At 58.0% G+C, this 115,343-nt stretch carries 95 protein-coding genes and 4 pseudogenes (2 of these 99 cut by a window edge); 40 read left to right on the forward strand and 59 right to left on the reverse strand.

Translation table 11 applies throughout. The features are described 5' to 3' along the window. The 3 genes from NK667_RS30955 to NK667_RS30965 form a co-directional block, all read left to right on the forward strand. Positions 1–138, forward strand: the 3' end of a protein-coding gene (locus NK667_RS30955; RefSeq protein WP_054616797.1) for a GlxA family transcriptional regulator. Its footprint begins 843 nt before the window's first position; 138 of the gene's 981 nt are visible here — the last part of the coding sequence; its start codon lies off the left edge, out of view; its stop codon occupies positions 136–138. 302 nt (positions 139–440) lie between these two features. Continuing rightward, positions 441–1,550 (forward strand): DUF3182 family protein, encoded by a 1,110-nt coding sequence (locus NK667_RS30960; protein ID WP_054616796.1) that lies wholly within the window; start codon positions 441–443, stop codon positions 1,548–1,550. Further along, positions 1,540–2,298, forward strand: coding sequence for an alpha/beta hydrolase family protein (locus NK667_RS30965; RefSeq protein ID WP_054616795.1), 759 nt, complete (start codon positions 1,540–1,542; stop codon positions 2,296–2,298). Before NK667_RS30960 ends, NK667_RS30965 begins: the two co-directional genes overlap by 11 nt. Before the next feature lie 111 nt (positions 2,299–2,409). Here NK667_RS30965 and NK667_RS30970 read toward each other — a convergent pair whose 3' ends face one another. The 5 genes from NK667_RS30970 to NK667_RS30990 all read right to left on the reverse strand — a co-directional run bounded on the left by NK667_RS30970 (position 2,410) and on the right by NK667_RS30990 (position 7,813). Continuing rightward, positions 2,410–3,405 carry a lysylphosphatidylglycerol synthase domain-containing protein gene (locus tag NK667_RS30970; protein WP_054052281.1) on the reverse strand — a complete coding sequence of 332 codons (996 nt, stop codon included), beginning with the start codon at positions 3,403–3,405 and terminating at the stop codon, positions 2,410–2,412. Beyond that, on the reverse strand, positions 3,392–4,684 hold the full coding sequence (clsB, locus tag NK667_RS30975; protein WP_054052283.1) for a cardiolipin synthase ClsB: 1,293 nt from the start codon (positions 4,682–4,684) through the stop codon (positions 3,392–3,394). The genes NK667_RS30970 and clsB overlap by 14 nt, the downstream gene beginning before the upstream one ends. After that, complete coding sequence (locus NK667_RS30980; protein WP_054052285.1) at positions 4,681–5,478, reverse strand: endonuclease/exonuclease/phosphatase family protein; 798 nt, start codon at positions 5,476–5,478, stop codon at positions 4,681–4,683. Before NK667_RS30980 ends, clsB begins: the two co-directional genes overlap by 4 nt. After that, positions 5,475–6,401 carry a DUF72 domain-containing protein gene (locus NK667_RS30985; protein WP_054616794.1) on the reverse strand — a complete coding sequence of 309 codons (927 nt, stop codon included), beginning with the start codon at positions 6,399–6,401 and terminating at the stop codon, positions 5,475–5,477. Before NK667_RS30985 ends, NK667_RS30980 begins: the two co-directional genes overlap by 4 nt. 209 nt (positions 6,402–6,610) lie before the next feature. Further along, a complete protein-coding gene (locus NK667_RS30990) occupies positions 6,611–7,813 on the reverse strand; it encodes an MFS transporter (RefSeq protein WP_054616793.1) in 1,203 nt (400 codons plus the stop codon). A gap of 210 nt (positions 7,814–8,023) precedes the next feature. Between NK667_RS30990 and NK667_RS30995 the strand changes: the two genes are divergently transcribed. The 3 genes from NK667_RS30995 (at position 8,024) to NK667_RS31005 (ending at position 11,495) form a co-directional block, all read left to right on the forward strand. Continuing rightward, positions 8,024–8,326, forward strand: a complete 303-nt coding sequence (locus NK667_RS30995) for a transposase (RefSeq protein WP_054055342.1) — start codon at positions 8,024–8,026, stop codon at positions 8,324–8,326. A gap of 8 nt (positions 8,327–8,334) precedes the next feature. After that, complete coding sequence (locus tag NK667_RS31000; protein WP_236708629.1) at positions 8,335–9,159, forward strand: IS3 family transposase; 825 nt, start codon at positions 8,335–8,337, stop codon at positions 9,157–9,159. Positions 9,160–9,374: 215 nt separating this feature from the next. Further along, complete coding sequence (locus NK667_RS31005) at positions 9,375–11,495, forward strand: mechanosensitive ion channel family protein (protein WP_054616792.1); 2,121 nt, start codon at positions 9,375–9,377, stop codon at positions 11,493–11,495. A gap of 106 nt (positions 11,496–11,601) precedes the next feature. Here NK667_RS31005 and NK667_RS31010 read toward each other — a convergent pair whose 3' ends face one another. Further along, on the reverse strand, positions 11,602–15,918 hold the full coding sequence (locus NK667_RS31010) for a DEAD/DEAH box helicase (protein ID WP_054616791.1): 4,317 nt from the start codon (positions 15,916–15,918) through the stop codon (positions 11,602–11,604). A gap of 345 nt (positions 15,919–16,263) precedes the next feature. Between NK667_RS31010 and NK667_RS31015 the strand changes: the two genes are divergently transcribed. Both NK667_RS31015 and NK667_RS31020 read left to right on the forward strand, forming a co-directional pair. Continuing rightward, positions 16,264–17,148 carry a sugar nucleotide-binding protein gene (locus tag NK667_RS31015; RefSeq protein WP_054052295.1) on the forward strand — a complete coding sequence of 295 codons (885 nt, stop codon included), beginning with the start codon at positions 16,264–16,266 and terminating at the stop codon, positions 17,146–17,148. Then, positions 17,141–18,070, forward strand: a complete 930-nt coding sequence (locus tag NK667_RS31020) for an NAD-dependent epimerase/dehydratase family protein (RefSeq protein WP_054052297.1) — start codon at positions 17,141–17,143, stop codon at positions 18,068–18,070. Before NK667_RS31015 ends, NK667_RS31020 begins: the two co-directional genes overlap by 8 nt. A gap of 219 nt (positions 18,071–18,289) precedes the next feature. Here the strand turns inward: NK667_RS31020 and NK667_RS31025 are convergent, their stop codons facing one another. The 12 genes from NK667_RS31025 to NK667_RS31080 all read right to left on the reverse strand — a co-directional run bounded on the left by NK667_RS31025 (position 18,290) and on the right by NK667_RS31080 (position 31,309). Further along, positions 18,290–18,988 carry an OmpW/AlkL family protein gene (locus NK667_RS31025; protein WP_054616790.1) on the reverse strand — a complete coding sequence of 233 codons (699 nt, stop codon included), beginning with the start codon at positions 18,986–18,988 and terminating at the stop codon, positions 18,290–18,292. A gap of 222 nt (positions 18,989–19,210) precedes the next feature. Continuing rightward, positions 19,211–19,723, reverse strand: coding sequence for a DUF3299 domain-containing protein (locus NK667_RS31030; protein WP_054052301.1), 513 nt, complete (start codon positions 19,721–19,723; stop codon positions 19,211–19,213). 11 nt (positions 19,724–19,734) lie between these two features. Continuing rightward, the gene (locus NK667_RS31035; protein ID WP_054616789.1) at positions 19,735–21,000 is read right to left on the reverse strand and encodes an ABC transporter permease; all 1,266 of its coding nucleotides are present in this window, start codon (positions 20,998–21,000) and stop codon (positions 19,735–19,737) included. Position 21,001: 1 nt separating this feature from the next. Beyond that, positions 21,002–21,712: an ABC transporter ATP-binding protein gene (locus tag NK667_RS31040; protein ID WP_054616788.1), complete on the reverse strand. Its 711-nt coding sequence runs from the start codon at positions 21,710–21,712 to the stop codon at positions 21,002–21,004. Between the two features lie 140 nt (positions 21,713–21,852). Next, complete coding sequence (locus NK667_RS31045; RefSeq protein WP_054052307.1) at positions 21,853–22,425, reverse strand: DUF2796 domain-containing protein; 573 nt, start codon at positions 22,423–22,425, stop codon at positions 21,853–21,855. 329 nt (positions 22,426–22,754) lie between these two features. After that, positions 22,755–23,141: a GtrA family protein gene (locus NK667_RS31050; RefSeq protein ID WP_177331478.1), complete on the reverse strand. Its 387-nt coding sequence runs from the start codon at positions 23,139–23,141 to the stop codon at positions 22,755–22,757. An 11-nt stretch (positions 23,142–23,152) separates the two neighbouring features. Next, positions 23,153–24,439, reverse strand: coding sequence for an NAD(P)/FAD-dependent oxidoreductase (locus NK667_RS31055; RefSeq protein WP_054616787.1), 1,287 nt, complete (start codon positions 24,437–24,439; stop codon positions 23,153–23,155). A gap of 2 nt (positions 24,440–24,441) precedes the next feature. Then, positions 24,442–25,380, reverse strand: coding sequence for an NAD-dependent epimerase/dehydratase family protein (locus NK667_RS31060; RefSeq protein ID WP_054616786.1), 939 nt, complete (start codon positions 25,378–25,380; stop codon positions 24,442–24,444). After that, positions 25,367–27,754 (reverse strand): hypothetical protein, encoded by a 2,388-nt coding sequence (locus NK667_RS31065; protein WP_054616785.1) that lies wholly within the window; start codon positions 27,752–27,754, stop codon positions 25,367–25,369. The genes NK667_RS31060 and NK667_RS31065 overlap by 14 nt, the downstream gene beginning before the upstream one ends. A 38-nt stretch (positions 27,755–27,792) precedes the next feature. Next, positions 27,793–28,533, reverse strand: a complete 741-nt coding sequence (locus NK667_RS31070; RefSeq protein WP_054616784.1) for an SDR family oxidoreductase — start codon at positions 28,531–28,533, stop codon at positions 27,793–27,795. Then, positions 28,530–29,843, reverse strand: a complete 1,314-nt coding sequence (locus tag NK667_RS31075; protein WP_054052322.1) for an FAD-binding oxidoreductase — start codon at positions 29,841–29,843, stop codon at positions 28,530–28,532. The genes NK667_RS31070 and NK667_RS31075 overlap by 4 nt, the downstream gene beginning before the upstream one ends. Continuing rightward, positions 29,840–31,309 carry a UbiA family prenyltransferase gene (locus tag NK667_RS31080; protein ID WP_413786164.1) on the reverse strand — a complete coding sequence of 490 codons (1,470 nt, stop codon included), beginning with the start codon at positions 31,307–31,309 and terminating at the stop codon, positions 29,840–29,842. Before NK667_RS31080 ends, NK667_RS31075 begins: the two co-directional genes overlap by 4 nt. Positions 31,310–31,640: 331 nt before the next feature. Here NK667_RS31080 and NK667_RS31085 point away from each other — a divergent pair, with 331 nt between their 5' ends. After that, positions 31,641–32,000 (forward strand): hypothetical protein, encoded by a 360-nt coding sequence (locus tag NK667_RS31085; protein ID WP_054052328.1) that lies wholly within the window; start codon positions 31,641–31,643, stop codon positions 31,998–32,000. A gap of 4 nt (positions 32,001–32,004) precedes the next feature. On the opposite strand, the gene trxA is transcribed toward NK667_RS31085, so the two are convergent. The 3 genes from trxA to NK667_RS31100 all read right to left on the reverse strand — a co-directional run bounded on the left by trxA (position 32,005) and on the right by NK667_RS31100 (position 34,236). Beyond that, positions 32,005–32,877, reverse strand: a complete 873-nt coding sequence (trxA, locus tag NK667_RS31090) for a thioredoxin (protein ID WP_054052330.1) — start codon at positions 32,875–32,877, stop codon at positions 32,005–32,007. Between the two features lie 241 nt (positions 32,878–33,118). Continuing rightward, the gene (locus tag NK667_RS31095; RefSeq protein ID WP_054616782.1) at positions 33,119–33,775 is read right to left on the reverse strand and encodes a class I SAM-dependent methyltransferase; all 657 of its coding nucleotides are present in this window, start codon (positions 33,773–33,775) and stop codon (positions 33,119–33,121) included. After that, positions 33,772–34,236 carry a hypothetical protein gene (locus tag NK667_RS31100; RefSeq protein ID WP_054052335.1) on the reverse strand — a complete coding sequence of 155 codons (465 nt, stop codon included), beginning with the start codon at positions 34,234–34,236 and terminating at the stop codon, positions 33,772–33,774. The genes NK667_RS31095 and NK667_RS31100 overlap by 4 nt, the downstream gene beginning before the upstream one ends. Positions 34,237–34,363: 127 nt before the next feature. Between NK667_RS31100 and nrdR the strand changes: the two genes are divergently transcribed. From nrdR to NK667_RS31160, 12 genes are all read left to right on the forward strand, one after another. Further along, positions 34,364–34,828 carry a transcriptional regulator NrdR gene (gene nrdR, locus NK667_RS31105; protein WP_003228656.1) on the forward strand — a complete coding sequence of 155 codons (465 nt, stop codon included), beginning with the start codon at positions 34,364–34,366 and terminating at the stop codon, positions 34,826–34,828. Continuing rightward, positions 34,825–35,958 (forward strand): bifunctional diaminohydroxyphosphoribosylaminopyrimidine deaminase/5-amino-6-(5-phosphoribosylamino)uracil reductase RibD, encoded by a 1,134-nt coding sequence (ribD, locus tag NK667_RS31110; protein ID WP_054052338.1) that lies wholly within the window; start codon positions 34,825–34,827, stop codon positions 35,956–35,958. The genes nrdR and ribD overlap by 4 nt, the downstream gene beginning before the upstream one ends. Positions 35,959–36,004: 46 nt before the next feature. Beyond that, the gene (locus NK667_RS31115) at positions 36,005–36,667 is read left to right on the forward strand and encodes a riboflavin synthase (RefSeq protein WP_054616781.1); all 663 of its coding nucleotides are present in this window, start codon (positions 36,005–36,007) and stop codon (positions 36,665–36,667) included. Positions 36,668–36,683: 16 nt separating this feature from the next. Then, positions 36,684–37,775 (forward strand): bifunctional 3,4-dihydroxy-2-butanone-4-phosphate synthase/GTP cyclohydrolase II, encoded by a 1,092-nt coding sequence (gene ribBA, locus NK667_RS31120; RefSeq protein WP_054052341.1) that lies wholly within the window; start codon positions 36,684–36,686, stop codon positions 37,773–37,775. A gap of 248 nt (positions 37,776–38,023) precedes the next feature. Next, positions 38,024–38,500 (forward strand): 6,7-dimethyl-8-ribityllumazine synthase, encoded by a 477-nt coding sequence (ribH, locus tag NK667_RS31125; RefSeq protein ID WP_003185938.1) that lies wholly within the window; start codon positions 38,024–38,026, stop codon positions 38,498–38,500. Next, positions 38,497–38,997, forward strand: a complete 501-nt coding sequence (nusB, locus tag NK667_RS31130; protein ID WP_054052342.1) for a transcription antitermination factor NusB — start codon at positions 38,497–38,499, stop codon at positions 38,995–38,997. The genes ribH and nusB overlap by 4 nt, the downstream gene beginning before the upstream one ends. Before the next feature lie 18 nt (positions 38,998–39,015). Then, positions 39,016–39,981, forward strand: a complete 966-nt coding sequence (gene thiL, locus NK667_RS31135; protein WP_054616780.1) for a thiamine-phosphate kinase — start codon at positions 39,016–39,018, stop codon at positions 39,979–39,981. Further along, positions 39,978–40,481 (forward strand): phosphatidylglycerophosphatase A family protein, encoded by a 504-nt coding sequence (locus NK667_RS31140; RefSeq protein WP_054052346.1) that lies wholly within the window; start codon positions 39,978–39,980, stop codon positions 40,479–40,481. Before thiL ends, NK667_RS31140 begins: the two co-directional genes overlap by 4 nt. A 22-nt stretch (positions 40,482–40,503) precedes the next feature. Continuing rightward, positions 40,504–41,235 (forward strand): substrate-binding periplasmic protein, encoded by a 732-nt coding sequence (locus NK667_RS31145; protein ID WP_054616779.1) that lies wholly within the window; start codon positions 40,504–40,506, stop codon positions 41,233–41,235. A gap of 253 nt (positions 41,236–41,488) precedes the next feature. Further along, on the forward strand, positions 41,489–42,106 hold the full coding sequence (gene ribA, locus NK667_RS31150) for a GTP cyclohydrolase II (protein WP_054052350.1): 618 nt from the start codon (positions 41,489–41,491) through the stop codon (positions 42,104–42,106). After that, positions 42,103–42,522 (forward strand): hypothetical protein, encoded by a 420-nt coding sequence (locus NK667_RS31155; RefSeq protein WP_054616778.1) that lies wholly within the window; start codon positions 42,103–42,105, stop codon positions 42,520–42,522. The genes ribA and NK667_RS31155 overlap by 4 nt, the downstream gene beginning before the upstream one ends. Next, entirely contained in the window at positions 42,522–43,322 is an 801-nt protein-coding gene (locus NK667_RS31160; protein ID WP_054616777.1) for a cobalamin-binding protein, read from the forward strand. Before NK667_RS31155 ends, NK667_RS31160 begins: the two co-directional genes overlap by 1 nt. A gap of 122 nt (positions 43,323–43,444) precedes the next feature. On the opposite strand, the gene NK667_RS31165 is transcribed toward NK667_RS31160, so the two are convergent. The 4 genes from NK667_RS31165 to NK667_RS31180 all read right to left on the reverse strand — a co-directional run bounded on the left by NK667_RS31165 (position 43,445) and on the right by NK667_RS31180 (position 48,590). Beyond that, positions 43,445–45,328 (reverse strand): TonB-dependent receptor domain-containing protein, encoded by a 1,884-nt coding sequence (locus NK667_RS31165; RefSeq protein WP_054616776.1) that lies wholly within the window; start codon positions 45,326–45,328, stop codon positions 43,445–43,447. Positions 45,329–45,473: 145 nt separating this feature from the next. Further along, positions 45,474–47,372, reverse strand: a complete 1,899-nt coding sequence (gene dxs / locus NK667_RS31170) for a 1-deoxy-D-xylulose-5-phosphate synthase (RefSeq protein ID WP_054052358.1) — start codon at positions 47,370–47,372, stop codon at positions 45,474–45,476. A 91-nt stretch (positions 47,373–47,463) separates the two neighbouring features. Next, positions 47,464–48,351 (reverse strand): (2E,6E)-farnesyl diphosphate synthase, encoded by an 888-nt coding sequence (gene ispA / locus NK667_RS31175; RefSeq protein ID WP_054052361.1) that lies wholly within the window; start codon positions 48,349–48,351, stop codon positions 47,464–47,466. After that, a complete protein-coding gene (locus NK667_RS31180) occupies positions 48,348–48,590 on the reverse strand; it encodes an exodeoxyribonuclease VII small subunit (RefSeq protein ID WP_007894317.1) in 243 nt (80 codons plus the stop codon). The genes ispA and NK667_RS31180 overlap by 4 nt, the downstream gene beginning before the upstream one ends. Before the next feature lie 519 nt (positions 48,591–49,109). Between NK667_RS31180 and NK667_RS31185 the strand changes: the two genes are divergently transcribed. The 7 genes from NK667_RS31185 (at position 49,110) to NK667_RS31215 (ending at position 60,591) form a co-directional block, all read left to right on the forward strand. Then, positions 49,110–49,901: a YfaP family protein gene (locus NK667_RS31185; protein ID WP_054616775.1), complete on the forward strand. Its 792-nt coding sequence runs from the start codon at positions 49,110–49,112 to the stop codon at positions 49,899–49,901. A 51-nt stretch (positions 49,902–49,952) separates the two neighbouring features. After that, on the forward strand, positions 49,953–51,677 hold the full coding sequence (locus tag NK667_RS31190) for a DUF2138 domain-containing protein (RefSeq protein WP_054616774.1): 1,725 nt from the start codon (positions 49,953–49,955) through the stop codon (positions 51,675–51,677). After that, positions 51,647–52,312, forward strand: coding sequence for a DUF1175 domain-containing protein (locus NK667_RS31195; RefSeq protein ID WP_054616773.1), 666 nt, complete (start codon positions 51,647–51,649; stop codon positions 52,310–52,312). Before NK667_RS31190 ends, NK667_RS31195 begins: the two co-directional genes overlap by 31 nt. Continuing rightward, the gene (locus tag NK667_RS31200; protein WP_083471396.1) at positions 52,309–56,874 is read left to right on the forward strand and encodes an alpha-2-macroglobulin family protein; all 4,566 of its coding nucleotides are present in this window, start codon (positions 52,309–52,311) and stop codon (positions 56,872–56,874) included. The genes NK667_RS31195 and NK667_RS31200 overlap by 4 nt, the downstream gene beginning before the upstream one ends. A gap of 1 nt (position 56,875) precedes the next feature. Further along, entirely contained in the window at positions 56,876–58,495 is a 1,620-nt protein-coding gene (locus NK667_RS31205; protein ID WP_054616772.1) for a DUF2300 domain-containing protein, read from the forward strand. Positions 58,496–58,498: 3 nt separating this feature from the next. Next, positions 58,499–59,308, forward strand: a complete 810-nt coding sequence (locus NK667_RS31210; protein WP_054616771.1) for a YfaP family protein — start codon at positions 58,499–58,501, stop codon at positions 59,306–59,308. A gap of 170 nt (positions 59,309–59,478) precedes the next feature. Then, a complete protein-coding gene (locus tag NK667_RS31215) occupies positions 59,479–60,591 on the forward strand; it encodes a PDDEXK family nuclease (protein WP_054616770.1) in 1,113 nt (370 codons plus the stop codon). An 81-nt stretch (positions 60,592–60,672) separates the two neighbouring features. Here the strand turns inward: NK667_RS31215 and NK667_RS31220 are convergent, their stop codons facing one another. The 5 genes from NK667_RS31220 to NK667_RS31240 form a co-directional block, all read right to left on the reverse strand. Further along, a complete protein-coding gene (locus tag NK667_RS31220; RefSeq protein WP_054616769.1) occupies positions 60,673–60,975 on the reverse strand; it encodes a type II toxin-antitoxin system RelE family toxin in 303 nt (100 codons plus the stop codon). Beyond that, positions 60,965–61,204, reverse strand: a complete 240-nt coding sequence (locus tag NK667_RS31225; protein ID WP_054616768.1) for a type II toxin-antitoxin system RelB/DinJ family antitoxin — start codon at positions 61,202–61,204, stop codon at positions 60,965–60,967. The genes NK667_RS31220 and NK667_RS31225 overlap by 11 nt, the downstream gene beginning before the upstream one ends. 262 nt (positions 61,205–61,466) lie before the next feature. Continuing rightward, positions 61,467–62,105: a retron Ec78 anti-phage system effector HNH endonuclease PtuB gene (gene ptuB, locus NK667_RS31230; protein ID WP_054616767.1), complete on the reverse strand. Its 639-nt coding sequence runs from the start codon at positions 62,103–62,105 to the stop codon at positions 61,467–61,469. Between the two features lies 1 nt (position 62,106). Further along, positions 62,107–63,564 carry an AAA family ATPase gene (locus NK667_RS31235; protein ID WP_054616766.1) on the reverse strand — a complete coding sequence of 486 codons (1,458 nt, stop codon included), beginning with the start codon at positions 63,562–63,564 and terminating at the stop codon, positions 62,107–62,109. Positions 63,565–64,074: 510 nt separating this feature from the next. Then, the gene (locus tag NK667_RS31240) at positions 64,075–64,926 is read right to left on the reverse strand and encodes a hypothetical protein (protein WP_054616765.1); all 852 of its coding nucleotides are present in this window, start codon (positions 64,924–64,926) and stop codon (positions 64,075–64,077) included. A gap of 321 nt (positions 64,927–65,247) precedes the next feature. Between NK667_RS31240 and NK667_RS31245 the strand changes: the two genes are divergently transcribed. Next, a complete protein-coding gene (locus NK667_RS31245) occupies positions 65,248–65,448 on the forward strand; it encodes a helix-turn-helix transcriptional regulator (RefSeq protein ID WP_054616764.1) in 201 nt (66 codons plus the stop codon). A gap of 358 nt (positions 65,449–65,806) precedes the next feature. Then, complete coding sequence (locus tag NK667_RS31250) at positions 65,807–66,463, forward strand: YagK/YfjJ domain-containing protein (RefSeq protein WP_054616763.1); 657 nt, start codon at positions 65,807–65,809, stop codon at positions 66,461–66,463. Between the two features lie 97 nt (positions 66,464–66,560). On the opposite strand, the gene radC is transcribed toward NK667_RS31250, so the two are convergent. From radC to NK667_RS31290, 8 genes and pseudogenes are all read right to left on the reverse strand, one after another. Beyond that, positions 66,561–67,058 carry a RadC family protein gene (radC, locus tag NK667_RS31255; RefSeq protein ID WP_054616762.1) on the reverse strand — a complete coding sequence of 166 codons (498 nt, stop codon included), beginning with the start codon at positions 67,056–67,058 and terminating at the stop codon, positions 66,561–66,563. 46 nt (positions 67,059–67,104) lie between these two features. Continuing rightward, a pseudogene (locus NK667_RS31260) lies at positions 67,105–68,027 on the reverse strand (recombination directionality factor). A 106-nt stretch (positions 68,028–68,133) separates the two neighbouring features. After that, on the reverse strand, positions 68,134–69,138 hold the full coding sequence (locus NK667_RS31265; RefSeq protein WP_054616761.1) for a YqaJ viral recombinase family nuclease: 1,005 nt from the start codon (positions 69,136–69,138) through the stop codon (positions 68,134–68,136). 111 nt (positions 69,139–69,249) lie between these two features. After that, positions 69,250–70,218, reverse strand: coding sequence for a DUF932 domain-containing protein (locus NK667_RS31270; protein WP_047335639.1), 969 nt, complete (start codon positions 70,216–70,218; stop codon positions 69,250–69,252). A gap of 65 nt (positions 70,219–70,283) precedes the next feature. Next, a pseudogene (locus NK667_RS31275) lies at positions 70,284–70,612 on the reverse strand (hypothetical protein). Positions 70,613–71,607: 995 nt separating this feature from the next. Further along, positions 71,608–72,969, reverse strand: a complete 1,362-nt coding sequence (locus NK667_RS31280; protein ID WP_054616759.1) for an outer membrane beta-barrel protein — start codon at positions 72,967–72,969, stop codon at positions 71,608–71,610. Between the two features lie 57 nt (positions 72,970–73,026). After that, positions 73,027–74,361: an MFS transporter gene (locus tag NK667_RS31285; protein ID WP_054616758.1), complete on the reverse strand. Its 1,335-nt coding sequence runs from the start codon at positions 74,359–74,361 to the stop codon at positions 73,027–73,029. 107 nt (positions 74,362–74,468) lie between these two features. Beyond that, positions 74,469–75,044 carry a nuclear transport factor 2 family protein gene (locus NK667_RS31290; RefSeq protein WP_054616757.1) on the reverse strand — a complete coding sequence of 192 codons (576 nt, stop codon included), beginning with the start codon at positions 75,042–75,044 and terminating at the stop codon, positions 74,469–74,471. 112 nt (positions 75,045–75,156) lie between these two features. Between NK667_RS31290 and NK667_RS31295 the strand changes: the two genes are divergently transcribed. Next, entirely contained in the window at positions 75,157–76,056 is a 900-nt protein-coding gene (locus NK667_RS31295; protein WP_054616756.1) for a LysR substrate-binding domain-containing protein, read from the forward strand. Positions 76,057–76,060: 4 nt separating this feature from the next. Here NK667_RS31295 and NK667_RS31300 read toward each other — a convergent pair whose 3' ends face one another. The 7 genes and pseudogenes from NK667_RS31300 to NK667_RS31330 all read right to left on the reverse strand — a co-directional run bounded on the left by NK667_RS31300 (position 76,061) and on the right by NK667_RS31330 (position 85,030). Further along, on the reverse strand, positions 76,061–76,834 hold the full coding sequence (locus NK667_RS31300; protein WP_054616755.1) for an ABC transporter ATP-binding protein: 774 nt from the start codon (positions 76,832–76,834) through the stop codon (positions 76,061–76,063). Between the two features lie 39 nt (positions 76,835–76,873). After that, positions 76,874–78,499 carry a methyl-accepting chemotaxis protein gene (locus tag NK667_RS31305; protein WP_236708649.1) on the reverse strand — a complete coding sequence of 542 codons (1,626 nt, stop codon included), beginning with the start codon at positions 78,497–78,499 and terminating at the stop codon, positions 76,874–76,876. A 202-nt stretch (positions 78,500–78,701) separates the two neighbouring features. Beyond that, entirely contained in the window at positions 78,702–79,958 is a 1,257-nt protein-coding gene (locus NK667_RS31310; RefSeq protein WP_054616754.1) for an MFS transporter, read from the reverse strand. Positions 79,959–80,018: 60 nt separating this feature from the next. After that, positions 80,019–81,388, reverse strand: a pseudogene (locus NK667_RS31315) (outer membrane beta-barrel protein). A gap of 72 nt (positions 81,389–81,460) precedes the next feature. Next, entirely contained in the window at positions 81,461–83,080 is a 1,620-nt protein-coding gene (gene mhpA, locus NK667_RS31320; RefSeq protein ID WP_054616752.1) for a bifunctional 3-(3-hydroxy-phenyl)propionate/3-hydroxycinnamic acid hydroxylase MhpA, read from the reverse strand. A 114-nt stretch (positions 83,081–83,194) separates the two neighbouring features. Beyond that, the gene (locus NK667_RS31325; RefSeq protein WP_054616751.1) at positions 83,195–84,115 is read right to left on the reverse strand and encodes a VOC family protein; all 921 of its coding nucleotides are present in this window, start codon (positions 84,113–84,115) and stop codon (positions 83,195–83,197) included. An 81-nt stretch (positions 84,116–84,196) separates the two neighbouring features. Further along, complete coding sequence (locus tag NK667_RS31330; protein WP_054616750.1) at positions 84,197–85,030, reverse strand: fumarylacetoacetate hydrolase family protein; 834 nt, start codon at positions 85,028–85,030, stop codon at positions 84,197–84,199. A gap of 173 nt (positions 85,031–85,203) precedes the next feature. Between NK667_RS31330 and NK667_RS31335 the strand changes: the two genes are divergently transcribed. Further along, positions 85,204–85,911 (forward strand): GntR family transcriptional regulator, encoded by a 708-nt coding sequence (locus NK667_RS31335; RefSeq protein WP_054616749.1) that lies wholly within the window; start codon positions 85,204–85,206, stop codon positions 85,909–85,911. Here NK667_RS31335 and NK667_RS31340 read toward each other — a convergent pair. Next, on the reverse strand, positions 85,860–86,525 hold the full coding sequence (locus NK667_RS31340; RefSeq protein ID WP_054616748.1) for a TetR family transcriptional regulator: 666 nt from the start codon (positions 86,523–86,525) through the stop codon (positions 85,860–85,862). The two genes, NK667_RS31335 and NK667_RS31340, sit on opposite strands and share 52 nt — an antisense overlap. A 12-nt stretch (positions 86,526–86,537) precedes the next feature. Beyond that, on the reverse strand, positions 86,538–87,314 hold the full coding sequence (locus tag NK667_RS31345) for an IclR family transcriptional regulator (protein ID WP_054616747.1): 777 nt from the start codon (positions 87,312–87,314) through the stop codon (positions 86,538–86,540). A 243-nt stretch (positions 87,315–87,557) separates the two neighbouring features. On the opposite strand from NK667_RS31345, the gene NK667_RS31350 reads away from it, so the two are divergent. The 4 genes and pseudogenes from NK667_RS31350 to NK667_RS31365 all read left to right on the forward strand — a co-directional run. Further along, positions 87,558–88,688 (forward strand): efflux RND transporter periplasmic adaptor subunit, encoded by a 1,131-nt coding sequence (locus tag NK667_RS31350; protein WP_054616746.1) that lies wholly within the window; start codon positions 87,558–87,560, stop codon positions 88,686–88,688. A gap of 32 nt (positions 88,689–88,720) precedes the next feature. After that, the gene (locus NK667_RS31355; RefSeq protein ID WP_054616745.1) at positions 88,721–91,861 is read left to right on the forward strand and encodes an efflux RND transporter permease subunit; all 3,141 of its coding nucleotides are present in this window, start codon (positions 88,721–88,723) and stop codon (positions 91,859–91,861) included. Then, positions 91,858–93,273: an efflux transporter outer membrane subunit gene (locus NK667_RS31360; RefSeq protein WP_054616744.1), complete on the forward strand. Its 1,416-nt coding sequence runs from the start codon at positions 91,858–91,860 to the stop codon at positions 93,271–93,273. The genes NK667_RS31355 and NK667_RS31360 overlap by 4 nt, the downstream gene beginning before the upstream one ends. 427 nt (positions 93,274–93,700) lie before the next feature. Continuing rightward, positions 93,701–93,826: pseudogene (locus tag NK667_RS31365) on the forward strand (IS5/IS1182 family transposase); the annotation flags it as partial. Between the two features lie 491 nt (positions 93,827–94,317). Here NK667_RS31365 and NK667_RS31375 read toward each other — a convergent pair. Further along, positions 94,318–96,099, reverse strand: coding sequence for an ATP-dependent helicase (locus tag NK667_RS31375; protein WP_054616743.1), 1,782 nt, complete (start codon positions 96,097–96,099; stop codon positions 94,318–94,320). Beyond that, positions 96,092–97,870 (reverse strand): ATP-dependent nuclease, encoded by a 1,779-nt coding sequence (locus NK667_RS31380; RefSeq protein ID WP_054617220.1) that lies wholly within the window; start codon positions 97,868–97,870, stop codon positions 96,092–96,094. The genes NK667_RS31375 and NK667_RS31380 overlap by 8 nt, the downstream gene beginning before the upstream one ends. Positions 97,871–98,449: 579 nt before the next feature. On the opposite strand from NK667_RS31380, the gene NK667_RS31385 reads away from it, so the two are divergent. Beyond that, complete coding sequence (locus tag NK667_RS31385; protein ID WP_054616741.1) at positions 98,450–99,679, forward strand: ImmA/IrrE family metallo-endopeptidase; 1,230 nt, start codon at positions 98,450–98,452, stop codon at positions 99,677–99,679. Continuing rightward, complete coding sequence (locus NK667_RS31390) at positions 99,676–100,824, forward strand: beta family protein (protein ID WP_054616740.1); 1,149 nt, start codon at positions 99,676–99,678, stop codon at positions 100,822–100,824. Before NK667_RS31385 ends, NK667_RS31390 begins: the two co-directional genes overlap by 4 nt. A gap of 526 nt (positions 100,825–101,350) precedes the next feature. Here the strand turns inward: NK667_RS31390 and NK667_RS31395 are convergent. From NK667_RS31395 to exaC, 10 genes are all read right to left on the reverse strand, one after another. Further along, positions 101,351–102,556 carry a tyrosine-type recombinase/integrase gene (locus NK667_RS31395; protein WP_054616739.1) on the reverse strand — a complete coding sequence of 402 codons (1,206 nt, stop codon included), beginning with the start codon at positions 102,554–102,556 and terminating at the stop codon, positions 101,351–101,353. A 529-nt stretch (positions 102,557–103,085) separates the two neighbouring features. Then, positions 103,086–103,823, reverse strand: coding sequence for a S24 family peptidase (locus NK667_RS31400; RefSeq protein WP_054616738.1), 738 nt, complete (start codon positions 103,821–103,823; stop codon positions 103,086–103,088). A gap of 228 nt (positions 103,824–104,051) precedes the next feature. Further along, entirely contained in the window at positions 104,052–104,579 is a 528-nt protein-coding gene (ppa, locus tag NK667_RS31405) for an inorganic diphosphatase (protein WP_054052377.1), read from the reverse strand. A gap of 113 nt (positions 104,580–104,692) precedes the next feature. Beyond that, positions 104,693–105,505, reverse strand: a complete 813-nt coding sequence (locus tag NK667_RS31410; RefSeq protein WP_054616737.1) for a M90 family metallopeptidase — start codon at positions 105,503–105,505, stop codon at positions 104,693–104,695. A 6-nt stretch (positions 105,506–105,511) separates the two neighbouring features. Next, positions 105,512–106,168: a DedA family protein gene (locus NK667_RS31415; protein WP_054616736.1), complete on the reverse strand. Its 657-nt coding sequence runs from the start codon at positions 106,166–106,168 to the stop codon at positions 105,512–105,514. A gap of 373 nt (positions 106,169–106,541) precedes the next feature. After that, positions 106,542–107,003 (reverse strand): GNAT family N-acetyltransferase, encoded by a 462-nt coding sequence (locus NK667_RS31420; protein WP_034148104.1) that lies wholly within the window; start codon positions 107,001–107,003, stop codon positions 106,542–106,544. Between the two features lie 113 nt (positions 107,004–107,116). Further along, entirely contained in the window at positions 107,117–107,941 is an 825-nt protein-coding gene (eutC, locus tag NK667_RS31425; protein WP_054616735.1) for an ethanolamine ammonia-lyase subunit EutC, read from the reverse strand. Between the two features lie 8 nt (positions 107,942–107,949). Next, positions 107,950–109,344, reverse strand: coding sequence for an ethanolamine ammonia-lyase subunit EutB (locus NK667_RS31430; RefSeq protein WP_054616734.1), 1,395 nt, complete (start codon positions 109,342–109,344; stop codon positions 107,950–107,952). A gap of 203 nt (positions 109,345–109,547) precedes the next feature. Beyond that, a complete protein-coding gene (eat, locus tag NK667_RS31435) occupies positions 109,548–110,918 on the reverse strand; it encodes an ethanolamine permease (protein ID WP_054616733.1) in 1,371 nt (456 codons plus the stop codon). A gap of 209 nt (positions 110,919–111,127) precedes the next feature. Beyond that, positions 111,128–112,648 carry an acetaldehyde dehydrogenase ExaC gene (gene exaC, locus NK667_RS31440; protein ID WP_054052388.1) on the reverse strand — a complete coding sequence of 507 codons (1,521 nt, stop codon included), beginning with the start codon at positions 112,646–112,648 and terminating at the stop codon, positions 111,128–111,130. 449 nt (positions 112,649–113,097) lie between these two features. Here exaC and NK667_RS31445 point away from each other — a divergent pair, with 449 nt between their 5' ends. Together NK667_RS31445 and mpl are read left to right on the forward strand one after the other, a co-directional pair. Continuing rightward, the gene (locus tag NK667_RS31445; protein ID WP_054616732.1) at positions 113,098–115,017 is read left to right on the forward strand and encodes a sigma-54-dependent Fis family transcriptional regulator; all 1,920 of its coding nucleotides are present in this window, start codon (positions 113,098–113,100) and stop codon (positions 115,015–115,017) included. A gap of 165 nt (positions 115,018–115,182) precedes the next feature. Further along, a protein-coding gene (gene mpl / locus NK667_RS31450; protein ID WP_054616731.1) for a UDP-N-acetylmuramate:L-alanyl-gamma-D-glutamyl-meso-diaminopimelate ligase crosses the window boundary here: on the forward strand, positions 115,183–115,343 show its beginning. 1,189 nt of this gene lie beyond the right edge of the window; only the first 161 of its 1,350 coding nucleotides appear in the window; the start codon lies at positions 115,183–115,185; the stop codon falls past the right edge of the window.

Genomic DNA, 115,343 nt, shown 5'->3' on the forward strand with positions numbered 1-115,343 from the left:
TTCACCAACGGCACCATCGACCACATCGCCTGGACCGTGGGCTATCAAGACCCGAGCGCGTTTCGCGCCACGTTCAAGAAAATCACCGGGCTGGCGCCGAGTGATTATCGGGCGCGGTTTGGGGCGGTTACCCGATAGCGACTACACCGCCAATTAAACTGTGGGAGCGGGCTTGCTCGCGAAGGCGCAGTGTCAGTCATCATCAATGTGTCTGATACACCGCTTTCGCGAGCAAGCCCGCTCCCACAGGGAAACGGTGCAAGTCTTCGGACCGTGCAAAATGCTCTAGTCTTGAAGTAAGTCGTGCAGAATCAAACAGGCCTAACGCCATCACTGCTTGAGCAAACATCTGATCTGAAAGCCATTTCTTTTCAGACACCGTTGGCTTGATCCCTGCACCCCTCAAGCCACATCCATCAGCGCAGATTGAAGGGGGACGCATGACCCCAACAAATCGCAAAAAACTGGTCGTCGCCCATTCCGTGCGGCCTGAAGCCCCGCTGCACGAAGTCGAAACCAATCGGGCGCTGGCCAAGTGGTTGGCGCAGATACTCGGGCTCAAATACGGCGGCAGCTACGACCCCGAACAGCACAGCGGCCGCGACCTGTATCTCTTGCCGACCCAGACCCTGGTGGGCGTCGCGAACGCTCGGCAACTGGGGGTTAGGGGCCCGGAGGATTTGTGGGGTGGTTACGTCGATCACGATTTCATCTGCACCAAAGCCATCAGCCACGGTTTGCTCAATCGTGATGCCCATGCACCGGAAGGCTGGTCACCGTTGTTTTCCGAGCGAGTGCGTAACGTCGTGCTCGATGGCCTCAGCGTATTTTCCCTGGAGGACGCGCGCCCGGCGGCGGAGCACTTGCTCAACAGCGGCCCGATCCGGCTCAAACCGATTCATGCGTGCGCCGGACGCGGTCAGGAAGTGATCAAAAGCTTGAACGAGTTCGACGCCATCCTCGCCCGGCCCGATGCCGAGCAGCTGTTCACCGAGGGCGTCGTGCTGGAGCAGGACCTCGACCAGGTGATTACCCACAGCGTCGGCCAGACCTTTATCGGCGACAAAGTGCTGAGTTACTGCGGTGATCAATACTTGACCGAAGACGGTCGAGGCGAGCAGGTTTACGGGGGTTCCAACCTGCTGGTGGTGCAGGGTTACTACGAGGATTTGCTGGAACTGGAGCTGCCGGACGATGTGCGCTTGGCAATCCAGCAAGCCCAGGTATTCGACAACGCGGCGGACGAGGCTTACCCCGGTTTCTACGCCTCGCGGCGCAATTACGACATCGCTCAGGGCCTGGACAGCAACGGCAAACAACGCAGCGGCGTACTCGAACAATCCTGGCGCATGGGCGGGGCCAGCAGCGCCGAAGTCGCTGCATTGCAGAGCTTCATTAACGATCCGGGGATGAGCGCGATTCGCGTGTCGTCGGTGGAAACCTACATCGATCAACCGCTGCCGGCGGATGCCATCGAGGTGTATCGCGGCCCGGCGGAAAACAGCGACTTTCTTCTCAAGTACGTAACGGTCAAATCCTATGACGGCTAGAAGCGAAACGATTGAAATCGATATAGACGGCGAACAGATGACCGGGCATTTCCTCAGCCCCAAATCGAAAGTCCCGGGCGTGTTGTTTGTACACGGCTGGGGCGGTAGTCAGGAACGAGATCTGGAACGCGCCAAAGGCATCGCCGGTTTAGGCTGTGTCTGTCTGACCTTCGACCTGCGCGGCCACACGGGCGGCACCGGCATTGCCTTGTCCCAAGTGACCCGTGAAGACAACCTGCGAGATTTGCTGGCCGCTTACGACCGCTTGCTCGCCCACCCAGCCCTCGACACCTCGGCGATTGCGGTGGTCGGCACCAGTTATGGCGGTTATCTGGCGGCGATCCTCACGTCATTGCGCCCGGTGCGCTGGCTGGCGCTGAGGGTGCCGGCGCTGTATCGCGACGAGCAATGGCATACGCCCAAGCGGGATCTGGATAAGGTGGATCTGCTGGATTACCGCAGCACCTTGGTGCATTCCGAGAACAATCGGGCGCTGCATGCCTGCGCGGCGTTTACCGGGGATGTGCTGTTGGTGGAGTCGGAGACTGACGATCACATTCCCCACGCGACGATCATGAGTTATCGCGCCGCGTGCCAGCAGACGCACTCCCTCACCCACCGCATCATTGATGGCGCCGACCACACCCTGAGCGACCCCGTTTCACAACAGGCCTACACCTCGATCCTCGTGGACTGGATCACGGAAATGGTGGTGGGTGAGCGGTTGAGCATTATTCAGTCCAGTTGAATCGGTGGTGCCCTTTCGATCATTCGCGAGCAAGCCCGCTCCCACAGGGAAACGCATTCCAATGTGGGAGCGGGCTTGCTCGCGAAAGCGGCAGCCGCTTCACCACAAGTTTCAAGATGGTTTCTTCGCAATCCGCAACGACTTGGCCTTGGCTTCCACCACCAAATACATCACCAGCGTAATCAACAACGGCAATATGAAATAAATCGCCCGATACGCCAGCAACCCCGCCACCAGGCTGCCCCGCGACGCTTCGTGTTGCAGCAGCGCCACGAACACCGCCTCCAGCACCCCAAGCCCCGCCGGAATGTGCGTAATGACCCCGGCAATCGCGCTGATCAGCAACACCCCCAGCACCAACGGATAATCCAGCTTGCTTGGCAACAGGGTGAAAATCACCGCCGCCATCAGCGACCAATTCAACGCTCCGAGCGCCAGTTGCAGCACCGCCATGCGCAGCGACGGCAGGTTGATTTCCACCCCGCGTATCGCCCATTCCCGACGCTTGGAGAACTGGCATGCCGCCAGATACCCCGCGCTGATCACCAGCAACAGCACCCCGACGCCTTGCAAAGCATCGCTGCTCAGTTTCCAGCCCGGCGGCATTCTGACCAGACCGCTACTGAAGATCGCGCCGGCAATCACCATGTAACCAAACCAGTTGGTCGCCAGGCTCAGCCCGAGGATTTTCGCGATGTTGCTTTTGCTCACACCCAACCGTGAATACAACCGATAGCGCATGGCTATGCCGCCGACCCAGGCGCTCAGGTTGAGGTTGAAGGCGTAGCTGATGATGCCCACCGGCAGGATCTGTTTCCAGGTCAGGTCCTGGCGGATGTAGGTGCGGCCGATCAGGTCGAAGCAGGCGTAGACCAGGAAACTCACCAACGTCAGCCCGGAAGCGATGATCAGCGTGCGCACCTTGAAATCGGCCAGGGTGTCGAACACCTCGTTCCATTCAATGCGCTGGGCGAGCATCGTGAACAACACGATCAGTGCCAGGAAAAACAGCATCGTCAGCGGTTTTTTCCAACGGCTCCAGCGGGACTTTTTTGCAGGCGCAGCGCTGTCGGCGTGGGTCGCCGGTGGTGCATCAGAGTGGCTCATGATGATCGCTCCCGGCCGTGTGGATGAAGGGTTTCAGGCGCGGCTTGTGCGCCGGCAGCCAACCGGCCCATGCCGGAAAATGGCGCAGGAAGTGGAACACCAGGAAGCCGACGGTCATGTGCCAGACCCTCCCGCGTGGGGCCTTGTCCGGCGACATGGCTTTGCAATGGTTGTTGCTCAGGTCTTCAAGGCGCTCAAACAATTGGCGGTTGAATGTTCGGTCGCGGATCAACACATTGGCTTCCAGGTTCATCGACAGGCTCAACGGGTCGAGGTTGCTCGAACCGACGGTGCTCCAGTCTTCATCCACCAGGGCGACTTTGCCGTGCAGCGGTCGCTCGCAATATTCATGAATCTGTACGCCGGACTTGAGCAGGTAGTCGTAGGTCATGCGTGCGGCAAGCTTGGCCACCAGCATGTCCGGCTGACCTTGCAGAATCAGCCGCACCTCGACGCCACGCCGGGCCGCGTTGCGGATCTCTCGCAGCAGGCGATAACCAGGAAAGAAGTAAGCGTTGGCGATGACAACGCGGCGCTGGGCGCTGCGCAGGACTTGCCGGTAAACCTCTTCGATGTCGGTGCGGTGGTCGCCGTTGTCGCGGTACACCAGCCGGACCTGACCGTCATGGTCGTTGAAGGCCAATTCCGAACGTCGTTGGCGGCGGCGTTGCCACCAATATTTGGCGCGAGCCGGGCGACCGCTTTGCAGCAGGGCGAAGTGATGAATGTCCGCCACCGCCGGGCCTTGCACTTCCACGGAATAATCCTGCTTGGCCTCGGGGCCGAAGTCGGCCAGGTGGTCGGCGGAAAAGTTGATCCCGCCGATAAACGCAATCGTGCCATCGACCACCACAATCTTGCGGTGCAGGCGGCGGAACCAGTTGGTGCGGAACCCCAGATGCTTGGGCGCCGGGTCGAAGATCTGGATGTGCACGCCAGCCTCGCTCAGAGCCGCGAGATAGGCGGTGGTCAGCTCGCCACAGCCGAAACCGTCGAGGCTGGCGGTAACGCGCACGCCCCTTTGCGCGGCTTCGATCAGCACTTGCTGCAGCTCATTGCCGACCTTGTCTTCGAAAACAATGAAGGTTTCCAGGAGGATTTCCGTCTTGGCCGCGCGCATGGCCTCGAACACCCGTGGAAAATACGCTTCACCGTTTTCCAGTAGCTCGACAAGGTTGTTGCCCTGCCAGGCATATTCGACATCAACCGCCGCCGGCTCGACCATCGGTGGCGCGGGAATTTGTTGCACGCTGGCTTTCTCCATCGGGGGATTGCTCATAGCTCGATCTCCACCGAAAGCGGTGCGTGGTCAGAGAGGTGGGACCAAGGCCGCGCGGCCAATACTTGCGGACGACTGGCCTTGAGGTTGCGCACATAGATGCGGTCCAGGCGCAGCGCCGGCCAGCGCGCCGGAAAGGTACGGGCCGGTTTGCCGTGGTGCTCGGCGAAGACTTCGCGCAGGCCCGCAGGTTTAAGCAGTGCATCGGCGCGCTGGCGCCAATCGTTGAAGTCACCGGCGACGATCACTCGCGCATCATCTGGCAGCTCTGCGAGGCGCCGGGTCAGCAGGTTCAGTTGTTCGGTGCGATGCGCTTCATGCAGCCCGAGGTGGACGCAAATCGCGTGCACTTCCAGAGCATCGCCGGGCAAGCGCAGCACGCAATGCAGGATGCCGCGGTTCTCGTGGCCGCTGATGGACACGTCGAGGTTGTCGTGGCGCACGATCTGGAATTTCGACAGCAAGGCATTGCCGTGATCTCCCGCCGGGTACACCGCGTTGCGGCCGTAAGCAAACTGCGGCCACAGGGTGTCGGCGAGGAATTCGTATTGCGGCATTGTCGGCCAGTTGCTGTAGCGCTGGGGATGCTGCTCGTGGGTGCCGTGGACTTCCTGCAAAAACACCACGTCGGCAGACACGCTACGCACCGCTTCGCGCAACTCGGGCAGGATGAAGCGCCGGTTGAGTGCGGTGAATCCCTTATGAGTATTGACCGTCAGCACGGTAAATCGGCGCACCGCTGTGATGATGGTTTCATGCTCGTCGGTGCTGCCGACCGGTTCGGAAATACTCATGGCAGCACTCCTGCGGCGGCGGGCTCACCGGGGCGGGTGGCGAGGTCATCGCCGAGGTGAAAGCGCTCCAGCAGGCTGCGTGCGTCGAAGGGCGCGCGAACCTTGATGTCGTTATCGAAATAGCAGAAGACTTCCCGGGATTTGCGCACCTTGGGTTTTTGCCGCGGCGCGATCAAATGCGGGTCCGCCGGTTGTTGGCCGTGATTCCAGGCATCGATCCGCTCGCCCCAATGTTCCAGCGCTTGGGGCGTGTAGCCGCTGGCGTAGAGCTCTTCGGCACCGTGCAGGCGCAGGTACACGAAATCGCTGGTGATGTCTTCGCGGTACGGCCACTTGCCGGCAGTGTCGGCGATCACCAAGGCGGTGTTGTAGCGCCGCAGCAGACGGGTGAAGGCCGGGTCTAAAAAGCTGTCGTGGCGAATTTCCACCGCGTGGCGCAGCGGTTTTTTGCCGTGGGCCTTCATGCTCGCGTGGCCATTCACATGCGCATCGTGCTGGCGGGCGAGGGCGGCGGCCTGTTCGGTGTTGTGCGGCAGTTGTTCGAGGAAATGTTCAAACAGCTCCGCGTCGAATTTGAAGCTGGGCGGGAATTGCCAGAGGATCGGGCCGAGTTTTTCCTTGAGTTCCAACACTCCTGACGCGAAGAAATTCGCGAGGGGTTTGTGAACGTCCCGCAGGCGCTTGATGTGGGTGATGAAACGCGGGGCTTTGACGCTGAAGACGAAGCCTTGCGGGGTTTCGTCGTACCACTGCAGATAGCGTTCAGGCCGTTGCAGGGCGTAGAACGATCCATTGATTTCGATGCTGTTGACCGCTCGCGAGGCGAATTGCAATTCGCGCTTCTGGGTCAACCCCTTCGGGTAAAACCCCCCGCGCCACGGTATGTAGCGCCAGCCTGAAATACCAATATGAATCGCCGCCATGTGTCCTCCCCGTCGAATACCCTCCGTCTTTTGATGACTGTCGGGCAAACGAGAAAGTTTCCACGGGGCTACGGACGGTAAATTTTCTCAAAGACACCACAAAACAACTGTGGGAGCGGGCTTTCTCGCGAAAGCGGTCTTTCATTCAACATTAATGCTGACTGATCCACCGCCTTCGCGAGCAAGCCCGCTCCCACAAGGGATGTGTATCAGTGACCGGCGACGACGCGGGTGGAGCTCTCGGCATACACCGGCCCAAGCCGGTCAAGCCGCCCACTCCACGCCGTCAGCGCCAGGGCGACCAACACCACCAGGCCACCAATCCACGCGGTATGGATCAACCCCATATTCGCCACGATCAAGCCACCGCCCCACGCACCCCCGGCAATCCCGAGGTTGAACGCCGCGATGTTCAGGCCCGACGCCACGTCCACTGCATTCGGGGTGTGATGTTCGGCCTGACGCACGACATACACCTGCAGACCCGGCACGTTGCCGAACGCCACCGCACCCCAGACCAGCACGGTGGCGAGGGCCAGCCATGGATTGCTGGCGGTAAAGGTCAACACGAACAGCACGGCAGCGAGCAGGGCAAAGATGATTTTCAGCGCGCTGATCGGGCCACGTTTGTCCGCCAGTTTGCCGCCCCAGATATTACCAATCGCTACCGAGATGCCGTACACCAGCAGGACCAGGCTGACCGTGCTGGCGCTGAAACCCGAGATGTCTTGAAGGATCGGTGCCAGGAAAGTGAAGGCGATAAACGAGCCGCCGTAACCGACTGCCGTCATCGCGTACACCAGCAACAGGCGCGGTTGTTTCAGCACTTGCAGTTGTTCGAGCAACGAGGCGGGTTTGCTGTGGGTAATGTTTTTCGGCACATACAACAGGCTGCCGATAAACGCGATCACACCCAGCGCCGATACGGCGAGGAAGGTTTCACGCCAGCCGAAATGCTGACCGATAAAGGTCCCCAACGGCACGCCGGTGACCAGCGCCACGGTCAGGCCGGTGAACATGATCGCAATCGCGCTGGCGGCTTTTTCCTCCGGCACCAGGCTGGTGGCGATGGTCGAGCCAATCGAGAAAAACACCCCGTGGGCCAGGCCGGTAACGATCCGCGCGATGATCAGCGATTCGTAACTCGGCGCTTTCCAGGCCAGCAGGTTGCCGAGGGTGAACAGCACCATCAGCGACAACAGCAGCAATTTGCGCGGGACTTTGCCGGTGAGGGCGGTCAACACCGGCGCGCCAATGGCCACGCCCAGGGCGTAGAGGCTGACCAGCAGGCCGGCGGACGGCAGACTGACCCCGAGGTCGGCGCCGATGGTGGGTAACAGGCCAACGATGACGAACTCGGTCGTTCCGATGGCAAAGGCGCTGAGCGTCAGCGCGAGCAAGGCAATGGGCATGACTGCAACTCCGGTGGGTTATTTGATGGAGCGCAGTGTCGGGGTTTGGGTTGTGCGGAAAAATAGGGGGATTGGCATTTGATATTTGCGTTCAGGTCAAATATCGAAAAAGCACCGCAAGTCCCCTGTGGGAGCGGGCTTGATCAGGCCTAATGATTTTGGACACTTCAATCGGGCGTTATGATGGCGCCCAAATCTGAGGTGTTTGGTATGCGTACTTCTTATTCAACTGAATTCAAACTCAAGGCTGTCGGCATGGTGCTGGACGAGGGGATATCGGTTCCCGAGGTCTGTGCCAGTTTAGATATTGGCCCTACGGCCTTGCGTCGCTGGGTCGACCAGGTGCGTAAAGAACGCCAGGGTTCGACGCCGGTGGGAGCCAAAGCGATCACCGCTGACCAGCGAGAAATCCAGGAACTCAAAGCCTTGCTCAGGCAAAAAGACCGGGATATCGAAATCCTAAAAAAGGCCAGTGCTCTCCTGCTGTTGGACGCCAAAGATCATTCTCACTGATCAATGAGCTGGGCGAGCGATACGGCGTTAACGACTGCTGCCGGGTGTTTGAAGTCAGCCGCAGCAGTTTTTATGCCTGGCGTCAGCGCCAAGGCAAGGTGAACCCTGAGCGGGAGAAACTCAAAGCCATGCTGGTCGAGCATCACAAGGAATCCAGAGCGTCCGCGGGGGCGCGCACCCTCTCCAGGGAGCTGAAAGCCAAGGGGCATCGCGTCGGGCGGCACTTGGCTCGCAGCTTGATGCGAGAAGCCGGCGTGGTCAGTCGTCAGCGCCGGCGTCACAAATACAAGTCATCGGGTGTTGAAGCCTTGGTGGCGCCGCACGTGCTCAAGCGCGAGTTTGATGTCACGGCGATCAACCAAGTGTGGTGCGCGGACGTGACGTATATCAAGGTCGGCACGCGGTGGATGTATTTTGCAGCGGTTCTGGACCTGTTCGCCCGCCGGCTCGTGGGCTGGGCGTTTTCGATGATCTCGGATGCGGAGCTGACCTGCGAGGCCCTACGGATGGCGGTTGAGCTGCGAGGAAAACCCAAAGACGTGCTGTTTCACTCCGATCAAGGCTGCCAGTACACCAGCCATAAGTTCAGGAATGAGTTGCTGGCGAATGGGCTGCGGCAAAGCATGAGTCGTAAAGGCGAATGCTGGGATAACGCCCCGATGGAGCGTTTCTTTGGCAGTCTGAAATCAGAGTGGGTGCCTGAAGCCGGTTACCGCTCGGAGTATGAAGCCCGAGCTGATTTGCAGCGCTACGTGATGCGCTACAACAACGTCAGGCTTCATAGCTACAACGATTACCGGTCACCGGTCGCCATGGAGAAAATGGCGGCGTGAAAAACCGTAACGGGTGTCCAGAATTACTTGACCAGTTCAGCTTGCTCGCGAAAGCGGTGTGTCATTCAACCTATATATCAACTGACCCACCGCATTCGCGAGCAAGCTCGCTCCCACATGGGGACTTGCGGTGTTGGTTAAATCAGGCCAAAACCGAACTTGCCCGGCATTTGCCGATCAGTTCCTTACAGACCCTTCGCAAGGAGCTTCGCGTTTTGTTCAAGTTCAAGACCGCGATACTACTGGGGGCGTTGCTGATTCTGGGCAGCGGCGAGCTCGAAGCCGCCGCGCTGCCGGGCGTTCCCGCCACCGCCGAAGCGCCGGCCGCGCCCGAACCACTGGTCCAGGGCGGCCTGCTCGGCGCCATTAGTTCCAGCATCGACGACGTACAGGACAAACTCGACCTCAACGACAACCTGGTGGATGCCTGGCGCGTGCGCGCGGATCGGGCGGCGGACGAAGTCGACAAACTGGTCAACCAGCCATCCGCGCGTTCCGGCTGGAGCGTGACCGGGGATTTCCTGATGCTGTCCGGCGTCTGGCTCGGCACTTTTGCCTTGCTCACGGTGCTCGGCGGTCTGGCGGCCAAACGCCTGATCCAGGGCCGTTGGCTAAGCACCCGCCAACGCAGTCAGGACCTGCTCGGCTACCTGCTGCCCTACACGCTGCCGGCGATCGCCAGCCTGCCGCTGACCCTTTACGTCAGCCATTTCCTGCAAGCCTCGGCGGGGCGAGCGTTGGCGCTGTGTTTTGCTTACGCCACCAGCAGCGGCATTTTCTCGACCTCGATGCTGCTGTGCGTGGTCGTCATGTTCAACACCGGCCACAAGCGCCCGGCGGTGCAGATCATCCGCGACTTCTGCCCCAAACCGCTGTTCCTGATCGGCTTCCTTGCGGCGCTCAGCGATGCGTTGACCAGCCCACAGATTGCCCGGCAACTGGGCGGTAATATCACCAGCAGCGTGGCGGTATTTACCGGGCTGTTTGCCTCGATCATCTTCGGTTATCTGGTTATCCGCCTGCGACGCCCGGTGGCGCATCTGATCCGCAACCGCCCGTTGGCCCAACGCCTGAAACAACCGTCGCTACAAGAATCCCTGCGGATCTTTTCCGGGCTCTGGTACTGGCCGATTTTGCTGATGGTGATGGTCTCGGCGATCAACCTGATCGGCGTCGGTGAGGACAATCAAAAAGCCCTACGTTGCGCGTTATTCACCACGATCCTGCTGATCGCCACGGTGTTCCTGAGCACGATTTTCCAGCACCTGTTCAAATCCCGGAAAGCCGAAAGAATCCAGCGCAGCAGCGCCTACAAGGATCGCTTTCTCAGCCTGCTGCACGCGTTGCTGCGGATCGTCATGGCCGTGGCATTCATTGAAATCCTTGGGCGCATCTGGGGCATTTCGCTGTTCGAATTCGCCGAGCAAAACACCGTGGGCCGGGCCATTGGTAATGCGCTGAGCAGCATCGGTCTGATCTTCCTGGTGACGTGGTTGCTGTGGGTGGTGCTCGACACCGCGATTCAGGAGGCGCTGAAGCCACCGCTCAGCAAACGCTCGACGCGGCAACCGAGCACGCGGGTCAAAACCATCCTGCCGCTGCTGCGCAACGCGATCAAAATCATCCTGGTGGTGATCTGTGCGATCACCACCATGGCCAATCTGGGGATCAACGTTGCACCGCTGCTGGCGGGTGCCGGGGTGGTCGGTCTGGCCATCGGTTTCGGTTCCCAGCAACTGGTGCAGGACGTGATCACCGGGCTGTTCATCATCATCGAAGACACGCTGTCGATTGGCGACTGGGTGGTGCTCGACTCCGGCCACGCCGGTACCGTCGAAGGCCTGACCATCCGCACCTTGCGCCTGCGCGACGGCAAGGGCTTTGTGCATTCGGTGCCGTTCGGGCAGATCAAGGCTGTGACCAACCAATCGCGGCAATTCGCCTATGCGTTTTTCTCGGTGCAGTTCACCTACGACACCGATGTGGACAAGGCGATTGAACTGATCCGCGAGGCAGGGGATTCGATCCGCGACGACGCGTTCCTCAAGTACAACCTGCAAGGCCCGCTGGATGTGTTCGGCGTCGACAAGATGGACCTCAACGGCGTGGTGCTGACGGCGCAGTTCCGCACAGTGTCGGGCGGGCAATATGCAGTGAGCCGGGCGTTTAACCAGCGCTTGAAAAAACTTGTGGATAACAGCCCATGGGTGCACTTCGCGCAAACTTATCCACAGCAGGTGTTGATGCCGCATCGGGCGGTGGATGGAGTCGAAGAGGAAGGGCCGGCACCGGAGAACTCGCCGGTGTTGCTGCCGGATCAACCGCGAACTCAATGATCGGTGTTGTGGCTGATGGCCCATTCGCGAGCAAGCCCGCTCCCACAGGGGAACGCATTCCAATGTGGGAGCGGGCTTGCTCGCGGAGAGGCCGGCCCAACCAACCTCAATGCCGGATCAGTTTGCTGTGTAGTTCAGCACTCTCGGACTGATCCAGCTCCACCCAAAAAACCTGCTTCCCTGCAATCTCTGCGGCAGCCGGCAAGCCATCCCGATACACCAACCGATTACTCGCCAACGCCGGCACTTTCACCCCCGGCAATAACGTCCCGGCCAGGTTCAGCGGATCGACTCCGCACACCGCCACCAGACTCCCGTCATGCGGTCGGCGCCGCACTTCTCGCAGCAACGGAATCGCCTCCGGTAACGCAAACTGTTCACCGGCCAAGCCACTGACAAACCGCCCACCGCGAATCTCGCCCCGTGCCTCCAACCGATGAAACGTGCGCAGCAATTCACGCCAACTCGGCAACCAATCCGCCTCGCGTTCCAGCAAGCGCCAGAACACCACGCCGTAGCGGCGCAGCAAGGTCATGGCGATATGTTCCAGGGTGTCGCTCGGCGTCGGTGCCGGTCGTTTGTTATCCACAACCGGTGCTGGCGGTCCGCGTCGTAACAGAGCCCAGCGCCCGGCATCGTCCATGCCGCCGACAAACGCCCCACGCCCACGCCGACTGCTGCGCTGTTGGCGTTTGCTCGCCGGGGTGATCAGTGCGCGCAACCCGGCGAAGCTGTCGGCGTTCACCAACCCGGCGCCTACCAGTTCCTGCAAGGCGATTTCGAGTTCCGCGCGCAGCAGGTGCGCTTCGTGGATCAGCTCATCGAAAAACAACGCGCCGTGTTGGCTCAGTGCCTCGAAAACTTTTTGCGTCTTGGGTGAGAGTTCACTCACCGTCGTCTGCTCGGTCAAGCAGCTCCACAACCCGACCTGACTGCGTGGCAGCAGCAGAATCGGCGTGCTGCGCAGCGCCGTGCCCGTGCTTTTATTGCGCGCGGTCAGGCGCGTCCACACCAGTTTGCCGCTGCGGCACAGGTCATCCAGCCAGCTCGGCGAATAGTCCTTGAGCCGCGCCGGCAGGAGGTCGCTGTCCCACGCCGATGCAGCGGCGGGGTAGCCTTCGAACTGACTGACAATCGCCGGTAACACCGCACTGCCCTGGCCTTGGGTGGCGGGGGACAAATGCTGCCAGTCGAACAGAAATCGCATGAAATCCTGCAACGCCACCGGCTCGATTTCCCGGCGCAGGCGCTTGACCGTGTAGCGATGAATCCGCGCCAGCAAATGCCGTTCGCACCATTCGTCTTCACCAGTGCCCGGCGTGAATTGCCCGCGCAACACATAACCTTCGCGCTCCAGTTGCGCCAGGGCTTGAGTGACTTGAGTCGGCGGTAATCCGAGCGGTTCGGCGATCGCTTTCAGCGGTAAGGGACCAAACCCGCTAAGCCGCGCACGAACCACTTCCAGCACCGCTTCATCAATGTCCCAGGCTTCATCGAAACCGGGCAACGCTTGCAGTGGCGGCGTTAAAACCGCTTGTGGATAAATCGCTCGCAGGCAGGTCAAGCGCTCCAGCGCCAACCATAACGATTGCCCGTGATCGAGCTGCAAACGGCTGGCGCGCCCCGACTCAGCCAGGGTGTTCAACCAGTCGAGCCAATGCGGGTTGGCTTGAGCTTCGGCATCGGAAATGCACGTCAGGCTCATCAGCGCTTCGTGCATTTCATCGACGCCAGTGGGCGCAGGCCAGGCTTCATCGCGCACTGCCTGAATCGCCTCGGCATCCAGTGCGCCGAGGTCGTCGGTGGATTGCGGATCGCTCCAGCGTCGATTGATTACCGCTTGGGTGCGGCGTTCTTCCAGCGGTGCATCGTCTAGAAAAGTGTAGGGCCGGGCGCTAAGGATTTCTGCGGCCAGCGGCGAGGGCGCCGGCAGGTCGCGGCTGATCAGGCGCACGTCGCCGCTTTCCATGCGCCGCAACAGCGCGAGCCAGCCTTCGGTGTCCATGGCTTCGTGCAGGCAATCGTCGAGGGTTTGTTCCACCAGTGGATGCTCGGGCACTTCCCGTTCGCCGGCGAGGTTTTCCACGCAGGCAATCTGGTCGGGGAAGACGCTGGCGATCAGGTCTTCGCTTTTCATCCGCTGGATCTGCGGCGCAACCTTGCGCCCGCCGGTGTAACGCGGCAGCGCCAGGGCGACCCCGGCATTCCAGCGCCAGCGCACGCCAAACAGCGGCGCCTCAAGCACGGCTTGAATCAGGATGTGCTCGGCGCTGTTGCTGTGCAGGTAGCGCCAGACGTCATCGAGTTCAAAGCTGTGGCTGGTGGAGAGCGACAGCACAATCGCATCTTCGCTGGCGGCGGCCTGCAATTCGAAGTTGAAGGTGCGGCAGAAGCGCTTGCGCAGGGCCAAGCCCCAGGCACGGTTGATGCGGCTGCCGAACGGTGTGTGGATGATCAGTTGGGTGCCGCCGGACTCGTCGAAAAACCGCTCCATCAGCAACGTGTCCTGGGACGGCAGGGCGCCCAAAGTCAGGCGTGCGCGGGCGAGGTAATCCACCAGTTGATCAGCGCTGGCGAGGTTGAGGCCGAGGGTCCCGGTCAGCCAATCCATGGCGGGCTGCAAGTTGCCGGGCGTAGCGCCGAGCAGATCATCGAGTTGCGCTTGCAGGCGCGCCACGGCGAACGATAGTTCCGCGCTGCGCCCCGGCGCTTCGCCGAGCCAGAACGGAATGGTCGGCGGCTGGCCTTGGGCGTCTTCGACCCGAACCTTGCCGGTGTCGACCCGCAGGATGCGGTACGACGTGTTGCCGAGTTGGAAGATATCCCCGGCGATGCTCTCCACGGCGAAGTCTTCGTTGACGCTGCCGATGTTCAGACCTTGGGGTTCCAGCAACACGCTGTAGTCGGCGTTGTCCGGGATGGTGCCGCCGCTGGTCACCGCCGTCAGCTTGGCGCCACGACGCCCGCGCAAGGTGCGGCTCACGGCGTCGCGATGCAGGAAAGCACTGCGGATGCCCTGACGCCCGTTGTAGCCCTCGGCGAGCATTTGCAGCAGCGCCTTATAGTGTTTTTCGTCGAGACTGGCGTAGGGCGAGGCCTGGCGGAACAGGGCCAGCAGCGCGTCTTCGTGCCATTCCTGGCAACTGACCTCGGCGATGATTTGCTGGGCCAGTACGTCCAGCGGCGCGACCGGGATCAACAAGGTGTCGAGTTCGCCCCGGCGCACGCAGTCGAGCAGCGCGGCGCATTCGATCAGATCGTCGCGGGTGGTGGCGAATAACCGGCCTTTTGGCGTGCCGCCGACCTGGTGCCCGGAACGGCCAACCCGTTGCAGAAATCCGGCAATCGAGCGTGGCGACGCGATCTGGCAGACCAGATCGACATCGCCGATATCGATGCCCAATTCCAGCGACGCGGTGGCGATCAGCACTTGCAGGTCGCCGCGCTTGAGCCGTTGCTCGGCGTCGAGGCGAAATTCCTTGGCCAGGCTGCCGTGGTGCGCGGCCACCGCTTCTTTACCGAGGCGCTCGCTCAGGTGCCGGCTCAGGCGTTCGGCGAGACGCCGGGTGTTGACGAAAATCAGCGTGGTGCGGTGTTCGCGGGCGAGGGCGGCGAGGCGGTCGTAGACCAATTCCCAGACGTCATTGGCCATCACTGCGGAGAGCGGCACCGGCGGCACTTCGATGCCCAGATCCCGGGGGCGGGCGTGGCCGATGTCGATGATTTCGCACTCACGATCACGCCCAACCAGGAAACGCGAAACGGCTTCGATAGGTTTCTGCGTGGCGGACAGGCCGATGCGCATCAGCGGGTGCGGGCACAGCGCCTGCAAACGCTCCAGGCTCAGCGCCAAGTGGCTGCCGCGTTTGCTGGCGGCGATGGCGTGGATTTCATCGACAATTACCGTGCGCGTGGTGCCGAGCATTTTTCGCCCAGAGTCGGAGCCGAGCAGCACGTAAAGGGATTCCGGGGTGGTCACCAGAATGTGCGGCGCGGTCCTGCGCATCGCCGAGCGGTCTTTTTGCGGGGTGTCGCCGGTGCGCACGGCGGTGTTGATCTGCAATTCGGGCAAGCCCATCAGGCGCAATTGCTCGGTGATCCCGGCCAGCGGGTTTTGCAGGTTGATCTGGATGTCGTTGGACAGCGCTTTGAGCGGCGAGACGTAGACCACCAAGGTTTCGTCGGGCAACACGCCGTTGTTTTCCAGGCCCTGATGCACCAGCGCGTCGAGCACGGCGAGGAAAGCCGTCAGGGTTTTGCCGGAGCCGGTGGGCGCGGCGATCAGCGTCGAGCGATGCTGACGAATCAACGGCCACGCCCGGGCCTGGGCGGCGGTGACCGTCGGGAAGGTCTTGCTGAACCAGGCGCTGACGGCGGGATGGAAGCCGGCCAGGGCACTGTCTGCGGGGATGGGCAGATTCATGGGTTAATTTATGCGGGCGGGGTGGGGAAGATGCAAGTACCGCTTGGGTTATCACCCCCCTGTGGCGAGGGAGCTTGCTCCCGTTCGGCTGCGAAGCAGTCGTATATTCAGGCGATGCGGTGTGTCAGGAGAAACAGGGAGTCAGGTTTTGGGGCTGCTGCGCAGCCCAACGGGGGCAAGCCCCCTCGCCACAGAGGCACTGCGAAAATCGGGGATCTACACTTTACGGATGACGGTTGCGCACTAAACCCGCAAAATGCAACGATTCCGGCATCTATCGACGACATTGCCTGCGGGCAGTGTCGATAAAACCATTGTTCCAATCAGACTGGGCCTGCTGACTCTATGCGAATGCGCCTTATGTTACTGGGCGGCGGAAATGCCCTTGGGCAGGCGCTGATTCGCCTCGGTGCGGAGGAAGACATCGGTTTCCTCGCCCCCCGCCCACCACAAGACGGCTGGGACGCCGCGAGCTTGACGCAACTGCTCGACGACACCCGTCCGGACGCGCTGATCAACCTCGCCTACTACTTTGACTGGTTCCAGGCGGAGGCGGTCAGCGAACAGCGTCTGGCCGGGCAGGAACGCGCGGTCGAGCGCCTGGCCGAACTGTGCCAGCACCACAACATCGTTTTGCTGCAACCGTCGAGCTATCGCGTCTTCGACGGCTCCCGGGCCACGGCCTACAGCGAAAAAGACGAGCCGGTGCCCCTGGGCCTGCGCGGTCAGGCCTTGTGGCGGATCGAACAAAGCGTGCGCGCTACCTGCCCGCAACACGTATTGCTGCGTTTCGGCTGGCTGCTCGACGACAGCCCTGACGGCACCCTCGGGCGCTTCCTCGCGCGGGCTGAAACACCGGAAGAACTGCTGATGGCCGACGACCGCCGGGGTAATCCGACGCCGGTCGACGATGCGGCCCGGGTGATCATCTCGGTGCTCAAGCAACTCGATTGTGCGGCGCCGCTGTGGGGCACCTATCATTACGCCGGACATGAGGCGACCACGCCGCTGGCATTGGGGCAGGCGATCATCACCGAAGCACGCAACCTGCATGAACTGGCCATCGACGCGCCGACCGCCCAGGCTCACGCCGCCCGGCCCGACGCTGCCGAAGAGCCGCAACACGCGGTGCTGGCCTGCAAGAAAATTCTGCACACCTTCGGGATCAAGCCCCGCGCCTGGCGCGCGGCGCTCCCGGGCTTACTGGATAGGTTCTATCGCCATGGCTGACGGCCCAGTTTTCATCACCGGCGGCGCCGGTTTCATCGGTTCGCACCTCACGGATGCCTTGCTCGCCAAGGGCCATTCGGTTCGGATTCTCGATGACCTGTCCACCGGCAAACGCAGCAACCTGCCGCTGGACAACCCCAAGGTCGAGCTGATCGTCGGCGACGTCGCCGATGCGGCACTGGTCGCCCGTTCCATGCTCGGTTGCAGCGCTGTGGCGCACCTGGCGGCGGTGGCCTCGGTGCAAGCGTCGGTGGACGATCCGGTGAAAACTCACCAGAGCAACTTCATCGGCACCCTGAATGTCTGCGAGGCGATGCGCCAGGCCGGCGTAAAACGTGTGCTGTTCGCCTCCAGTGCGGCGGTGTATGGCAACAACGGCGAAGGCGAGTCGATTGACGAAGAAACCGCCAAGGCGCCACTGACGCCATACGCTTCGGACAAACTGGCCGGCGAGTACTACTTCGATTTCTACCGCCGCCAGCATGGCCTGGAACCAGTGGTGTTCCGTTTCTTCAACATCTTCGGCCCGCGCCAGGATCCGTCCTCGCCGTACTCCGGGGTGATCAGCATCTTCAGCGAACGCGCGCAGAAAGGCCTGCCAATCACCGTGTTTGGTGATGGCGAGCAGACCCGGGATTTTGTCTACGTTGAGGATCTGGTGGATTTGCTGGTGCAGGCCATCGAGAAGCCGCAGATCGAAGTCGGCGCGGTGAATGTCGGCTGGAACCAGGCGACCACGCTCAAGCAAATGCTCGAAGCGTTGCAGCAAGTGGTCGGTGAGTTACCGCCAGTGAGCTACGGCCCGGCGCGTTCCGGTGACATCCGTCACTCGCGGGCGAACAATCGTCGGTTGCTGGAGCGGTTTACTTACCCTGAGCAGACGCCGATGCGTGTTGGGCTGGCGCGGTTGCTCGGCCGCTGATCAAAAAAAGGCGCCTGTTGAGGCGCCTTTTTTATGGCCGGCATTTTAGCTATGGCTAGCCCGTCTCCTGTGGCGAGGGAGCTTGCTCCCGCTCGACTGCGTAGCAGTCGCAACCCAGTCGATGCGGTGTGCCAAATAAAGCTCAGTGGCCGGATTTGGGTCTGCTTCGCAGCCCAGCGGGAGCAAGCTCCCTCGCCACAACAGCCAGTCATGTTTCTCTTAGAACTTGTAACCAAGCCCGACCATGTAGATGAATGGATCAACATCCACATTGACCTTGGCCCGAGTGCCCGGCGCCACGGCGTCGTTTTCCACGGTCGCGCGGGTGTCGATGTCGATGTAGCGCATCTGGGCGTTGAGCATGATGTTGTCGGTGATCATGTAGTCAGCACCAACCTGGAACGCCATGCCCCAGGAGTTTTTCGCCTTGAAGTTGCTGAAGCCGTTGGCCTGGGCTTCGCTGCCGACGTGTTCGTCGTAGATCCAGGTGTAGTTGATACCGGCGCCGACATACGGCTGGAACGCGGACTTGCCGTCGAGTGGGTAGTACACGACGCTGAGGGTCGGCGGCAGGTGTTTCAGGGTGCCGAGTTTGCCGTTGGCCGCGCCCAACGCAGTGCCTTTGATCTTCACGTCATGCTCGAACGGCGAGGCGGCCAGCAGCTCGATCCCCCAGTGGCTGTCGATCATGTAGGCAAAGTTCAAACCCAGTTGCGTGTCGCTGCTCATGGTGGCCTTGCCACCCAGATCGGCACCGGCCAACGGACCCTGGTCAACCTTGACGCTGGAGCTGTCGGCTTTCGGGTTGACGGTGATCGCACCGGCGCGAACGATGATGTCGCCGGCCTCGTGGGCGTGGGCGAGCGGGGCTGCGAGCGCGAGGGCAAACAGCGAGGCGCAGAGCTTGGACTTGTTCATGGGGGCTCCAAAGGACGTTAAAAATGTTCGATGTCCAATGGTAAAGAGCCATCTGATACGGTCTTTTGATGCAGCTCAATGAAACAGTGATGGGGTGGGTTTTTGTGGAACCTTTGCCGGCCTCTTCGCGGGCAAGCCTCGCTCCTACAGGATCGGTGGTGACCTTGTAGGAGCGAGGCTTGCCCGCGAAGGCGTCCTTACAATCAACACAGAACTACGGATTCACTCCGGCAGTTCATACACATAAATCTTGTCCGCCTCCATCTGATAACCCGCATCCGCCAACTCGCTGCTGGACGCTTTAACCTGCAACGAACCCTCGATCCAGTACGGCTGATACAACTCATCCAGCTTCACGCCGACTTCGCTTTTCACATGCACGATCTGGTTCGACGGCGGTGGCGGCACGTGGATGCAGGCGCCGAAGTACGGCACCAGCAAAAACTCCGTCGTGCGTCCTTCCTCGCTCACTTCCAGCGGCACGATGTAACCCGGCAAGCGGATGTTCTGACCGTCGAGGCTTTTCACCACCGGCGCATTCGGCAGGTCCTGCTTGGCGGCAGGCGCCGACTCAAGGGTGCTGCTCATCTGCGACAGATCATGCAGCGGCGTCATGTTCGGCACTTCCGCCGGGGCGTCCGGCGGGATCATTTCCGACCAGGTCAAATCCTTCGGCTCGGCCGCCCACAGCGGCAGGGCGACCAGCATCAACAGCGCGAGCAGAGCGCGGGGCATCTTCAACGTCCTCATAAACGGATCGACAGGCCATCGGCCAGTGATTGGCGATATGCGCGCCAGGCCGGCACGCTGCCCATCAGCAGCGCCGCGATCAGGATGCCACCGAGCAGCGTCCATTCATATTCGCTCGGCCACGACAGCGGCAGGTACAAACCGTAATTCGCCTGCACATAACCTTGGGCGGCGGCGATGCACACGTACAACAACGCCACGCCGGCAATCACCCCGGACAGTGCCAGGGCAAAGGCTTCCAGCACCAGCAGCGTCGCGATGTGCCACGGCCGCGCGCCCACCGAACGCAGGATCGCCATTTCGCGGCGCCGTTCATTGAGGCTGGTGAGGATCGCCGTGAGCATGCCGATTAACCCGGTCAACACCACAAACAGCGAGACCACGAACAAGGCTTTTTCGGCGGTGCTCATCAAACTCCACAGCTCCTGCAACGCCACGCCCGGCAGGATCGCCAGCATCGGTTCGCCACGGAATTCGTTGATTTCACGCTGTACCGCGAAGGTCGAAATCTTGCTGTTGAGGCCGAGCATGAACGCGGTGATCGCTTGCGGCGTCAGGTCCATGTTGCGCGCCTGATCGGCGCTGATCCGGCCTTTGCCCTGGGCGGGCACGCCGTTGTGCCAGTCGATATGGATCGCTTCCATGCCGCCGAGGCTGATGTGCAACGTGCGGTCCACCGGGGTGCCGGTGCGTTTCAGAATGCCGACCACGGTGAAGGGTTTGTCGTCGTGCTTGACCAGGCTGATTACCGCCACGCCGTGGGACAACACCAGTTTGTCGCCGAGTTTGTAGTGCAGCGCATCCGCGACTTCGGCACCGAGCACCACTTCGAACGGGTCGGTGGCGAAGGCGCGGCCGTCAGCCAGTTCCAGGTGTTGCTGATGACCGTACTGGTAGTGCTCGAAGTAGGCCTCGGTGGTGCCCATCACGCGATAACCACGATGGGAATCGCCGAGGGACATCGGGATCGCCCACTTCACTTTCGGGTTGTTGGCGAATTGTTCGAAGCTGTCCCAACGGATGTTGTTGGTGGCGTTGCCGATGCGGAACACCGAATACAGCAACAGATTCACCGAACCGGAACGGGCGCCGACGATCAGGTCGGTGCCGCTGATGGTGCTGGCGAAACTGGCCTTGGCTTCGGTGCGTACGCGTTCCACCGCTAACAGCAGGCACACCGACAGGGCGATGGCGAACGCGGTGAGTATCGCGGTGAAGCGGCGGTTAGCCAGGCTGGCCAGGGCTAGACGAAACAAATACATCTCAGACCTCGAACGGGGTGGCGGCGCGATTGAGCTCGGTCAGCGACAGGTTGCGGTCGAACAGCGGCGCGAGGCTCTGGTCATGGCTGACGAACAACAGGCTAGAACCCGCCTCGCGGCACTCGGCGAACAGCAGGCGAATGAAATTCTCGCGAGCGTCGTAGTCCAGCGCCGAAGTCGGTTCGTCGGCGATCACCAGTTCCGGTTGGCCGATCAACGCCCGAGCGGCGGCAACCCGTTGTTGCTGGCCGATGGACAATGAATCGGCACGACGGCCGAGGATGCTTTCATCCTTCAAACCCAAATGCGCGAGGAGGGTGGCGGCGGCCTGATCGACGCTGCCGTGGCGCTGTTTCGCGCGTTCGGCGCGCAATTTGGAAAAGTGGCAGGGCAACTCGACGTTCTCGCGTACCGAGAGAAACGGCAGCAAGTTGAACTGCTGGAAGATGTAGCCGGTGTGATCGACACGAAAGCGATCCCGCGCACCGGCGCCGAGGTCGGTCAGCTCCTGGCCGAGCAAACGGATGCTGCCGCGATCCGGCTTCTGCACTCCGCCGAGCAGGCCGAGCAGGGTGGTCTTGCCACTGCCGCTGGGGCCTTTGAGGAACAGGGTTTCACCGGGCTCCAGGCGAAACGCCGGGATATCCAGCAGCGGCGGATGACCGGGCCAACTGAAGCCCAGGTCGGACAGTTCGATGAGTGCTTGGGTCATGGCGCCGATTTCATGGGTGTTGATGACCTGTGTAGGAGCTGACGAGTGAAACGAGGCTGCGATCTTTTGACTTTAAAGATCAAGGTCAAAAGATCGCAGCCTCGTTTCACTCGTCAGCTCCTACAGGGGTTTGTGGTGGATCAGAACTTCAGGGCTGCAGCCTTGGCCGTCACTTCAACGCCTTGCTGGCCGCTCGGGCTGATCAGTTGTACCTGAATCTTCTGGGTCGCCGGGAAGGTGTTGAAGATCGTCGCCAGGTCCAGGGTTTTCAGCGCGCCGGGTGCCGAGCAACTGAATTGGTAGTGGGCGTGGATTTCGCTGTGGTCGTGGTGATGCTCGTGACCGTCCTTGTCCGCTTCGTCGTGATCATCGTCGGCGTCCGGCTTGTCACCGAACAGCGGGCTTTCCAGTTCCTGGGTCGCGACCTTGCAACCGGCGGCTTTCGGCAGGTTGAACAGCGCCAGCGGGTTTTCCAGCTTCGCCTTGGCGGCGGCGACTTTGGCTTTGTCGGCATCGCTGGTGGCGGCGTGTTCGAAGCCCACCAGGTTCATCGCCGGGCTTTCCAGTTCCAGTTCCAGGGTCTGGCCGTCCAGCGCCGCGTTCAGGCGGCCGACGCCATGTTCATGAGCGCCGAGGCTACCGTGTTCATCAGCGGCATAGGCGACGGCCAGCGGCAACAGGGCAAACGGCAGAGCGAGAAGCAGACGACGCATGGCGGTCTCCGGGAAGTAAAGTGAAGAGTTTGTTATGTAATCTTATAACGAAAGTTGGTGGATTCTGCCCGCGTGATGGAGGATGCACAAGTCCCAATTCAGGCCGTGTCGTCCAAACGCTTGGCATTTGCGTCAGACGAGCGCTTTCGATTGCAGAATGGCTTTGCAGGTTTCGAATGGCGGAGGCGGAAGGTACATGTGGCGCGCGCCAGAGAGGGCTGGCGGGCAAGTATCGTGGTTGCCACAACTCATGGCCGAGTTGCGACAACCGTATCGATCAGTTCATCGAGCTGCTGACGCCAGGGCAGTTCTTTGTTCAAAGACTGGTTCTAACGAAACGACCATCTTTTATGCCCCAGATAACTGGTGAACACCGGCACAACCACACCGATGGCGTGAGCTATTTCCGGAACCAGCAGGGTGACGCCCAGCGCAGGCAGGACGTAATAAGCGAGCCCCACGCTGATCAAAAAGGTTTGCAGTATGGCAACCAGATTGACCAGCACGAAGAACATTGCAGATTTATGCACTGCTTGCTGGCTGTCGGAGAAGACAAAAAGCCTTGAAAGTATGAAGGCAGTAATCATACCCGTTAGATAAGCCAGAACGACGGCAGTCGAAAAACTTGTCCACTGGTTGTAAAGAACCCTGGAACCGAAATTGACGGCCGCGGCAGTACCGCCCGTCAGCAGAAAAGTCAGAAACTGCCTGGACATGAATTGCTGTATCACGAAGAAATATCTCGCGCCATTTGACGACCGAAATCGATACTCTCGGAAATGCCCCGATCTTCCGGATAGTAGTAGGACGTGTCTGCCACCCACAATCCTTCAATGGGGAGAGAAACAGGAGGCAGTTTTTCCAGATAGCCCGGATCACAGATAGGTTGGGCATATCGGTACCGACTCGCACGCAACTCAATGAAATCTTCATCCTGCAGTGCCGGATTGATCTTCTTGAGATAACGCTGAACTTTGTCGAGGAAGGCCTGATCAGGTTCCGAGAACATTGGATGCTCTCCAGGTACGTAAAACGGAACGTACACAATATGCTGATCCAGAGGACGTAGATTCGAGTATTCCACCAACCCTGGAATGTCCATTTCAGGATCGTTGGTGTTCAACCAGAAGTTCTCTGACACCGGTTTGCTTAATTTTGCGATGACGCAAACGACTGCAATGTTTTTCACAGCCTTGTATTTGGCGAGAATTTCGCTTGGCAGATCCGGCATGACCCGGGGCACAAAAGGCAACGGAATCGTACTGATGACCTTATCAAATGCCTCTACCGTGGTACCGACTTCAACGCCTTGGACTTTGCCGTTTTCGATCACCACGCGGGTTACAGGCGTTTGCAGGCGGATATCGCCGCCATTGGCCTCGATATCGGCTTTCAGTGCGCGAAGAAGAGTGTCTGAGCCACCTTCAAGGTAGCCAAGCTTTTCCTTGAACAGACTGTAGCGAGAGCGACCGATTCGGCGGATCCGGCTCCAGATCCAGGCAGCGGAAAGGTTGTCGCTGTAGTCATAGAATTTGTAGTCGAACAAGCGCCGCCAGAGTACTTCCCATGCTTGAGGGCCCACCCAACGCTTGATCCAGCCGGTCGCTTCAACATTGTCGAGAGGCTTCCAGTCGTTGCGTTTGGTGCAAAGAAACGCATGTAGCCCGTAGCGAATCTTGGCGATCAGACCGAGACCGCGAAATTTCAGCAACGCTATCGGATTGCCCCAAGGCTGGAGTTGGTCCTGATACCAGTACCCCATCTTTGTTTCGACCCAGTGCATCTTGTCGGCCAAGCCCAGTTCTGAGAGTACGGTAAGAAATGCATGGTCGGAAATGCAATGGAAATGGTAATAACGCTCGATACTCAATCCTGAAAAGTCGAACGAGGCGGTCATCCCCCCCACACGGTCGTCGGCTTCAAATACAACCGGGTTGTGGCCGTCGCGCGCCAATTGATAAGCAACAGCCAACCCCATAGGGCCCGCGCCGAGAACAGCAATACGCTGGCCCATGGTTAAAACTCCAGTACGAATTTGCTGTAATTAGGGTCGTTGAAGGTCTCGTCTATTGCCTTGGCAAACGGAGTAAACGGGACATTGAAGATGGTTGGCCAATCAATCACCTCAAACTCGTCCTTGGCGCTGAGGGCGGCTAACTGTTGAGTGGTGAATGGCGGGTTCTTATCAAATTGGCCCCATATCCAGATCAGCGCATAGAACAAGCTGTACGGGATTTTTACTATTGGCGTTTTCAATCGCGTGGCTTTCTTGATTTCACGAATGATATCAATGTAGTCAACTTTCTCATGGCCGGAAATATTGTAGATTCCGTTATGCTCCCGATTGTCAATGCAGTTGATGATGACATTGCAGAAATCCCCCGCATACAGGGGCTGGCGCATGTATCGGCCATGTCCTGGAATTGGAAAAACCGGCACTTTTTTCATGAAGCGGGAAAGCCAACCTAAATGCTTACGGTCGAACCAGCCGAACATCAAGGTAGGCCGCAGGATAGGACACGCAATGCCACTTTCCAGCACCATCTGCTCCTGATCTTTCTTGCTCCTGGTATAAAAGTCGTCCGCTACCGACTCTACAACGGAAGAGCTGATATGGACGAGTCGCGGTACGTCGTTAGCCTTGATGGCCTCAAGAATCAAACGAGTTGAGTCGACGTTGTTCCTTATGAACTCCTGGTAATCGTTGCCGCCAATCTGGGCTTGCAACATCACCACCACGTCGGCACCGACGAAGTGTCGCTGCCATTGGCCCGGCTCTGCCAGATCTGCGAACTCAACCGTGATGTCAGGCTGGACTCTCTTCAACACTTCGATGTTTTTCAGGTGCTTATCCAAAACAACGATGTTGTTGTAGCCTTTGGCTTTCAAGCGGGCAACCAGATTTTGCCCAACCAGGCCAGCACCGCCCGGTAATATGATTTTATTTGTCTGCATGAGTTGTCCGCTTGCCAATGGTTACAATGCTTTGGGATGGCTGACAGATTTTTACCTGGTCCGCCTCTTTGAATCCCAGGCTCAGAGAGTATTCGCCATCAAGTCCGGAAACGTCTGCATTAGCGACGTAGCCCGCCTTATCGAGATCAGGGTTCTTGAGTGCGGCGCCAACATCAGGCCGCATCGATACACGTGTATATATCAGTTTCACCTGGCCATTCTTGTTCCAAAGCACGATGACCGGCGTTGCAGGTCGCGGTCCCTCGGCTGTCGACGTCGCGAGCCAGCCATCGACTCTCAGAAGACTGGAAGTCGCCATGGCTTTCGTCGGTGGTACTCCGTTGACCAGATCAATAACCCCCAAGCAGTAACTATCAGGCGCTTTTTGCGGGTCCGACTGTGCATCCGTGACGGGGTCAAAGGTGTAAAGCTTTTTCAGATCGATTGGCGGTGGCAGATCGAGGCTTTTAAACTTCACTGAAAACTCATTTTGCCAGAAAGTTGTCTTGCCCTTTACTTGAACGATGCTGAATGACTTGACCCGCTTGTGCTCGTAGAACGATGAGTCGCCAAACAGCATGCCGAAGTCGCTGGTGTTTTCCACAAGTGGCGAAATGATGAAGCCCGATTTAGTGAACCCCGATATGAGCCGGTATTCCTGGCTCTGGCCGCCCGTCAGCGTAACTTTTATCTTCAGTTGTGCTGACTTGAACAAGATATTGGCAAGGTGTCCAAACAGGTTGGGCTTGATGTCCAGTTCGACAAATACTGGAGACGCCATGTCAGGGACAGAGATCTCTTCACCTAAGTGGTGGATTGCGCTCTGGATGGTCGTGGGATTGGCATCATTGGTCGGCGTCGGGTTTTTCGCCAGAAACAGGCGATTATCAGCCCGCAACATTGTCGGATGGTAGTTACTTAACAACGCTGGCCAGCTCGTCCCGTCTTCGAGGGCCGGGAATCTGTGATCCAGAGGTTCCACACTAAAAATGATGTTGTCGGGTGCGTTGGCTCCGAGCAGATGATCTCTGTTCTTTATGGCCAGAGATTCGGTATAGACGGAATAGCTTTGCAGGATTGGACGCGGATTCCACTGGTTGCCCGAGGCGATTAAGTCGGACTGGCTGTAAGAGTATATGTCGGTTGTTCCCTGAAGAATCGGGAGGTTCGCAGATTCTTTGATATTGTTGACTGCAGCACTGAATTTCTTGTCCAGCCAATGGCTGTCTTCAAGACTGTTGGATATCCCTTCGTATGCCTTGGTGTAAGTTTGAACGATATTGTGTTTGAGGAAGGCAGTGTTGGTTTTTACGTAGTTATTGATGATGTAAAAACTCGCAAGGATGCATAAGCCTGCGACCGCCAGATTGAGCTTGTTGCTTGTTACCGAAAGGTAAATAAGTGCGGCTGTTATCAAGGAAATGGCCGCCATTGAAGCGTGCCCATCATGTCTGACAAAACCACCCTTGAATGCCAGGAACAGAAAGACAGAAAAAATACACCACAAGAACATGTTTTCGGGTTTGAACTGTCTTCTGTTCGCGAACAGCCCCGCGCATAGTACTGCTGACGCCAGCAGATAATTCCAGATCTCGCTGACTTTGCCAACGTAAGACATCGCGTCGGTGTAGCCTGACGCAATAGGGCCCATGTTCGCTATGTATGCAGGCATATCACTTATGGACTGTCCGGATACAAGCCAGAAAAATATCATCGAGCTTGCCGGAAGTGCGAGGGACATGACCGCCAGTGCTTTCTCTTTCTTCATTACGAACAGCAGAAAACAGAGTATGGAAATTGCCCCGCAGAGAATCAGCATCGAACCCTTGATTAGCGCAGGCAGGCCCAGGCTGAAAAGCAGAATGATCAGGGCGAGGTTGATCGACTTGCTCTTCTCGGAGCCTGTTTCTTTTAACATCATCGCCTTGTAGGCACTGGCGGCCACGATCAGCGTGAAAGAAAACAGTAGAGAGTCGCGCGAGTAGACGAGGCTCGCCAGAAAAAGGCTGTAAACAAGCCCTAGGCACCATCGCTCTTTATTGATCAGGAACAGCGTTCCGATGGTATATGCCAAGGCAAGAAACACGCTGCCCAGCAGCATTAAAGATCCGGTAGCGGGGTGGTACTCTTTTGTGTAGACCGAGGCATACGGGCCAAACGTAAATATGACATCACGGCCAAATGCCATATGCTGCGCAATGGCCTCGTTCATGCCGAACATCCACGAATTGTCCAGGCCAGCCGCTGGCATTTTCGGGTAAAACGGAATGAACAGGCAAGCAATCGTGATGACGAGTAAAAGGCGAATGGCTGTTGTAAATAAATTTCTGTATGTACGGAAGTTTACGGCTGTGTGTTGTTCAATGTTCGTCATTCAATTTGTTCCGCGATTGATATGCAGTTGCTCTGTATTCAAAGATTTGCTCTTTTGAATAAAAAACCAGGCACGTTTCTGATGATCAACATGATCAGCGCCCAAAATCCTGGTGCATAAAGAACATCTACCTTTCCTTCAATACCCTTGACGATACGCTGTGCGACTTTTTCGGGCGAACTGACCAGTGGGCCTGGCAACGGCAAGCCTTTGGTCATCGGGGTATCCACAAAACCTGGCTTGATATCAATTACGTGAACGCCGACTTTGAACATGCGTGCGCGCAAACCTTCGCAAAATGTCGAAACAGCCGCTTTGGCCGTGCCGTACAGATAGTTGGAGGGGCGTCCGCGATCGCCAGCCACAGATGAAATGACTGCCAGGGTGCCACAACGTTGTTTTTCGAAGTGGTTCGCCAGAACGGTCAATAACGAAATAACTGACGTGCCGTTGTTGGCGAATTCCTGAAGTGCAACTTCGGGGGCCTGTTCGCAGGCTTTTTGATCCGGCAGCGTGCCATGGGCGATCAAGGCAATATCTATCTGGCGCAGCTCAACAAGGCAGTTTTCCAGCATGGCCGGATGGGCGGAAAAGTCCACCGCATCCATCATATGCACATTGACCGACTTGGCGCCCTGAGCGATTAGGTCAGCACGAGTCTGTTCAAGTTTCTCGGCATTACGGGCAACCAGGAAAAATTCACTTCCCTGTTGGGCCCACAGGCGTGCGCAAGCGCTGGCAATGGACGAGGTTGCTCCGACAATCAAAACCTTTTTCATGAAGTGACTCGTTTCCAGAAACGGGATAGTAGGGACGGATCGCGCAGTGCTTCCAGTTGTTCCCAGGCCGGATACGCCTGACGGAAGTCGTTACCGTTCATATGCGCATCCTTTGCCGGATAAAGCCTGCCACCGGCTTGATGCACAATGGCGTCCATGCGTTGGAACAGCGCGGTCAAGTCTGCGTTTTGCGGGAAGTCCAGAGCGAGTGAAGTGCCTGGCAGCGGGAACGACAGTAGTCCCGGTGAAGCGACGCTGCCACAGCGCTTGAGTACCGCGAGGAATGAGCCCTGACCGAAAGCTGCAATCACGGCCAGCAACTCATTCATGGCGACTTCAGCCACAGCATCGGGTATGACGCATTGATACTGCTGGAACCCTTTGCGCCCGTATATTCGATTCCACTCAAGTATCCCGTCCAGCGGATAAAAGAAAGGTTCATAACTTACCCTGCGACGTGACGGGGTCGCTGGATGTACGCGCCAGTAGGTTTCATTGAACGCGTGCAAGGAAAGATTGTTGATCAGGGAAAATGGCGGCGTGACCGGTACATGCAGTTTTTTACGTTTTTCGACGCTCAATGAGCCATAGGGCGCATGATCGCCAACTGTGAACACGCCTCTTCCTGTTTTGGTTCCTTTTGCCAGACAGTCGATCCACGCCACGCTGTACTCATGCAAATGATCCAGTTCTGCCGAAAGCCGGAAAAACTCGGCGAGATTTTCGAAACGCACGATAGTGCTGTCGATCTGGCTCGAATTGATTGGAATCAACTGGATTTTTGCCCACGTGATGACACCGGTCAGGCCAAGACCGCCAATGGTTGCGGCGAACAATTGGGGATTTTCGCAAGGCGAGCAGTTCAGGGGCGGCTGCCCATGGCGCAGTAAACCGAAACTGTGAACGTGGTTGCCGAATGTTCCGCGTAGATGGTGATTTTTGCCATGTACATCGTTGGCGATGGCTCCCCCCAGTGTTACGAATTGAGTGCCAGGGGTGACTGACAGGAACCATCCCTTCGGTATGCTCAGCGCCAGAATTTCAGCAAGGGTGACACCTGCTTCGGCCGTTACAATACCGTGCTCCCAATCCACTTCGATGAAGCGATTGAGCGTGCGTAGTTGTATGACCTGATCAGTGATTGCCAGGCAGCTGTCGCCGTAGCTGCGGCCATTGCCAAACGCAAGGGTGGAGTGGTGCTCGGTCGCCACCGCACTTATCAACTCGGGTACTTCGCTGCGCCAACTACACGCGTGGGCCGTTTGGGGGATATCGGGGTAGCGCCCCCATGAGTAGCGACGGTCCGTCATGCTGCTATCCAGAAAACCAGGGCGAACAACGCGCCGACCATCAGACTGATTCGATCGCGTACCGCGAACACAACCGGATCGTCATGCATCTGGCCGCGATGGGTCAACATCCAAATGCGAGTGATCCAGAAGAGCAGCAGAGGACACGCAAGCCAGATCACTTGCGGATGGGAGTAGAGGGCGTTCGTCGACTGATCATGGATATACAGCGCGAGAACCATGACCGCCAGGTATCCGGAGGAGGCGCCTAGCGATGAGATCATTTCCAGGTCGTCGGGGTAGTAGCCGCGGCCGCGGGTCTTTTCGGTGTGCCCTTTTTTGCGCGCATCTCTCAACTCCGCATACCGTTTGACAAGCGCCAGGCTCAGGAAGATGAACATCGAGAAAGCCAGGATCCAGAACGTCAGTTCCAGGCTTGTAGCGGCTGCCCCGGCAATGATTCTCACGGTGTAAAGGATGGCAAGCGAGATGACATCGATTGCCATGTGCCGTTTAAGTGACAGCGAGTAGGCCAGCGTCAGAACGTAATAGGCAGCCAGGACGGCAGCGAATTGCCAGGGCAACAGCAGTAATGCGCCGATAAAGGCTGTTGCAAGGAATGCAGGAAATGCGATCAGTCCGGACTTTATGGAGAGTCGACCTGCGGCAAACGGTCGATTGCGCTTGGAGGCATGATGGCGATCGTCGGCAAGGTCGAGAAGATCATTCAGCAAGTAAACGCTGGACGCGCAAAGACCGAAAAGCAGAAATGCCACGAGGCCTTGCCAGACCAGCAATGGATTGGTTATTTGGTGTGCTGCGAACAGAGGCACAAAAATCAGCGCGTTCTTCATCCACTGGTGAAGACGAAGTGCCTTCATCCAGTGATTCAACCCCGGCGTGTTTGACTGGATAACTTGTTTGACGTTGCCATGGGCTGCAGCGCGTCGCTCTACGCCAGATTCAGGATTGACAACATATGCACTACGCGCTGATTTCCATACTTCAATGTCATCAAGCGAGTTGCCGATGTAATCAAACCCTTGCGCGCCATAAAGCTCTACAAGCAAATCGCGTTTTTTATGCGATGACAGGTTGCGTTCACTGTTCGACGCCAATACCTGATCGAATAGTTGCAAATGCTCGGCAATACGCTCAGCCAGTGAAATGTGGCTGGCGGTTGCCAACACAATGGTCCGGCCTTTTACGCGCTCGCGTTCGATGAGCGCTATGACTTCCTGATCATAAGGTAGAACTGTCACGTCGAGATGGGTTGCTTTGGCAAGGCCTTCTTTCAACGCAGCCTTGCCCTTGAGTAGCCAACGAATAGGCTTGAACAGGCTCAGCGGTTTGTGCCGGACGAATGCCATCCCGGTTTCGAGCAGCAGATCAGAACGCAGCAAAGTGCCGTCCAGATCAACAACCAATGGAGGTGCAAGGGCAGTGTTATCGACTGTCACAGGAGTTCTTCCCTGAGCGATGGGCAGCCAAAACCGCCCTAGCGAAAGTGAATCTAGGTAAACGGCAGTCGGCTTTAACGGGTGCTAGCAAACAGCGGGCAGGATTTATTTGAAATAATTTATCATGATGGTGGCTTTTTTTAAAGCGATGAAAACTCTGGAAACAAGGCCAACTCCCGGATCGCTATGGGGATGGTGTAATAAAAAAATAGGGCGAGACGCAGCTGGCGCAATGAATATTCTTTCAATTGAACGGTGAGCGTTGAGTCGCTGAGGTGATGTGCTTTGCTGTCGGCGCGCTTGGCGCTGAGCAATTGCCGTGGGAGCATGCAGGTCACAATATGCGGGAGCGAACCTAATGTTGCGGATACGCGGAACCGTCGGCGAGCTGCCGGTGGATTTGATCCTGGAGCTCGATGAAGCGGATTGGGCGCGGCTTGGATTGCAGTTCGGTGCGCCATTGCAGGCCGCACAGGCAGCATCGGCTGCGGCGCCTGTGGCGGCGAAACCGCTGAATCAGGACGATGCCCTGTGGCAGGTGGCCAAAGACCTGTTGCGCAAGGCCGGGCAGCTCAGTGGCCCGGATCTGCTTGATCAGCTTGAAGGGCTGACCGGTAGCGCGACGGCAGGCAAGCGCTTGCTGGTGCGCTTGCGCCATAGTTCGGACGTGAAAGTGGTGAGTGGCGGGGATACGCCGCTCTACAGCTGGATCGAATGAGGGCTTAATAAAGCGCAGCAAACATCTTGCGGCGGTACACCGTCACCAGCGGATGATCATTGCCCAGCAGTTCGAACACCTGCAGCAAGGTTTTGTGCGGCAGGCCTTCGCTGTAGCTGCGGTTGCGGATGAACAGCTTCAGTAGTGCATCCAGCGCCGCTTCATACTGCTGGCGAGCGAGTTGCTGGATCGCCAGTTGATACACCGCTTCATCGTCCTGCGGATCTTTCGCCAGGCGCGCTTTCAAGTCGGCGGCATCCGGCAGATCACGCGCCAGACCGAGGAACTTGATCTGCGCCTTGGCTCCGGCTAACGCTGCTTTGTGCTCATCGCTCTTGACCGCGTCGAGCACGGTTTGCGCTTCGTCCAGTTCGCCGCGTTCAGTCAGGCAGCGCGCGTAGAGGATCAACGCCTTGGCGTTTGTGTTGTCCTCAGTGAGCATCAGCACCAGCGCCGCTTCGGCATCGGCGTAACGACCGTCATCGAACAACGCCTGAGCCTGCTCGAACGGATCGGCCGCAGCCGGTGGCGGCATCTGCACATGCGGTTCAAGCATGGCGCGGACCGCGGATTCCGGTTGTGCACCGGCAAAACCGTCCACTGGTTGACCGTCCTTGAACAGCACCACGGTCGGCAGGCTGCGAATGCCGAAGCGCGAGACGATGTCCGGCTCGACGTCGCAATTGACCTTGGCCAGCAGCAACTCGCCCTGATAGCTCTCGGCGATGGTTTGCAGCATTGGCATCAGTGCCTTGCACGGCGCGCACCATTCGGCCCAGAAATCCACCAGCACCGGTTTGTGAAAAGAGTTCTCGATCACCGACTGGTCGAAATCAGCAGTCGTGGCGTCGAAGATGTACGGCGTTTCCTGACTCATGGGGGATCTCTTGGAAGCGTGAATGAGGCAACTATACGGCTTGGCGGGGTGCGGCCGGAAGTGTGGGCAGTCTGACAGGACGCCTTCGCGGGCAAGCCTCGCTCCTACAGGTCCGCGTCGAATTCGAAATCAATATAAATCCCCGGCCTGCGCCGGTTTCGAAATCACCACAAACCCAGGGTCCGCGTCGAATTCGAAATCACCACAAACCCTGTAGGAGCGAGGCTTGCTCGCGAAGCTTTTAAGAGCGCCGCGCATGGTAAAGGCTCACATACCGAAACTCTTCAGGCTCGGCCAGATCAGGCAAGGTCATCGCCTCCAGCATTTCGATGCGCCGGTACGACGGATGACGAAAATCCCTCACCCGAGAATCCGCCACCAAGGCTTCCTGGCCGCGACTCAAGAACTCATCGAGCAGTGGCAGATTCGCCCGGTCGTACAGCACATCGGCGACGAGGATCAGATCAAAGCGATCCGCCTCGGCAAAGAAATCCGTCGAATAATTGAGTTCTACGTCATTAAGCCGAGCATTCGCCCGACACGCAGCAATCGCCAGCGGGTCCAGGTCACAGGCCACCACTTCCAACGCCCCGGCTTTTAGCGCGGCAATTCCCGCCACCCCGGAACCAGCGCCGAAATCCAGCACGCGCTTGCCTTTGACCCACTCCGGAAACTCAGCGAGATAGCGCGCCACCGCCAGGCCACTGGCCCAGCAGAAACTCCAGTACGGCGGTTCATGCAGAATCCGCTGGATTTCGTCCTGGCTGAAGGCGCGGTCCATGTTGTCGCCGTCGATCAGCCAGAGTTTCAGGTCGGTGTCCGGTAACGCACAAGCGACGAGCTGCGCATCTCCCAGCAGTTCACCGAGCGCCTGTTGCAGGTCGAGCGGTGCAATCATGGGGCTTTGACGAATTGCAGTTGGCCCAAAGCCTGGGTCGTCGGTTGGCTAATAGTTTGCGACGGCAGGTGCAGGATCAACTGGCCGGACTGGCTGGCGCGGCCGCGCAATTCAACGCGGGCGCCGACCGGGAAGGATTCCGGGTTGAAGCGCAGGCGAAACGGCAACGCCTGATTCGTGCCGATCAGGCTGGAGCTGGCGAGCAATTGTTGCGGACGGGATTTATCGTCGATCACCAGCAGCGCCAGCTCGACTTCGGCACCGGCAGGCACACCCTGCAAGGTACCGCTCAATTCGCGCTGATAGGCCGGCAGCGGGCCGAGGTCAGCTGATTCCTTGGCTTTCTTCTGCGCCTGTTGCGGCGCGGGGCCGGGTGTCGGCGGCTGGGGTTTGGGCGCATCGCTGCCACAGGCCACCAGCAGGCTTAAAACACTGAGCAGGACGAGCGGTCGTAGCGACATGTGTGGCTCCAGCAAGGTGAAATCCATGAATCAAACATATAGCTCGTCTGTATACCGCAAACCCTATGGCTTGTCTTGCCACGGGGATGCGCTACCATGGCCCTCCCTTTTTTTGTTGCCTGCCACCATGCACTGTCCCTTCTGCGGTGCCAACGACACCAAGGTCATCGACTCGCGTCTGGTCGCCGAGGGCGAACAGGTGCGCCGCCGGCGTGAATGCCTGGCCTGCGGCGAGCGTTTCACGACGTTCGAGACCGCCGAACTGGTGTTGCCGCGCCTGATCAAAACCGACGGCAGCCGTCAGCCGTTCGACGAAGAAAAACTGCGCGCCGGCATGCAGCGGGCGCTGGAGAAGCGCCCGGTGAGTGTCGAGCGCCTCGAATCGTCGCTGGTGCACATCAAACACAAACTGCGCGCCACCGGCGAGCGTGAGGTCAAATCCCTCGTGGTCGGTGAACTGGTGATGGCCGAGCTGCAAAAGCTCGACGAAGTCGCCTACATTCGTTTTGCCTCCGTGTATCGGCGCTTCCAGGACTTGAACGAGTTCCGCGAAGAGATCGATCGCCTGGCCCGTGAGCCGGTGAAAGAATGACCACCCCCCCCGAACAAGCCATCCTCGACGCCCATTACATGGCCCGCGCCCTCGAACTGGCGCGCAAAGGTCACTACACGACGCATCCCAACCCACGGGTTGGCTGTGTGATCGTGAAGGACGGGCAGATTGTCGGCGAAGGCTGGCATGTGCGCACCGGCGAACCCCACGCCGAAGTTCACGCCTTGCGCGCCGCAGGCGACAAGGCTCGGGGTGCCACCGCTTACGTGACCCTCGAACCGTGCAGCCACCATGGCCGCACGCCGCCCTGTGCCGATGCGCTGGTGAATGCCGGCCTCGCCCGTGTGGTCGCGGCGATGCAGGACCCGAACCCGTCGGTCGCTGGTCGCGGCATGCAGCGTCTGGCCCAGGCCGGCATCGCCATTGAAAGCGGCGTGCTGGAAGGCGAAGCGCGCAAGCTCAACGAAGGTTTCCTGAAACGCATGGAACACGGCTTGCCGTTCGTGCGGGTCAAGTTGGCCATGAGTCTCGACGGGCGCACGGCGATGGAAAGTGGCGAAAGCCAATGGATCACCGGCCCTGCCGCACGTTCGGCGGTACAACGCCTTCGCGCCCAGGCGAGTGTGGTGCTGACTGGCGCTGACACGGTGCTGGCGGATGACGCGCGTTTGACCGTGCGTGCCGCTGAACTGGGCCTGGACGCCGAGCAAACTGCCCTGGCCATGAGCCGTCCGCCGCTGCGGGTGCTGATCGACGGTCGTCTGCGCGTGCCGCTGGATGCGCCGTTCTTCAAGGCTGGCCCGGTGTTGGTCGCCACCTGCATGGCGATTGAAGAACAGTACGCCAATGGCCCGGAATGCCTGATCGTGGCTGGCGACGATGGTCTGGTGGACCTGCGCAAACTGCTGGTCGAACTGGCCAACCGTGGGACCAACGAAGTATTGGTCGAAGCGGGTCCGCGCCTCGCCGGGGCTTTTGCCCAGCTAGGTCTGGTGGATGAATTCCAGATCTTCATTGCGGGCAAGTTCCTCGGCTCTACGGCCCGCCCGTTGCTGGACTGGCCGCTGGCGCAAATGAAGGATGCGCCTGAGCTCAAAATCACCGAAATTCGCGCGGTTGGCGATGACTGGCGAGTCATCGCCATTCCTGTGCCGGCAGCGAGCGTATAATTCCCGGCCTGCGCCACGCGACGGCTTTGTTCTCGAGGAGGACTTCATGTTTACCGGCATCATCGAATCCATCGGCAGTATTCGTGCATTGACCCCAAAAGGCGGAGATGTGCGGGTCTACGTAGAAACCGGCAAGCTCGACCTGAGCGACGTCAAACTGGGCGACAGCATCGCGGTCAATGGCGTATGCCTGACGGCGGTTGAATTGCCAGGCAACGGCTTTGCGGCGGATGTCAGCCGTGAAACCCTCGACTGCACCGCCATGAATGACCTGAAAAGCGGCAGCCCGGTCAACCTGGAAAAAGCCCTGACCCCGACCACTCGCCTTGGCGGGCATCTGGTCAGCGGTCACGTCGATGGCGTGGGCGAAGTGGTTGCCCGCACCGAGAATGCTCGCGCTGTGGAATTCCGTATCCGCGCGCCGAAAGACCTCGCCAAGTACATCGCCCATAAAGGCTCGATCACCGTCGATGGCACCAGCCTGACCGTGAACGCAGTCGATGGCGCCGAGTTCTTGCTGACCATCATTCCCCACACCCTGAGCGAAACCATCATGGCGTCGTACCAGCCGGGTCGCCGGGTGAATCTGGAAGTGGACTTGCTGGCACGTTATCTGGAGCGCCTGTTGCTGGGCGACAAGGCCGCAGAGCCGACATCCGGGAACATCACTGAAAGCTTTCTGGCCGCCAACGGCTACCTCAAATCCTGACTCAAGGGGGTGCCTTGTGGCGCTCAATAGCATCGAAGAACTGGTTGAAGACATCCGCCAAGGCAAGATGGTCATCCTCATGGATGACGAAGACCGCGAGAACGAAGGCGACCTGATCATGGCCGCCGAGTGCTGCCAGCCTGAACACATCAACTTCATGGCCAAGCACGCCCGTGGCCTGATCTGCATGCCGATGAGCCGCGAACGCTGCGAACTGTTGAAGCTGCCATTGATGGCACCGCGCAACGGTTCCGGTTTCGGCACCAAGTTCACCGTGTCGATCGAAGCCACGACTGGCGTGACTACCGGCATCTCCGCCGCCGACCGCGCACGCACCGTGCAGGCTGCCGCCGCCAAGGATGCCAAGGCTGAAGACATCGTCAGCCCGGGCCACATCTTCCCGCTGATGGCGCAACCGGGCGGCACCCTCGCTCGCGCCGGCCACACCGAAGCTGCCTGCGACCTGGCGCGCATGGCCGGTTTCGAGCCGAGCGGCGTGATCTGCGAAGTGATGAACGACGACGGCACCATGTCCCGTCGCGCTGAGCTGGAAACCTTCGCCGCCGAACACAACATCAAGATCGGCACCATCGCCGACCTGATTCACTACCGGATGATCCACGAACGTACCGTTCAGCGGATTGCCGAGCAGCCGCTGGACAGCGAACTGGGCCAATTCAACCTGGTGACCTATCGTGATTCCGTGGAAGGCGACGTGCACATGGCCCTGACACTGGGCACCGTGTGTGCCGAAGAGCCGACGCTGGTCCGGGTGCACAACATGGACCCATTGCGCGACCTGTTGATGGTCAAGCAACCGGGCCGCTGGAGCCTGCGCGCCGCCATGGCCGCGGTTGCTGAGGCGGGCAGCGGCGTGGTGCTGTTGCTCGGACACCCGCTCGATGGCGACGTATTGCTGGCGCACATCCGCGAAACCGCGGAGCACATCCCGGCGAAAAAACCGACCACCTACAGCATTGTCGGTGCCGGTTCGCAGATCCTCCGGGACCTGGGCGTACGCAAAATGCGCCTGATGAGTGCGCCAATGAAATTTAATGCGATATCCGGTTTCGATCTGGAAGTTGTAGAATACGTGCCCTCCGAATAAGACGCCGGGTTTTGGCCTCGTTGTTCGCTCAAGGCATGTTTGATTTATTGTGGCGAGGGAGCTTGCTCCCGTTTGGGTGCGCAGCGCCCACAAGAGGGGCTGCTACGCAGCTCAGCGGGAGCAAGCTCCCTCGCCACAAAGATGCGCAAGTGAACACCGATGTGCGATTTCCGACGCTGTATTCGCGGTTCAAATATCACTGAGGGACGCGTAGAAAACGCGTCCCGGCTCTTTAAGAGATCTAACGAATGACCCTGAAGACCATCGAAGGTACCTTCATCGCCCCTAAAGGCCGCTACGCTTTGGTAGTGGGCCGTTTCAACAGCTTCGTCGTTGAAAGCCTGGTCAGCGGTGCAGTTGATGCCCTGGTTCGCCATGGCGTGAGCGAAAGCGACATCACCATCATCCGTGCGCCTGGCGCCTTCGAAATCCCGCTGGTTGCGCAGAAGGTCGCTCAGAAGGGCGAATACGCGGCAATCATCGCCCTGGGCGCGGTCATTCGTGGCGGTACTCCGCACTTCGAATACGTGGCGGGCGAATGCACCAAGGGCCTGGCCCAGGTGTCCATGGAGTTCGGCGTTCCAGTCGCATTCGGCGTGCTGACCGTTGATTCCATCGAGCAAGCCATCGAACGTTCCGGCACCAAGGCCGGTAACAAAGGTGCTGAAGCTGCCCTGTCCGCCCTGGAAATGGTCAGCCTGCTGGCACAGTTGGAGGCCAAGTGATTAGCGACGACAGCGATCAGTTCAACCCGCGCGATCCAAAGCCTGCGGATGCCGGCAAGCCATCGAAAAGCGTCAAGCGTCGCGAAGCCCGTCAGCTCGCGACTCAGGCGCTGTACCAATGGCACATGGCCAAGCAGTCGCTGAACGAGATCGAAGCGCAATTCCGGGTCGATAACGATTTCAGCGATGTCGATGCCGCCTACTTCCACGACATCCTGCACGGCGTTCCGGCGCACCGCACCGAGATCGATACTGCCCTGGCTCCGTGCCTGGACATTACGATCGAAGAGCTGGACCCGGTTGAACTGGCCGTTCTGCGCCTGTCCACCTGGGAGCTGATCAAGCGTGTCGACGTGCCTTACCGCGTTGTGATCAACGAAGGTATCGAGCTGGCGAAAGTCTTCGGTTCCACCGACGGCCACAAGTTCGTCAACGGCGTACTCGACAAGCTGGCCCCGCGCCTGCGTGAAGCTGAAGTGAAGGCGTTCAAGCGCTAACAAGCGCTTGTAGTTGCCATGGGCGAGTTTGAACTGATCCGCAATTTCTTCGCCGCCGCGCCCTGTGCGCAGGGCGGCGAGGGTGTTGCCCTTGGGATCGGTGATGACTGCGCCTTGCTGGCTGTTCCTCTCGGGGAACAGTTGGCGATTTCCACCGACACCCTCGTTGCCGGTGTGCATTTCGCAGATCCCTGCGACCCGTTTTTGCTCGGTCAGCGCTCGCTGGCTGTCGCAGTCAGTGACCTGGCCGCCATGGGCGCCACTCCCGTTGCCTTTACCCTTGCCCTGACGTTGCCGACGGTGACCGCCGATTGGCTGGACGCCTACGCCCGTGGTTTGAATGTGATGGCGCAGAGTTGTGGCGTGGCGCTGATCGGCGGCGACACCACCCGTGGACCGCTGAGTTTTACCATGACTGTGTTTGGGCGAGTGCCGGCCGGTCAGGCGTTGACGCGCAGCCGAGCGCAGCCGGGTGACTTGCTGTGCGTCGGCGGTGAGCTGGGTAATGCGGCTGGCGCCTTGCCGCTGGTGCTGGGGCAACGGGCTGCTGATGCAGGCATCGCCGATCCGCTGCTGCGTCATTACTGGTCGCCGCAACCGCAACTGGCCCTCGGTCAGGCGTTGCGCGGCAGAGCCACGGCGGCGCTGGATATCTCCGATGGGCTGCTCGCCGATTGCGGGCACATCGCGCTCGCGTCGAAGGTCGGGATTCAGGTCGAGCGGAGCAAGTTGCCATTGGCCGCTGCGTTAGTCGCGTTCCTCGGCCAGACAGGCGCTGAAGACGCCGCCCTGAGTGGTGGCGACGATTACGTGCTGGCCTTTACCTTGCCGCCCGTCGAATTGCCTCGATTGCTGGCGGACGGCTGGCCGATCCATGTGGTGGGTCAGGTCGTGGCGGGGCAGGGCGTTGTGCTGGTGGACGCCGATGGACATGACATCACCCCGAAAACCCGGGGCTATCAACATTTTCGGGAGACACCGTGACAGATCATCCCAAACAGGTTCCGGCGGAATTCGTTCCGCCTTCGGTTTGGCGCAATCCCTGGCATTTCATGGCGTTCGGCTTCGGCTCGGGCACCTTGCCAAAGGCACCGGGCACCTGGGGGTCGTTAGTTGCGCTACCCTTTATCCCGTTGTGGCAGATGCTGCCCGACTGGGGTTACTGGCTGATGCTTGGTGTCACCATGCTGTTCGGCTTCTGGCTGTGCGGCAAAGTCGCCGACGATTTGCGAGTGCACGACCACGAAGGCATCGTCTGGGACGAGATGGTCGGGATGTGGATCACCCTGTGGCTGGTGCCGGAAGGCTGGTACTGGTTATTGGCGGGTTTCCTGATGTTCCGCTTCTTCGACATCCTCAAGCCTTGGCCGATCCGCTGGATCGACCGCCATGTACATGGCGGCGTCGGGATCATGCTCGACGACGTCCTGGCCGGGGTTTTTGCGTGGCTGGGGATGCAGGGCCTGGTGTGGTTTTTCGCCTGAGTGGTGAAGCAGGGGACTAGGGATGGCTCGACGCTGGTTGATGATGGTTTTCGCGTTGTTTTGCTCGCTCGCCCAGGCGGGGGAAACCGCGCCGCCGTCCGTGATTCATCTGGCCAGCGAAGACTGGGAAGACTACACCGCCGCTGACGGGCATGGCCTGGGTTGGGACGTGTTGCGAGCGATCTTCGAGCCGGCCGGGGTCAAGCTGGACATCCGCACCGAACCCTACACCCGTTCCGTCGGCCTGGCCCAGCGCGGGGAAGTGGATGCCTGCGTTGGCGCCTATCGCGATGAGACCAGTGATGTGCTCTATCCGCACTGGAACTTCGACACCGATCACATCTACGCCCTTGGTCTGGCGAGCAATCCGGCGCCGACCCTGGACACCCTCGGCAGTTATCGACTGGCCTGGGTGCGCGGCTACAAATATCAGAATTACCTGCCGAACGTGCAGCGCTTCAACGAAGTGGTGCGGCGAACCGGCATCCTGTCGATGCTGACCCACAACCGTGCCGACTATTACATCGATGCCCTGACCGAAATCGATTACGTGGTCGCCCGGGCCAGGGATCCGTCGCAGTTCCGCCGCACCCACATCGCCGAGTTGCCGCTGTACCTGTGCTTCGCCGACAACCCCAAGGCCCGGGCGCTGATGGAGCTGTTCGACCAGCGCATGGAACTGCTGGTGAAAAGCGGCCAGCTGAAACCGATCTTTGCGAAGTGGAAACAGCCTTATCCGTTTGATGCGAACTGAACACCGATCTTTTGTTTGATGGAGATCCCCTGTGGGAGCGGGCTTGCTCGCGAATGCGGTCTGTCAGATACAAATATGCAGACTGACCCACCGCATTCGCGAGCAAGCCCGCTCCCACAGGGACCGTGACTTGTCTGCTTGATCAAACTTTTTGATCGTTATGCCCCATAATTCAGCCTAAGCGTCTGAAGAAAGCTGCTGTTACAATGCCGCCTCTGCGAAACTCCAGTACTTATTGATCAGGAGCACACCGGTGCCTGTCGTTTTTGTCGCCGCTTCGAAGCTGCCAACGCCTTTTGCGCAATTCACCATGCACGGCTTTCTCGATGAAGAGAACGGACGCGAGCACGTGGTGCTCAGCCTGGGCGACTTCGCCGACGGCGCCCCGGTACTCGGCCGTTTGCACTCCGAATGCCTGACCGGCGATGCCTTGTTCAGCCAGCGCTGCGACTGCGGCTCGCAACTTGAAGCAGCGTTGCAAGCCATCGCCCGTGAAGGCCGTGGCGTGTTGCTTTACCTGCGTCAGGAAGGCCGTGGCATTGGCCTGCTGAACAAGATCCGCGCTTACGAATTGCAGGATGGCGGCGCGGACACCGTTGAAGCCAACGAGCGTCTGGGCTTTGCTGCCGACCAGCGTGACTACGCCATGTGCCTGCCGATGCTCCAGCACCTGGGCGTGAAATCCCTGCGGCTGATGACCAACAACCCACGCAAGGTCAAAGCCTTGACCGACATGGGCATTGTGGTCGCCGAGCGCGTGCCGCTGCACACCGGCCATAACCCGCACAACAAACTCTACCTGGCCACCAAGGCGAGCAAGCTCGACCACATGATGGGCAACGAGCATCAGGGCGAGGCGGACCGGGCGTGACCCGCGGCCAGGTTCGGCGGCGACTGTCCTTCAGCTGGTGGCAATACCTGGCGCTGGCATTGCTGCCGTTGTTCGTGATCAACGGCGTGTTCGGCCAGAGCGAGGCGATCCTGCCAGTGCTGGCGATGCCGCTGTTCATTGCCGGTGTAGCCTCGATGTTTGTCAGCCTGAAGTTTTTCAACGGCTACAAACACGCGTTGATCGCCACCCAGAAAGCCCTCGATACCCCTGAAGAACCCGCCGCCTGGATTGCTCTGGCCGCCAAGCGTCGTATCGCATTCCTGGCCGCGAGCCTGCCGGCCTGGGTCGGTGCGTTGGCGGTATTCGTCGGCCTCGAAGCCGTGCCGCTGATGCTGCTGGCGTTGTCGACTGCGGTGCTGTTCTACCTCTACCGTATTCCGCGTCAACTCGGCTGATGCTTCGTCATTGGCTGGCGGTGTTGCTGCTGGCCGTCAGCGGCTCGGTCTATGCGGTTGAGCGCGTGGTCAGCCTCGCGCCCTCTCTGTCTGAAATCGTAGTTGAACTGGGTTCCGCCGACTTGCTGGTCGGTGTGCTGGATGCCGGTGAGCGTCCAGCCGAACTCAAGGATCTTCCTTCTGTTGGGCGCTATGGTCAGTTGGACATGGAGCGCTTGCTCAGCCTCAAACCCGATCTGCTGTTGCTCTGGCCCGGCAGCGTCGGCCCGGCCCAGCGTGAACAACTCAAACGCCTGAACATTCCCACCTACGTCGCCGAACCCCACAACCTCGAGCAACTCACCGCGCAGATTGAAGCGATCGCCACGCAACTGGGACGTCCGGAGCGGGGTGTCAGGTTGGCGGCTGATCTGCACCAGAAGCTGGAAGCGCTGCGCCAACGTTATCGCCGGGACAAGCCGTTGCAAGTGTTCTATCAGGTCTGGGATCGGCCGCTGTACACCGTTGGCGGCGGGCAGATCATCAGCGATGCGCTGAAAGTGTGCGGGGCGCGCAATGTGTTCGCCGACCTGAGATTGCCGGCGCCGCAGGTCAGCATTGAGGCGGTGTTACAGCGCAATCCCGAAGTGATTCTGGCCAGTGATCAGGCGCAGCTGGACGCATGGAAAGCATGGCCGCAGGTGACGGCGGTGGCGCGCAAGCAATTGTTGTTGGTGACGGACAAGGGGTTGGAGCGGCCGAGTGGGCAGATGATCGAGGCGACGGCCAAGTTGTGTCAGGTGATAGCGCCCGACCGTTGAGACCTAGGCGTCTGCTTCGCGGGCAAGCCTCGCTCCTACACTGCCTCTGTGAACGCCACAAATCCCCTGTAGGAGCGAGGCTCGCCCGCGAAGAGGCCAGCCCAGACACCGCAAATTCAGGATCAGAGTTCAGGCGTCCAGGTCACCCCAAACATCCACGCCCGTCCTTCCTCGCGATACCCATACTGGCCACCGTCATAACTGTACAGCGCCCGGCTATAGCCCTTGCCCAGCAGGTTATCTACCTTCAACTCAAGCTTCACTTCCCGATTCAACGCCCAACTGCTGCGCAACCCGAGCAACGCATAACCACCCAACGGCTGCAGATTGTTCTCGTCGTCATAACTGCTGCTGACCGCCTGCCAACTGGCACCGAGCCCCAGTCGATCAAACTGCCGATCCAGATCCAGACTCAACGTGCGCCGCGCCCGCCGGGCCAGGGTATGACCGCTGTCGCGATCCCGTGGGTCGATGATCGCCACGCCGAGGTTGCTCTGCCAGCCGAACAGTTCCTGTTTCAACGCGGCTTCGAAACCATTGATGCGTGCTGAAGCCACGTTCTGAGGACGGTCGTTGCTGCCGACGATAATCGCGTCTTCCAGGTCGGTGCGGTACAGCGACGCTTCCAGGCGACTGGTTTCAGTCAACTGGCTGCGCCATTGCAGCTCGTAGCTTTTCGAGGTTTCGGGCTTGAGGTCCGGGTTGCTGAAGTCCGGGTAATACAGGTCATTGAAGGTCGGCGCGCGGAAGCCTTCGCTGTAGGTCAGCAGCACATCATTGTCCGGATTCAACGGCAGGGTGAAGGTGCCGCTCCAACTGTTCTGGCCGCCGAACTGCTGGTTCTGATCCCGGCGCAGGCCCAGTTCCGTGGAAAAACTGTCGGCCTGATAGCGATGCTGGATGAAAGCCGCGCGGTTCCAGCGACTGTCCTCGTCGAACGCAGTGCTGCTGTTGACCCGATCTTCGTACCAGTCGCCGCCAAGGATCAGGCTGTTGCGATCATTGAGGGTCAGGTCGTTCTGCCAATTCACCGAATCGCGGTAGGTGTTGAACACCGTGCGCTCATCGCTGAGTTTGTCGAGGGTCTTCTCGCGGTTTTCGCTGTGGCCGAATTCGACGCGGGTTTTCCACACATCGTTGATGCGCGCGTCAACGTAACTGCTGACGCTGCTGACATCGAACTCACTGTAAGGCTGCTGCTGGACCGATTCGAAGGTGTTCATGTCGAAGCGGCCGAACGGGTTGTCGAACTCGCTTTTGCCGTGGTTATCCAGCACGTTCGCACCGATCTCGATGTCATCGGTGAGGGCGTGGCTCAGGCTCAAACTCACGGATTTATTGCGGTACTCATCGTGATCGCCGTCGCTGGGATATGACTCATGAGTGCGATCGATCCCGGCGGTTTCATCAAGGCTGGCGCCGAGATTGAAACGGGTTTTCTCATCGCCACCGGACATGCCGAGGCTGCGTTCCCACGTCTGGTTGCTGCCAAACCCCACATGCAGGCGTGGTTGCAGACCTTGTTCGCCGCCGCGACGGGTGAAAATCTGAATCACCCCGCCAATCGCATCGCTGCCATAAATCACCGAGCGCGAGCCGCGCAACACTTCCACACGCTCGATCTGTTCGATGTTCAGGTGTTGCAGGTTGCTGTCGCCCGAGGTGGTACTGCCGATGCGCTGGCCATCCACTAGCACCAGGCTTTGGGCCGACTTGGTGCCGCGAATGTAAATCCCCGGCAAGCTGCCGCGCCCACCGGTTTGCCCGACTTGCACGCCCGGCACACGACGCAACAGGTCGGTGACGCTGCTTGGTTGCAGGCGGTCGATGTCCTCGCGGGTGAACACCGTGTTGGCGGCGCTGCTGTCGTTGCGCGCTTCGACCTGGCGGTTGGCGCTGATCAACACATCGGGGAGCTTGAGGGCCTGGTCGCGTTCGAAGGTGTCGGCCAGGAGTTGACCGGCTGGCAGCAGGGTCAGCGTCAGGGCTAGGCGGGGGAGATTCATTGGCAATCCATGACGCATTGGGATGAACACAAATCAAATGTGGGAGCGGGCTTGCTCGCGAATACGGTCTGTCAGCCACATTGATATCGACTGATACACCGTATTCGCGAGCAAGCCCGCTCCCACAAGGGGTTTTGCAGTGGCTTTAGAGGTTGAGCAACTGCAGGCGCTCACGCACCGACGCTTCAATCCCGGCTTCATCCAGACCACACTCAGCCAGCATCTGCGCAGGCTTGGCGTGTTCGACGTAGCTGTCCGGCAAGCCCAGGTGCAGCATCGACTTGAGGATGTTCTCGCGGGCGAGGAACTCGCTGACCGCGCCACCGGCGCCGCCCATGATTGCGTTCTCTTCGATGGTCACCAGCAACTCATGGCTGCCGGCGATTTCACGAACCAGTGCTTCATCGAGCGGTTTGACGAAGCGCATGTCAACCACGGTGGCATCCAGCGTCTCGGCGACTTTCAGCGCCTCGGCCAGTTGCACTCCGAACACCAGCAGGGCGACTTTATTGCCCTGGCGGCGAACCACGCCTTTGCCGATTTCAATCGGTTGCAGGTCTTTTTCGATGGTCGCGTTCGGACCATTGCCACGCGGGTAACGCACCGCCGCCGGGCCGTTGTATAGGTGGCCGGTGGTGAGCATTTTGCGCAGTTCGTTTTCGTCGCTCGGGGTCATCACCAGCATGCCGGGGATGCAGCGCAGGAACGACAGGTCGAAACTGCCTGCGTGGGTCGGGCCGTCTTCGCCCACCAGACCGGCGCGGTCGATGGCGAACAGCACGTCGAGGTTTTGCACCGCGACGTCATGAATCAGTTGGTCGTAGCCGCGTTGCAGGAACGTCGAATAGATCGCCACCACCGGTTTCGCGCCTTCGCAGGCCATGCCGGCGGCGAACGTAACGGCGTGCTGCTCGGCAATCGCCACATCGAAGTAGCGCAGCGGGAAACGCTCGCTGAACGCCACCAGATCCGAGCCTTCCTTCATCGCCGGAGTGATCCCGACCAGACGCGGATCAGACGCGGCCATGTCGCACAGCCATTCGCCGAACACACCGGAATACTTCGGCCCGCCGGACTTCTTCGGCGCAGCGGCCGGCGCATCGACCGGTTCCAGTTTGGTGATCGCGTGGTAACCGATCGGGTCGACTTCCGCCGGGGCGAAGCCTTTGCCTTTCTTGGTGACGACGTGGAGAAATTGCGGGCCTTTCAGATCGCGCATGTTGCGCAGGGTGGCGATCAGGGTTGGCAGGTCGTGGCCATCGATGGGGCCGATGTAGTTCCAGCCCAGCTCTTCGAACAGCGTGCCCGGGACCAGCATGCCCTTGGCGTATTCTTCGGTACGCCGGGCGATTTCCCAGGCGCCGGGCAGGCGCGACAGGACCTTCTTGCTGCCTTCGCGCATGCTTGCGTAAGTGCGGCTGGAGAGGATCTTCGCCAGGTAATTCGACAAACCGCCGACGTTGCGCGAGATCGACATGTCGTTGTCGTTGAGGATCACCAGCATGTTGGCGTTGACTTCTGGCGCGTGGTTCAGCGCCTCGAAAGCCATGCCTGCGGTCAGTGCGCCGTCGCCGATCACGGCAATCGCCTTGCGATCACTGTTTTGCAGGCGGGCGGCAATCGCCATGCCCAGCGCTGCGCTGATCGAGGTGCTGGAGTGGCCGACGCCAAAGGTGTCGTACTCACTCTCGGAACGACGCGGGAAGGCTGCGACGCCGTCCTTCTGGCGCAGGGTGCCCATGCGCTCGCGACGGCCGGTGAGGATTTTGTGCGGATACGCCTGATGACCCACGTCCCACACCAGCCGGTCGTCCGGGGTGTCGAACACGTAATGCAACGCGATGGTCAGCTCGATGACGCCCAGGCCGGCACCGAAATGCCCACCGGTCTGACCGACCGTATAGAGCAATTCCAGGCGCAATTCATCGGCCAGGGTTTCCAGCTCGGCTTCACCTAACCGGCGCAGGCCGTCCGGCGTGTTGGCGCGGTCGAGCAGGGGCGTGGTCGGGCGTTTGCGGGGAATCTCATGAAACGTCGTGGGCATCAGGCGAATCGTTATAGGTATAGAAGAGGCGGCAGTTTACCTGATGCATCGGCCCCTGCCCACGCGTTGCTCTTTTTTGGCGGATACGCTGTCAGCTACGCCGTTCGACGATATAGCGGGCCAGGTCACGTAATGGCTCGGCTGCCGCGTCAAACGGTCGCAGCGCATGCAGGGCCTGATCGCGCAGTTCCAGGGCGTAGGCCTTGGCCGCGTCGAGACCGAGCAGCGCCGGGTAGGTCGGCTTGTCCCGGGCAATATCGGCGCCCTGGCGTTTGCCGAGGGTTTCGGTATCGCTTTCGACGTCGAGAATGTCGTCCTGGACCTGAAACGCCAGGCCAATGGCCTGTGCATAGGTCTGCAACGACTTGAGTTCGTCTTTCTCGGCGCGGCCACTGGCCAGGGCGCCGAGCTTGACGCTGACCTCGATCAACGCGCCGGTCTTGTGCCGGTGCATGGTTTCGAGGGCTTTTTGATCGAGCTTCAGACCAACCGAACCGAGGTCGATGGCTTGACCGCCGACCATGCCCGCCGGGCCTGCGGCCAACGCCAATGCACTGACCATTTGCAGACGAATTTCGGTTTCCGGTGTGCTCAGGCGCGGGTCGAGCAAGGCGCTAAACGCCAGGCTCTGCAAGCCGTCACCGGCAAGGATCGCGCAGGCTTCATCGAATTTTTTGTGCGTGGTCGGCTGGCCGCGACGCAAATCATCGTCGTCCATCGCCGGCAAATCGTCGTGCACCAGGGAATACGCGTGAATCAGCTCCACCGCGCAAGCCGCACCGTTGGCCTGTTCAGCCTTGCCGCCCAACGCTTCGCACGCGGCGTAGGCCAGCAACGGGCGCACACGCTTGCCGCCATTCATCACGCTGTAGCGCATGGCTTCATAGAGGCGGGCGAGCTCGGGGCTCGGCGGGTTGAACAGGGTATCCAGTGCTGCGTTGACGCGGGCCTGGCTGGTCGCCGAATACGCTGCAATCATTCTGGCTGATCCGCGTCGAAGGGTTCCTCGGCCAGCTCGCCATCACGCTCGAGCAGCACTTGGACCTTTTGCTCAGCCTGGGCCAGCGCTGCCTGGCAATCGCGGGTCAGACCGATGCCTTGCTCGAAAGCCGTCAGCGAATCTTCCAGCGACAACTCGCCGTTCTCCAGTCGCTCCACCAGCGTTTGCAGGTCAGCGAGGGATTGTTCGAAATCCAGTGCAGCTTTTTTGCGGGCCATGGCGGCTATTTCCGGTTGACGTTAAACCGGCGCGACACTAGCAGACATGGGGGTTATGGGCAAATGAGCGGGGGGTGTTTGCCTCTGTTCCGGCAGCACCTGTTTCAGCTTCGATGCACCTTTGTAGCAGCTGGCGAAGCCTGCGTTCGGCTGCGCAGCAGTCGTCAACCCTGTTTGTACGGTTCACCTGATGTACCGTGCGTTCCGATTTCACGACTGCTGCGCAGTCGAACGCAGGCTTCGCCAGCTGCTACAGGTTGGAGTGCAAATCAGCTCAGTGGTCTATTCGGCTCATTCCGTGAGCCGAATAACCCCGCTATTCGGCTCACGCTCAACAATCATCGTGATTTCCACCACAAATAAACATGTATCTGATTGTTAAAAAACTGCCGAATAGCTAACCTTCGCGGCTTCTACGACCCAATAGTCACGGGTCTTTCTGACGAAACGCAGTTTTTACATCTGTAACGCGCCGAGGATCGGGCGCAAGGTTTCGTTGTGCATGGCAGGAGGCGTCACATGCGTTGCTTTCTTTCACTGCTGATAATGCTGGCCTGGGCCTGCGCTGCCTCGGCCGATCCGACGGCTGAAATGTCGGAACCGGTCGGCGGCTGGCGCTATAACGGCTTGCTCGATCGCAGTGAAAACCCTCAAGTCGCCTATCCCACACCGCCCATCGACCGGGGCGTACAGCGCAATCGCACGATGATCGAAGGCCAGCTCAAGGCCATCGGCACTCAGCGCGGGCCGCACACCCTGGCGGTCAACGGCAATCCACTGAATCTGTACACCGACGACGAAGGGCGTTTCGCCCGGCCGTATGCGTTTGGCGCCGGTTCCAACAGCGTCGAAGTGCGCAGCGCCGAGGGCAAATCGCTCAAGCGCGTTCAATTCTATGAAGCCAACAACCTGCGCACCCCGGCGCGGATTCGCGTGGTGCTCGGTTGGGACGACCCCAAAGCCGAGCTCGACCTGCACATCATCACCCCCGACGGCCAGCACGCGTTTTTCGCCCACACGGCGTTGACCAACGGCGGCGGCCTCGACCCGGACGGCGTCGATGGCCCCGGCCCGGAAATGTTCACCATGACCGCGCCGATGCATGGCACCTATCTGGTTTACGTGAACTATTGGGGCAACTTCGGCAGCGAAGGCTATAACTTCGATGAGACCAGCAACCAGAACGAGGTCATCACCTCGCAAATCAACCTGGTGCTCAACGAAAACACCGTCGACGAAAAACGCGAGACCTTCATCGTGCCCCTGCGGGCCATCGGTGACCTGTTGCTGGTCAAGACTTTCAACTATTAAGCATCCCGCTCCACGGATGAATTGCTGAGCTTTGGGAACATGAGCGTGAACATGAGCGATAACACGAATTCACCAGCGGTTTCCCCGGCAGCCGAAACGCCTGCAGCCAAATCTTCACGTCGTTGGCCTGCGGTGCTGATCGGGCTGTGCCTGGTGGCCGGCGTGGCGGCCGGGTTGGGCTGGTTCATGCACAAACCCAAAGTGCCGCTGGCGGCGTTGGCCAGTGACAAACTGGGCATGAGCCGCCCAGACGGTCTGCTGGAAACCAACTCCTTGAGCCAACTGCCCAAGGACTTGCTGGCCGTGCCGTTCCTCAAGGAAACCCTGACCGAAGATTTCGTCTTCTATTACGAAGCCCACGCCGATCGCCTCGGCTTGATCGGCAGCTTGCGTCGGATCATCTACGAGCATGACCTGAAGTTGCAGGACAGCCTGATCGAGCAGCTTTTCGATCAACCGGCAGACGTGGCGCTGTGGCGTGGGGCGGATGGTCGCCTGAAAGACTTCTTGCTGGTGATGGATCGCGGTGGTCTGGCCAAGATGCTGGAGCCGCTGGCCAAGGTCGCACTGGACGACACGCAACTGACTCAGGTCGGCACGGTGAAAGTCGGCGCTGATGATGTGGCGTTGTATCAACTGACCTACAACGCCACGAAAGCGCTGCTGTTCGCCTCCCATGGCGACAAACTGGTGGTGCTGTCGAATCCGACCAAGCTCTACGATGCGGACAACGGTGCGTCGGAAGAGTCGGGCAGCGTGTCGACTAAATCCATCGCTGCGCTGCTGAACGGCGACAAACTGTTTCCCGAAGCCTTCGGCCTGCAACCTCGTGCGCCGGAAATAAAGCAACGCCTGTCGGTCAACGCCAGCGTCCTGGCCATGGGTTATCAGCGCTTTATCCCGAACTTCGCCGGCCTGCGTTTCGATATGGACGACAAGGGCTGGCACAGCTTCCTGGCCATGGATGAACTGGACAACCAACCCGACTTCGATTTCAAACCGATCTGGCAAGCCATGCCGATGGGCGCCAGCGCCTGCGTAGCTTTGCCACTCGCCGCCGAACAACAGAAACCGTTGCTGGTAAAACTCGGTGCCGAAGAAAAAGTCGCCCAGGCACTGACTGAACACATGGCCGGCGCGGCGGGCCTGTGCTGGTACGCCGATTCGCGTCTGTACACGCCGCTGCTGGTGGCCAGCCTGAATGACAGCGACAGCGCCAAACTTGATGGCGACCTGGGCAACCTATTCGGCTCGATGGTCGGCGCCTATGAGGGCAACGTCGAAGAACACGCATTCCCGGTGGTCGAGAAAAAGGAAGGCGAAAGCCATCAGTGGCAGCGTCAGGTCAGTTCCAACTTCGGCCCTTATAAAGCCAAGGATGCCGAGAACCCGGACGCGATCACCGGCAAGGCTTTCATGAAAGTCAGCCTCGCTCGCCACGGTTCGACGCTGTTGTTTTCCCTCGACGACAAGCTGGTGGATAAAGCCCTCGGCACCCTCGACAAACGCTTCCCGCCCATGGCCGACGTGGTGCCGAAAGACCTGCTGATGCCGGTCTACTTCGGCCCGGATTCCATGGCGCAACTGATGCAACAGGAAACCCTCGACAGCCTGCCGCAGGATATGGAGCCGGTGTTCTACAACGCTGCGCAAACCTACCTGATCCCGAAACTGCGCAAGCTCGGCGGTTACGGCAAGTACGCGCTGACCCTGCCTGAAGGCAGCGAGCCGGACGGCCACTGGCAATGGCTGCCGCTGGAGTGGAAAGCCCTGTGACAGCCCTTATCCGAGGCCTCGGCCTGCTGGCGATGTTGCTCGGCAGTCGGGTGTTTGCCACTGAAGCCGCGCCGCTGGATTCGCAGCAATCCCAGGTGTTCCGCGCCTGGTTCGTGCGCATCGCCCAGGAACAACTGACCCAAGGCCCGAGCCCGCGCTGGTATCAGCAGGACTGCGCAGGCCTGGTGCGTTTCGCCGCCAACGAAGCGCTGAAAGTACATGACGACAAATGGCTGCGCAGCAATGGCCTGTCCAACCGCTACCTGCCGCCGGAGCTGCAACTGAGCGAGGCCCAGCGCGGTCTCGCCCAGCAATGGCAGCAGGGCGGCGGCAAGGTCGGGGCGTACGTCAACGCGATCAAACTGATTCAGTTCAACAGTCATCTGGTGGGTCGCGACGTATCCCAAGCCCGGCCCGGCGACCTGATGTTTTTCGATCAGGGCGACGACCAGCACCTGATGATCTGGATGGGCCGCTACATCGCCTATCACACCGGCACCACCACCCCCACTGACAACGGCATGCGATCCGCGAGCCTGCAGCAACTCATGACATGGAAGGACACCCGATGGATACCCGACGCAGCCAACCCCAACTTCATCGGCGTCTATCGACTGAACTTTCTCTCCCAATGATCGGTGCCCGCATGCTGCGTTTACTGCCTCTGCTGTTGGTTTTAGTGCTGCCGTTTTCGGCGGTGAATGCCGAAGACACCGTCGAGCCTAGCGGCTACACGCCGGTGGCCGGTGAAAGCTTTTTCCTGCTGGCCGACAGCAGTTTCGCCAGCGACGAGCAGGCGATGGTGCGCCTCGAAGCACCGGGCCGCGACTATCGCCGCTTCCGCATGGAGCCTTACGGTGGCGCCGACATTCGTGTGTATCGCATCGACAAGCCACTGGATTTCCTCAAGCGCCAGAAGAACCTGCACCGCGTGGTCAGCGACGGCCAGTTCAAGGGCGAAGGCCTGTCCAACACCCTCGCGTACCTGTGGGACAACTGGTACCGCAAATCCCGTCGCGTGATGCAGCGGGCGTTTTCCTACGAGTCCCGCAAACAAGTCACCGAGGAAGTGCCTGAGCTGAAGATGGGCACCGCGATTGCCGCGCCAACGCCCTACGACGCTCAGCCGCAATTCGCACTGATTCCGGGCCTGCCGGTTGTCAGCCAATTCCGTTATCCGCTGTGGGAAGCCAAACCGATCCAGCCGCCCGCAGGCGTGAACCTGGCCGGCTCTTCGAGTGAGTTCGTCAGCGTGGCGCCGGGCAACGTGTACATCCCGTTGGGTCACCTGAAACCGGGCCTGTACCTGGTGGAAGCGCTGATCGGCAAGTACCGCGCGACCACCATGGTTTTCGTTTCCAACACCGTGGCCGTGAGCAAGATTGCCGGTGATGAATTGCTGGTGTGGGCCGCGCGCAAACACGAAGGCAGTTCGGTGCCAAAAGTGAATGTGCTGTGGACCGATGGCCTCGGAGTGATGAGCAGCGGCGCCACCGATGCGGATGGTTTGCTACGCCTGAAACACGTCAGCCCCGAGCGTTCTTTCGTGATCGGCGAAGACGAAGAGGGCGGGGTGTTTGTCTCCGAAAACTTCTATTACGACAGCGAAATCTACGACACCAAACTCTATGCGTTCACTGACCGGCCGCTATACCGGCCGGGAGATTGGGTGTCGTTGAAAATCGTTGGCCGCGAGTTCAAGAACGCCCGGGATTCCGTGGCGCCGACCGCTGCCGACGTCAACGTGACCGTGCTCGATGCGACCGGCACCGCGCTGCAATCGCTGGCGCTGAAGCTCGATTCCAAGTCCGGCACCCAGGGCCGTTTCCAGTTGCCGGATAACGCGGTGGCGGGCGGTTATGAATTGCGTTTCAGCTACAAGGATCAGGCCTACAGCAGCGCCTTCCGTGTTGCCGAATACATCAAGCCGCACTTCGAAATCTCGCTCAATCTGGCCAAACAGGATTACCGCACTGGCGAACCGGTGAAAGGCAGCCTGGTGCTGCTGTACCCGGACGGCAAACCGGTGGCCGACGCCAAATTGACCCTGAGCCTGCGCGCCCAGCAACTGTCGATGGTCGATAACGAACTGCAATACCTCGGGCAATTCCCGATTGAGCTGACCAGCACCGAACTGACCACCGACGCCAAGGGCAACGCGACCCTCGACCTGCCGGCCGCTGACAAACCGAGTCGCTACATGCTCACCGTGTTTGCCAGCGATGGCGCGGCGTATCGGGTCAAGACCACCAAGGAAATCCTCATCGACCGTGGCGCCGCAAGCTTCAGCCTGCGCGCACCGCAACGCTTCAGCGCAGTCGGCGACAAAGTTGCATTCCGCTACGTGAACGAAGGCGGCAGCGAGCAAAGCAAAGCCGTCACCCCGAGCAGCTACAGCTGGGTGCGTCTGGAAGACCAGACCACCGGCGACGGCAAACTCACGGCGAAAGACAAAGGCTTCAGCCTCGCGTTCGACCGCCCGGGCACCTACAACCTGACGTTGAAGGATGACCATGGCCGCGTGGTCGGTGCGACCGGGCATTCGGTTACCGGCGAAGGCGTCAAAGCCGTGCCGGGCACCGTGGAAATCGTCCTCGACAAACCCGAGTACAAGGCCGGCGACGAAGCCATGGCGTTGATCACTTTCCCGGAACCGATCAGCGATGCGCTGCTGTCCCTGGAGCGTGACAAGGTCGAGGCCACGGCGCTGCTGTCCAAGGGCGCTGACTGGCTGAAGATGGAAAAACTCAGCGAAACCCAATACCGCGCACGGATTGCGGTGAAGGATAACTTCGCGCCGAACCTGACGTTCTCGGTGTTGTACACCAAGGGCGGTCAGTACAGCTTCCAGAACGCCGGCATCAAGGTGATTACGCCGCAGATCGACGTGGCGATTGCCACGGACAAAGAGTCGTATCAGCCGGGCGATACCGTGTCGGTTGACCTGAGCACCCAGTTCGCCGGCAAGCCGATTCCGGCGCACCTGACGGTCAGCGTCGTCGACGAAATGATCTACGCGCTGCAACCTGAAGTCGCGCCGACCATCGACCAGTTCTTCTACCACCCGCGCCGCAATAACGTGCGCACCAGCGCCAGCCTGTCGTTCATCAGCTACGACGTGGCGTTGCCGGGCAGCCCAGGCGCGCCGGGCAAAGCCAATCGCAGCGAGCGGGGCGTGAAAGTGCTGGAGCGGCCGCGTCGTGAAGACGTCGACACCGCCGCGTGGCAGCCGGAATTGATCACTGATGCCAACGGCAAAACCCGCTTCACCTTCAAGATGCCTGACTCGCTGACCCGCTGGCGCATCACTGCCCGGGCCATCGCCGATGACGGTCAGGTCGGGCAGAAAAAGCAATTCGTGCGTTCGGAAAAACCGCTGTACCTGAAGTGGAGCGGCCCGACTAAATTCCGCACCGGCGACAAACCGAATCTGGGTGTGTTCGCCTTCAGCCAGGCCGACAAACCGGTCAAGGCTGAGCTGGTAATTCATTACGGCGGCACCGAGCAGCGTGTGCCGGTGACCTTGAACAACGGCATCAACTACATCGCATTGCCGTCGTTCGCACTCGCGAGTGGCGACTGGACGGCCGAACTGGTGCAGGACGGTAAAACCGCGGATGCCCTGGCCGTGCGCCTGACCGCGACCGGCGAAGGCTGGCAGGTCACGCAAAGCCAAAGCCTGGACGGGGCCAGTGGTGATACGCCGCTGACCTTGCCGGCGGACGCCACGGATATTCGCCTGCGTCTGGATGACAGTCCGCAAGCGCTGTTCCGTTCGGCCCTCGATGATTTGCTGAGCTATCCGTACGGTGGCGTCGAGCAGACTGCCAGCCGTTTGCTGCCGCTGAGCATCGCCTATCCATCGCTGTCGTCGAATCCACAGATCCGCGATCGCTTGCGCCTGATCATGCAAAACAGCCGTCTGCGCCTGGTGCAAATGGCCGGGCCTTCGGCGAGTTTCACCTGGTGGGGCATGGACGGCGAGCCCGACGCGTTCCTCACCGCCTACGCTTATTACGCCGACTGGTACGCCAGCAAAGCGCTGGAACTCAGCCTGCCGCCGGAGCATTGGCAGCGGGTGCTGGAGGTGTATTCCAAGCAAGCGAAGAACACGCCGCTGTTGCAACGGGCGCTGATCCTGTCGTTCGCCAAGCAGATGCAATTGCCGGTGAACACCTTGCTCAGCGGTTTGATGGATGACTTGGCGAAGGCCGGCGACGGCAACGCGGTGAACCTGATGGACGATGGCGAAGACAGTCTGGTCATGAGCGATCCGGATTCGGCACTGGGCCTGGCGGCGGCGCGTGCGCTGACCGCTTCGTTGGCCAAGCAGTCCAAAGTGACGCTGCCGGAGGCGTTCAATCGTCAACTGCCGGATGCGCAACAACGTCTGGCGGTGAGTTCGCAGCCGTTTGCCGAAGCGTTGAACCTGTCGCTGCAAGCCTTCGATCAGGCTCACGCGCAACAGTTGTTGCAACGTCTGCTGCCACAGCAATCGACCCTGGAACGCGCCTTGGCCCTGAGCTGGTTGCAACACAGCATCGAGCAGGCTTCGCCGACCATTGCACTGGCGCCGGGTGAAGGCTGGAAGAAACGCTACGGCGATACCGGCGAGATGTATTGGACGTGGCAGGGCGCTACGCCTGTTCCGCCAGTGTTGTCGCTGGCCGGGACCCAGGAACGCCCGCTGCGCGCCGCGTTGAGCTACCAGACCAAGCAACCGCCAATCGACCCGATGGCCGTGACCATCACCCGTCGCCTGTCGCGTCTGGTGCCAGGTGACGAAGCGTTCGAATTCAAACTCGAAGCGGTCGGCACTAAGCCGTTGTCCAGCGACAGCCTGTACCTCGACGAAGTGATCATCACCAGCAAAGCCGCGAAACCGTTGCGCTACGGCATGATCGAAGTGCCGCTGCCGCCGGGCGCCGATGTCGAACGCACGACGTGGGGCATCAAGTTGATGGGCAAGGCTGGCACCGAACCGACCGCGCTGGAGAAGGCGCGTTTCGAACCGGGGCAACTGGCTTATGCGATTCCGGTGGACGCCTTGAGCGGCGAATTGCGCGTGCGGCATCTGGTGCGCTTCTCGCAGAAAGGCCAGTTCAATTTGCCGCCGGTGCGTTTCACTCAGGTCTACGCGCCACAGCATCAGGCCCAGGAACAGAAACCGGCGCTCGGCCAGGTCACGGTCAACTGACATGACCCGACCTCTGGTCTGGTTGCTGCTGTGTTTGCTCCCTGCGCTGGCGACAGCGCAGGACGAACCGCTGCGGCTGGGCTTCAAGGGTGAGTTGATTTCGTTGAGCCCGACTCAGGTGATTTCACGCGAGCCGTTGCCTTCAGATCTGCAGACGCCGTTAGGCAGTTTGTGGAAGTTGTTTGTCTACGGCTGGCTGGTGGATACCGGTGCGCGGGAACCGGCGTACGAATGTCGCGGGCAATCGAAGGAAGAAGTTTATTGCTGCACAGCGGGCGGCAAGATTGGCCGTGATCAGGCGTTGGTGAAGTCCTGCGGGTTGTACTTCGAGCCTGCGCGGCTTGGCATTGTGGGCGCTGATTGGCGTCAGTATTGGCAGGCTCGGCAGGCGCCGGAATGGTTGCTGAATTTGCCGTCACTACAGCCTTCGACGCGGGTTTCAGTTGTTGAGTTGTTGAAGGCGCTGGCCGTAATGCCGGCGCAGGATCAAGCGCGGCGCGTGTTGCTGGATGTGGTGCTGAACGCCGCTGACGGCAATGTCGTCGGTGAACTCGGTGGCCGGTTGCGGGTGAAAACCTGGAGCTGGCTGGGGGATCAGGATCCGGCGTCGCGTCAGGGCGGGTTTGCCGGTTGGACGCTGGATGGCACGCCGATCTGGGCCGGAGGGCGCGGGACCAGTCAGATGGTGCTTCGGCATTATGGTGCGGCGCTGGCTGCGGTGGTACCGGTGGATTGGCCCGTGGATGCTGGGCGTTGTGTCGAAGTCGGGCTGTTTTCACGCTATCCGGTGGGTCGCGTTCTGGCAGGTGATCGGGTGGTTTCCGATGGGCCGTTGCAGGGCGACTATCGCGTTGAGTTCGCCAATGGCAATCAACTCGATATCCACAGCGACGGCGAACTGTTTCTGCTCAAGGACAAACTCGTCGCCCGTCTGGACCGCGAAGAATACGTCGCCCGCGTCCTGCAACGGGAAGCCAAAGCCGAACCTTTAGAGGCTGCCAAGGCTCTGGCCGTCGCTATCCGCACCTATCTTCTACAAAACGCCACCCGTAACGGTGACTGCCTGAGCATTGACGACAGCAGCAGCCGTCAGCGCGTTGCCCCGCGCCCGGCCACCGCTGAATCGCGCAACATCGCCGCGTGGACCAGCGACCTGGTCCTGGCCGGCAGCACCGTCACCTATCACTCCGACCAACCCGGGCCGGACAAACTCTCCTGGCAACAAGCCGTCGAACAAGCCAACGCCGGCCAACGTTACGACGCGATCCTGCTGCACGCCTACCCGCGCGCCAGCCTCAGCCGCTGGGACAACCCCGTCGCCTCCTGCGAAGCATTGCCCGCCGCGCAAGACTGGCTGCAAACCCAACGCCGCGGCTGGCGCCAACGCCTCGAAAACAAAGTCGGCTACAACGAAGTCAACACCTTCGCCGTCTGCCGCCTGACCTTCGGCCGCCCCTATGTCGACCGCGAACGCCAGCGCATTTATGTGCGCGGCGTGCTGTCCCTCCAGGACCGCCTCGACCTGACCCACGAATACCTGCACCTGGCCTTCGAAGCACACCCGAATGGCCAGGATGAAACCTACATCGAAGGGCTCGCCCGCCACCTCTTGCTGGAATAGGCCATGAAACTCCGTTATCCACAGGTCTTCCTGTTCCTCTGTACCTTTTGCGCACTGCCGACGACCTACGCCGCCGCAGTCGATCTCGATACCCCCGTGGGCGGTTGGCGAACCGGTGCCGTTGAAGGCGAAGGCGAAAACTACCGCCAGCCCGTCAACTACCCCGCATCCTCGGTCAACACCCCGGTCGGCCAAGCCAACACCGCGCGCATCAGCGGCCAGATCAAAGCCACACCGAAGTCGGGCGAGCCTGGCCGATTGATCGTCAACGGCATCAGCATGCCGCTGAAAATCGACGCTGCCGGACGCTTTGATCGCCCGTACTCGTTCCCCAACGGCAGCAACAGCGTCGAAGTCCGCAGCCCGGATGGCCAGCAGCGGCATCGCACGCAATTTCTTCACACCAGCGGTGGGGCTACGCCGGCCAAGTTGCGGGTGTTGTTGTCGTGGGACAGCGACAACACGGACCTGGATTTGCACTTGGTGACGCCCGACGGCGCACACATCTGGTATGGCGATCGCGTTGCACCGAACGGCGCGGCGCTGGATGTTGACGTAACCACGGGGTATGGCCCGGAGATCTTCTCCATGCCGGCGCCGATCAAGGGGCAGTATTTGGTTTACGTGAACTACTTCGGTGGTGGGTATCGGAGTGATGAGGATGGGCAGGAAGACGCGGTGCAGGCGCTGACGACCGCGCAGGTGACGGTGATTACGGAGGAAGGCACGCCGAACGAGAAGATGGAGACTTTTCTGGTGCCGATGCGGGCGGTGGGGGAGTTGACGTTGGTTAAGGGGTTTAGTTATCCGTGATGAGGGGATTGTGCAATCAGCTCTTGCACAATTGAATTGGGCAGCAGCTTGCTGCCCAATTGCGTCGAGTCGAAAAAATCCACTGCCGTGTTAGTTTTTCAGCGATGCCATGGTGCTCACGGAGATGGCGGCTCCGATCTCTCAGAAACATTCAAATAAGGATTTAACCCTTGCCTATCAAAACAGACGTCTGGACCGTCGGTCATTCGCCTAACAAACTAGCCCCTAGCCGATTGGTAAGCGAAAAAGTGCTGGAGGACATGATTATTCAGTCTCCCAGTATCCTATCGGATGAATGGATGCTGATAGGCAAACAGGAAAACACCGGTACAGGTGGTCGCATCGATTTATTGGCCATTGCACCTGATGGTGCTTTGATTCTGATCGAACTCAAACGTGATCGCACCCCTCGTGAGGTTGTCGCTCAAACCCTCGACTACGGTGCTTGGGTCGAGGGTTTACGTGGCGACGAGATCGCAGCGATCTACAAGAGGTTCCGACCGGGATACAGCCTGGACGTAGATTTCCTGGCTCGTTTTGGGCGTGTGCTGGATGACGATGAGCTGAACAAAAGCCATCAGTTAATCATCGTCGCTACGGAGTTGGATTCGAGCAGTGAGCGAATCGTTGAATACCTCAGTAAACGAGATATTCCGATCAACGTGCTCTGCTTTCAGATTTTTCAGGTGGGCGACCAACAGCTGTTAAGCCGATCCTGGTTGCTGGACCCGGTACAAACTCAAGTGAACGCTGTGTCGACAAGCGAAGGGCATAGCGAGCCTTGGAACGGTGAGTTCTACTGTTCGTTCGGCGACTCCGTTTCCCGTTCGTGGGTTGATGCTGTGGAGTTCGGCTTCATAGCCGGTGGCGGCGGTGCGTGGTACAGCAAGACTTTGCAGTTACTATCCCCAGGGGATCGAGTCTGGGTCAATATTCCTCAGAAAGGCTACGTTGGCGTCGGGCGCGTTCTTGGTTCAGCCATGCCTGCAATAGAATTTACAGTCATGCAGGATGGCGTTGAGCGCCCTGTATTAGAGGTCGCGACTCGAGCCAAATATCACGCGGAGTTTGTGGGTGATCCGGAGCGTTGCGAATACTTCGTTCCAATCCAATGGCTGGAAACCGTTCCGGTGGAGCGGGCCGTGCGAGAAATTGGAATGTTTGGGAACCAAAATACGATTTGCCGACCGACTGCAGCTAAGTGGCGGTGGACGATTGAGCGGCTGAAGCAGCGCTTTCCCCACTATGAAGCTGTGCCGGTAACTGAAGAACCTAACGTTTAGACGGTTGGGGGCTCGCCAGATCACCAACAGGCCGATGCGCTGAATGTGGCATTCGGCGTAGCACTGCGGCGACACATCAAATTAGTCAGCAGGCTGCTGACCGATTCGCTCCTGCGCATCTTGGTAAGCGGCTTCACGTTCGCGCTTTCCGATGGCGACCACGAAAACCACCACCTCCTGATCGAGCACCTGATAGATCAGTCGATAGCCGGCGCTGCGCAATTTGAGTTTGTAGCAGTCAGGCAGTTGGCGAAGACGATTGGCTTCAATGCGAGGGTTCTCGAGTACTTCTGCAAGTTTCTTCTTGAACTGTTGGCGCAACGTGTCGCCCAGTTTGTTCCACTCTTTCAACGCGCGACGATCAAATTCAAGGCTATAGGTCATCCAGGCTTACCTTGACTCGCTGAGGGGCGGCAAGACGTTCGGTGACCACGGCGATGAGGGCTTCATCCTCTTCGCTGAGTAGTGCAGCTTTGAAAGGCAATTTGCCGCGTTCGGCGACGTATTGCAGGGTTTGACGCAGCAGTTCGGAAGGCGTAACCCCGAGCTTTTCCAGCTCCGCGAATGAACGCTGCTTCAGATCATCGTCGATACGAATGTTGATGGAGGCCATGGTGAGAAACCTGTAATGACGTTTGTCGTTACGGTAGCAATTACGGCGCTGGCTCCACAACCCCTTATGTAGGGTTTTCAGATGGTAGGTATGCTTTCTTTCAGGCATTAAAAAGCCGGCTTGTGGCCGGCTTCTATTATTTATATATTATTGATTTATATGAATTTTATTTCTGATCTCTGTTTTGACCCACTCTTTAACCCACACTGCTGAATCGATATGGATCTAACTATTTTTGCTGGCCTTAGCTGGGCTTGAACAATCACTCGCTCTGACGAGTCAGCACATGCCTGATCGCCGTCGCGTACGGCAAATGCGCGGTGTCGCGTACCTCCCGCTCCAACTCCTCAACCCAACTATCATCGTCGGGATAAGCTTCGGCGTAGTCTGCAAAAATCTCCATGGTCTGAATATAGCCGCAGAGCTGCGCGCGACGAATCTGATTTAAGGCACCGTCCAACACAAGAATGCGGATGGTTTCTGTGGCACGAAGATGGTTGTTTGCCGTCAGCCCCGCACGTGGCCGCACGGTGCCGCCGGGCGTGAAAAGCAAGAATACGTCAGGATCTTCGATATCAGGCTTGATCAGCGTTTCTGGGGAATAAGCTCCACACTGGTCCTTGGCCATTCCGCAAGTTCCGGCACGGTTGCAGGAGCCAAACAGATTGCTCCAATCAAACGTACCTTGGGGGTATCTCCCGCGCTGGCGGAAATGTTCGATATGACGATTTCCATCACCCATTGGCCCATCGCAGTAAGCACATCGAGGCCCTTGCATTAAGTCCAGCGACAGCCAGATAGCCATGCGCTCTTCGGGTGTTACAGCACTCCAGGCATCCCGGCCATGCCGGTAACGTCTCAGGCCCGCCGGAGGTTCGTCTTGTCTATTCAGACGCCGCACCTCAACGCTCCCTGTTGCCAAGTTCGCGGGGCAGGCGCTGCTTGATTCCCTGTAAACGAACCAGTCGATCAAGTTCGTGCACAACTGGATGTTCAGCCCCGAAATGGGCTTCCAGCCTGTCTCTCAATATACGTCCCTCAGGCTGCTCATGAAGGTTCTGTTGAATCAGTGCCTGGTAATCAGAAACCCAGATTGCCTCAGGCACATGAGGTACCGGATCGACGCCCATGATACGGGCCAACAGGTCGGAGCTGGCGACGCCGCGGGTTTGCCATTGTGGCTCGCTGACGGTGGTGACCCGGCTGGTGGTCTCGGGAACGATTTCGCTGCGCAGGATTCGCACACTGTCCGATGAGACCGTACTCAACACCTGAGGACTGTGGGTTGTCACGATAAGCTGCATGGCCGGGAACGCCTGGGCCAGGTTGAGCAGCACTACTTGTTGCCATTCCGGATGCAGGTGCATGTCGACTTCGTCGATAAGCAGCAGGCCTGGTGTCTTTTGCGCCGCTTGCGCACCAAGGTGGCCGTTGAGTTTGGTTGCGCGAAATGCGATATCGGCCACCATGCCTATCATGTTGCGAATACCGTCGCTGAGCCACTCGACTGGTAGTTCGCCTAATTGCTCATGTCGGGCAACCAGCGTGTCGCGGGTGAAGGAGTACTCGATACCGCTCCAGCCTGCCGGTTGAATGCACACGTTCACGGCTCGACTAACTGACTGGATGTAGGTGTCGAATTCGGTTTTGGCAATGCTGACCCCTGCTTCAAGCGCCTTGAGTTGGGCTTCTTTGGCATTCAGGCTCCAGTAGCGAAACCATTGCACGAACGATTTATAGCTGGATGCCGGATCGAGGCAGTCGGTGTAGCCGACGGTTCTTGAGGTGCGTTGGATGTTCTTCGCATCTGTCAGTTTTTTTTGCTGCCACAGACGTCCAGTGCCGTAGTACGCGATCAGTGGCAGAACGACCTCAGTGTCGGGCGTGCGCGAAGCTTCTTGCATGCGCTTGCCATAGGCAACCAATTCCTTGGCGTCTTTGACCGATGTCTTGGTCTTGGTCGCGCTGGAAAGGTGACGGCGCCAAATAGTGGGCAGTAGATCATCGGACAGCCGATCGAGCAGACTGCCGGGAACGAATCCCGTAGCCTCGAGCCTAGCCCCTTGAGGGGCGTATTCCATTTCGTTTGTAGTGGTTTGTCTGGCACGAAACTGGCGAATATCACTAGGCTCAAAATGCTTGCCCACCGCCTCGTCAAATGCCCCTATATAAGGACCAAAGGCGATGGCGATGGCGTCGAGAATGGACGTTTTACCCGTACCATTGGCCGCAACCAATACGGTCAACTGCGGGTGGAAGTCGATATCGATCGATTCAAAGCAGCGGAAATCACGCAGTCGCAACTGGGAAAGCCGCAGCGAATTTTTTCCGGCACTCGTCATGTTTTCCTGGGTGCCCATGCGAAACTCCAGCCGACGCTTAAAACGCTAGTCTACCTGTTGACCTGCTTCCAGCGCAGCCTCTTGGAGGAACTGAAAAATCGTCCTGATGTTGACGAAGTGCCTCACGTTCTCCCCTTCAAATTTCTTGTCTGGTGAGAGGGGGTGCACCTGGAATTCAATGCTGCTTTGATGCAGTGCTCTAGGGAGGGGCGCTATTGATTTTTCTAGGTGCTCTCGATCAAATACAATCCCAGATCTAGTGTGCGGAAGCTGAAGCTAAATCGTGACAAGATTTAAATGACACAAGTTCATCGTGGATGTAAGTGTCTTAAAAAAGACGAGTAATGATCGACATATGGTTGGGTTGCCTGTGCAAAGCTAGAACCAAGTCATTTTACTCGTCTGGCGTATTAGTCCTATCCTTCGATAAGGTACTAAGTGATAAATCGAAGAGCTCTGCCTGAACTCTAGCTTGTAAGGGGTGGCCCCCCAGCCGAGGGAGAGCTCAATTGGCGTTGGTGCTATTTTTTATGAGGTTTTAAGCAATTGTGCTGTCCTGATTTTTTCGGGTACGTGATCGTTCTTTTCTGCTTCCATTTCTATCAGTATCTCTAAGAGTCTTGCTCGACTAACTTCATAGCGGCTTGCCAGTTTCTCGAGGCTTACAATTGCTTTGTCCGAAAGTACGAAGTTGTACTGAGCCTTTCCTTTAAGATTTTCTCTATATTTTTTTTGAGTCCATCCTTTTTTGATTTTTCCTATATAAAGCTCTTTTTGTTCTCGTGAGTAATTCGCTTTGTCAAAAAAAATCAAGATGTCTTCGAATGTTTCGAAGGGGGCTGACCCCAGTGTGACGACGAAGGAGTTCTTTTCTAGCCAGTCCCAAGCGAATTGGCTTTTCTGGTCGTCATCTTTAAACCAAGCATACACTCTGTCGTTTGCTTTGTGGCTTTTCCATCTTTGTTCAAGATCTCTAAGTAGGTTTGCTTTTTGAGTTATGTCTCTTTGCCATACGTCGAGGATCGCGATAGGTAGATCTTTTTCTTTTAGGTCGAAGTAATTCTTGAGTTGGCTATGTCCGGTCGAGTTTTGAATTTCTTTTGTCATCCACTCTGCTACACGGCGGTCTTCCGTTATCCACTCAATATCTCTTTTATGGACAAGTTGTTTGCGTCTTTCTTTAAGTAGTTCGTCGACTCTCCAAGTCCTGGTCTGAAGATACCTGGCCATTTTGTCTCTCATGCCAGTATCTGAGTAGTCATTTGGGTTAAATCTAGTTTCGTAGAATAAAAGTGTGTACCACAGCCATATATCGTGGCGATTGCTGTATTCCGTTTCGCCGAGAACTTGGGAGAGAGCATCTTCAAGGTGTAGTGCCACTATAGTGTCCTTCTAGCGTGGATCAAGTAATTATGTAGATTTACTCTAACATGATTCAAGTGTCAATCAAGATTGTCTCTAGTAGATATAATATCGCGGTTGCTCAGTCTTTACTGGGGTGATGAACCTTTTTAAGCAGCGATCTGGCGAAGTGGAGCAACCTCCAATTCACGAGCAATTTTTGCGTTTGGTTACCATTAGGTGCGCTGCTTTGCCAAGTTTGCCTCGCCAGGTTCCTCCTCTGGGTGAGGGGTAGAGTCTGTAGCACGTTAATTTTTACTGGGCTTGCCAATCCTCTGGACGAATACAGGAGCTGCGTTCATGAGGATAATTCGATTGAAAGAGGTCATGGATCTAACGGGCCTTGCTAGATCTACGATTTACAAGTTTATTTCGGGGGATTCATTTCCCAAACCTATTTCCTTGGGGGACCGTTGTGTAGGTTGGCTGGAAAGTGAAGTTCACGCTTGGATACTAAGTAAAGTTAAAGAGCGGGATCAGTTGGTGAAGAATGATGCTTGAGGATCTGCTGCGTTTGCCTTTGTGAATTTCACTGGCTCGGTTCTAGTTAACACCATGAAGGAACTTATCCTTCATGGTGTTTTTCCAGAGTTGTTGTGTCTCTGTAATGTATCTTTTTAACAGGGCTTGTGGGTGGTTTATCTAGTGTTGTGCCGTCAGAAAGTTTCGGTATTGGTACTATGCTTATACAGTATCTCTATTGTGAGTTTGGCTTGTCTGTACTGATTAGGTGTGGGAGGTGTGTCGGAGGGAAGATAGGTGCTCTAAGCAGAGCAGTATTGTGCTCTACCTTCTTAGGTGTAAGTAAAAATGTACTAGCGGGCCTGACTATATGAAACTAAATACTCGGAGCTCAATCATGGCTAGATATCCAGGCAACACGAACTTAACCCTTCATTACGAAGGTTCTTATCAAGGCCTGACCGTGCAAGTGGATAAGGGACCCTTCATCCAAGAGTACCTAAACCGTCTTCATCAGACGGTATCTCGAGCGCTTAATCAGTACCCTCGTGTGTTCGCATTCAGGTTTGACCTGCGGCTACCAGCTAACAATCAATTGCCCGATTACGCTTTCACGAACGAAGTTATTGACCGCTTCATCGAATCCTTTAAAGCCAAAATCAAGCACAATCGCCAAATGGCGAAACTTGTGAATAAGTACGCGCACGACACCAAGGTGCGTTACGTCTGGGCTAGGGAGCAAGGGCAGCACGCGCGACCACATCATCACTTTGCGATCTTGCTGAACTACGATGCATTCAATGCGCTGGGTAAGCTCGAATCAGGCAGAGACAACATGTTTAATCGCTTGGAAGGAGCGTGGGCAAGCGCTTTAGGGTTATCAGTAGAGGCTGTCAGGGGATTGGTCGAGATTCCACAAAATCCTTACTATCACATGTATCGCGACGAGATAGTCGGACAGGCAGCCTTCTTCCATCGTGCGAGCTACCTGTGTAAGTCGAGCACAAAGGTTTTTGGGGATGGTTCCCATGGTTTCGGGTGCAGCAGAAGCTGAGCACAACGCTGAATCACAAAAAAAATAGAAGGACACCGTGCCGACGACCACCCTGGCAGTGCCAAAGGCGGTCCATCGGACGGTGTGTACATTGGAGTTAAAGGTAACCTCGTTCAACCAGAGATACGCAGCCTTCATGACCTACAACGATGTGATCCAACGTCTGGGTGCCAATCATGCTGAGGGCGCTCTTGAGCGCCAGGGTTAGCGTGCGATCGGCTTGACTAGGTTCAGGATCACCGGATGGGTGGTTATGTACCAGAATTACCGCTGCAGCATTGAGCTCCAATGCAATCTTGACCACTTCTCGCGGGTACACGCTGGCACCATCCAGCGTGCCTCTGAATAGCTCCCTGAAGGCAATCACTCGATGTTTGCTGTCGAGCAGTAGTAGCGCAAAGACCTCGTGCTCGTGGTACTGCAGCAGTGTTTGCAGGTGGCTAAAAACCTGCTTTGGCTCCGTTAATGCCCGGCCTTTAGACAGACGGCTCATTGCCAATTGTTGTGCCATCTGCAGGATGTCAGCCTCGGTAACCGGGGATTCCATGACATAGGTACCGATTGTTTCACCGGCTATCAGCTTGTGATATTTCATTCGGGTATTCCTGAGCGAATAGGGAAGAACGCAGAAGAGTTGATGGCTACTGAACCGAAGACCTGCTTTTGTGCTGCGAGGCTCGCGATTCCAGCTTCTGGGCAAGTGAGGGTTTGGCAGGCGCTGCCGGTGGAGGGGGTTGAGTTCTATACGGCTGGGCTGATCTTCAATGACAGGGAAGAACTCCTCGACGATGGCACCTGTGTCCTCCACGGTGTCCTCAAAGGCCCCATTGTTAAAACCCTGCCGTGCCGCTTGATCCAAGGCGCTCTGGTCAAAGCCTGCGGCTTGACGGGTCTCCTCCAATTGCTTGGCTGCAAGTAAGGCATCTTCCATGCCCAGACCGCTGCGTACCGTGATGTCTACGTAGAAAATCGGTACACCGTGGCTTTGGCGAGTGGACTTACCGCGAAGACGCAACTCCAGCGGCAGGCAGGCCAGTCGATCGCCGGAGATGGCTTGCAGATAGTGCAGTCGCGCTGCCAGGGTGCGGATGCTGTTGTAGCCTGTGGTGCGAAAGACAAAGCTGCCAAGTGGATCGTCATCGCCAATCACAACGTTGAGCCGGCCGTAAGGTTTGCAGGCATTGCCTTGAGCCAGTGAACAGCCATCCGGTGAAGGGCAGGGCAACGACTGAATACCATCCTTGGTCAGACGCTTGCAGGTCTCACCATTGCCGACGCACAGCGGCCGGCCAGTATTACGGTCGAACAGGCTGTAGTCAGCCCGAAAGTTGAGGTCCGGCTCGTTGAACAGCAGCCGGATCGGAATGCTGCGCAGCTTGCCGTCCTTACCATTGCGCAGTTCTTCGTTAAGGGGATGCAGCAACCAGCCGTCACGGTTATGTAATTGGGAGGTGAGGGTAAATTGATCGTCCTTTTCTGGCAGACGCTTACCGTTCTTTTCGACGACTTTGCCGATGGAAATTCGGCCTAAAACCGGCGGTGTGATGGCTAAACCTTTGAGCATGGGAGTTCTCCTGTCACTGAAATAAAAACGCCACCGAGACCGCGTGAGCGACCAGGGTGGCATTGAAGGGAAAGGGCACGGGGATAAGGGAGGAGCGAACGATCGTTTAAGCCAGCAGAAAACGTCGACTACCGGCTTTGGTGGTCGAGTAGCGAACTTGCAGATGAGGCTTTTCTTTTAGCAGGCGGGGGATATCCAGAGCCAAGTTGTCTTTGGCTTTCTTCCACGTGATGCTGCCGGTTGCGAAGGTCGCCCGACTGGCATCGCCTATGGCCTGTTGCAGTGTTTGCTTAAGTTGAGCTTCCTGCGCCTCCTGCAGAGCAATCGACTTGCGCACGTTCTGCAGCTCGGTAAAGGCCGTGCAGAGCAGTGTGTCCTGGCTAAAGTCTAGGGTTTGTCCATTGTCGTGCGGATACAGACAGCGCAAAGCTTGCTCCGCTGAGGCCGAACCGTCTGCCGGCGGTGGGGTGTCACTGACGACGTAATCCCAGAAGAGCCGTTCCAGGTCGATCAGCCGAGCTATCAGTGACTCATCGCGCTCAATGCGATGGATTTCCAGGTGCTGACCTCCGAGCAGTACCGCCACATCCGCCGCCTGCTTGCCAGTCACGGCCAACTGGTGAATGACCTGCAACTGCACATACTCGGGCACGCCTTCTTTCCAGAGACGTGCGCCGTTTATGCCGGCGGTTTTGCATTCGAGAATCTGCACTTCTGACGCACCGATAACCTCACGGTCGATATTGGCCAGCATCCAGGCCAGTTTGGGATCAGGATGCTGCAGAACCGCATTGACCCGGCGGACCCGATGACCGCTGCGCCGGGTGTAATGGGATGCGACAATCGGCTCCAGGATGTTGCCCCAGTACGCGGGGCTTTCCTCATCCTGCGGATCGAGCATGGTTAGTAAGGTGTCACGCCCGGTTTTTTCCATCCACAGTTCCAGCTGTGATTTATAAGGGTTCAGGCCCACAGCGGCGGCGGCATCTGAACTGCCGATGCCTTGCTTGCGCACGGTCAACCAGTCCTCACGCGGCAGTTGTTTGGTGCCGACCAAGCGTAAGGCAGGACTGGGTTTAGTTCTGAGATGTAGTAGGGATTGAGAGCTCATAATCATTTCCTTGAGGCATAAAAACGCCCAACCAGCACGAAGCTGATCAGGCGTTTAGGGAGTGGAAGAACAGAATGGGGAAGGGGTTTATGAGGACAGTGAAAACTAGGCCTAAGCTGCAAGTTGTAGCGCCGCCTCCAGCGCCCGTTGCTTGAGCTGTGCTCCTTGCCCGAACCAGGCAGAGTCCATACGGTACTCGATGCTTCTCGCACGGCGTTCGTGGTCGACGTACTCCGTCACGGCGTTGAGCAGGCCCCAGGCGGTTCCTTGAGCTGACTCCAGGGTTGACCCGCGGCCCTGACCTTCATACAGGCATTGCACCTTGCGTAGCGCCCGCTCGTTGGGAAGTACTGCCGGTAGTGGCATGTTCGGATTGGCATCACACAGCACGTTCATGAAGAATCCCATGGCTTCATGCCACTGAACTTTGCGTTCAGATAGCATTCGCATCCGGTGCATGAAGTTGTCCCATTGCGAGACGGCGATACCGAGTTGCTTTTTAACTGCCTGTGGATCGAAACGCGTGCTGTGCGGCACCTTGATCGCTTTGGCCGAACCGTCCAGCGCAATAGTCAACGTGTTATTGCAAACTACCCGCACAGTTGTAGGTGTGGCCGTGGTAGCCAAGGTACCGTCACAGGAGGTGGCCAGCAGGAGATAACCATTGACCTGATCGTTGCCTCTCAAGGTCGTACCTTGGCCAGTGCGGGCCAGCGCCCAAAACTTGCGACCGCCTTTGAGTACGCCGGCCGTTTCCAGCTCGAAGCCCGATACTTCAGTGAGGTCCCGATAGAACTCCAAGACCTCGCGCGGCTGCACGACCTGGTAGCGCTGAGAAACCACGGACAACGGGGCCTTAGTATCGGAGCGGTAGAGAACCTTCTGGTCAGGGAAGGTGTGAATTGAGCCAAGTGCACCGATGCTATCGGATTTGAAATGCACCGGGCTGTCCTGGATCTTCCAGTCCATACCCGCTTCGCGCTGCCAGATTTCGATGGGTTGTTTCGGAGAAAGGCGACTACCCAGACCGTGCCAGGGAGTTGCGCCAACATAAGCCATTTGTTCAATGAGATGAGCCATGGGAATAGGTCCTTTGACAAAGGGGAGCCCCTGTTTGCATGAGAAACAGGGGCTGACTCGATGAGTTAGCGATTAGCGCTGAAGCTGTAACCGCACTCTAGGCATTGATAGTTATTCAGTACCTTGTCATCGATCTGTTCACCGAGCGTGGCCCCGGCGATACTGCCAGCGACCCCTCCAAACACCCCCCTAAAATCGCCCCAGCGACGCTCCCGATCGCGATGCCTATTGGGCCTCCGGCGACACCTAAAACAGCTCCAGCTTCGGCGCCGTACAGAGCGCCAGCTGTACCACTGGCGGCGCCGCCTGCGGCACCGATCAAACCGCCTGCTTGTTTCCCAATATTTTTCGTGACGATGCGTCCAGAGTTACAACTTGGGCAAGGGCTATACATACGCAGATCCTCTCAAATGATGAGCGTGCTAAGCGAAGTGCAGGCACGCCAAAATCCCAACTGCAGTCGATACAGGTGGGCGTTCATAGAGGTGATATAGGTCTCAAATTTTTTTGAATGTGGTCGCATTTGACAATAAGTGTCGATTTGGACGCAGTCATGGCGATAGGGGTGGCACCCGCTGGTATTTCTAAGGGGTTGGCTCGTAACGCGGTCTACACGCTGTTGATGGATTTTGGGTTCAGGGATGCGAGGACACCTTTTGCCGAAGTACTGGATCGCACGCTGAACGAACCACTTCATCCTGGATGTTATCGCGATGACTGTTCCAGGTCGTCTGTTCGGCGGCGCCGTCTGCTGCGAAGTCGATGGCAGCGCTTGGTATGAGTTGCTGATAATCCGCAGCGTACGCATTGGCGTAAACCGCACCTGGGTTCCGGGCACGTCACGCCTGCTTCAGCACCCTTGCGTAACGGACTTTCCCGTGCCGTTTCCGCCTTACACGATGGTGAGACCATGCGGCTGGAAATTCAGAGACTGGTTGTTCGGGATCTTCCCCACATTAGTAAGTGAATGCAGGGACTGCAATTCGATGGTGCGGTCCTGATTCGCCTCGGCGGGGAAATGGTCTCGGCGAATAGGACTGGCTGAAGAACCGGCAAGAATGCGCTTCGCGGCCCATGGTGTTGCTTTGCGAGATCGAGAATTTCGGCAAGATCCTGATCGCTCCAGCCAGCCTGCCGAAATTCGGCTTGCGTGTGTGGCGACATTACTTACATCTGGGCGCAAGGGACATTACCTGATTCGAGCTTCCGCCCGCTGATTTCATAGGCAATTCTCGCGACTCTCAGTTTTCGAGGTATTTAGTGCCTTTTCACACAGCCTCGACCTTAAGTGGACATCACTGAACATCTGCCTATCTTCCTGGGGCGACACCTCAAGCCAATGTCTTGAGGTAACTATTCGCCGATCCTACGATGGTCGCGCTGGCAACATTAGAAGTACACCAGTGCTTCGACGGTTCCGGTCAGTTGGTTCCGCGCATCACCCTGGCCGAAAGGACGTGCATCGTCGCGACCGTCGAACCAGTCGTAGCGCAGTTCCGGACGTAGTGACAGGTATTTGTTGAAGTCATACCGCAGCCCCGTGGTCAGCGCATTGAAGGCGCCACGAGCGGTGGAAGAGGGGAAAAGAACGTAGCCATCCGGATCGTCGAAATGTTCGGCTCGCACCGAAAACGACAAGTCTTTGCGTTGCTGGTAGGTCAACACGAGGTTCGCTCCCCACCAGTGCGCGCCATCGAAACCAGGGCCGGTGACGATGTCCACGGTCGACGCTTTGCCATCGCCCGATTGACGGCCGTAGAGCACTTCACCGCCCATTGACCACTCTTCGTTGAATTTGTGCCAGCCATTGAGCGAGTGCTGCTGCTTGAACTGGCCATCAGTCGAAATCAGTCGGCCACGCGGTGTTTGAATGTCGTTGCGACTGTCGTTTTGGGAGTCTCCGACGAGAAACTCATAATCGATCCAAGTGTTCATGTCGGGCGTTCGCCAGCGCAGTGCGCCAAGCAGCGACTTACTGTCATTGTTGTCGCGCAGGTTGCCTTGACCCTGGATCACGCCCAGTTCGGCACCGAGCAACATGCTGGAGTTGTTGACCAAGCGTTTGCCCAGCAAGAAGCCGGAGACGGCGCCGGACTCGGTCATGAAGGCATAAGAACGGCTGGCAAACGGGTTACGTGCGGCGCGGATGTTCGGCGGGATTTCGTAGCCGAGCGCCGGGCCGAAAATGCCGGCGATGGCGGTAAAGCCGCCAGCATAAGGTAGGTAAGCAGTGGCGGCGATGTTGGGCACGGCGAGGAAGTTTTGCTTATCGCGTCGGGCTTTGTCCGGGTCATCGTCACCCGGTGAATTGATTCCCCAATGCATGTCCCAGCCGTAGGTGCGGGCTTGCTGGGCGTTGCGACCGTAGGCGGTTTCGAATGTGAAGCCGAACGACGCCTCTGTGGGCGCCGGTCCCGGCAACGGGGTCACACGCGGGATGAAATTGGCCTTTAACGCCTTGTCGGCAAACAGGTGAAGGGTGGCGAGCTCGAAGCCTTCATCGCCGAACCCGGCGACGGGGGTGTTGGTTTGCCCTGACTCGCGGTCTGCGTGGGATGAGTTGTTGTTAAGGGAGTAACCGGCGTCCAGCAAGCCAGACACCTTGATGCCGTAATCGCGCTCCAGCGAATCGCCGAAAACGCCACGAAACACAGTACCTTCGCCGACGTCAGCCGGCTGGCCCGCCAAGCAATGACCCGTCGCGAGGGCGAGCAAAACCGCAACAAACGATTGAACGTTGATGTTCTTCATGGGGTTTCTCTTGTTTTTATTGGTGGGCGGCCATCCACTGGCCGCGGTGTCGGGCGTTTATTGGGTAACTGGAATAGCCGTCGTACGGTTCAGGCGCCAGAAGCCAATGACGCCGATGGCGGTGATGCTGGCGGGAATGGCGGCGGCCACCAGTAGGTCACTCGTCGACCATTGCAGCGACAGCAGCAGCGCGCCGATAAAGGGGCCGCAGATCCCTCCCAGACGCCCGATCCCCAGGGTCCAGCCGGTGCCGGTGGCACGCAGCGCCGTCGGGTAAAAAGTCGCAGTCATGGCGTTCAGTGCAGCCTGACCACCGAGGATGCCAAAGCCGGCGACGGCAATGCTCAGGTAGGCCAGATTGATCGAGGTGTAGAAGTGGCTGAAGAGGACGATGGCCACCGCGGAGACGATAAACGTCGGCACCAGTACCGCGCCAAAACCCCGACGGTCGACAAACCAGCCCAGTAGCCAGCCGCCCGCCAAGCCGCCCAGCCACATGGACGTGCCCGCCAGTACAGCCTGCGAAGGTGAATGGCCCGCGCCACTCATTAGCACCGGCGTCCACGACGCGAGGAAATACACGCAGAGCATGTTCATGAAGTTGATCAGCCAAAGCAGCAGAGTGCCAGGCAGCCTGCCATCGGCAAACAAGTGAGCGAGCGACAGGCCTTTCTTGCGCGGTTCACCGATCACCAGGGTTGTTTGTTCGCTGATTTGAAGGCCGGGCTCTATACGGGTAAGGATGGCTATTACGCGGTCGAGTTGGCGACCGCGCAGAACGCACCACTGCAGTGATTCGGGGAGTGCGAAAAGCATCAGCAGACCTAGGCACAGCGGTGCGACGGCACCCAGGTAGAAGACCGCATGCCAGCCGTACAGTGGAATCAGCGCGGCGGCAATGGCTCCGCCGACCAGCCCTCCGACCACCATCCCCGACGAGACCAGCGTCAAAAGCATCACCCGGTTATGGCGAGGGGCGTACTCCGTGACCAGTGTGGCGACGTTGGGCACGATGGCACCCATGGCGATGCCGGTAAAAAAGCGCAGGGCGAGCAGGCCGTCCACTGTCGTGGCCTTTGCCGTAAAGTACATCAGGATGGCCATGATCAGGGAGGCGGTCACCAGCACCGGCCGGCGACCGACGCGGTCTGCCACCGAGCCCAGGGCGAGTGAGCCGATCAACATGCCGAGCATGCTGATGCTGAATACCGGGCCGAGGTTGGCTTTCGCAATGCCCCATTCGGCGATGAGGCTGGGGGCGGCGTATGCCATGGCTTGAATGTCAAAGCCATCGACGACCATGCACAGGAAGCATTGGACAAGCACAAGCATCTGAAAGGCGCCCAAGCGACTCCTTTCGACGATCTCGCAGATGTCGAGTTGATTGTTCACAAGCGAATACCTCTGTTGTAATTATTTTCGGTAAGTGTTGGACGCAAGATCAAAGCAGTGGTCGGGTATTGAAAGTCTCTTTTGTGTAGGTGGGCGAAGGTGATTGATCAGGCCGCGAGCCAGGTGCTGGCCTCGGCGCGCATAGCCTGCTCCAGCTCGCTGCCACGGGTGGCAAAAACCCGTTCAAGCGGGAAGCCACTTTTATCCAACAGGTAGGCCAGCGGGGCGTATTCCCGTGGGTAGCGCGCCGCGGTTTCACGATCGATCTCTACCAGGCCCTGGGGGAACGTGAAGCTGCCCATGTCGTAGATGCTCTGACGCTTGATCAGCTTCCAGAGGCCCTGGCGTTTTTCGACCAAGTCATAGAAGCGGTTGTGCACGCTGCAACCCAGGTTCAGCCGGACGTTGTCGGCAACGATCACCGCATTGGTTTCCACCACGGCCTTGTTGCCATTGAAACTGACCACAGGTGTGCCGATCAGGTGTTTGGTGCGCAAGTCGGATTTGCCCATGCGCTTGGAGCCTTCGACGAACTCGGCGAACGGGCCTTCAAACCAGGTGATTTCAATAACCCCGTCCGGGTGCGCGAGGTTGGCCAGTTGCTCCCATTGACCCAGGTCGCGGTGCATCCATCCAGTAATCAGATCGGTGATTTGAAGTCTGTCTTCCAGGTAACTCTGCATGATTGTTCTCGGCAGGGGTGTGTTGTTGAATTCAGCATCTGCTGCTGGACAGATAACTACAAATAGATTGATATGAATGATCGATCATTAAATCTGATGGAGTTGGATGCCCATGGATCTGCGTCATTTGCGGTATTTCCTCGCGGTTGCCGAGGAAGGCCACTTCGGCCGGGCAGCCCAGCGGTTGCATATTGTTCAGTCGGCGCTGAGCATGCAGATCCGAGCTTTGGAAGAGGAGCTCGGCGGCCCGCTATTCTTGCGCACCAGTCGTCGCGTTGAGCTCACTGAAGCCGGGATTCTGTTGCGTGCCGAAGCGCAGCGCACCCTTGACCAAGCCGCGCATGCCCAGCGTGTGGTGCAGCGATCCTTGCGGGGCGAGATGGGCACGGTGCGTATCGGCTTTGCCGGCAATGCGGTATTCAGTGGTCGGTTAATGGCTGACGTCCGCGCTTTTCGTGCGGCTTATCCGGATGCTGAAGTCATCCTGCGCGAGCTGGCGCCGCAGTTGCAGGTCGAAGCCATTCAGAACGGTCAGCTGGACCTAGGTTATGCGCCCAGTCATGGCGGCCAGGCCCACGACAGAGATCTGTTGTTTGAGCGCATCGGGACATGGCCGCTGGTCGTCGCCTTACCGGAGGACCATCCCCTGGCGACCCACAAAACCTTGCGCGTGCCGATGCTCGGCGCCGAGTCGTTGATCATCTACGCCGCACACGGCGCCGACGAATACATGCTGGCTGGGTTGCGCAGGGCGCTGGGACGCGAACCCAAAGTGCAACGGACCACCAGCACCTTGAGCGTGCTGGCGCTGGTTGCCGCCGGCATGGGGGTCGCGATGGTTCCGGCGCCGTTGATGCAGGTCAAGATTCCGGGCCTGACCTACCGCTCGTTCGACGACGTGGAGCCGCACACCGACTTGCTACTCATCAGCCGCGCCAAAGAAATCGGCGGTGCAGTGCGTGCGTTTCTGCGGGTTGCCCACCAAGGTGGCGTGGCGTCTGCGGCAAACTAAAGCCTCAATCGTGCCAGCAGCGATACCAGCCGTTTTTCTCGCTGATGTGCAACGGGGTCTGGTAGAGCTCCGACAGATGTTCGCTGGTCAATAGTTCCGATTTAGGGCCGTCCGCGAAAATCTGTCCCTGCCTGATCAACACCACTCGCTCGATTTCCGGAATTATCTCGTCAACATGGTGGGTGGTGATGAGCAATGACCGGCCCTCACTGCAAAAACTTTGTAGCAGCGTCAGCATGGCCATGCTTGCACCCATGTCGAGGCCGTTGGCCGGCTCATCGAAGATCAGCGCCTGGGGCTGATGCACCAGGGCGCGAGCCAGCAACAGACGCCTTTTCTGCCCGGTGGAAAGGCGCTGGAACATGCAGGATTCATCTTGCGAAATCCCGAGACTAGCCATCATTACACGTGCCTGCTCAACCTGAAGGTCGGTCGGTTGCAGATGTTCATGAATGCCGATGGCACCGAAAAAACCAGAAACCACAACGTCCAGTGCACGGGTGTAGGGCGTGTAGTCCTCTTGTAGGTCCTGGGACACGAAGCCGATCCTGTTGCGCAGTTGCCACAGGTTCAGGGTCTCGCTGCCGAACAGCTTCAGGTAACTGCCGTCCTGAGCGACGGGATAGAGTTCCCTGTTGATCAGTTTCAGCAGGGTACTTTTACCCGCGCCATTGGGGCCCAGAATGGCCACGCGCTCCTGCGGTCCGATCTTCAGGCTCAACTGGTCGAGCACTCGGGTCTGATGCTGATATGCAGTGACTTGATGGAACTCGATCATTTGAAAAACCTTGCAGAAAAAAACGCAGAAATAGTCGGGCTAGATGCGAAATCTGTCGATAAGTCCGCGCAGACCTGCGGCCAGCTGTGACAACTCTTCGCTAGTCGAGTGTATCTGTACTGCGCTGGCCGAGGTGTGTACGGACAGATTCTGGATGTTGACCAGGCTGCGGTCGATTTCCCGAGAGGCAAGAGCCTGTTGTTCTGAAGCGCTGGCGATGACCACGTTCATCTGGCTAATCGTCTCCACAGCCACGGTCACTTCTTGCAAGGCCGACTCTGCTTCCTGGGCAATGCCTAGGGTCGAATGGACACGATCGGTGCTCAGTTGCATGGACGATAGCGCGTGTGTCGCCACGTTATGCACTGAGCTGACCATCTGCTCGATTTCCCCGGTTGATTGCTGCGTCCTGAACGCCAACGCTCTAACTTCCTCGGCGACGACGGCGAATCCGCGACCCGCTTCGCCAGCCCGGGCGGCTTCAATGGCCGCATTGAGTGCCAACAGGTTGGTCTGCTCGGCAATCGACCGTATCACCTCAAGCACCCGGTTGATCCCGGACACACTGCCTGCAAGCTCCTGGACTCGAGCCGCTGTAATCGAGATGCCCTGAGTCAATGCCGAGAGCGACTCGAGGGTCTGCATGACCCGGGCCTTTGCGGTTTGCGCCGCTGCATCCGTGGTTCCTGAGGCAAGCGCCGTTGCCGATGCGTGCCTCGCCACTTCATCAACGGCTGCGGTCATTTCGTTGACTGCCGCGGCGGCCTGTTCTATTTCCTTGTTCTGCTCCTGAAGTCCGCTGGTCGTTGTCGCGATCACGCCATGAAACTGCTGCGAAGACAGCGCCAGTTGGGTGGACGAACCGGTTATGCGCAAAACAGTGTCGTGAAGATGAAGCTGCATGGTCTTCAACGCTTGAAGCAATAAGGCCGGTTCGTCGTTCCCCGTATCGTTGATAGCGGATGTCAGGTCACCGCGCGCGATATTCTGCGCGACCTTGAGAGCCTCGAGCAGTGGCTGGTTGATACTTCGGGTGTAGAGCGTCGCCAATATGACCGTCAACAGCGCAGCGAGGGCAATAGCCGCGATGACGCCCGTCACCACGCGCTGGCGGGTTTGTTGTTCGAGCTCGGCCACCTGTTGGTATTGCTGCAGGTAAAAATCCAGCAATTGACCGGAGCGTGCGCCCAGTTCAATGGCAAATTTGTCGATAGGGCCATTGAGAATATCAGTGGCTGCCTGACGCTGACCTTCGCCTGCCAGCCGGATGACCTCGAGCTGTTCATGACGGAACGCCGTCGAAGCGTCCAAATAGCGTTGAAAAATCTCCCGCTCCGACGATTGGCGAAGATGCGCGGTAAACGCATCTTGCTGCTGGCGAACATTTTCGAGTACTTGCATCAGCGAATTCTGGTTGGCTGTCAGGGCCGCTGGGTCCCGCAGGGCGACCATTCGGAAGGTCATGATTCCGGCTCGATCTTCCGCATTGTTCAGCGCCGCCAACCGGATGATTCCAGGAACCCAGACCTCTCTAATCGCGTCGGACTCCACACTCATTTGCTTGACCATGCTCAACGAGAACAATCCGAGCAGCAAAACGACCAGGCCACACAGGCCAAAGCCAAAAATCGAGCGCGGTGCCAACTTCATTTTTCTGAAAAACAACGGATTTTCCTCAAAGAAGGAATGATTCGGCGCCAGCTTGTGGCCAGCGCCGTTATTTCAATGAAGCTCTATCGGGATAAATCAGTGCCGAGTGATCGTGGCACTCGGCACCGGCATGCACACCTTGTGCATGACGGGACGTGTCGCTTTATGCAGACACGCCATTCCGACATCCTGTCGCTCCCCGGGAGGAGTGAATGTATTAAACGCTGTCGATGCCCTCGGCGGCAGTTGCAGAAACTTTGGTCGGGGCGGTTTCGCGCAAACAGGTCGCGACGAGCAGCCCGACCAGCACAGCGCCGAGTGCCAGATACATAGTGTTTTCGATGCCGTGATGCTGGGCGATATACCCCGCGATAGCCGGCGCTACGCCGCCACCAAAAATCTCACCGATGCCTACCACCAGACCGGTGGCGGTGGAGGTCAGTGCTGCTGGAACGGACTCGCTGGTGAGCGGCCCTACGGTCATGCAGATCATGCTGAAGTTGAAAAAGATCGTCAGGAACAGCAACGCGAACAATTTCACCGGCTCAGCGCCCGTGCCCATCAGCAACCATAGAAAAACCCCGGTAGCTACGAACGAGATGAGCACCACCGGTTTGCGGCCGATACGGTCCGATACCGCCGGCATGATCAACTGTCCGAGAAAACCACCGAGGCCGATGGCCGACATCACAAACCCCATCTGCTGCACTTGCAGGTGCAAATAGTCCATCAGATAGTTGGGCATCATCACGCTGATGACGAACAGACAGGTAAGCATGCAAAACATGCCGACGATGTTCAGCCATACATTGCGAAAGCGCAGGGCATCCAGCCAGCCCGAGTGATCGGCGCCTGTGCGTCTTTCGACTTTTGGCGGCGGCACGGCGCGGGTTTCCCGCAAGTGTCGATACATCGCCAGGGCCAACAGGAAGCCCGGCAACGACACAATCACAAAGACCCAGCGCCAGGACGGCACCACCTGCAGTAGCTGGGTGGCCAGAATTGGCGCGAGGCCCAGACCCAGGATCGGGAAAAACGCCTGCTGGATGCCGATGTTCATGCCGCGCCGGGCAGGGTGCGATGACTCTGCCGTGGCCGCCAGTGCCGTCGGCGTGAAGGCGCCTTCGGAGATGCCCATGATTGCGCGAATAAGCATCAGCCCGCCGATACCGGTTGCCAGGCCGGAAAGCCCTGCGAGTAACGAGAACACCAGAACGGCCGGGATCAGGACTTTGCGCCGGCCGATTCGATCGGACAGCCGTCCCATGAAAATCGAAGAAATGCCCCAGGCCAGCCCCAGGACCGCAGTCACATTGCCGAGGTCCTGATAGTCCAGGCCGAGGTCTTTCATCATCACCGGGAACAGCGGCAGGATGATGAACCGATCCAGGCCCACCAGGCCGAAACCCAGTGCCAGCAGGGCCACCGCTTTGAACTCGTAGCGAACATCCCACGCATGCTTATTGTTGTTCATGGTTGTTACTCGGATGGAGTTAATGGAGGCAGCCACATCAGCAACCCGGCTGCCAGAGCCTTAGAAATAAACCAGCGCTTCGACCAGTCCGGTCAGTTGCGTGCGGTCACGCCCAGCGCCGAACGGGTGGTCGTCGGCATTGCCATCGAACACGTCGTAACGCACTTCGGGACGCAGCGAGATGTACTTGTTCAGGTCATAACGCAGGCCGGCGGTGACAGCGTTGAAATTGCCGCGCGCTGTGGAGGCGGGCAGCAGGACGAAGCCGTCAGGGTCGGCAAAATGCTCGGCGCGTACCGAATACGAAAGGTCCGGTCGTTGCTGGTAAGTGAGCACGGCGTTGGCACCCCACCAATGCGCCCCATCAAAACCGGGACCGTTGATGATGTCGACTGTGGTGGCTTTGCCGTCGCCGTCCTGATGGCCATAGACCACTTCGGCGCCCATCGACCAGTTCGAGTCGAAGCGGTGCCAGCCGTTAAGCGAGTGCTGCTGTTTGAATTGACCGTCTGCCGAGACTAGGCGTGACGTCGGCGCCTGCACATCGCTGAAACTGTCGTTCTGTTCATTGCCGAGAATGAATTCATAGTCGATCCAGGTCTGCATGTCGGCGGTGCGCCAACGCACGGCCCCCATCAGCGACTTGCTGTCGTTGTTGTCGCGCAGGTTGTTCCAGCCCTGCACCACCCCCAGTTCTACACCGAGAATTCCTGATTCGCCGTTGTACAGGCGAGTGCCAGCTGGACACCGCCGACCGTACCGGGCTCGCTGACGAAGGCGTAGGTCTTGCTGGCGAACGGGTTGCGCGCGGCACGGATGTTCGGCGGGATTTCATAGCCGAGAGCCGGGCCGAAAACACCGGCCATGGCAGTGATGCCGGGACCGTAAGGTAAGTAAGCCGTCGCGGCGATGTTGGGAATGGCGAGGAATTTCTGCTTGTCTCGCTGAGCTTTCGCCGGGTCATCATCGCCCGGTGAGTTGACGTCCCAATGCATGTCCCAGCCTTGGGTGCGGGCGAATTGCGCGTTACGGCCGTAGTTCATTTCGAAGGTGAAACCGAAGGACGCTTCGGTCGGCGCCGGGCCGGGCAGTGGAGTGATGCGCGGAATCATATCGCCCTTGAGCGCCTTGTCGACAAACAGGTGCAGGCCGCCCCATTCCAGGCCTTCATCGGCGAAGCCCACCAGCGGCAAATTGCTCAAGCCATCCTGACGCTCGTCATGGGTCGAGCGGTTGTTGCGTGAATAACCGACGTCAAACAAACCGGAGACGGTGATTCCGTAGTCCTTTTCCAGCGTGTCACCGAACAGGCTGCGAAACAGCGTACCTTCACCCGTCTCAGCGGGCGAAGCGGGTTCAGCGGCGTGGGTATTAAGCGTCGCGAAGGCGGCTAGAACCGCACCAAGCGTTTTTACCTTGATGTTGTGCATTGTCTGTCTCTTGTTTTTGTTGTCAGAACTTGAAAAAGGGGGGGCGTCCCTGCCCATTAGAAAAAGCAGAAATCAGGCGTTACAAGTCCTGGCGCCATTAGCAACGGGCTGTTGACCTGCATTCTGTTGCAATTGCTGACGTAACGAATTGAGCAGTTTCGGCAGTGCCGAGAGCTCACCCACACCGCCGTAGCAGTAGTAGTCAGGGCGCACGATGACTGCTTTGAGTCCAGCTTCAGCCATGAACTGCAAATATTTACCGGAGACGTCGCGGTAGATCCCTTTGGCGCTATCCGCTTGCGGCGCAAGTCGCACAACTTGCAGGCCGTAGTCGCGAATAAACGCCTGCTGCTGCGCGTCGAGCACCGCCAACGGGTCTTCTTCACCGCGCACCAACAGGTGGAAACCGCGCTGAATCACTTCGTCGTAGCGATTCACCTGTCCATCGATTTCAATCGATCCGTGTACCCCAAGGATGCCGCGCAATTGGCTTTCCTCCTGCAACAGGCCGTCGGTCAAACCCGGGAATGGTGGCAACGGCGCCACATTGCCGCTCAAGTACGCGGCGTCACGCTCGGCAGCCTCTACCGGGTCCGAGACGCACACCACTTTGCCCATTGCCATGGACGCTTCGATCACCGCACGAATCTGCGGTTTGCGTTCCAGCGTGTAGCTGTCCAGCAAACTATTGTCTGCCAGCCCACGCAATAGCAGGTCTAGGCGCCAAGACAGGTTCCACGCATCGCGGATCCCCGAACACATGCCTTGGCCCATGAACGGCGGCATCACGTGGGCCGCATCGCCAGCCAACATCACCCGGCCGCTGTGCCAGTTGTCGGCAATGCGCGAGCGGAATTGATAGACCGCGTGGCGCACCAGATCGGCGGTGTCCGGCGTGACCCAGCGCGATAGCAGCGACCAGACCTTGTCAGTGTCTTGCAGGTCCTCGATGGTTTCGTGGGGCAGGCGCATGAATTCCCAGCGGCGATAACCTGGGCCGCCGGGAACCATGGTGGTCGGACGCTCTGGGTTGCACCATTGGCCGATGTCCGGCACATCCAGTTCTACGCCCGGTTTCGGTTGCAGGTCGACCACCAGCCAATCTTCCTGGAAGCCCAGATCCTGCCATTCAATACCCAAGGACTGGCGCACGAAGCTGTTGGCACCGTCGGCACCAATCACATAACGCGCACGAACGCTTTGCTGCTCTTCGCCCAAGGAAAACTTGCCGTCTTCGCGAATCACCCGGTTGAGCACCATGTCGCAGCCATTGGCATCTTGCTTGAGCGCGGTAGCTTCCCAGCCCTGATGAACCTGCACGCTATTGATGCTTTTGGCTTTACGATCCAGCGCCGCCTCTAGCGACGGCTGATTGAACAGGTAGCCGAAGGGGCCGTCGCTGATCGATTCGGCCGACCAGTCGATCTCCACCAGCACTTTCCAGTCGGCGTTGAACCATTGATAACGCGCTGAGGGTTGGGAGATTTTTGCCAGCTCTTCACCCAGCCCCATTGACAGGAATATCCGCCGAATTTCATGGTCGTAAAAAACCGCGCGAGGCAATGGATAAAGCGCTGGCCAGCGTTCGAATACGGCGACCGAATAACCCATTTGCCCCAAGAGAATGGCGATTGTCTGGCCGACTGGGCCGTAACCAGCGATGGCGACATCGACTGTGGTGTGCTTATTCATGACTGTGCCTCGTTTACTTCGCAGTGTATGTCCAGGCATGGCACGGCCGTCGCGCGATCGGGAAGACTCGCGCCATGCAGGAATATCAGGTCAATGGCTGTGCGACAGGGAGACTCAGGCGGGGGCCGGGGTGTCCGCTTCAGTGTTAAAAATGAAGTTGTCCGGGACGGACGGGCCCCAGAGGTACAGGGAGTTTTCCGGCGGGTAATCGCCGGCGGGCCATTGACTGCCTTCGCCGATGTAATCCATGTCTGCCGAGTATTCGCAGAACGAGCCCCACGGATCCTGTACATAGTGGAAGTAGTTCGAGCCCAGGCAATGGCGCCCGGTCCCCCAGCCTTTGCTGTGGCCAGCAGCGGCCATTTGAGCGGCGCCAGTGCCGACTTCATCGATGCTGTCGACTTCCCACGCCGCATGGTGCCAGCCTTTAGCGCTGCTTTTGGCGAACGCCACAAGGTGATGATCGCAGCCGTGCGGGGCGTGACTGAAGGCGATGATGTCCAGCGACTTGTCCGAAAGTTTCAGGCCTAGCGCTTGCTCGTAAAAATGCAGAGCACCGAGCACATCTGGGGTGAACAACAGAACATGAGACAAGCGACGAGGGCGAACTTGCGGGAGCCCGTCCCGCGTCGTTGCGCCGCGATGGTCGGCAGGCGTGCTGGTGTTGCAATGAGCTGACTTCTGGTCGGGCATGGTTTTCTCACCGACCTTGACCTGCAACAAGTTGCCGTCCGGATCGCGGAACCAGATGCCGGCTTCTTGACGGTCTTCAAAGCGACCGCCGGCGAGCTCGATTTGCTGGCGCAGCGCGTCGAAGTCCTGTTCGTAGCAATTGAAACTCAGATACGCCAGTGACTTGGAGGCGGCAGGGAGGATTTTCGCCCATGCATGGCCGTCCGCTGCTCGCAGAAGGAGTTGCTGCGGTTGACGTTCAACTTGCAGACCAAAGCTTTCGAAGAATTGGCAGGCTTCGTCCAGCGAGGGAACGTTCAGCGCGTAATGATCAATCGAATGCACACCATGGGACATGCTCATGATTGCCTCCATTGTTAATTATTGTAGTTATTGCACGCAGGGTGTGAGGACAGCCCTGCGCAGAGTTTGAAGCGTGCGGGGTCAGGCTTCGTCAACCACCGGGTTTACCAGTTTGCCGATGCCTTCAATGGACACCTCGACGATATCGCCAGCCTTTAAATACACTTTCGGATTCATCCCAAAACCAACACCTGCCGGGGTGCCGCTGACAATCACGTCGCCAGCTTCCAGCGTTACCGCCTCAGAGAGTGTCGATATGATGGTGGCCACGTCAAACAGCATGTCGTCGGTGTTCGCAGATTGTACGACCTTGCCATTAACACGAGTTTCCAGCAGCAGACCTTTACCGCCGGCGGGCAATTCATCAGCGGTCACCAGTACCGGGCCAAACGCGCCCGTGTCATCGAAGTTCTTGCCGACCGTCCACTGGGGCGAGATGAACTGGTAATCGCGCACCGAACCTTCGTTGAACAGCGCATAACCGGCGACGTGTTCAAGCGCATCTTCCTTGCGAATGTGGCGACCACCGCTCTTGAGCACTACGGCCATCTCACCTTCGTAGTCGAGGGTGTCGGAGATGCGTGGGCGAATCAGCGGTTGATTATGCGCCGTCAGGCTGGAGTTCCAGCGCGGGAACAGGGTCGGATAGGTCGGTTGGGCGTAAGGCGATTCTTTGGTGTGGTCGGCGTAATTTAGGCCGACGCAGACGATTTTTGTCGGGTGGGCCATCAATGGCAGATAAGCGTCTTCGGCAATCTCCATCAGGGCGCCGTTGGCTTGGGCGCCGTGAGTGGTCAGGTCGACACCACGGGCTAGCAGCGACTCAAGAGATTCGGCACCCAACACGCGTACACCTTCGGCAGTGACGACACCCAGGACTGGTTGGCCTTGATTGAGGAAGCGGACGTAGCGCATGTCGGTATCTCTTGTAGGTATTTAGGGTTCGGTCGTGAACAGGCCGACCGTCTGGTCATAAAGCTAAAGCCAAAAAAATATACGGTCAATAGAAAAATATATATTTATGTGAATGTGAGAAATTTTAGAGTCTGTGTATGATTCTTTAGAACATAGCGACATAGGAGTCGACCGTGAATTCCCCCCTGATCAATTGGCAATCCGTTGAGACCACGGAAAAACGTACGATGGCCTCGCAACTCGAAGCACGGATTCGCCAGGACATCATCAATGGTCAACTGGCTCCGGGCATCCGTTTGCGGCTTAAGGAGCTGGCTGAGGCCTACGCTGTGGGCGTGATTCCTCTGCGCGAAGCGTTATCGCGTTTGGCTAGTAGTGGGTTCGTTTCGGCGGCGGATCAAAAGGGGTTCAGCGTCGGCCGAATTTCTGCTGCCGAAATCTCCGACATCACCGCCGTACGCTTGCATGTCGAAAGCAAGGCGTTAGCAGACTCTATTAATCATGGTGACGTTGAATGGGAAAGCAGGGTGATCGCTGCTCATCACAGGCTCGATCGTCTGTCTATCGTTGAAGGTCCGGAGCGTCTGCTCAAGCCTGAGTGGGAAAACGCTCACGAAAACTTTCATCAAGCACTGATCTCCAGCTGCAATTCTCCAACCTTGCTGCGCTTGTGTTCGTCACTGCGTGACCAGACGGCGCGTTATCGATTCTTGTCGATGCACTACGCCGAGAGCAGCCATCGCGATGTGCCCCATGAACACCGCCAACTGATGGATGCCGCATTGGCCAAGGACATTGGCAAAGCGTGTGAGTTGCTCTCCCGACATTATCAAACCACCACTGATTCAGTGCTCAAGCATGCGCTTCTGAATGAGGTTTGATGCTTGCCCATTAAAGGCGAGCACAAGGCTTCGATCATGGAGGGAATATGCTTGAGGTCAACTTCGGCCTGATTGAGCAGCCATTCGTAAATCGATCCAGTCAGGAGTGTTTTGACGGATGTCGCGATGGCCGGAATTTGCTTACAAGGCGAGCCGTCGGCCTCCTTGAAGCGCATGCTCAATGCTGCAACCACGTAGGTCTTGATGCGGTTCAAGATGCGCGTTAGCCGGCAATACACCAGATAATTTTCGTGGACCAGTTCTGTGCGATGCAACAGGATCAGGGTGGTCCGGTGCAGTCGGGGATCACTAACGATTTGCTGTAATCCAGCGCCCAATGTCATCGACAATTGCTTGACCGTCGGTGCCTGCCGCAAGCCGTTGAAGTGCGCGGGTAGTTGATCCCAAGGCAGTGGAGCACGGTGCAGCACTGCGTCGAGCAACGCCTCCTTGTCTTTGAAGTGCCAATAGATTGCGCCCCTCGTCAATCCAGCCTGTTCGGCGATCTCTTGAAAAGTTGCTTGGGCGTAGCCGCGGCGGCTGAAGACTTCTTCAGCAGCATCCAGCAGCAAGCCGAGTGTGATCTCGACGTCTTCTTTACGTTTTCTGACCATCATCGTTTCCCTTCAGTACTCACCTGCGAGCTTGGAGATGGAGGCTTTACATGCCTCCAATGCTTGCCGAAATTCGTTGGCGCGCATCTCGAAGCGTGATGTCGGCGCGACGACCGCAACAGCATGCGGCCCCATGAATGTCGGAATCAGAATGCTGCATGCGCTAATGCCGACGGTATGTTCCTGATTGTCGATCGCGAAACCGCTTTGGCGTATTTGCTCCATCTCTTCGAGCAGGGACTGGATGCCGTGAGTGGAATCCGTCAGCTTTTCCGGTGATTGGCCCAGTACTTCAAGAATCTGCTCATCGCTCAGAGTCGACAACAGCGCCTTGCCATCGGCCGTCGCGTGCATCGGCATTGAACGGCCCATGGGAAACACAACGCGCAACTCGCGCTCAGCAATGACTCGGTCGATGACGTTGGTTTGCTGCCCACTGATGCAGGACAGAGTGACGCTTTCGTTTAGCTGTTCCGACATCTCTTCAAGCGACTTGCGCGCGATCGAGATGATGTCGGTGTGGGTTTGGTGAATGAGTTGGGCCAATGCCGGGCCGAGACGGAATCCGCTGCCTGGTCGAATCGGCTCGACCATCGATTCGGATTCCAGGGCACTGACGATGCGTTGCACGGTTGAACGCGCTAGCCCCACTTCCTGAGCGATTGCTCCCAGGCTCAAGCCTCGCGGGTGGCTACCGAGCACGCGCATGACCGAGCAGGCACGGGCGATGACCTGAATCCCGCCACTGCGACTTTCGTCCATTTCGTTTTTTTCTTTCGACTCACTCATGTGCTTTCTCGGTACCGACATGTCAGGTGGCTGGACGGGAACAAGGTGTCAGTTTACAGGCTTGAGGGCTCTGTACCGCAATGCGGATGCTTGCACCGCATTGCGGATCGCACTACGATACACCGCATCGCATTGCGGGTCACTTGTTATGTGATCAGTCCCATTTTGAACACCCATAGCCTTTCTGCCGGGCGTCCAGCAATTCAATGCAGCGCGCCCAATGAGCTTTCAAAGGAGCATCAAATGAACTTCAGACCCACCCGGCGTCTCGCTTGCGCGGTGCCGTTGGCTGCGTTGATCCTCTCGGGATGCCAGGAACCGCGGGAGCCCGTGGCACCCAAAGTTCCCGACGTCGGAGTAGTGACCCTGCACAATGAAGACGTTCTGCTCAGCAGTGACTTGCCGGGACGTACCAGCGCCTATCGTGTGGCCGAGGTTAGGCCGCAGGTTGGCGGGATCATCCAGAAGCGACTTTTCAGTGAAGGTGGGCAGGTTAAGCAAGGTCAGCAGCTGTATCAGATTGATCCGGCCAGTTATCAAGCCGCCTTCGAAAAGGCCCAGGCAAACCTCGATACCACGCGCAATCTGGCCGAGCGCTACCAGCGCCTGGTCGAGAGCAAAGCGATCAGTCGTCAACAGTTCGACGATGCCGAGGCCAATTTCAAACAGGCCCAGGCGGATCTGAAAATGGCTCGGATCAATCTCGACTACACCCGCGTCCTGGCCCCGATCAGCGGGCGCATCAGCCGCTCGAACATTACTGAAGGTGCATTGGTGACTACGGGTCAGACCGAGGCGCTGGCGTCGATCAATCAGCTCGATCCGATCTACGTCGATGTCACGCAGGCCTCTACCGAAATGCTCAAATTGCGACGCGAAATGGCATCGGGGCGTTTGACCATGGCCGGGCCGGATCAGGTGCAGATTCAACTTACGCTTGAGGATGGCTCGGCTTACGCACTTCCAGGCGCATTGAAATTTTCCGAAGTCACCGTCGACCCAAGTACCGGAGCGGTGACCTTGCGAGCAGCGTTTCCCAACCCCGACGGCATTTTACTGCCGGGTATGTTCGTCCATGCACGTCTGACCGAGGGCATGCGTCAGCAGGCGATTCTGGTGCCCCAGCAAGGCGTCACTCGCGACCTGAAGGGTCAGGCCACCGCATTAGTGGTCAACGCTGAAAACAAGGCGGAACTGCGCGAAGTCAAAACGTTGCGCACCTTGGGCAACAAGTGGCTGGTCGAGTCCGGTCTGAAGGCGGGGGATCGGGTGATCACTGAGGGGGTGCAACTTGCCAGACCCGGCATGCCGATCAATCCCGTGCCGGCGACTAATACCGATGCCAACTCCGCTGTGGTCAGCGCCACCGAGTAGCGCTTGCGCTGCACACGTTCAAGGTAATACCTATGGCTAACTTCTTTATCAACCGGCCGATTTTCGCCTGGGTGATCGCTATCGTGATCATGCTCGCCGGCGCGCTGTCGATTCTCAAACTGCCGGTCAATCAGTACCCGAACATTGCTGCCCCGGCAGTCATCATCACTGTGACTTACCCGGGCGCATCGGCGCAGACAGTGCAGGACACTGTGGTGCAGGTGATCGAGCAGCAACTGAACAACCTCGACGGCTTGCGCTATATCTCGTCCGAGAGCAACAGCGATGGCAGCACCAACATCATCGTCACCTTCGATCAAGGTACGAATGCCGACATTGCTCAGGTGCAGGTGCAGAACAAACTGCAGTTGGCGACACCGCTGCTGCCGCAAGAGGTACAGAAGCAGGGCCTGCGGGTTGCCAAATATCAGGTCAATTTCATGCTGATCGTCGGGCTGTATTCCGAAGACGGTTCCATGGATGACTTCGACATCGGCAACTACATCGTCTCGAATATGAAGGATCCCATCACCCGCTCTAAAGGTGTCGGGGACTTCCTTATGCTGGGCGCGCAGTACGCGATGCGTATTTGGGTCGATCCACAAAAGCTGAATAGTTTTCAATTGACATCCCAGGATGTCATTGATGCCGTGCAAGCGGAAAACGTTCAAATTTCATCTGGCTCACTCGGTGGTTTGCCAACCCATAAGGGCGTGCAACTGAACGCGACGATCCTCGGCAAATCGCGGATGAAAACTGCGGAGGAGTTCCGAGAAATTCTGCTCAAGGTCAATCCGGACGGTTCACAAGTACGGATCAAAGACGTTGCGCAAGTAGGGCTGGGCGCCGAAAACTTCTCGATCTCCGGTACCTACAACGGCAAGCCCGCCGCCGCGCTGGCATTACGCCTGGCCACCGGTGCAAACCTGCTCGACACGGTTAAAGGCGTTCGACAAACCGTTGCTGAACTGGAGCCCTATTTTCCTAAAGGTTTGAAGGTGGTGTTTCCCTATGACACCTCACCCGTCGTGGGAGCTTCGATTCACGAGGTGGTGAAAACGCTGTTCGAAGGCATCCTGCTGGTGTTCCTAGTGATGTATCTGTTTATGCAGAACATCCGTGCCACGCTGATTCCGACGCTAGCGGTGCCGGTGGTGTTGTTGGGGACTTTCGGAATCCTTGCGGCGTTTGGCTTCACGATCAACAGCCTGACGATGTTTGGCATGGTGTTGGCGATCGGGCTGTTGGTGGACGATGCCATTGTTGTAGTGGAGAACGTCGAGCGGGTCATGTCGGAGGATGGCTCTTCGCCTAAGGAAGCCACGCGTAAATCCATGGTGCAGATTCAGGGTGCGCTGGTGGGCATTGCTTTGGTGCTCAGCGCGGTGTTTGTGCCCATGGCCTTTTTTGGCGGGGCGACCGGCATCATCTATCGACAGTTTTCGGTAACGATAGTGTCGGCCATGGCCCTGTCGGTGCTGGTAGCGCTGGTGTTCACCCCAGCATTGTGCGCGACGATTCTCAAACCCATCGATGCCAACCATCATCATAAGAAAGGCTTCTTCGGCTGGTTCAACCGCACGTTCGACCGAGGTGCAGATAAGTACAAAAGCGGTGTGGCGACCATCGCAAAGCGCAAAGGCTTGTTCCTGCTGATTTACCTAGGGATCGTTGCCGGCATGGCTTGGTTGTTTCCGCAGATTCCCACGGCATTCTTGCCGGACGAGGATCAGGGCACCATGGTCGTTCAGGTGCAAATGCCGCCTAACACCAGCGCTGGCCGAACCCAAGTTGTACTGGATGAAATTCGTGGTTATCTGATGGAGCAGGAAGGCGACGTTCTCGAGTCCGCTTATACGGTCAACGGCTTTAACTTTGCCGGACGCGGGCAAAACTCCGGCATGTTGTTCATCGGCCTGAAACCGTGGGAGGAGCGCAAGGGCGACGACACCTCGATTTTCTCTTTCACCCAACGTCTGCAGGCTCGTATCTCGCAAATCAAGGACGGAACGGCCATCGCTATCGTACCGCCCGCCATTCTTGAAATGGGTAATGCCAAAGGCTTCGACATGTTCCTTCAGGATCGCACGGGCCTTGGCCATGAGGCGCTGATGGCAGCGCGAAACCAGTTCCTGCAACTGGCAGCAAAGGACCCCGTACTAATGAACGTGCGCCCTAACGGCTTGAGCGATGAGCCCCAGTATCAGGTCGTCATCGACAACGAAAAGGCGCGGGCGTTGCAGGTCAGTATCAGCGACATCAACAACACCATGAGTACGGCGTGGGGGTCTGCGTATGTGAACGACTTCATTGATCGGGGCCGGGTCAAAAAGGTCTACGTGCAAGGTGAAATCAGTGCGCGAATTTCCCCTGAAGATTTCGAAAAATGGTATGTGCGCAATGCGCGTGGCGAGATGGTGAAATTTTCGACATTCGCCAGCGGTTACTGGACGTTCGGCTCGCCGAAACTGGAGCGATACAACGGTACTCCTGCGGTCGAAATCATGGGTGAACCGGCGAGCGGTTACAGCTCGGGCGATGCCATGCAAGCGGTGGAGCGCATCGTCAAGCAACTGCCCGACGGCATCGGTGTGCAATTCACCGGTATTTCCTACGAGGAGCGACTGTCCGGATCGCAAGCGCCGGCGTTGTACGCTATCTCCGTGTTGATCGTCTTTCTATGTCTGGCCGCGCTCTATGAGAGTTGGTCGGTACCGGTCTCGGTGATCATGGTGGTGCCGTTGGGTGTCATCGGTGCGGTGTTGGCCACCTTGATGCGGGGGCTGTCCAATGACGTGTTCTTTCAGGTGGGGTTACTGACCACGGTGGGCCTGTCGGCTAAGAACGCAATTTTGATTGTCGAATTCGCCAAGGCGTTGCACGAGGAACATGGCAAGCCTTTGGTGGAAGCAGCGATAGAAGCAGCGCGGCTGCGTTTACGTCCAATCATCATGACTTCTCTGGCTTTCATGCTCGGCGTGTTGCCGTTGGCTATTTCCAATGGCGCCGGTTCGGGCAGTCAGCATTCCATTGGTACCGGGGTGATCGGCGGAATGATTACTGCGACGTTCCTGGCGATTTTCTTTGTACCGATGTTTTACGTGGTGATCTGCCGATTGTTCGCGAAAAAAACAGCGATCCCGACCGCGCAAATCGCGGAGGAACAGCAATGAAGAACCTCGTTATGAATGCCGCGCTGGCGTTCGTCCTGATGAGTGTGAACGGTTGTTCACTGATTCCGCAGTACCAGCGTCCGCAGGCGCCGATGGATAATAACTGGGCAGCGCCTGTCGATTCCTCGACGACGGGTGCTGATCGGGTAAGCTGGCAAGCGTTTTTCCACGATGAAGCGTTGCGCCAACTGATTGGCCAAGCCTTGGAAAGCAATCGTGATTTGCAGGTGGCTACTCTGAATATCGAAAAGGCCAGAGCCGAGTACCGAATCACCCGGTCGGATCTGCTGCCCTCTATCGATGCGTCAGGTTCAGGAAATGCTGCGCGTTTGCCGGGTGACGTTGCACCGAGCGGAGTGACCGGTACGACCCATCAGTACAGCGTTGGTGTTGGCTTTACCGCCTACGAGCTGGATCTGTTTGGTCGCGTTCGGAGCCTCAATCAGCAGGCACTGGAAAGCTACTTCGCTACCTTCGAAGTGCGGCGCGGTGTCCGACTGGCGTTGATTGCTGAAGTCGCCTCGTCGTACTACCAACTGCAAGCCGACCAGCAACTGTTGGCGATTGCCGGCCAGACGTTGACGAGCCAGCGTGACAGCTACGAGCTGGTGCATAACCGCTACAGCCTGGACGTCGCTACCGAGCTGGACTTGAGTCAGGCCGAAAGCACTGTGCGCATTGCCGAGGCCAGTGAGGCGCGTTACAGCCGTGCAGTTGAGCAGGACAAAAACGCATTGGTGTTACTGGTTGGCAAGCCTTTGCCCGCGCAGTCGTTCAAAGCGATTGAGCTGGACGCGCTAAGCGTCGAGGAAAGCTTGCAGCCAGGCTTACCCTCGGCGCTATTGGCTTATCGTCCAGATATTTTGGCGGCTGAACATGCCTTGAAAGCGGCCAACGCCAATATCGGCGCGGCCAGGGCGGCATTCTTTCCGAATATCAGCCTAACCGCGTCGGCCGGCTCAGCAAGTTCTGAGCTCGATCAATTGTTTGCCGGAGGGCAGGGCGCATGGACCTTCATCCCCTCGGTCAGCCTGCCGATTTTTAACTGGGGACGCAATCAGGCCAACCTTGACGTTGCCAAGGTCAATACGTCAATCGAGGTCGCCAATTACCAAAAGGTTATCCAGGTTGCGTTCCGGGAGGTGTCTGACGCATTGGTGGCTCGAGCGTCACTCGACGCGCAGTTGAAAGCAGAAAGTCTGTTGGTTGAGGCAAATGAGCGAAGCTATCGAATGGCCGAAAATCGTTATGAAGAAGGTGTCGACACTTACCTCAATTCCCTGGATGCCCAGCGCAGTCTTTATAACGTTCAGCAGGCCGTAGTCCAAACGAAGCTATCGCGCATTAATAACTTGGTTTCACTGTACAAAGCACTGGGTGGGGGTGACGGCTTGGGGGGGCTGCCTCTGTAGTCACCTAGAAAATAACCTTTTCCTCCCTTGGCCCATGAAGCTATTTTCTCATGGGCCTTTTTTGTTATAGAACACTGAGTATGCTTTTCTAGCATTATCCGAGGATTCGTACTCAATTGATCCACTGGTATTTACTGTCACAGCCACTAGATCCAGAACACCAAGAGAGGCTAGGTACCATTCACCACGGATGAACTATACCGACCGACTGACTCTCTCTTGGGGCATCGTTACGCGAACCCTTTGACCTGTTATGCGCCTGGTCACTGGATCATGGTGAGTAGGTCAAAAACGCACAGGCTTCCTACGACCTTGCGAAAGACGTGACGTTGGCGGGCAGAGTTACCTAGAAAAACGTATGCCTCCGACACCGGGCCTTGCGTGATCTGAAACGGCTGCTATTTATGCGCAAGTAGCTGCTCGATGCCAGTTTGATTATGTGAAAGTGCGCTTTCGTGGGCTGATGAAAAATACGGCCCAATTGACCACGCTGTTCGCCCTGTCATACCTGTGGATAGCTCGAAAACAGCTGATGGATACGGGCGAGTTACGCGCTCAATACGAGAGGCCGGTCGAAAGCGCGCTCAACATACAGTTCATCGGTCGCCTTTCAGCCGGTATCCGGCCGCTAGATAGCGATGCTTCTGTTCTTCCCTTGCCGCCACGGTCGTAAGGTAGGTCGTGGCCGACGCTTTCGCAAATGACGGGGCACTCGGCGGCCCTGAAGATTCGAAATCGATAGCACTGCAGAAATGCGTAGCGTCGTCTGTTTCAGCCGTGCTTTGTAAGCATCTGGCGGACACACCTTGGTGATAGTTAAACTGCTACCTTTCGTTTTTGGGTGATGGAGCCTACTTACAGGGGGAGGCTCCACCCGTTCTGATGTCCTACGATTCGACGACGCTATCTAGTAGCGTCGTCCCATAGGAGTTGTCCACTACGCATAGCCACTTTTCCGAGATTTGTCGAAACACGTAGTTCGCCCTGCGCGAAATCTCAGCGTCTTTCCAGGCTGCCGTTATACGTTATGCAGGGCATATCACGCTAAGGCTGCTGGCTACGCTGGTACAACTCAGCGATCCAGGGCGAATGATGATTTTTTTGGTAGACGAGACATAACTCCTTTCGTGGCCGCGTCACCCCAACGTAAAAAAGACGTCGCGCCTCGCGAAGGGCCAGCGGGCTCTTTTTGTCTCTCCAGTTAGGTATGTCGTCACTATTAATACCGAACAAAATTACAGCATCGAACTCTCGCCCTTTAGCACTGTGTAGGGTGCTTAAGGTAACGCGACCAGTACCGTCTATTCGGCCAGAGAGTATCGTGAGCAGCATGTCATTGTTATCCCTTGGGTCAGTCCGCTTTATCATCTCGAGGCAAACCTCCCATTCTTGATGAGCATTGCGGCTGATTGATTGCCAAGGAGTGATCAATTCTTGCTGAAAACGCTGTAACCAAACATGAGTTGTCTCGCTTGAGTCAATGCTACCGCGTAGGAATGCCATCAACTGTTGAGACAGTGCTTGTTCTTCGAACTCTGTAACTCGCCCACCATAGACAAGGCCGATTGCTTGACCAACCAGGCGTTCATAGGGTGGATCTGCGACTTGCCATCCGCCAGTTACCCAGCCAGCGCAAGCCTCAATGAAGCGAGCAAGGCGTGAACTGCGTTTAACCAGCGCATTGCTGTCTGTTCGTATATAAGTAATGTTGGAACGTTCTAGCGAATCGACCACCTTATCGCCGAGCCAAGCCGCGCGATAGAGGATGGCAATCTGTTCAGACCGTAGGCCTCGACTGAGCAGAGCTGGCAGCACAGTCTTCGCGATATGCTGCGCCTGTAGCTCATGGCCACCCTCTACCGGCCAGAAAGTCAGCTCGCCCTCGGAAGCACCTTCCACACCGCGATAGTCGCGCTCCTCACCAAGTGCGCCCAAGGATGCTCGGATGATCTTTCCCCCGGAGCGGTAGTTGAAGCGCAGACGAATTGTTCTGACATCATCTCGTTTGGTTAGTCTTTGCAGCAGTTCGGGATTGGCACCCGTGAAACCGTAGATGGACTGATCCGCGTCTCCGACCGCGAACAGACGGAGGCCGCCTTCAAAGCAGAGCAGCAAGACCAGCTCGTGAAGTGCCTGACCCAGATCCTGGTACTCGTCAACGAACAAAACTGGGAAACGGGCTCGCAGCGCGTTTCGGATCCAGGGATGATCCTTGATCATGCGGAAAGCGATTAGCGGCATATCGTCGAAGTCAATGAGCCCACTATGACGTAGCTCATCCTCATAAGCTTCGATGAAGTCAGCTAACTCGTGGTTGCTCCCCCTCCAGGACGGTAAGTTACGATCGACATCGCGGCGGCGCTTCTCTTCAGCAAAGCGCCAGCGGTCGTGTGGGTTCCCCGCATCGTTGAAGACTTTTTCATAGGCGATCTCGATTGCGTCGCGACTTTCACTGCGCGTCGCGACGCGAAAATCATCAGGAAGTAGGCCTACAATGCAACGGGCATAGGGACCAATGACTTGCGTAAGCGCAAAGCTGTGGACGGTGCCAATAAAACTCCGATCACTACTCTTGATGCCCAACTTCGCGAGTCGCATCTCAAGCTCAATCGCGCATTCGTTGTTGTAAGTGATGCAAGCAACGCCGCGCGGATCGATGACATCTTCTATCAGTGTGCGCGCCATCGCAGTGGTCAGGGTTTTAGTCTTACCACTGCCGGGACCGGCAAGGACGACACAATGGCCGTGTTCGCATGCGGCATTGTATTGCTCTGGATTACCTTGAAGATCTGCTAGCGCTCGTATAAGCGCGAGATGGTTAGACACGAGACGCCACAAACTGGATAGCCGAAGCGATATAGGCGGGTGGAGTTAGCCCGGGCAGCCTCCTCGCTAGTTTTCCGCTGAGACGACCTTTTCCAATATCAGAGATCATGGCGAGTAACTGGTCCGGATCGACGGGTGTGCCGGCGCGCCAAGCTGTTATGCGCGCGGTGCGTACGGAGCCAAAACCTTGTTCGGCGAGGATGTCGAGCAGCGCCCCGATTAGGCTAGGCGTGTTCGCCACGGCGACCTCGAAGGTCTGGTTGTTCAGGAAGATGCCTGCAGGCTCCCAACCCTTGCTGAATTCGGTAAAGTCGGTTGCCTCCCACGTTGCGCGATTTTCAGGTGTCAAAGGAGTAGTTCCGGAAACAGCGCAAAAGGCATCCCAGATCCCGAGCGTCCGAGCCTTGCCAAGCGGTGGCTTGGTACCATCGAGTGGGTCCCAGTCGGTGACAACCGCAAACGGCAAGCCAAGGCTGCCAGCGAGCTTTACGTATGGGGCAAAGTTGGTGCCCGCGACATTGCAGATAGTGATTCCGAGTCGGTCAAGGTTTTTGCCCAGTGCGTCGGCGAAGCCAGGTAGCAGCGCTTCCTCGGCATCGCCCTCTACAAAGATGACTCCCCGGGCGAAAAGTAATTCGGATCGCGAGGCGGTCAAATATCGTTCTATGTCGTCGATCTCATCAGTATTCACTGGCAACGCGGCAAGCGAGTAGGCTCGGGACGCCCCTCTAACCGATCGTAAGGTCACGATTGATCGCAGCGGTGTAACTGCAGCGAGGGTCGGGGAGTGGCTAGTCACAATCAGCGCTTGGGCGGGGTCTGTATTTTGAAAAAGCTTGTCGAAGACCGTTCGCTGGAGTTGCGGGTGAAGATGAGCCTCTGGTTCCTCAATGCAAAGCAGCGAATAATTTCGCTCGTTCTTTGCCCGCCGCCAGGCAAACTCGGCCAGCTTTAACGCGATTAGCGCTACGTTTGCAGAGCCCAAACTTGCTTCTGCGATGCCACGCTTTCCTTCGTCTATATACATCGCGATCGAGCGAAACAGTCGGAGCGGATCGGTCGGCCCAAATCGTAACCTCGCGCCAATGTCATGCGTACTGCCAGCTAGATTTAAAATGCCAGAGCGCAACGACTCCTCGAGTAGTTTTACCGAGGGGAAATCTTCCATCTTCTTATTTGCAGCCTCGAGGTCAGCAGCGACGCCTTCCAGATCGCTCCGACTCACCGAAGCGACTGCATCTTCGAGCAGCGGCCTAAGTGGAGAGTAGCGCCAAGACGCGAGTTGTCCTTCGGCATCACGCAAGGCATCGAGCATATCGAGGGCAATCCTACGGCGCACCCGGCTCGATATCGGGCGGGACTCGTCGCCGCCGCCGTAGGTGATAAACTCGCAATCCTCGCCCGATTGTGGCGCTCCGCCGACCTCTGGCTTCTTACGGAATACATAGCTCAGTCTCGCGACCTTCGGATTGCCAGCGGTGCGAAAGTCGGTTAGCAAAGCGAGCAACCCATCGTCACTTTCAAAGTCGGCAAAATCGAGATGCACTTCAATTTGTGGGTTCTGCGTCAGGTCGCAACCATCCCAGAAATCTGAAAGCTTCAACTGCCGCGCAGAATCCGAAAGGGTTGGGTCAAAAACTAGCCGGATGGCGAAGAGTAGATTGCTTTTGCCGACCCGGTTTTCACCTAGCAGCACGACATTGCCGGCTAGCGGAATATTTACCATTTCAAAATTGCGAAAGTTTCGAATACTCAAATTTGCTAAGCGCACGCCGTTCCCTCTCTCATGCGGATCTTGTCTGTCAGCTTGTACGAGCGACAGGCCCGAAATCGGAAATTCGCCAGTAGCCTGCCACTTTAGTAGACGAAGCGTATTAGTGCGAACTGGATGCAGCCTGTTGAGCCGAGAGTTGACAGGACCGTGCGACCCCTTGTCCATTCGTCTACGGCGTCCTACCACCCTCTACGTCACAGCTTGTGAGGAGTGATGATAAAACGCTACTATGAGCATTCTCGCGGTGTTCCCATTTTGGGAATTTGTATGGTTGACGCCTGCTCGAAAGGGATTTATATTGATCCCAAATTGGGAACATTTTTATGCATTTGGTTGGTAAGGACATTCTCGGTGGTTTGAAAGGGCGGACCCCAGAGACCGATACGTGGGTCAGTGCTTGGGTTGCTGAGCTTGAGCACGCAATCTGGACGCACAAAGCAGATCTGATAGATCAGTTTCCCTCGGTAAGAGAACGGTACGCCGGGATTTATATTTTTGAAGTAGGTTTAGCGAAGTGTTGGCTAGAAGTGAGAATAGTGTTTCCTCAAAAAATCGCTCGCATAATCGCAATATTAGGTGCAGAAGAAATTGACGGACACTAAGGTCATAAAAACCGAGGAGCAGCACCAGTCTTATTTGGCCGAAGTCGACAGACTAATGTCAATGATGCCGAATCCTGGTTCTTTAGAAAGTAATCGGCTAGAAGTTCTGATTCTTCTGATTGAGGATTATGAGAGTAAAAAACACCCTATTGATGCCCCGGACCCTATAGATGCAATTCTGTTCAGGATGCATGAGAGAAGCCTCAAACAGGCTGATCTAATCCCGTATTTTGGCACCAGAAGCAGGGTGTCAGAGGTTCTAGGGCGTAAGCGTCCGCTTACGGTTCCAATGATCAAAGCCCTTTCTGTTGGGTTGGGAATCTCTGCTGAGACTTTGCTCGGGATAACTCATGCGGACGAGACACAATCTAAAGAGGAAGTGGATTGGTCTCGGTTTCCAATCAAAGAAATGGTGGCCCGGGGGTGGATCAATAAAGCGGTAGGTAAGGCGGCAAAAACTACTGAAGAGACACTGCGGGAGTTTGTATCGCTTATAGGGTGGCAGTTCGGCGAGGCTGCATTTAGGCGAACTCCATTGGGTGATGCATATTCGCCTACGACTAAGTACTCGTTGTATGTATGGCTGTTAAGGGTGATTCAGCGCGCTAGAGAAAATCGTGAGATGTTAGGTGAGTTCGATCAAAGCAAGCTATCAAGCTCATTTTTACGAGAGTTGGCCCAGCTTAGTTGGTTTGAAAACGGCCCACTGCTTGCTATCGAATTTCTTAATAAGCATGGTATAGCGGTAATTGTCGAGCCACATTTGAAAGGTACTATGCTAGATGGTGCCGCGTTAAAGGATGTAGACGGTACACCGATCATCGGATTAACACTTCGCTATGATCGACTGGATAATTTTTGGTTTACGTTGCTTCATGAAGTTGCTCATATATGGAAGCATATAGGAGCTGAAGAGGCTTTTCTTGACGATTTAGATGCATCTTCTGAGGATAGGAGAGAGGCTGAAGCTAATCGCATCGCTAGAGAAGCATGCATACCGAGAGTGGCTTGGAAGCGTTCAGGCGCTCATCTAGATCCTAATAAAGAAAATATAGACAAGTTGTCTAGAGAATTGAAAGTACATCCTGCCATAATCGCAGGGAGAATTCAGCGCGAAAAAGAAAACTATCAAATTTTCTCTGATTTGCTAGGGCGTGGAGAAGTTAGAAGTCTAATTGGTAATCATCCCTATGGTGAGCTATGACAGCCGTTTATGTTCCAATTCTCAAGGCTAAAGCCGGAGAGCTTGCAGCGCTTATGCATTTAAAGGACGTTGCTGTTGAGCAAATAATACCCTGGTTTGACATATCCCCAATAAATGACGAAAAACTTGAGAAGCTCAATGGTCAGCTTTTCCCACCGGTTGAATCCTATTTGAGTGGCGTCGCAGCGGAAATTTCAACGGTATGGAAAAGTCGAAAGATATTTCTCGACATGCCGAAGTGGGCAACTAATGCTCAAACTGAGGGCGGCGAGCACGTAATTCCATTTTTACGGAATCAATTAGCTTCGTTTCGTGTTAGTGCCGATCTGGTAGTTGATTATGTCAGATGGGATGATCCAGTTTACGCTAATGCGCTTCGTGGAGCACGAGTCACTGGTGACTGTAATTTTGCTCTGCGTCTCGTAATGGACTCTGATACGGTAGAGGAATTGTCCGAGGAAGAGTTTTTTCTGGAGAGGCTGGCTGATATATCGGACACTTTAGATTTTGATCCTGCCCTTGTTATGGTCATGATAGATTTTGGGGACATATCTAACGAAAAGCACACAATGCCTGATTTGGTATCCAAGTCGGAAAGGGCGATTGATATTTTAAAGAAAGCTGGGTTTAAAATATTTAGATTGGCGGGGTGTTCACTCCCGGCTTTTATATCGCAATCGATCAAAAAGCAGAATAGCACTGGGCTTGTTGTTAGGAAGGAAATGGGGGCGTGGCGGACGTTAATAGTGCAGCCAGGTCTTGAATTACTAGGGTTTAGTGATTACGGTATACGTGGTCCTAATGCAAAAGAAACAGGTGGGGCTTCAAATGCTAACGGAAAAATTCGTTATACAATTGAAAAGGAAATATTCATTGCTCGAGGGTATCCTTTAACCGAAGGTTTGAAAGGCGCCCAGCATCAGGAACTCGCGCGTTTAGTCATTAAGTCTGGATCTTGGGCCGGCGAAAAATTCAGCTGGGGAGACAAAGAAATTCTTCGGTGCAGCGAAGGAGCGTTTTCAGGAAACTCTTCAGATTGGATAGCAATAGATACAAATCACCACATTCATTCGGTAGTACGTGAGGTCATTGAGTATAGAGAGTTGGTAGCCGCTAAAGCTGCCAGGCAACCTATCAAAGTCTGAGTGGAAGAGAAATTCCTGTTTGCTTTCGACCCAAGAGAGAGGCGGCCCCACCTAGACACGTCTTGACGAGTTTGTCTTAGGGCGGTGGCGTGAGCCAAGCGCCCCTGTCGACGGTTGCGGTGGAGCTTTTACCAGCGTTTGGTGTCCGGGAGAACTAGATTCCACCCAAGGATTACGTTGCTCTGGTGATGACATCCATCTCAATCTCGATCCACCCACAATCTGGAAGGCTGTTAACGCCAACCGCGGTTCGAGCTGGCAGGGTTAGACCAGGGAACGCGGTATATAGAACATAGGACGCTGCATCCACCACTGATGTATGACGCGTAAAGTATTCGGTCGAGCGAACAAGGCCGCATAGCCGAACGATATGAGTAATGCGACTAAGGCCGCTATCGCACGTAGAGCTAAGCGCCGCCAGACAATTCAGCATGGCAATCTGGGCGGCTTTTTGCGCCTCCTCAAGCCCCTAGCCCTTAGAACGGGTACCCGTCGTCCGTACCGCGACCGATTATGAAGGATTCGCCTAGTTTGCGGCCAAGCAAAATCTAGCCCATTCGGCCATCAGCGTTCTCCGCTTCTCCAAAAAATCTGAACGAGAGTACGCTGCTTCAGTCTGATCCCTCTCATCATGAGCAAGCGCCAGTTCACATAGGTCTCGCGGGTATTGAGTGCAGTCGTTTGCCCAGTCGCGAAAAGTAGAACGAAATCCATGACGCGTAATGTCGGTATGACCCAATTTATGCAGCAGAGTACGCACTGCATTGGCGTGAATGACACCGCTTTTTCCTTGGCCGGGGAACACATAAGAGGAGTCACCGCGGGCTATACCTTTCAGCATTTCTATCGCTTCAGCGGGCAGTGGAACGCTGAACTGCTTCTTCATCTTCATTCGCTCCCCTGGGAGCGTCCATGTTTCTTTGTCAAAATCAAATTCAGACCATTGAGCAAACCGCACCATGTGGGATCTAGCGCCAGTCAAAATGAGTAGGCGGGCGGCTATGGCATCTCTTTTGGGGATTGCTGCTAGTTTGACCATCAGCGCAGGTAAGTCCTGCCAGTGCATGGCTGGAAAATGCTGACGTTGCCGGGCTTTTTTCTTTTCCGCTTTGCTAAGAAGATTATCCAGATGGCCGCGCCAACGAGCAGGATTATCACCCTCTCGCAAGCGGCGACTCTTGGCTGCATCCAGCACTTGTTCGATCTGGCCACGCACTTCATCGGCTGTGCGCGTTTTGGTCGCCCATATAGGGCGCAGGACGTTCACAACGTGATCGGTCTGGATGGCGTCAGCCGATAACTTGCCGATGATTGGGAATGCATAGAGCTCAAGCTTACGTAGCCACCCTTTGCGCCACTTGTCTGACCAACCAGCCCCATGTGCATGCTGGTGTTGAATTGCAAGGTCTTCGAAGGTGATGCGACGCGCAGTGGCCTCGCGCTCTGCTTCACGCTTCGCCTCTCTCTGTGCGTCACGGGCAGCCAACGGGTCAGCGCCTGTATTGAGGACTTTGCGTTGGTCCGCTGCAAATTGGCGGGCTGCACTGAGGGTCACTGTAGGGAAGGGGCCAAGTCCCATTTCCCGACTTCGGCCGTCCAGCTTGTAGCGAAAAATCCAGCTCGCGGCACCGCCTTTTGATATCTGGAAATAGAGGCCATCGCCGTCGTTGGTTTTTCCAGGCGTTGAGGTTTTGGCCAGTGACTCCACTGTCTTGCTCGTTAGCTTACCCACGCTGAACCCCGCATCTGACCCACACTTTGACCCACACTTTGGCGACGGATTTTACAGGATGTCCGTGGATCTCCTGAGACAGATAATACGTCTTGAGCCCTGATATTAGTAGGGTTTGTGGATCTTAGTGGATTTCTATAGGCAATAAAAAAGCCGGCTTGTGGCCGGCTTCTCGGGGACTGGCTTGGTTCATTTTTGGTAAACCGCGCCAGCCTTCAAAACGTACACCCGGATCTTGCGTCCGGCTGTGGGACTTGGCGAGAAAATCATCTGCCTTGCCAGTGCGATCAGAGCCGCGGGGCGGGGTGATGCGCAAATGTGGGGCGCAGCATACTGATTTTTTTGGGGAATTCCCAGTAGGAAGTGCCGGGTAGAGCGATTGCGCAGATGTGTAGCAGCTGCCGAAGGCTGCGTTCGGCTGCGTAGCAGTCGTAAATCCGGCAATCGCGGTCTTCCTTGGGTACCGCAAATTATGGTTTGCGACTGCGCAGCCGAACGCAGGCTTCGCCAGCTGCTACAGGGGCGTGCCTCACAAGAACGGCACCGGCGGCCGTCGCTTGTTCAGCGTCGAGCACCAGAACACCCACCCCAACACCCGAATGTTCTGCTCCTCAATCTGCGCAGCCCTGAACACTTCATCCGGATATTCCGCGCTGTTGTGGCTGCGCAATCGCAACCCATTCCCCGGCATACGGTGCAGGTATTTGATGCGCAGCATGCCGTCATGCTCGATCGCATAAATCTCCCCGTCAACAATCTGGGTCAGGCCGCGATCGATGGCGATGGTGGAGCCGTCTGCAATCTTCTCGGCCATGCTGTTGCCGACCATGTAGGCGCAGATAGCGTCTTTGTGGTTGATTTCCAGGGAGTCGAGGTGGCCGCGTGGCAGGCGGATGGGTTGGCTGATGTCTTCGATGACGTGGGTTTTGCTGGAGCCTGGGGCGATGGGTGTTTCTTTGTAGAAGGGCAGTTCGACGTCGTTGGGTTCGATGACGGTATAGACGCCGCGGATGGCCTGGGTGTTGTAGGTGTTGCCGGTTTCGTCGAACAGACACAGATCTTTCGGGCCTTCGGCGGCTTTCAGCCAGGTGCTGTGGACGGAGAGTTTTCGCGCGACTTCTTCCATGCAGTGAGCGGGCACGCCACGGGTGTACCAGTTGTGGACGTTTTGCGGCGACGTATCCAGGAATTCGGCAAATCCTGTTGTCGTAATGTTCGCTGCTTTGAGCAGCGCTTTGAACCGTGGACCGCTAGTGTTCTTTTTCATGAACGCGAGTTTACGGGCGCGGGGCAGGGCTTTGAATAAACGAACTGTTCAAATTGCGCGGGAATTTTAAGACCGGATGTAAGACGTCTTACGCCAGTTTTAAACAAGAAAAAACCGAGCGCCAAAATCGTTAAACGCAACGTTTAAAGCCCATTATCAGCGTCCATAAAAAACCCCGGATCAACCGGGGTTTTCTTGAAGCTTAAAGCTTGCAGCTTGAAGCTGGCTTTAGCCCTTGTAAGCAGCAACCGACTTCATGATCTCGGTGCGAGCGGCTTCGGAGTCGCCCCAACCTTCGATCTTCACCCATTTGCCTTTTTCGAGGTCTTTGTAGTTTGCGAAGAAGTGCTCGATCTGCTGGATCAGCAGTTGTGGCAGGTCGCTGCATTCCTTCACGTCGACGTACAGCTGGGACAGCTTGTCGTGTGGGACTGCGATGACTTTGGCATCGCCGCCGCCGTCGTCGGTCATGTGCAGGATGCCGATTGGACGGGCGCGGATAACCGAACCTGGAGCAACCGGGTAAGGGGTTACGACCAGCACGTCGAGGGGATCACCGTCGTCAGCCAGGGTGTTCGGGATGAAACCGTAGTTGGCCGGGTAGAACATCGGGGTGGCCATGAAACGGTCAACGAACAGGCAATCGCTGTCTTTGTCGATTTCGTACTTGATCGGCGCGTGGTTGGCCGGGATCTCGATCGCGACGTAGATGTCGTTCGGCAGGTCTTTGCCAGCCGGAATCTTGCTGTAGCTCATTGGGCGGTGCCCCCGTTAGTTGACCAAAAACACTTGGCCGGATTGACCAAAAAGTGGCGGCGATTATAGGCATATTCCGCCGCCGATGCCATGCGCCTTGGGTCGTGTAGACCTTAGTCGTGTCCCTGATAGACAGGGCTAGACGCCTGAAGTTGCCGCAGCCGGGACAATGGATCTTGCCGATAAAACAGCTTTAGCTGCTCGTAGACCTGTGGATAAGCCGCGTGCAGCAAATCCGGAGCGCTGAAGAAGTATTCGCTGGTGACGGCAAAGAATTCGGCCGGGTTCTCGGCGGCGTAGGGGTCGATGGCGGTTTCGGCGTCGGGGTTGCGGTCCAGATGGCGGTTGAGGTCATCGTAGGCGTGTTGCATGACCCTGGCCCAGTCGCTGACGCGCATGTCCGGATGCAGCGGCGGCAGGCCGTTGGCGTCGCCATTGAGCATGTCGAGCTTGTGCGCCAGTTCGTGGATCACCAGGTTGTAGCCTTCCCAGCCGCCGCTGGCCATGACGCCGGGCCAGGCGAGGATGATCGGGCCTTGTTGCCAGGCTTCGCCGCTGTGTTCGCCGTCCCATTCGTGCTCGACGCCGCTGGCATCGCGATGGCGCTGGGGGCTGAGGAAGTCGTCGGGGTAGAGGACGATCTCGTGGAAGCCTTGATACCAGTTCAAATCGCCGAGGTTCATCAGCGGCAATTGCGCCTGGGCGGCGAGCAGCAGGCGTTGCTCCTGGTGGAGTTCGACGCCGGGCAGGGCGGTCAGGTGTTTGTCTTCCAGAAACAACACGCTGGCTTCACGCAGCCACTGGTCTTCAGCGGCGCTGATGCCGTCCAGGAAGCTCAAGTGATGGCGCACCCGCTGCCACATGTCATCGGCAATCGGATGCCTGGCCAGGATGCGCCGGCGACGCCAGGCGCTCAGGGACCACATGGGCGCTCAGCGGGTTTCGGCTTTGGAGCTCGAACCGCCGAAGCGGCTGCGCACGACGCCGATGATCATCGGTACCAGCGACAGCAGGATGATGCCCACTACCAACAGCGACAGGTTTTTCTTGATGAACGGTACGTTGCCGAAGAAGTAACCGAGGGTTACCAGGCCACCGACCCACAGGATCGTGCCGAGCACGCTAAAGAAGAAGAAACGCGGGTACGGCATCCGGGCGATGCCGGCGACGAACGGTGCAAACGTGCGGATGATCGGCAGGAAGCGCGCCATGGTCACGGTTTTGCCGCCGTGCTTGTCGTAGAAATCGTGGGTTTGTTGCAGGTAGTCGCGGCGGAAGATTTTCGAGTTCGGGTTGCTGAAGAGCTTCTCGCCCGTCGTTCGTCCGATCACGTAGTTGGTGCTGTCTCCGAGGATCGCCGCCAGCATCAGCAAGCCGCCCAGCAGCACCGGGTCCATGCCGCCACCGGCCGCAACGGCACCGGCGATGAAAAGCAGAGAATCGCCCGGCAGGAATGGCATCACCACCAGGCCGGTTTCGCAGAAGATCACCAGAAACAGGATGGCGTAGATCCATGGCCCGTAGTTGTTTACCAGCATGTCGAGGTACACATCGAGATGCAGGACAAGGTCGATCGGGTTGAAATCCATGGGGGGCACCTGTGGTGACGGTCCGACTCAGCAGACCTGTGCGTATGACTTCATGTAAGCCTACAAGCGGATGTAGTTTTTCTTACAAGCCGGGAAGCTCGGGATTATACGGGGTGAAAAGTGAAAAGCGCGTGGAGTTTGTAGCGGGGGATGTCGCGGGTAATCAGCGTCCGACAGGCTGTACACAAATCCCTGTGGCGAGGGAGCTTGCTGTGGCGAGGGGGCTTGCCCCCGTTGGGTCGCGAAGCGGCCCCAGCAATTCATGCAGTTACACCGTGTTGCCTGGTTTTACGACTGCTTCGCAGCCGAACGGGGGCAAGCCCCCTCGCCACAAAAGCCACCCGCTACACGCGCTCGCCACATCGCGAAATTGTTATAACTCGTCGCTAATCGGCAACACGTAGTTCTTGAATTCGGTGTCTTCCTTGAACCCGATCGACTCGTAAGTCTTCTGCGCCACTTCGTTATTGCTGCTGGTGGACACACGCATGCGCACGGCGTTGGTTTCCTTGGCCATTTTCTTCGCGGTGCGGATCAGATTGTCGGCGACCAGTTGGCGGCGGGCGTCTTCGGCGACGTAGATGTCGTTGAGGATCCACACACGTTTGAGCGACAGCGATGAAAAGCTCGGGTACAGCTGACAGAAACCCATCAGTTTGTTGTTGTCGTCATCGGACAGTGCCAGGTAGATCACCGATTCCTTGCGACGCAGGCGTTTTTCGAGGAACGCCCGGGACGAGTCCGGATACGGCAGGGAGCCATAAAACTCGCGATATTTGACGAACAACGGGGTCAGCAGGTCCAGGTGTTCGAGGGTCGCTTGAATAATCCGCATGGTAGGTCTCGCTTCAAGTGGCTGTCATACGTGCGTGACGGCGATGGGAAACCCCTGGCGGCCGTGCGTCGATCCTGCCTGAAACCGAGTCGTAAACGCAATGCGGAAACGGTTCAGGCATCCGGCGGACTGAGTAGGAAATTTCCTTTCATGTCCGCTCCAGTTTCCGACTCCAATGTCTGAACCTGGGCTTCGTCCTTCAGATTGACCCCCGACAACTGCCGCCGACAGGCTTCGCGCATCAGGTACAGCAAGCGGTGCGCTGCCATCCCGTAGCTGAGACCTTCGAGCCGGACGTTGGAGATGCAGTTGCGATAGGCATCCGTGAGACCAATCTTGGGATTGTAGGTGAAATATAAACCCAGACTATCAGGAGAGCTGAGACCCGGGCGTTCACCAATCAGGATCACCACCATTTTCGCGCCCAACAGTTCGCCGATCTCGTCGGCCACGGCCACGCGACCCTGTTCGACCAATATCACCGGGGCCAAAGACCAACCATCCGCCGCCGACTGTTCCTCCATGCGAGTCAAAAACGGCAGGGTATGCCGATGAACGGCCAATGCCGACAAACCATCGGCGACCACAATCACCAAATCCACGCCGCCGGGATGGGTCGAGGCGTAATCACGCAGGGTCTGCGCCGACTCATCGCTCAACTTGCGTCCCAGATCCGGGCGCTGCAAATAACTGTTCCGGTCCGTCGCGGCGCTGTGCAGCAGCAAACTCTCGCGCCCGCGCTCGGCCAGTTGCGCGCTGAGCCCGGCATGGTCGAACGGCAAATGCACTGCGTCCCGAGCCTGGGCGTGGGCGTACTGGAAATCCAGTTGCGCGCTGGTGGGCAGGCTGGTGCCGGTGCGGCCCAGGGCAATCCGCGCCGGGGTCAGGCGCCGCAGTTCCAGCCACGGGTTCTGTGGATCAACGGGTGGTTTATCCATATCAACACTCATCCCAGTTGCGCCAAAGCCTGGCGGAAGGCCGGCGGCAGGTTGTTACCAAAGTGAATCTTGCCGTCCGCCTGGGTGAAAATCCCCATCTTCGCCAGCCACTGTTCGAACTCCGGCGCCGGCTTCAAACCCAGGGTTTGCCGGGCGTAGAGGGCGTCGTGGAACGAGGTGGTCTGGTAGTTGAGCATGATGTCGTCGGAGCCGGGGATGCCCATGATGAAGTTGATCCCGGCCACACCCAACAGGGTCAGCAAGGTGTCCATGTCGTCCTGGTCGGCTTCGGCGTGGTTGGTGTAGCAAATGTCGCAACCCATCGGCACGCCCAGCAACTTGCCGCAGAAGTGGTCTTCGAGGCCGGCGCGGATGATCTGTTTGCCGTTGTAGAGGTATTCCGGACCGATAAATCCTACGACGGTGTTCACCAGGAACGGTTTGAAATGTCGCGCCACCGCGTAGGCCCGTGTCTCGCAGGTCTGTTGATCGATGCCGTGGTGGGCGTTGGCCGACAGGGCGCTGCCCTGGCCGGTTTCGAAATACATCAGGTTCTGGCCGAGGGTGCCGCGATTCAGGCTCAAACCAGCGTCATAGCCTTCCTGCAGCACGTTCAGGTTGATGCCGAAACTGGCGTTGGCCGCTTCGGTACCGGCGATCGACTGGAACACCAGGTCCAGCGGAACCCCGCGATTGACCGCTTCGATAGACGTTGTGACGTGGGTTAAAACGCACGCTTGTGTAGGAATTTCGTAGCGCTGGATGATCGCGTCGAGCATTTCCAGCATGGCGCAGATCGAGGCGATGCTGTCGGTGGCGGGGTTGATGCCGATCATTGCGTCGCCGTTGCCGTACAGCAGGCCGTCGAGAATGCTCGCGGCGATGCCGGCGGGTTCGTCGGTCGGGTGGTTGGGTTGCAGGCGTGTGGATAAGCGGCCGCGCAAACCCATGGTGCCGCGAAACTGCGTGATCACGCGGATCTTCTGCGCGACCAGCACCAAGTCCTGCACGCGCATGATCTTCGACACGGCGGCGGCCATTTCCGGGGTCAGGCCGGGGGCGAGGGCGCGCAGGCTCTGTTCGTCGGCGGCGTCGCTGAGCAGCCAGTCGCGAAAACCGCCAACGGTGAGATGGCTGACCACCGCGAAGGCTTGTTTGTCGTGCGTGTCGATGATCAGCCGGGTGACTTCATCGGACTCGTAGGGAATCAGTACTTCCTGTAGGAAGTGAGTCAACGGAATGTCGGCCAACGCCATTTGCGCAGCCACGCGCTCGCCATCGTTGAGCGCGGCGACACCGGCCAGGAAATCCCCGGAACGCGCCGGGCTGGCCTTGGCCATGACTTCCTTGAGGCTCTCGAAGCGGTAGGTCTGGGCGCCGACGGAATGGGCAAATGCGGCCATGGGACGGAGTTCTCCTGATGCTGTAAATCACTCAAAAACACCCCCGAAACCCTGTGGGAGCGGGCTTGCTCGCGAAAGCGGTGTATCAGTCGACATCAATGGTGCATGTCAGTCCGCCTTCGCGAGCAAGCCCGCTCCCACATGGGATTTCGGTGCACTTCAATATGGCAGGCGCCGAGCATTGAGCCCGGCGCCGGTGCAACTCAGATACCTGTGAGCATAGCGTCCGCCGGTGCGGCGAGGCGTTGCTTGGCGGTCAGTTGGAAATACAGGTAACCGGCGACCATGAAACCCAGGAACACCAGGCCGATCACCGTGTTGAACCACGCCATCGCCACCAGGCACACCACCGCCAGGAATAGCGCAATCCCCGGCACGATCGGATAACCCGGCGCGCGGAAGGTGCGTTCCAGGTTTGGCTCGGTTTTGCGCAGTTTGAACAGGCTGAGCATGCTGATGATGTACATCACGATGGCGCCGAACACCGACATGGTGATCATCGCCGCCGTCAGGGTCATGCCTTGCAGATTGACCAGGCCGTCGCTGTAGATCGCCGCAATGCCGATCACGCCGCCGGCCAGGATCGCCCGGTGCGGAGTCTGGAAGCGCGAGAGTTTGGCCAGGCCTTTAGGCAGGTAACCGGCGCGGGCCAAGGCGAAGAACTGCCGCGAGTAACCCAGGATGATCCCGTGGAAACTCGCCACAAGACCGAACAGGCCGATCCAGACCAGCATGTGCATCCAGCTCGAATTGTTGCCGACCACGGCTTTCATCGCCTGGGGCAGCGGGTCGTTGATGTTCGACAGTTGGCGCCAGTCGCCAACACCGCCGGCCATCACCATCACACCGATAGCCAGGAACACCAGGGTCAGAATGCCGCTGACGTAGGCCTTGGGAATCGTGCGCTTCGGGTCCTTGGCTTCTTCGGCTGCCATCGCCGCGCCTTCAATTGCCAGGAAGAACCAGATTGCAAACGGGATCGCCGCAAAGATCCCCGGGATCGAGGCCATGGTGAACTCGTTGGAACCCGACCAGCCGTTGAGTACGAAGTTACTGAAGCTGAAGCCCGGCGCCACCACGCCCATGAACACCAGCAATTCGGCGACCGCGAGCACGGTGACCACCAGTTCAAAAGTCGCGGCGATGCTGACGCCGAGGATGTTCAGGGTCATGAACACAAAGTACGCGCCGACCGCCGCAATCTTCGGGTCCAGTTCCGGGTACTGCACGTTGAGATAGGCGCCGATGGCCATGGCAATTGCCGGCGGCGCAAAGACGAATTCGATCAGGGTGGCGATGCCGGCGATCAATCCGCCTTTCTCGCCAAACGCCCGTCGGCTGTAGGCAAACGGCCCGCCCGCGTGGGGAATTGCGGTGGTCAGTTCGGTGAAACTGAAGATGAAGCAGGTGTACATCGTCGCCACCATCAGCGCGGTGACGAGGAAGCCCAGCGTGCCTGCGGTGCCCCAGCCGTAACTCCAGCCGAAGTACTCGCCGGAAATCACCAGGCCGACGGCAATGCCCCATAAGTGCAGGGTGCCGAGTGTGGGTTTGAGCTGTGTCGTAGAAGTCATAAGTCCTCTCTGTTTTTTATTGTTTGATCGGTTGGACTTTCGGGTGTGGCGGTTACAGCGGGCACGCAAAGCCCGTGCCAGAGGGGCAGGGCGATGTTTGGTGGGTCATTGAGGGCGCCATCGCGAGCAAGCTTTGCTCCTACGGGTACAACGCAATCCTGTAGGAGCGAGGCTTGCCCGCGAAAGCCGTTACGCAGTCACGCGTCGAGTTAGAAGAAGCCCAACGGATTGATGTCGTAGCTCACCAGCAGGTTTTTGGTCTGCTGATAGTGATCGAGCATCATTTTGTGGGTTTCACGCCCGACGCCGGACTTTTTGTAACCACCGAACGCGGCGTGCGCCGGGTACAGGTGATAGCAGTTGGTCCACACACGACCGGCCTTGATGGCGCGGCCCATGCGGTAGGCGCGGTTGATGTCGCGGGTCCAGAGGCCGGCGCCCAGGCCGAACTCGGTGTCGTTGGCGATGGCCAGGGCTTCGGCTTCGTCCTTGAACGTGGTGATGCTCACCACCGGGCCAAAGATTTCTTCCTGGAACACGCGCATTTTGTTGGTGCCCTTGAGCAAGGTCGGCTGGATGTAATACCCAGTCGCCAGGTTGCCCTCGAGTTTTTCCACCTTGCCGCCAGTCAGCAGCTCGGCGCCTTCGCCCTTGGCGATTTCCAGGTACGAAAGGATTTTGTCGAATTGCTGCTCGGACGCCTGGGCGCCGACCATGGTGTCGGTGTCCAGCGGGTCGCCACGTTTGATCGACAGGACTTTTTTCATCACGACTTTCATGAAGTCGTCGTAGATCGATTCCTGTACCAGTGCGCGAGACGGGCAGGTGCAGACTTCGCCCTGGTTGAAGAACGCCAGCACCAGGCCTTCGGCGGCTTTTTCGATGAAGGTTTCTTCGGCTTGCATGATGTCGGCGAAGAAGATGTTCGGCGACTTGCCACCCAGCTCCACGGTGGACGGAATAATGTTTTCGGCGGCGGCATGCATGATGTGCGAGCCGACCGGGGTCGATCCAGTGAAGGCGATCTTGGCGATGCGCTTGCTGGTGGCCAGCGCTTCGCCGGCTTCTTTGCCGAACCCTTGCACCACGTTGAGCACGCCGGGCGGCAGCAGGTCGCCGATCAATTCCATCAGCACGGTGATGCCCAGCGGGGTTTGCTCGGCAGGCTTGAGCACCACGCAGTTACCGGCAGCCAGGGCCGGGGCGAGTTTCCACGCGGCCATCAGGATCGGGAAGTTCCACGGGATGATCTGACCGACCACTCCCAGCGGTTCATGGATGTGATAAGCCACGGTGTTGCCGTCGATTTCGGCAGCGCTGCCTTCCTGGGCGCGGATGCAACCGGCGAAGTAGCGGAAGTGATCCGCCGCCAGCGGGATGTCGGCGTTGAGGGTTTCACGCACGGCTTTGCCGTTGTCCCAGGATTCGGTGATGGCCAGGAGTTCCAGGTTCTGCTCGATGCGGTCGGCGATTTTCAGCAGCACCAGCGAGCGCGCCTGGGCGGACGTGGCGCCCCAGGCATCGGCAGCGGCGTGGGCAGCGTCCAGGGCTTTGTCGATATCTTCGGCCGTGGAGCGCGGGAATTCGGCAATCGGTTGGCCATTCACTGGCGAGGTATTGGTGAAGTACTGACCTTTGACAGGCGCGACGAACTCGCCGCCGATGTAGTTACCGTATTTGCTCTTGAACGAAACGATAGCGCCTTCAGTACCGGGGTGAGCGTAACGCATGGTGATTTCTCCTTGGCTTGTTGTACTTATAAGAGAGACGCGCATGAGCGCTTGCTATAAGCGTAGAGCAAAGGTTGGGCCACTGCCTTGCAGGGCAGGTAAATCAAGGCGTTGCGCGGTTTTTGTCGGACAAGCGGGGGTTGTCTGTGACGGTTTCGGTACAGCCTGGGTGACAGTTTGTACCGCTTGTGGCACAGGTTGTGACTGGGTGGTCTTGCCAGCATTGCAAAGCGCGCTGGCGTGGAGGATGCTCGCTGTTCATATGACTACGTCATTGGGCTGCACACCTTTGATGGCTGCCGCATAACCCCTGTAGGAGCTGTCGAGTGAAACGAGGCTGCGATCTTTTGATTGTGCTTTTTGAGAGACAAGGTCAAAAGATCGCAGCCTCGTTTCACTCGACAGCTCCTACGTGGGAAGTGTTAGCGGCTCGGGGAGAATAATAAGAAATGCACGACAACCATTTGAGTCGCCATGCCCAGCAAGTCCTGACGGTTACCCAGGGCAAATCGCACCTGCACGGCCCTGGCAGCGATCCGTCGATTGCCCGCTCCTGGCTGCGTTGTCTTGAGGATTATCACCTCGACCCGGCCCTGACCATGGCGCCAACGGTGCTGGAACATGGTCGCGTACTCGAAAGCCGCGAGCGCCTGCAGCAAGTGCTGCACATCGCCGGCAACGAAATGACCAGCCTGCATCAGCAACTGTCCGGTGCCGGCCACGCGGTGCTGCTGACCGACGCCCGTGGGGTGATCCTCAATTGCGTCACCGCCCCTGCCGAACGCAAGATCTTCGAGCGCGCCGGGCTCTGGCTTGGCGCCGACTGGAGTGAAGCCTGCGAAGGCACCAACGGCATCGGCACCTGCCTGGTGGAGCGCCAGGCCCTGACCATTCATCAGGACGAACACTTTCGCGGCCGTCACACCGGCCTGACCTGTTCGGCGAGCCCAGTGTTCGACCCGCATGGCGAACTGCTGGCGGTGCTCGACGTGTCCTCGGCGCGGCATGAAGTCTCGCGGCAGAGCCAGTTCCACACCATGGCCCTGGTCAATCTCTCGGCGAAGATGATCGAGAGCTGCTATTTCCTGCGCTACTTCGACAATCAATGGTTGCTACGTTTTCACCTTCAGGCGGAATCCGTCGGGCTGTTCAGCGAAGGGCTGCTGGCGTTCGATGGCGAAGGGCGGATCAGTGCGGTCAACCAGAGTGCGCTGAACCTGCTCGGGCACATTCGCGGCGGCTTGTTGGGTAAACCGGTGGAAGCGTTTTTCGATTGCACGTTGGATGAGTTACTCGGCCGCGCCAGCGTGAATGCCAGCGCCAGTTGGCCGCTGCGCACCCGTGACGGGCGCAGCCTGTTTGCTCTGTTGCGTGGCCAGCCGCGCAGTATTCCAGTGCCGGTGGTGCAAAGTCCGGTGATTACCGAGCGCCCGCGCCTGTCCGGCATTTGCCTGGGCGATACCGCGTTGCAGGAGGATTTTCGCAAGGCCCTGCGTGTGTTCGAGCGGGATGTGCCGCTGTTGATCAATGGCGAAACCGGGTCCGGTAAAGAGGCTTTCGCCAAAGCTGTACACCAGGCCAGTCAACGGGCGGAAAAGTCTTTTGTCGCCCTCAACTGCGCAGCCATCCCGGAAAGCCTGATCGAAAGCGAACTGTTCGGCTATCGCGGCGGCAGTTTCACTGGTGCGCGCAAGGAGGGTATGCGCGGCAAACTGCAACAGGCGGATGGCGGCACGTTGTTCCTCGACGAGATCGGCGACATGCCCCTGGCGTTGCAGACTCGTTTGCTGCGAGTGCTGGAAGACCGCCAAGTCGTCCCGATTGGCGGCGAACCGGAATCGGTGAACGTGAGAATTATCAGCGCCACCCACCGGAATTTGCTGGATCGGGTGCATCACGGCAGCTTCCGCGAGGATTTGTACTACCGGCTTAATGGTCTGGAAGTCGCGTTGCCTGCGCTGCGTGATCGCACTGATAAATCCCAGTTGCTCGACTTCCTGCTGGCCGAAGAGGCGGGCGGGGAGACGGTGCTGATTGATCAACCGGCGCGGCAGGCGTTACTCGGTTTTGCCTGGCCGGGGAATGTGCGGCAGTTACGCAATGTGCTGCGTACCTTGGCGGCGTTGTGTGATGGCGGGCGGGTTGGGCTGGAGGATTTGCCGGCGATGATTCGTCAGGCGCGGCCGGTGGTTGCGGCGGCGGTGGAAGAGCCTTCCGAATTCCCGCTCGACGATGCCGAGCGCTTGGCGTTGCTCAATGCGCTGGAGCAGCAGCGCTGGCATATGACGCATACGGCGGAACAACTCGGTGTCAGCCGTAACACCCTCTATAGAAAACTACGCAAACACGGAATCGCCAGGAACCTGTAGGAGCGAGGCTTGCCCGCGAAGAACGGTAACGCGGTGTATCAGACAGACCGCGTTGTGGCCTTCGCGGGCAAGCCTCGCTCCTACGGGTTGTGCGATCGACCCGAAACAAAGGTGCGATTTTCCCCACCCTACGCTAACCTGCGGCCATGTTTTACGAGGTCGACTATGCACATTCATATTCTTGGTATCTGCGGCACTTTCATGGGTTCGATGGCGGTTCTGGCCAAAGAGCTGGGCCATCACGTGACGGGCTCCGATGCCAACGTCTATCCGCCGATGAGCACTCAGCTTGAGGCTCAGGGCATTCAGTTGACCCAGGGTTACGA

It is taken from the genome of Pseudomonas nunensis, from assembly GCF_024296925.1.
Taxonomy (GTDB): Bacteria; Pseudomonadota; Gammaproteobacteria; order Pseudomonadales; family Pseudomonadaceae; genus Aquipseudomonas; species Aquipseudomonas nunensis.

Coding starts and splice junctions, on each gene's coding strand:
- NK667_RS31145 (WP_054616779.1), top strand. CDS start 40,504: ATGGCTCGACGCTGGTTGATGATGGTTTTCGCGTTGTTTTGCTCGCTC.
- clsB (WP_054052283.1), bottom strand. CDS start 4,684: ATGAGCAATCCCCCGATGGAGAAAGCCAGCGTGCAACAAATTCCCGCG.
- NK667_RS31270 (WP_047335639.1), bottom strand. CDS start 70,218: ATGGCTCATCTCATTGAACAAATGGCTTATGTTGGCGCAACTCCCTGG.
- NK667_RS31070 (WP_054616784.1), bottom strand. CDS start 28,533: ATGAAAAAGGTTTTGATTGTCGGAGCAACCTCGTCCATTGCCAGCGCT.
- NK667_RS31390 (WP_054616740.1), top strand. CDS start 99,676: ATGACAGCCGTTTATGTTCCAATTCTCAAGGCTAAAGCCGGAGAGCTT.
- NK667_RS31095 (WP_054616782.1), bottom strand. CDS start 33,775: ATGATTGCACCGCTCGACCTGCAACAGGCGCTCGGTGAACTGCTGGGA.
- ribH (WP_003185938.1), top strand. CDS start 38,024: ATGACCCTGAAGACCATCGAAGGTACCTTCATCGCCCCTAAAGGCCGC.
- exaC (WP_054052388.1), bottom strand. CDS start 112,648: ATGCGTTACGCTCACCCCGGTACTGAAGGCGCTATCGTTTCGTTCAAG.
- NK667_RS31030 (WP_054052301.1), bottom strand. CDS start 19,723: ATGCCCCGCGCTCTGCTCGCGCTGTTGATGCTGGTCGCCCTGCCGCTG.
- NK667_RS31345 (WP_054616747.1), bottom strand. CDS start 87,314: ATGAGTGAGTCGAAAGAAAAAAACGAAATGGACGAAAGTCGCAGTGGC.
- NK667_RS31065 (WP_054616785.1), bottom strand. CDS start 27,754: ATGACGAACATTGAACAACACACAGCCGTAAACTTCCGTACATACAGA.
- NK667_RS31015 (WP_054052295.1), top strand. CDS start 16,264: ATGCGAATGCGCCTTATGTTACTGGGCGGCGGAAATGCCCTTGGGCAG.
- NK667_RS31010 (WP_054616791.1), bottom strand. CDS start 15,918: ATGAATCTGCCCATCCCCGCAGACAGTGCCCTGGCCGGCTTCCATCCC.
- thiL (WP_054616780.1), top strand. CDS start 39,016: ATGGGCGAGTTTGAACTGATCCGCAATTTCTTCGCCGCCGCGCCCTGT.
- radC (WP_054616762.1), bottom strand. CDS start 67,058: ATGAAATATCACAAGCTGATAGCCGGTGAAACAATCGGTACCTATGTC.
- NK667_RS31355 (WP_054616745.1), top strand. CDS start 88,721: ATGGCTAACTTCTTTATCAACCGGCCGATTTTCGCCTGGGTGATCGCT.
- eat (WP_054616733.1), bottom strand. CDS start 110,918: ATGACTTCTACGACACAGCTCAAACCCACACTCGGCACCCTGCACTTA.
- NK667_RS31420 (WP_034148104.1), bottom strand. CDS start 107,003: ATGCGGATTATTCAAGCGACCCTCGAACACCTGGACCTGCTGACCCCG.
- NK667_RS31290 (WP_054616757.1), bottom strand. CDS start 75,044: ATGCAGAGTTACCTGGAAGACAGACTTCAAATCACCGATCTGATTACT.
- NK667_RS31220 (WP_054616769.1), bottom strand. CDS start 60,975: ATGACCTATAGCCTTGAATTTGATCGTCGCGCGTTGAAAGAGTGGAAC.
- NK667_RS31360 (WP_054616744.1), top strand. CDS start 91,858: ATGAAGAACCTCGTTATGAATGCCGCGCTGGCGTTCGTCCTGATGAGT.
- NK667_RS31340 (WP_054616748.1), bottom strand. CDS start 86,525: ATGGTCAGAAAACGTAAAGAAGACGTCGAGATCACACTCGGCTTGCTG.
- NK667_RS31330 (WP_054616750.1), bottom strand. CDS start 85,030: ATGCGCTACGTCCGCTTCCTCAATCAAGGCCAACCAGTCCTGGGTGTC.
- NK667_RS31235 (WP_054616766.1), bottom strand. CDS start 63,564: ATGGGCACCCAGGAAAACATGACGAGTGCCGGAAAAAATTCGCTGCGG.
- NK667_RS31055 (WP_054616787.1), bottom strand. CDS start 24,439: ATGGGCCAGCGTATTGCTGTTCTCGGCGCGGGCCCTATGGGGTTGGCT.
- NK667_RS31085 (WP_054052328.1), top strand. CDS start 31,641: ATGTTGCGGATACGCGGAACCGTCGGCGAGCTGCCGGTGGATTTGATC.
- NK667_RS31415 (WP_054616736.1), bottom strand. CDS start 106,168: ATGGATTTCAACCCGATCGACCTTGTCCTGCATCTCGATGTGTACCTC.
- NK667_RS31400 (WP_054616738.1), bottom strand. CDS start 103,823: ATGAAAAAGAACACTAGCGGTCCACGGTTCAAAGCGCTGCTCAAAGCA.
- eutC (WP_054616735.1), bottom strand. CDS start 107,941: ATGGATAAACCACCCGTTGATCCACAGAACCCGTGGCTGGAACTGCGG.
- NK667_RS31225 (WP_054616768.1), bottom strand. CDS start 61,204: ATGGCCTCCATCAACATTCGTATCGACGATGATCTGAAGCAGCGTTCA.
- NK667_RS31300 (WP_054616755.1), bottom strand. CDS start 76,834: ATGATCGAGTTCCATCAAGTCACTGCATATCAGCATCAGACCCGAGTG.
- NK667_RS31295 (WP_054616756.1), top strand. CDS start 75,157: ATGGATCTGCGTCATTTGCGGTATTTCCTCGCGGTTGCCGAGGAAGGC.
- NK667_RS30970 (WP_054052281.1), bottom strand. CDS start 3,405: ATGAGCCACTCTGATGCACCACCGGCGACCCACGCCGACAGCGCTGCG.
- NK667_RS31350 (WP_054616746.1), top strand. CDS start 87,558: ATGAACTTCAGACCCACCCGGCGTCTCGCTTGCGCGGTGCCGTTGGCT.
- nrdR (WP_003228656.1), top strand. CDS start 34,364: ATGCACTGTCCCTTCTGCGGTGCCAACGACACCAAGGTCATCGACTCG.
- NK667_RS30960 (WP_054616796.1), top strand. CDS start 441: ATGACCCCAACAAATCGCAAAAAACTGGTCGTCGCCCATTCCGTGCGG.
- NK667_RS31200 (WP_083471396.1), top strand. CDS start 52,309: ATGATCGGTGCCCGCATGCTGCGTTTACTGCCTCTGCTGTTGGTTTTA.
- NK667_RS31250 (WP_054616763.1), top strand. CDS start 65,807: ATGGCTAGATATCCAGGCAACACGAACTTAACCCTTCATTACGAAGGT.
- NK667_RS31050 (WP_177331478.1), bottom strand. CDS start 23,141: ATGTCCAGGCAGTTTCTGACTTTTCTGCTGACGGGCGGTACTGCCGCG.
- NK667_RS31445 (WP_054616732.1), top strand. CDS start 113,098: ATGCACGACAACCATTTGAGTCGCCATGCCCAGCAAGTCCTGACGGTT.
- NK667_RS31025 (WP_054616790.1), bottom strand. CDS start 18,988: ATGAACAAGTCCAAGCTCTGCGCCTCGCTGTTTGCCCTCGCGCTCGCA.
- NK667_RS31165 (WP_054616776.1), bottom strand. CDS start 45,328: ATGAATCTCCCCCGCCTAGCCCTGACGCTGACCCTGCTGCCAGCCGGT.
- NK667_RS31035 (WP_054616789.1), bottom strand. CDS start 21,000: ATGTATTTGTTTCGTCTAGCCCTGGCCAGCCTGGCTAACCGCCGCTTC.
- NK667_RS31325 (WP_054616751.1), bottom strand. CDS start 84,115: ATGAGCATGTCCCATGGTGTGCATTCGATTGATCATTACGCGCTGAAC.
- NK667_RS31430 (WP_054616734.1), bottom strand. CDS start 109,344: ATGGCCGCATTTGCCCATTCCGTCGGCGCCCAGACCTACCGCTTCGAG.
- NK667_RS31280 (WP_054616759.1), bottom strand. CDS start 72,969: ATGAAGAACATCAACGTTCAATCGTTTGTTGCGGTTTTGCTCGCCCTC.
- ppa (WP_054052377.1), bottom strand. CDS start 104,579: ATGAGCTACAGCAAGATTCCGGCTGGCAAAGACCTGCCGAACGACATC.
- trxA (WP_054052330.1), bottom strand. CDS start 32,877: ATGAGTCAGGAAACGCCGTACATCTTCGACGCCACGACTGCTGATTTC.
- ispA (WP_054052361.1), bottom strand. CDS start 48,351: ATGATTGCAGCGTATTCGGCGACCAGCCAGGCCCGCGTCAACGCAGCA.
- NK667_RS31045 (WP_054052307.1), bottom strand. CDS start 22,425: ATGCGTCGTCTGCTTCTCGCTCTGCCGTTTGCCCTGTTGCCGCTGGCC.
- NK667_RS30985 (WP_054616794.1), bottom strand. CDS start 6,401: ATGGCGGCGATTCATATTGGTATTTCAGGCTGGCGCTACATACCGTGG.
- NK667_RS30980 (WP_054052285.1), bottom strand. CDS start 5,478: ATGAGTATTTCCGAACCGGTCGGCAGCACCGACGAGCATGAAACCATC.
- dxs (WP_054052358.1), bottom strand. CDS start 47,372: ATGCCCACGACGTTTCATGAGATTCCCCGCAAACGCCCGACCACGCCC.
- NK667_RS31210 (WP_054616771.1), top strand. CDS start 58,499: ATGAAACTCCGTTATCCACAGGTCTTCCTGTTCCTCTGTACCTTTTGC.
- NK667_RS31115 (WP_054616781.1), top strand. CDS start 36,005: ATGTTTACCGGCATCATCGAATCCATCGGCAGTATTCGTGCATTGACC.
- NK667_RS31180 (WP_007894317.1), bottom strand. CDS start 48,590: ATGGCCCGCAAAAAAGCTGCACTGGATTTCGAACAATCCCTCGCTGAC.
- NK667_RS31265 (WP_054616761.1), bottom strand. CDS start 69,138: ATGAGCTCTCAATCCCTACTACATCTCAGAACTAAACCCAGTCCTGCC.
- NK667_RS31205 (WP_054616772.1), top strand. CDS start 56,876: ATGACCCGACCTCTGGTCTGGTTGCTGCTGTGTTTGCTCCCTGCGCTG.
- NK667_RS31060 (WP_054616786.1), bottom strand. CDS start 25,380: ATGCAGACAAATAAAATCATATTACCGGGCGGTGCTGGCCTGGTTGGG.
- NK667_RS31190 (WP_054616774.1), top strand. CDS start 49,953: ATGAGCGATAACACGAATTCACCAGCGGTTTCCCCGGCAGCCGAAACG.
- NK667_RS31040 (WP_054616788.1), bottom strand. CDS start 21,712: ATGACCCAAGCACTCATCGAACTGTCCGACCTGGGCTTCAGTTGGCCC.
- NK667_RS30995 (WP_054055342.1), top strand. CDS start 8,024: ATGCGTACTTCTTATTCAACTGAATTCAAACTCAAGGCTGTCGGCATG.
- NK667_RS31310 (WP_054616754.1), bottom strand. CDS start 79,958: ATGAACAACAATAAGCATGCGTGGGATGTTCGCTACGAGTTCAAAGCG.
- NK667_RS31100 (WP_054052335.1), bottom strand. CDS start 34,236: ATGTCGCTACGACCGCTCGTCCTGCTCAGTGTTTTAAGCCTGCTGGTG.
- ribD (WP_054052338.1), top strand. CDS start 34,825: ATGACCACCCCCCCCGAACAAGCCATCCTCGACGCCCATTACATGGCC.
- NK667_RS31245 (WP_054616764.1), top strand. CDS start 65,248: ATGAGGATAATTCGATTGAAAGAGGTCATGGATCTAACGGGCCTTGCT.
- NK667_RS30965 (WP_054616795.1), top strand. CDS start 1,540: ATGACGGCTAGAAGCGAAACGATTGAAATCGATATAGACGGCGAACAG.
- NK667_RS30990 (WP_054616793.1), bottom strand. CDS start 7,813: ATGCCCATTGCCTTGCTCGCGCTGACGCTCAGCGCCTTTGCCATCGGA.
- NK667_RS31185 (WP_054616775.1), top strand. CDS start 49,110: ATGCGTTGCTTTCTTTCACTGCTGATAATGCTGGCCTGGGCCTGCGCT.
- NK667_RS31020 (WP_054052297.1), top strand. CDS start 17,141: ATGGCTGACGGCCCAGTTTTCATCACCGGCGGCGCCGGTTTCATCGGT.
- NK667_RS31195 (WP_054616773.1), top strand. CDS start 51,647: ATGGCTGCCGCTGGAGTGGAAAGCCCTGTGACAGCCCTTATCCGAGGC.
- NK667_RS31410 (WP_054616737.1), bottom strand. CDS start 105,505: ATGTGGTCCCTGAGCGCCTGGCGTCGCCGGCGCATCCTGGCCAGGCAT.
- NK667_RS31160 (WP_054616777.1), top strand. CDS start 42,522: ATGCTTCGTCATTGGCTGGCGGTGTTGCTGCTGGCCGTCAGCGGCTCG.
- mhpA (WP_054616752.1), bottom strand. CDS start 83,080: ATGAATAAGCACACCACAGTCGATGTCGCCATCGCTGGTTACGGCCCA.
- NK667_RS31075 (WP_054052322.1), bottom strand. CDS start 29,843: ATGACGGACCGTCGCTACTCATGGGGGCGCTACCCCGATATCCCCCAA.